The sequence below is a fragment of the Nocardioides salarius genome, assembly GCF_016907435.1.
Lineage (GTDB): Bacteria > Actinomycetota > Actinomycetes > Propionibacteriales > Nocardioidaceae > Nocardioides > Nocardioides salarius.
This window is the reverse complement of sequence record NZ_JAFBBZ010000001.1, coordinates 336,095-448,677: the sequence shown is the minus strand read 5'-3', so window position 1 is coordinate 448,677 and position 112,583 is coordinate 336,095. Positions and strand designations below refer to the sequence as shown.

The following is a 112,583-nucleotide window of genomic DNA, read 5'->3' as shown; positions in this document are numbered from 1 at the left end:
TCTCTCGGACCGGCCCGCCCACGTGGTCGCTCTGCACCACGATCGGGTTTCCGGGCTGGCGCGCACCGCGTCGTCCCTACCGATCGGGGAGCCGGGTGCCCGGGCCGGGCACGCGCTCCTGGCCTGCTCAGGCTCGTGGACCCGGGCACTCGTGGCAGCCTGAGCACGATGCGACCCGGCCCGGCGGTGAGGGAGAGGACGAGCGCCGATCATGACCGACCTCCTCGAGGAGCTGGCCAACCTGCCCACGCCGCTCGTCCTGCTCGTGGCCGGGGTCATGGCCTTCAGCGAGACCGGCATCGGCCTGGGCTTCTTCGTGCCGGGGGAGACCGGTGTCCTGGTCATGGCGACGACGGTGGATGGCCCCGGTTCCTTCGCGGCCATGGCCAGCGTCGTGTGGCTCTCGGCCGCGGCCGGCGACTCCTTCGGGTACCTGGTCGGACGTCGCTACGGCTCACGGGTGGCCGAGACGCGCCTGGGTCGGCGGCTGGGCGAGGAGAAGTGGGAGCGCAGCCAGGAGCTGCTGCGCCGCTACGGTGCCCGCTCCGTCGTCACGTCCCGGTTCCTGCCCGCGGTGCGAGTGCTGACGCCGGTCGCGGCCGGGGCCGCCCACCTGGGCTACCCGCGCTTCGTCGCGGCCTCCCTGACCGGGGCCCTGGCCTGGTCGCTGGCCCACGTCGCCATCGGTGCCACGGCAGGTGCCTCGCTCAAGGCGATCGACGAGGCGATCGGGATCGGGAGCTGGGTGCTGCTCGGGTTCGTCGTCCTGGTGGTGGCCGTGGTCGTCGTCGTACGCCGTCGGCGCAGGGGCTGAGGCGGTCGTCGAGGGGCGACGGTCACGCCGGGGACGGGCCGGCCCCGACCCACACAACGTCCCACTGCAGGGCACGCGTGGGTCTGGTCGCCCGGCAGGTGAGCCGGGCCTCGGCGCGCCGGCTGCTGTCGATCTCGACGCGCACGCGCGCGGGCAGGGGAGCGACACCAATGACGTCGATCGTCCACCGGCCGGCGTCGAAGCCGCCGGTCTGCTCGACCAGGCGCGGGGCGGCGGCGGTGACCGGCGCGGGGCCCCACCGCTCGAGCACGGCGCCGAGCGCGACCTGCTCTGCGGGGTGCAGCCCCGCGACGCCGCGCAGCCTGGCCGGGTCCACACGGCCGGCCAGGTGGGACTCGACGGTGCTCACGGCCTCGCTGGGCGACATGCCGGCGTAGCAGGTGAGGTCGGGCAGCAGCAGCAGGTTGGGCGCGAACCGGTCGCCGCCGACGTGGCTGCACTCGTACGTCGCCTCGGGCCACCGCTGCGCGAGGGCCCGGGCCACGGGGCGTCCCTTGACGGCGCAGCACAGGTCGTGGACGCCGTGGGCGCAGACGAGGAGCAGCGGGCCGGTGTGCTCCTCGCCGCTGTCGGGGACGAGGCTGGCCAGCAGCTCGTCGGGCCGCTGCCACAGGCCGGTGCGCAACCGGCCGTCGTGGCTGCGGTACCAGCGCCGCGGTCCGGTCAGCCGATCGGCCGCGCCGTCGCGGCCGTGGCGTCGGATGAACAGGGTCCGCAGCTCGGGGTGGCCGAGCTCGCGCAGCAGCGCGGTCGACAGGCCGGCGCCGAACGGTGCGGTCACCGGCCACGGCCCCGGGTGCTCGACCAGCAGCCAGTCGCGCTGCGGGGGAGCGGTGCCGATCAGCGGGTCGTCGCGCAGCTCGGCCTCGTCCGAGCACCGGAGGCTCATCCGGCGACGACCAGTCCCGCCTCGACCAGCTCGCGGGCGGGCTCGCGACCCAGGTCGGCGACCGTGACGGGGTGCCCCTCGAGCAGCCGGCGCAGCACGGGCGCGGGCACCTGGTCGACCGGCAGGCTGCCGGCGCGGGTGGTGAGCGTGGCGTCGGTGAGCGTGGCGTCGAGGTGCTCGCGCAGCCGCAGGGCGGTCGCGTCGGTCAGCGCGGCGGCCAGCGCGTGCTGGGCGAGCGGCCCCAGGGGCGCAGCGCGCTGCGAGCCGCGGCGCTTCGCGTGCAGGCGCTGCGCCACGTCGTCGGCGTCGATCGACCCCAGCGCCTCGCGCAGCCGCTTGCCGACCAGGTCGAGGTCGAGGTCGTCGGCCGCCAGGGAGGTGCCCAGCGGCAGCGAGCCGCGGGCCTCCTCGTCGTCGGCGAGCCGCTCGAGGGCCAGGGCGACCAGCTCCTCGGCGACGGCGTACCGGGTCCAGCTGTGCACGCCGAGCGTGAGGTGCACGGTGACCCCGCCCAGGGCGGTCGCGGAGTGTAGGTAGCCGCGGGGCAGGTAGAGCGCGTCGCCGGGCTCGAGCACGGTCTCGATCACCGGTTCCTGCTCGGCGGCGAGCCGGACCGCCTCGCGGCGGTCGGTCCACGGCTGGTCGCGCAGCGGTGCCTCGTGCACGGGCGCGTGGATCGACCACTTCTTGCGCCCGGCGACCTGCAGCACGAAGACGTCGTGCACGTCGTAGTGGTCGTCGAAGCCCTGGTTCTGCGGCGGGGTGACGTAGGCGTTGGCCTGCACCGGGTGGCCCAGGTCGGCGGCCAGCTGCTGGCAGAAGTCGAGGACGGGCGACCACACCCGGTGCAGCCCCTGCAGCACGATGGTGGAGCCGGCCGCGAAGAGCGCGCTGAGCTTGTCGTCGCTGACCTGGTCGGCGATGCCCGCACCGAGCCCGCCCGGCGCGGTGAAGGCGCTGTGGGGGAGCGTGGAGCCGGCCCTGGCCACCCGTACGAACGGCGTGCGGAGCCCCCGCTGGGCCACCAGCTCGTCGACCGCGGGCTCACTGAGCAGGTCGGCGAAGGCGCCCGCGTCGGCGCCCGGGCGCAGCAGCGGGGACCTGCCCCAGGAGGTCTGCGCGAAGTCGGTGACGTCCCCGACCAGCCGGGCCAGTGCGGGTCTGCTCGAGGCGGGTCGTCCTGGGGCGGGGCGGGTGGTGTCGGCGCGGACGGCAGGCCCGGAGTCCCCGGGCCTGCCGTCCTCTGGCTGGTGCGGCATCAGGCGGAGCTGTCTGCTCCACCGTCGGCGCCGCCGTCCTGCACGCCCGGGGTGCCCTCGGCACCGCCGTCAGCGGGACCCTCGGCCCCACCGTCGGCGCCGCCGTCCTGCACGCCCGGGGTGCCCTCGGCGCCGCCGTCTGCGGGGCCCTCGGTCTCGGACTGGCTCATGTCGTCTCCCTTGCACGTCGGGGCCCTCGGCCCGGTCGTACGGCGCCGGTCGACGCCGTGGCTACGTGTATAGCCAGTCCCGCGGTCACTGCCCACCCCCGGAAGGTGGGGAGGGCAGAGTGTGGAGCCCCGGACGGACGATGCTCGTACGGGGCTCCACACTCTGCCTGCCGGAAGCGAGACGACGCCGACCCCGCCCTCACGAGGAGGACGGGGCCGGTTCACCGATCGGCTGGTGCCGGTCAGATGTCGTAGTACAGCTCGAACTCGTGCGGGTGCGGGCGGGCCTGCACCGGCGCGATCTCGTTGGTGCGCTTGTAGTCGATCCAGGTCTCGATCAGGTCGGGCGTGAAGACGTTGCCGGCCGTCAGGAACTCGTGGTCCGCCTCGAGGGAGTCGAGGACGGCGTTGAGCGAGGTCGGGACCTGGTCGATGTCGGCCATCTCGTCCGGCGGGAGCTCGTAGATGTCCTTGTCGACCGGGGCGGGCGGCTCGATCTTGTTCTTGATGCCGTCGAGGCCGGCGAGCAGCAGCGCCGAGAAGGCGAGGTAGGGGTTCGCCGACGGGTCGGGGCAGCGGAACTCGACGCGCTTGGCCTTCGGGTTCGAGCCGGTGATCGGGATCCGCACGCAGGCCGACCGGTTGCGCTGGGAGTAGACCAGCGAGATCGGGGCCTCGAAGCCGGGCACCAGGCGGTGGTAGGAGTTCACCGTCGGGTTGGTGAAGGCCAGCAGCGACGGGGCGTGCTTGAGCATGCCGCCGATGTAGTAGCGCGCCATGTCGGACAGGCCGCCGTACCCGGTCTCGTCGTAGAACAGGGGCGCGCCCTCGCTCCAGATCGACTGGTGCACGTGCATGCCCGAGCCGTTGTCACCGAAGATCGGCTTGGGCATGAAGGTCGCGGTCTTGCCGTTGCGCCAGGCAGTGTTCTTGATGATGTACTTGAACTTCATCACGTCGTCGGCGGCCTTGAGCAGCTCGTCGAAGCGGTAGTTGATCTCCGCCTGGCCGGCGGTGCCGACCTCGTGGTGAGCGCGCTCGACCTGCAGGCCGGCCCGCTCGAGCTCGATGACCATCTCGTCGCGCAGCTCGCCGAAGTGGTCGGTGGGGGCGACGGGGAAGTAGCCACCCTTGTACTTGACCTTGTAGCCACGGTTGTCGTTCTCGAACGCGTCACCGGTGTTCCAGGCGCCCGCCGAGGAGTTGATCTCGTAGAACCCGGCGTTGGCCTTGGTCTCGAAGCGCACGTTGTCGAAGACGTAGAACTCCGCCTCGGGGGCGAAGAACGCCTGGTCACCGACACCGGTGGTGGCCAGGTAGGCCATCGCCTTGCGGGCGATGTTGCGCGGGTCGCGCGAGTAGGCCTCGCCCGAGATCGGGTCGTGGATGAAGAAGTTGACCACCAGGGTCTTCGCGGCCCGGAAGGGGTCGATGTAGGCCGTGGTCGGGTCCGGGAACAGCGACATGTCGGACTCGTGGATGGCCTGGAAGCCGCGGATGGACGAGCCGTCGAAGTTCAGGCCGTCGTCGAAGACCGACTGGTCGAACGAGGACACCGGGACCGTGAAGTGCTGCATGACACCGGGCAGGTCGCAGAAGCGCACGTCGACCATCTCGACGCCCTCGTCCTTGATGTACTTGAGCAGCTCCTCGCTGTTCTGGAACATTCGTCCTCCTTGGCCGTCCCCGTCGGACGACCGGCAGATCTGAGAGTGGACACCCGCGGCGACGATGCCTCGGACGATGCGCTCACCCTACGAGTGAGGCAGTTTCCAGACCGTATCGGACGTGTTTCCCCCATGTAACAGACGTCCAAGTCGGGCCCGGGCGGACCCGGCGGGCCCGGTCCCTAGGCTGTCGGGGTGAGCAACCCCAGCGCGACGAGCGTCGAGACCGCCTCCTGGACCCGCCGGATCCTCGCCCTGGTCGTCGACTGGGCCGCCTGCACCCTGGCGGTGAGCCTGTTCACCCCCGTGTACGGCGCCACCGCGGACCCCGCCTCGGGCTTCTACGTGCTGGGCCTCTTCGTGGTCGAGTCGGCGCTGTTCACCGCGCTGCTCGGCGGTTCCTTCGGCAAGGTCGTGACCCGCCTGCGCGTGGTGCGCGCGAACGGCGACCCGCGCCCGCCGGCCCTGCTGCCGGCCCTGGCCCGCCAGCTGCTGGTGGCCCTGGCCGTCCCCCCGCTGGTCTTCCGCCCCGACGGCCGGGGGCTGCACGACATCGCCGCCGGCACCTGCACCGTCACGGTCGAGACGTTTCGCCGGCTTGCCGGCAGGTGAAGACTGGGGGGACAGCTCCCCCATGAGAGGCCTCACCATGAAGCGCACCCCGACCTGGCGGCGTACGGCCGTCGCCGCCGTCCTGCCCCTCGCCCTGACCGGCCTGGCCGCCTGCGGGGGTGAGGAGAGCGCCGAGGACACCAGCAGCGCCTCCGCCCAGCTGGAGGAGCAGGGCGACGAGGACGGCGAGGAGGCCGGCGGCCTCGAGGCCGGCGACCCGGTCCCCGACGACGACTTCGTGGCCCTGATGGCTGCCTCGTTCGAGGACGCGACGACGGCCCGCACGACGATGACCTCCGAGACGGCGGGGACGACCATCAGCGCCGAGGGCGTCGTCGACTACACCGGGAAGACGCCCGCGATGCGGATGACGATGGAGTCCGCGGAGCTCGGTGACGAGCCGATCGAGATGATCCTGGTCGACAACGTGATGTACATGCAGGTGCCCGACCTGGGCGGCAAGTACCTGTCGATGGATCTCGACGAGCCGGGCAACCCGCTGGGCCCGATGATGACCGACTCGATGGACCCCTCGAAGCAGGCCGAGATGATGCGCGCCGGCCTCGAGAGCGTCACGTTCGTCGGCGAGGAGGACGTCGACGGCGAGTCGCTGGAGCACTACTCCGCCACGCTCGACCCGAGCGCCGCGCTCGAGGGGATGCAGGGCATGGAGGGCGTCCCGAAGTCGATGATGCCCGAGCAGATGCAGTCCGACACCTGGTTCGACGACGACGGCCGGGTGCGCCGCATGGTCATCGACATGGGCGAGCTCGGCTCGACCGAGATGAGCATGGACGACTGGGGTGCCGACGTCGACATCGAGGCACCGCCCGCCGGCCAGGTCACCACGATGGACGACATGATGGGCTCGATGAGCCAGATGAGCTGAGCCCCGGCGCGTCCGGCGGACCCAGGCGGTCCCGGACGGCCCGGGACGACGGGAGGGCGGCGAGGTCGATGACCTCGCCGCCCTTCGCTGCGTCGATGCCGCGGCGTACGCCGCTCAGCGCCCGCGCATGTTCTGGCGCATGCCCTTCATGCTGGTCGGCACCGGGCCCTTGGGCAGCGGCACCGCGGGGCGGCTGGCGTCGAGCGCCTTGAGCCGGTTGCGGATGTCGGTGATGTCGGCGGGGCGGACCTCGCGCTTCATCTTGCGCAGCTTCTTCATCAGCTGCGGGAGCGGCACCTGACCCTCCTCGCGGCCCACGACGATCTCGTGCACCGGCGTCTCGGAGACGACCCGCTCGTGCTTGCGGCGCTCACCGGCCATCAGCGCGCGCAGCCGCGAGCCGTTGCCCTCGCCGACCAGGATGATGCCCGGAGGGCCCACCACCCGGTGCACGACGTCCTGCTGGCGGTTGAAGGCGACGGCGTTCTCGGTGTGCCAGCCGCGCTTGAGCATGTTGAGCGAGGCGGCGGCGGCGCCGGGCTGGCCCTCCATCTGGCTGTAGGCCGAGGCCTGCGCGCGGCGGCTGAAGAGGATCAGCGCACCCAGGGTGCCGAACATGATGCCGCCGACGACCGAGAGCACCCACTCGATCGCGCCGCTGCCGGGCAGGATCTTGAAGATGAGGAAGCCCAGGACACCGGTGACGAGGAACGTCAGCAGGAGCCACAGCCCGATGCGCGGGTCGGTCCTCTTGGTGATCCGGTAGGTCTCGGCGAACTGCTGGCGGCGGTTCATCGACGACGCGTCGGTCTGCTTGGCCATGCGGAAGCGTGCCTCACTCGGGTCGGCCCGGGGTGCGACCCGCGGGCGGGGATCAGACGGCGGCGCCCTCTCGCGCCTCCATCGCCTGACGGTACAGCCGTCCGGCCCGGTACGACGAACGGACCAGCGGTCCGGACATCACCCCGGAGAACCCGATCTCGTCGGCCTCGTCCTTCAGCTCCACGAACTCCTCGGGCTTGACCCACCGCTCGACGGGGTGGTGGCGCGCGGAGGGGCGCAGGTACTGGGTGATCGTGATCAGCTCGCAGCCGGCCTCGTGCAGGTCGCGCAGGGCCTGGCTGACCTCCTCGCGGGTCTCGCCCATGCCCAGGATCAGGTTCGACTTGGTGACCAGGCCGAAGTCGCGGGCCTGGGTGATGACGTCGAGGGAGCGCTCGTAGCGGAACGCGGGACGGATCCGCTTGAAGATCCGCGGCACGGTCTCGACGTTGTGGGCCAGCACCTCGGGACGGCTCTCGAAGACCTCCTGCAGGAGGTCGGGCTTGCCGTTGAAGTCGGGGATCAGGTTCTCGACGCCGGTGTCGGGGTTGAGCTCGTGGATCACCTTGACGGTCTCGGCGTAGAGCCAGGCACCGCCGTCGGGCAGGTCGTCGCGGGCGACGCCGGTGATCGTGGCGTAGCGCAGCTGCATCTTCTGCACCGACTCGGCGACCCGGCGCGGCTCGTCGCGGTCGAGGGGCTGCGGCTTGCCGGTGTCGATCTGGCAGAAGTCGCAGCGCCGCGTGCACTGGTCGCCGCCGATGAGGAAGGTGGCCTCGCGGTCCTCCCAGCACTCGAAGATGTTGGGGCAGCCGGCCTCCTGGCACACGGTGTGCAGGCCCTCGCCCTTGACGAGACTCTGCAGCTCCTTGTAGGCCGGGCCCATCTTGGCGCGGGTCTTGATCCACTCCGGCTTGCGCTCGATGGGGGTCTCGGCGTTGCGGACCTCGAGTCGGAGGAGCTTGCGGCCTTCGGGTGCAGGTGCCTGTGTCACGCGCTCGACTGTACGCCGCGGGCCCAGCCGTGGCCGAGTCGGCCGGGTACCCGCCGGTACAGCGGCCCGACGGCCGGGTCAGGGCACGTCGCGGCGCCGGTAGGAGCCCAGGGAGATCGCGCCGGCGCCCAGCAGGAGCGCCCCGAGGTACAGCCCGCCGTCGGTCGCGGTGAGCACCCGCTCGCCGTTGCACTCCTCGCCCGAGCCGCCCCGGCGCGTGAAGCACTCCTCGGGCAGGTCGCTGTCGTCGTAGTAGCGCATGTCGTTGGTCACGAACGCCAGCACGTTGAGCTGCGGCTGCCAGCGCTCGGTGCTGCCGCCGGCACTGCCGAGCAGGCCGATCAGGGTGCCGCCCACGACCGAGACCGCGAAGAGCACGCCGATGGTGGCCACGGTGCTGCGGAAGAGCATGGTCAGCGCGTAGCCGCCCAGCGCGCCGGCGGCGGCCAGCAGCGCCCCGCGGGCGACGACCTCGAAGCCGTCGCCGACGACACCGCCGCCGGTGGCGAGGTCGCGCGAGGCGGCCAGCGCCCACAGCCCGGCCCAGTACGCCGCCAGCACCGCCCCGGCGACCAGGGCGCCGACGAGCGTGACGACGACCGCCTTGGCGGCCCAGACGCGGGCCCGTCGCGGCTCGAAGAGCAGCTGGTTGCTCATCGAACCCGAGCCCCAGTCGTGTCCGACGAAGGTGGTGCCCACCAGCAGCATCAGCAGGCCCACCACGGCCACGACGCCCAGCAGCGACCCCTCGCGGGTCTCGGCCTCGAGACGCAGGGTGGCACGGCCGCCGTACCACTCGAGGACCTGGGCGCGGCAGGCCTGCTCGAGCTGGACGGCGTCGCCGCTGCCCGGCTCGTAGCCGAGGTAGTTCTCGGGCTGCCGCTCGCAGCGGGGCACCTCCTTGGCGGCGTACCGCTCGGAGAGGATCTGGTCCTGCTCGGCCTCGGAGACCGGGCGGGTGCTCCACGCGACCGAGGCCAGGACCAAGGCGGGGACCGCGACCGCGGCCACCAGCAGCAGCACCACCGCTCGGCGCCAGCGCAGCCGGGTGGCCTCGACCCGCAGCAGCGCCCTCATGCCGCGCCGCCCGTCTGGCCCATCGACTGGCCCATCGTCTGGCCCAGGGTGTCGGCGGCGGTGAGCTCGAGGAAGTAGCTCTCGAGGTCCTGGCGCTGGGCGCTCAGCCCCTCGAGCCAGATGCCGGCCTCGCCGAGCAGCCGGGTCACCTCGGCCGGCTGCTCGGTCTCGACGAGGAACGAGCGTTCGTCGGGCCCGTGGGTGGTCGGGTGCCCGGCCGCCTCGAGCACTCGTCTGGCCTCGCCGGGCGCCGCCACCTCGACCCGGTACGCCGCACCCGCGGCCAGCAGGTCGGCCACGGTGCCGGAGGCCAGCAGCCGGCCGTTGCCGATGATCGTGGCCGAGGTGCAGACCTGCTGCACCTCGGCGAGGATGTGCGAGCTGAGCAGCACGGTCACGCCGCGCTCGCCCAGGTCGCGGATGGTGTCGCGGATCTCGCGGATGCCGGCCGGGTCGAGCCCGTTGGTCGGCTCGTCGAGGATCAGCAGCGCCGGGTCCTTGAGCAGCGTGGCGGCGATCGCGAGACGCTGCTTCATGCCCAGCGAGTACGAGCGGAACCGGTCGCCGTCGCGCCCGGTCAGCCCGACGGTCTCGACCGCCTCGTCGACCCGGGTGTCGGGCGCGCCGATCGAGCGCGAGAGCAGCAGCAGGTTCTGCCGACCGGTCAGGTTCGGGGAGAACTTGGGCGACTCCACGACCGCACCGACGCGACCGACCACAGCCGGCAGCTCGTCGGGCACCGGGCGCCCGAAGAGGCGCATCGTGCCGCTGGTGGCGCGGGCCAGGCCCAGGAGCATCCGGATGGTCGTGGTCTTGCCCGACCCGTTGGGGCCCAGGAAGCCGTGCACGCCGCCGGCGGGCACCGCGAGGTCGAGGCCCTGCACCGCCACCCGGGTCCGCCCCTTGCGGGTGCGGAACTCCTTGCGCAGCGCTGAGGTCTCGATGACCAGGTCGTGCCCGGGGCCGGCCGCGGGGCCGCTCGTCGTGCTCACGGCGCGAGCGTGGCAGAGCCGCGCCGCTCTACCTTCGCGACGCGCCGTCGGGGCGGGTCACCCGCCCGGCGTCACCAGCTCGATGCGCGGGGCGCGGCCCGGCTCGGGGCGCGGCTCGTAGTCAGGGGTCGGGCGGTAGTCGTCCCAGGCCAGCATCTCGGCGAGATGGGTGCGCAGCACCGGCAGCGCCTCCTCGACGCCGACGCGCCGCCCGGTCTCCAGGCTCAGGGTGGTCACCCCGGCGTCGGCGATGCCGCAGGGCACGAAGCGGTCGTACCAGCCGAGGTCGACGTCGCAGTTCAGCGCGATGCCGTGCATGGTCACCCCGCGGCTGACGCGGATGCCGATCGCGCCGATCTTGCGCTCGCCGGCCCGCTCGTCGGCGCGCAGCCAGGCACCGCTGCGCCCCGGCACCCGGGCGGTCTCGACCCCGAAGTGGGTGCAGGTGGCGATCATCGCCTCCTCCATGCGGCGCACGAAGTCGACGACCTTGACGTGGTCGGGCAGCGCCACGATCGGGTAGGCGACCAGCTGGCCGGGGCCGTGGAAGGTGATCTTGCCGCCGCGGTCGACGTCGATCACCGGCGCGCCACCGGCGTCGAGGGGGCGCTCGTGGGCCTCGGTGCGCTTGCCCGCAGTGTAGGTCGGGGGGTGCTCGAGCAGCAGCACGGAGCCGGGTCGCTCACCGGCCACCACCTGGGCGTGCACCTCGCGCTGCAGCTCCCAGGCGGACAGGTAGTCGACCGCGTCGGGCCCCAGGCCGGCCACCTCGAACTGCACGCTCTCCTGCTCGTACGCCGCCTCGCTCATGTCCGCGAGCCTACGCCTGTGGACAGCGTGGTGGGCGCTGGCCCGGTGGGGAAGGAGGAGGTCATGCGCTTCTCGTCCCGGCTCGTCCATGCCCTTGCTGCGGCCGCTCTGCTGGTGCTCCTGGCCGGTCCGGCCGCGGCCGGGCCACAGCCCGTGGCTCCGGCGGCAGCCGGCTCGGCGGAGGGGCCGGGGGAGCGGCGGGCCCGGGCGGTGCTGGCCGCGTGGGACGAGCGCCGCGCGGCGGTCTGGCGCCGCGGCGACCGCGACGGGCTCGCCGACCTCTACACCGCCGGCTCGCTGGCCGGGGCACGCGACCTGCGGATGCTCGACGCGTGGCTCGAGCGCGGTCTGCGGGTGCGGGGGATGGCGGTGGAGGTGCTGGCTCTCGAGGTGGTGCACGACGAGGGTCGCCGGCTGGTCCTGCGGGTCACCGACCGGTTGGTGGGCGCCGTCGCCGTCGGCAGCGGCGTACGACGGGTGCTGCCGCAGGACCGGCCCACCGCCCGGGCGCTGGTGCTGCGGCGCAGCGGCGACGGGTGGCAGATGGCGTCGGTGCGCCCGCTGGGCTGGTGAGGGATCAGTCGCGGGTGGCGAGGCCGGTCTCCACGACCGCGGCGACGTCGGGGTCGCGGAACGTGTAGCCGGCCGCCAGCAGCGCCTCGGGGCGCACGTTGAGCGAGCCGAGCAGCTCGGGCGCCATCTTGCCGGCGCCCACGCGCAGCAGCGGCGCGGGCACGGTCGCGAAGCTGGGCCGGTGCAGTGCCGAGGCCAGGGTCTCGGTGAACTCGGCGTTGGTCGGCGTCGTCTCGCAGCACATGTTGAAGGGCCCGGCGGCGCTGTCGTGCTCGGCCAGGTGCACCACGGCCCCGACCCAGTCGCGCAGCGAGATCATCGCCATGTGCTGGCGTCCGCTGCCCAGCCGGCCGCCGAGGCCGAGCTTGAAGAGCGGCACCAGCTGCTTCATCGGAGGGCTGCGGCGGTCCATCACCGGTGAGGTGCGCAGCACGCACACCCGCGAGCCGGCCGCCGCAGCCGGGGCGGCCGCGGCCTCCCACTCGCGGCTCACGTCGGTCAGCAGCGCGTCGCCGCGGCTCTCGGAGGTCTCGGTGAGCGGCTGGTCGCCGTGGTCGCCGTAGAAGGCGATGCCGTTGCCGGCCAGGTACGCCGGGGGGCGGGTCGACCCCGCGATCGTCTCGGCCAGCAGCCGGGTGGTGCGCACCCGGCTCTCGCGGACCTCACGGGCCCACTTGTCGGAGTGCACGTTGCCGATCAGCGGCGCCCCGGCCAGGTTGACCACCACGTCGGCGCCACCGACGAGGTCGCGGTCGACCACGCCGGCGTACGGGTCCCATGTCGAGGCGTCCTGCTCGCTGGTGGGGCTGCGCACCAGCCGGGTGACGCGGTGCCCGCGCTCGCGCAGCGCCTGGCGCAGGTGGGTGCCGAGGAAGCCGGACGACCCGGCGACGACCACGTGGAGGCTCATGGCCTCGAGACTGCCACGCACCCCGCCCCCGGACCTCACCTCCCCGCGCGACCCGGCCCAGATCTCCCCCCGACCCGGCCCAAACTTCCCCCCGACCCGGCCCGAACTTCCCCCCGACCCGGCCCGAACCTCCCGTGGGCAGGTTCGGGCCGACTCGACGCGACATTCAGGCCGGGTCAGCGCGAAGTTCGGGCCGGGTCGGCGAGGGGGTCAGCCGGCGAGGTGGCGCCAGCGGGGGGCCAGCTGCGACCACGGCCCGGTGGCGGCCACGGTGCCGTCGACCAGCACCACGACCCGGTCGGCGCGGGCCAGGGCGGCGGTCTTGGAGGTGGCGCCGATGACCGTCGTGCCGCGCTCGCGCAGCGACTCCCACAGCTCGATCTCGGTGGCGGCGTCGAGCGCCGAGGAGACGTCGTCGGCCAGCAGCACCTCCGCGTCGCAGGCCAGCGCGCGCGCCAGGGCCACCCGCTGCACCTGCCCACCCGACAGCCGTACGCCGCGGTGCCCGACCAGGGAGTCGGCGCCCCCGGCCTCGGCCACGTCGCGCTCCAGACGGGCGCCGGCGACCGCCGGCTCGACCTGCCGGTCGGGGTGGTCGAGGCGGATGTTGTCGCGGAAGGTGCCCGAGAGCACCCGCGGCCCCTGGGCCACGTGGGCGACCCGGCCGGGGCGCAGCTCGGTCTCGGGGTCGGCGAGCACCCGGTCGTTCCAGCGCACCTCGCCGCGCGTGGTCACCAGCCCGGCGAGCGCGGAGAGCAGGCTGGACTTGCCGGAGCCGACCTGGCCCAGCAGCAGCACCAGCTCGCCGCGCTCGACGCGCAGGTCGATGCCGTGGGCACCGACCGTGCCGTCGTCGTGCACCGCGCTGAGGCCACGCACCTCGAGGGTGCGCAGCGCCTCCCGGGCGGGCACGGCCGGCGCGGGGGAGTCCCCGGCGACCAGGTCGACGCCGGGCGGCTCGGCCATCAGGTCGCCACCGCCGGCCAGGCGGCTGGTCTCGTGCAGCCACGCCCGGGTGCCCGGGGCCTCGGTCACCACCGAGCCCGCGACCCGGCCGAACCAGTCGAAGCCGGCGACGGCGTTGCCGACCAGCAGTGCGGTGGCCAGCCCCCAGCCGCCGGCGACGTAGACCGCCCAGGCGGCCACGAAGCCCAGCTGGACCATCACGATCGGCACGCCGTCGAGCAGCGCCTGCACCCGGTGCTCCTTGACCGCCGCCTCGACGCGACCGTGGTCGACGTCGCGCAGGTGCTGGTGGACGTCGGGGGTCGCGGCGGCGAGCTTGACGGTGCGCACCGACTCCAGCGCCGAGACCAGCGAGCGGCCGAAGCGCGCGCGGGCCGCGGACGAGGCCGCGGCCGAGCGGCCGGCGACCCGGCGCCCGAGCGAGGAGGCCAGGGCCGAGGTGACCATCACCGCGAGCAGCACCGCGCCGGCGAGCAGGCTGCGGGCCAGCACCGAGGTCAGCGCCACGATGACCAGGCCGTTGACGAAGTCGACCCACCGGTCGGCGTACCGGGCGAGCCGGTCGGCGTCCATCGCCCGGGCCACCACCTCGCCCGGCGGGGTCCGGACGAGCCGCTGCTGCTCGGTCTGGCCCTGCAGCACCGTGGCGCGCACCCGCAGCATCACCGCGATCCACCAGCGCGGGTAGACCTTGAAGGCCCACGCCAGCAGCAGCGGCGCGACCATCAGCGAGACGACCAGCGCGCCGACGAGGCCCCACGGGCGCCCGCCCTGCTGCAGGTCCTCGACCAGCAGGCCCCAGATCCAGCCGGTGACCGCGCCGAAGGCGCCCGTGGTGGCCGAGAAGGTGAAGAGCAGCGCGCCCAGCAGGCCCCACCGGGGCTCGACCAGCAGCGCGTTCCACACGGTGCGGGTCAGGCTGGGCAGCGCGCGCAGGGTCGGCTGCGCCGGCGCCTCGCCCGTACGCCGCGTGCTGCCGAGGTCGGCGTCGCGCGCGGCCTGGTGTGCCGCGGCGTGGGTGTCGTCGTGGTCGTGCTCGTGCGACTGCTCGTGCGCGGAGGCCTCGAGCAGGTCGCGGAACGCCCCGCTCTCGCGGGCGAGCGCGGCGCGCGGCCCCTGCTGCACCACCCGGCCGGCCTCGAGCACGGCCACCTGCGCGGCCCGCTCGGTGGTGCCCAGGCGGTGGGCCACCAGCAGGCCGGTGCGGCCGGCGAGCAGCCGGTCGGCGGCGCGCACGACGCGGGCCTCGGTCACGGGGTCCATCCGGGCGGTGGCCTCGTCGAGCACCACCACGCGCACGTCGCGCACCAGCAGCCGGGCGAAGGCGACCAGCTGCTCCTCGCCGGACGACAGGGTCGTGCCGCCCGGCCCGAGCGGGGTGTCGAGGCCCCGGGGCAGGCCGGAGACCCAGCTGTCGAGACCGAGCTCGGCGACGGCGCCCTCGACGGCCGCGCGCGAGCCGCCGGCGAAGAGCGCGATGTTCTCGGCGAGGGTGCCGGCCAGGATCTCGGTGCGCTGGGTGACCACCCCGACCGCGCTGCGCAGCGCCTGCAGGTCGAGGTCGAGCACGTCGCGCCCGCCCAGCAGCACGCTGCCCGGCTCGGGGTCGACGGCGCGGGAGACCAGCGAGGCGAGCGTCGACTTGCCCGAGCCGGTGCGGCCCACGAGCGCGCAGGTGGTGCCCGCGGGCACCCTCAGCTCGACGCCCTGCAGCGCGAACGGCCCGGTGCCGTAGGAGAAGTGCAGGTCGCGCAGCTCGAGGTCGAGCGGTCCGGTGGGCAGCGGCTCGCCGCCGGTGGGCTCGGCCTCGGCGCCCATTAGCTGGCGCAGGCGCAGCACCGCGCCGAAGCCGGCCTGCAGGTCGGGCAGCTGGCGGGCCAGCTGGTCGACCTGGCCCACGAAGGTGGTGGTGACCAGGAACAGCGTGACCAGCGCGGCGGTGCCGAGCCGGTCGCCGAGCACCAGGGCGACCCCGACGACGGCGGTGCCGGCGAGCATGCCGTGCAGCAGCGTGCCGGTGCGCCGCCCGACCTGGCTCTCCAGCTGCAGGACCTCGGCGAAGCGCGCGTGCACCGTCGCGGCGAGCTCGGTGCAGCGGCGTACGAGGTGGGCCTGGCCCAGGGAGGTGCGCAGGTCGTCGCGGGCGGCGACGCCCTCCTCCATGGCGGCCGCGTGGTCGGTCCAGGCGATCTCCTCGACGACCTTGCGCTCGGAGATCTGCGGCAGCAGCGGGCGCACGACCGCGACCGCGGCGACCCCGGCCAGCGGGAACAGGATGAACGCCGGCCACCAGGTGAGCCCCGCGACCAGCCACAGCGGCCCGGAGGCCAGCAGCGTGCGGATGGCCATCCACACGCTCTGGCGCAGCAGCGAGCCGACCTCGTGGGTGTCGTCGTCGACCCGGTCGAGCACCTCGCCGACCGCCTGCTCGTCGAGCGCGGCCAGCGGCTGCAGCATCGCGGCGTCGAGGAGGTCGGCGCGCAGCTGGCCCTCGGCGCGGTCGGTGACGCCGGCCCAGACGGTGCGACCGAGCGAGTCGAGCACCGCGGCGCCGACCACGCACAGCGCCAGCAGCCAGACCAGGGCGACGCTGGCGTCCTCGGCCAGGCGGCCGGCGACGGCCGAGCCGGCCGCGGTGCCGATGGCGCCGAGCAGCGAGCCGAGCAGGGCGAGCACCGCCCACGGGCTGCGCATCCGGCGCCAGTCGACGGGTCGTCGCTGCGCCGGCGGGTCGGTGGGCGGAGGGGTCTGGAGCGGCGCGGGGTGGGCGCCGAGATCGGTCATCGTCACGGTGCCCCCGACGCTATGCCCTCGAGGCCCCCGGGCGCCTCTTCATTTCAGGGTGGCGGCGCCCTGCGACGAGCACTGCGACGAGCACCAGGTGCCGACCGAGCGCCGCACGCACCACGCCCCGCCCGGGAGGCCCGGGCGGGGCGTGGTGGTCGTGCGTGCGCGGCGCTGCCGCGAGCGGGGCTCAGACCTCGAACTGGCCGCTCTCGAGGCGCTGCTTGACCTCCTGCAGGAAGCGGCCCGCGTCGGCGCCGTCGACCAGGCGGTGGTCGTAGGTCAGCGCCAGGTAGACCATGTGGCGCACCGCGATGGTCTCGCCCAGGTTGGGGTCGTCGATGACGACCGGACGCTTGACCACGGCACCGGGGCCCAGGATCGCGACCTGCGGCTGGTTGATCACGGGGGTGTCGAAGAGCGCACCCACGCTGCCGAGGTTGGTGATCGTGAAGGTGCCGCCCGACAGCTCGTCGGGGCCGATCTTGTTGGTGCGGGTGCGCTCGGCCACGTCGGCGATCTTGCGGGCCAGGCCCGAGATCGACAGGTCGCCGGCGTCCTTGACCACCGGGGTGATCAGGCCCTTCTCGGTGTCCACCGCGAACGCGAGGTTCTCGCGGTCGTAGTAGGTCACCTCGCCGGCCTCGGTGTCGATCGTCGCGTTCAGCGAGGGGTGCTGCTTGAGCGCGTCGACCGCCGCCTTGGCGAAGAACGGCAGGTAGGAGAGCTTGACGCCCTCGCGGGCCTGGAAGTCGGCCTTGTTGGCCTCGCGCAGGCGGGCGATGTTGGTGACGTCGACCTCGACGACCTGGGTGAGCTGGGCCGAGACCTGCAGCGACTCGACCATCCGCGCGGCGATGATCTTGCGCAGCCGCGAGAGCTTCTCGGTCTTGCCGCGCAGCGGCGAGGGGCTGGTCGGCGCCGGGGCGCCGCCCGAGCTCGCCGCGGGGGCCGACGGCGACGGGGCCGAGGAGGCGGCCGGCGCGGCCGGCTCCTCCTTCGCCTTGGCGGCCTCGAGCACGTCCTGCTTGCGGATGCGCCCGCCGACACCGGTGCCGGTGACGGTGTTGAGGTCGACGCCGTGCTGGCCGGCGAGCTTGCGCACCAGCGGGGTCACGTAGCCGGGACCGTCGCCCTGGCCGCTCGAGGACTGACCACCCGACGAACCGCTCTCGCGGGCAGGCTGCTCGGGGGCCGGCTCGGAGGCGCGGGCAGCGGGCTTCTCCTGCTCCTTGGTCGGCTCGGGAGCCTTCTCCTGGGCGGGAGCGGCCTCCTGCTTCGGCTCCTCCTTGGCGGGCTCGGGCTCCGGCTCGGGCTCGGGCTCGGGCTCCGGCTCGGCGTCGCCGGCGGAGCCGTCGCCGATGACGGCCAGCTCGGCGCCGATCTCGACGGTCTCGTCCTCGGAGACCTTCACCTCGAGGAGGGTGCCGGCCACGGGGGAGGGGATCTCGGTGTCGACCTTGTCGGTCGAGATCTCCAGCAGCGGCTCGTCGACGGCGACCTCGTCGCCGACCTGCTTGAGCCAGCGGGTCACGGTGCCCTCGGTGACCGACTCGCCCAGCTCGGGCAGGGTCACGGTGGTGCCGCTGCCGCCGGACTTCTTGGTCGCGGCGGCCGGCTTCTCGGTCTCCTCGAGCGGCTTGTCGTCAGAGCCGGACTTGGCCGACTCGGGGGTCTCGTCGCCGGGGGGCAGGTCGCCGGTCTCCTCGGCGACCTCCTCCTCCTGCTCGGCCTTCTTCTCGGCCTCGTCCTCGTCGGCGGGCTGCGCCTCCGGGGTGGCGGTGTCGTCGGAGTCGCCGCTGGACTCGCCCTCGTCACCGATCACGGCCAGGAGCGCGCCCACCTCGACGGTGTCGTCCTCCTCGACCTTGACCTCGAGCAGCGTGCCGGCGACGGGGCTGGGGATCTCGGTGTCGACCTTGTCGGTGGAGATCTCCAGCAGCGGCTCGTCGACCGCGACGGTGTCGCCGACCTGCTTCAGCCAGCGTGTGACGGTGCCCTCGGTGACGGACTCACCCAGTTCCGGGAGGTTGACTTCGGTGGCCAATGCAGTTCCTTCGCTCGCGGTCTTCGATGGGGTGCTCGGTGGTGCGGGTGTGACGGATGTGGCGATGTGTGGGGGCTCCAGGTTAGGAGCCCGTCACGAGTGCGCGTGCAGCGCCTTGCCGGCCAGGGCGAGGTGGGCCTCGCCGAGAGCCTCGTTCTGGGTGGGGTGGGCGTGCACCAGCGGGGCGACGTCCTCGGCGTGCGCCTCCCACCCGTAGATCAGCTGGGCCTCGCCGATCAGCTCGCCGACCCGGTCGCCGACCATGTGGACGCCCACGACGGGGCCGTCGGTGCGGCGCACGAGCTTGACGAAGCCCTGGGTCCTGAGGATCTGGCTCTTGCCGTTGCCGCCGAGGTCGTAGGTCAGCGTCTCGACCTGGTCGTCGCCGTACGTCGCACGCGCGGTCGCCTCGTCGAGGCCGACCGAGGCGACCTCGGGGTGGGAGTAGGTGACGCGGGGGATGCCGGTCTCGTCGATCGGCGTCGGCTCGAGGCCGGCGATCTCCTCGGCCACGAAGATGCCCTGCTGGAAGCCGCGGTGGGCCAGCTGGAGGCCGGGCACGATGTCGCCGACGGCGTAGACGCCCTCGAGGTTGGTGCGGCAGCGCTCGTCGGTGCGCACGAAGCCGCGCTCCATCTCGACGCCCTGCTCGTCGTAGCCGAGGCCGTCGGTGACCGGGCCGCGCCCGACCGCGACCAGCAGCAGCTCGGCCTCGACCACGTCGCCGCCCTCGAGGGTGACCGCGACGCCGTCGTCGGTGGTCTCGACGCTCTGGAAGGGGGTGCCGGTGCGGGCCTTGATGCCACGCTTCTTGAAGGTGCGCTCGAGCACCTTCGAGCTGGCCTCGTCCTCGGCGGCCACCAGGCGGGGCAGCGCCTCGACGATGGTGACCTCGGCGCCGAAGGAGCGCCACACGCTCGCGAACTCGCAGCCGATGACGCCGCCGCCCAGCACCACGACCGACGACGGCACCCGCTCGAGGCGCAGCGCGTGCTCGGAGGTGATCACGCGCTCGCCGTCGACCTCGAGGCCGGGCAGCGAGCGGGCGTAGGAGCCGGTGGCGAGCACGACGTGGCGCCCGGTGTAGGCGGTGCCGTCGACGGTGACCTCGCGGGGCCCGGTCAGGCGGCCCTCGCCGGCGACGACGGTGACCCCGCGGCCCTTGACCAGCCCGGTCAGGCCCTTGAAGAGACGGGAGACGACGCCGTCCTTGTAGGAGTTCACGCCGGCCATGTCGATGCCCTCGAGGGTGGCGCGCACCCCGAACTGCTCCGAGTCGCGCGCCGAGTCGGCGATCTCCGCGGCGTGCAGCAGCGCCTTGGTGGGGATGCAGCCCACGTGCAGGCAGGTGCCGCCGAGGTCGCCCTTCTCCACCAGTGCGACCTTGAGCCCTAGCTGGGCGGCGCGCAACGCGCACGCATAACCCCCCGAGCCAGCGCCGAGGATGAGTACGTCGAAGTCGGTGTCGGCCACCGTCGTCCTTCCGTGGGTGATCACGATCTGCGGTTCATCCTTGCACTTCCGGCGAGCGTGTCCACACCGCCCTTCGGGTCATCGGCTCGGGTCTCTTGGCAGACTGGACCCCATGGGACTCATGGACCGCTTCCGCCGGGGCTCGAAGCCGCGCATGCGCAAGCCGGCGCGTGACGCCGCGCGCACCGGCTCGACGAGGGTGCGCGCCTCCGACGCCGTCGACCGCGAGCACCTCAGCTCCTGGGTCTCCGAGCGGCGCGGGGTCGAGGGTTTCGTCGAGCCCCGCACGGCGGTCAGCGACGTGACGCTGCTGCTGGTGGCCCACGACGGCGAGTGGACCCGGCGCCGGGTGCCGTCGATCGACTGGGCGCACGACTTCTGCAACCGCTTCCAGGTGCCGTCGTACGACGCCGGGCTGGTGGGCATCCCGCAGCGGATGCGCGACTACAACAGCCGGATGAAGAAGCAGGGCCGGCAGGACCCGTAGGTCCCGCCGGCCCCGGCCCCAGCAGGAGCGCTCAGGCCAGGCCGCGGGCCAGGTCGACGAGCGTCGCGACGGCGAAGCCGGTGCCGCCGTTGGTCAGGTGCCCGTCGGGGCCGCCGGCGTTGTACGACGGCCCCGCGATGTCGAGGTGCGCCCAGGGGCGCCCGTCGGTGAACTCGCGCAGGAACGCGCCGGCGAAGAGCCCGCCGCCCCAGCGCACCCAGTCGTGCTGGGCGAGGTCGGCGATCTTGCTGGAGGTGACGCGCTGCTTCATCTCCTCGGGGATCGGCATCGCCCAGATCGGCTCGCCGGCGCTGGCGCCCGCGTCGACGACCTTGGCCACGACGTCCTCGGAACCCATGACGCCGGCCATCTTGTTGCCGAGGGCGACGACCATGGCGCCGGTCAGGGTGGCGACGTCGACGATCAGGTCGGGGTCGGTCTCGGTGGCGCGCACCAGCGCGTCGCCGAGCACGAGGCGGCCCTCCGCGTCGGTGTTGAGAACCTCGACGGTCTTGCCGCCGTACATCGTGAGGATGTCGCCGGGCCGGGTGGCGTTGCCGGAGACCATGTTCTCGGCCATCGGCGCGAAGCAGGAGACCTTGACCGGCAGGCCGAGCTCGGCGATGGCGAAGGTGGCCTGGATGACCGCGGCGGCGCCGGCCATGTCGGACTTCATCTCGTGCATGCCCTGGGCGGGCTTGATGCTCAGCCCGCCGGAGTCGAAGGTGATGCCCTTGCCGACCAGTGCCAGGTGGGTCGTGGCGCCCTTGGGCGCGTAGGTGATCTCGACCAGCCGCGGCGGTGCGGAGGAGCCGGCGCCGACACCGAGGATGCCGCCGCAGCCGAGCTCGGCGAGCTCCGCCTCGTCGAGCACGCGCAGGGTGAGCCTGGGGGCGCCGCGGCCCTTGCCGAGCTCCTTGGCGCGGGCCTGGGCCGACTCGGCGAAGTGCGGCGGGCGCAGGTCGCCCGGGGGAGTGTTGACCCAGTCGCGGGTGGCCGCGACGGCGCGGGTGACGACCTGGGCCTCCTCGAGCGCGGTGACGACCTCCTTCTTGCGGGCGGCGCCGCTGAGCAGCACCACCTCGCCCGCGGTCGTGTCGTCGCGCGTGGTGTCCTGCTTGTACGTCGTGAACGTGTAGGCGCCCAGCGCCCAGCCCTCGGCCACCGCGCGCACCTGCTCGGGCGCCTCGGCCGGCAGCGCCACCGCGACGTGGGCGGCGTTGGTCACCGCGCGGGCCGCGGCGCCGGCGGCGCGGCGCAGGTCGGCGGGCTGGGGGTCGCTGCCGAGCCCGACGAGGACCAGCAGGGGGGCGCCGATGGCGCCCGAGGTGGGGATGCGGGTGACCTCGCCGACGGCGCCCTTGACGTCGAGGCTGGCCAGCAGCGGGCGCAGCTTGCGTCCGTAGGCCTTGGCGACGTCCTCCGCGCCGGGCGCGAGGTCGAGGCGGGGGCCGGTCTCCTTGGCCGAGCGGCGGCCCGTGGGGCTGCTCTGCACGACACCGACGACGACGGCGTCGGCCTTGGTCTTGGCGGGGCTGGCACTGCGCAAGGTAAACGAGGTCACCGCGCCACACTAACCATGGCGCGACCACCCCGTGACGCGACCCGCGTCACCCCCGCCCGCGCGGATGTCGCTGGGGTAGGTTCGCGCCATGGCCGACCTGCTGACCTCGCCGCTGCACGACCGCCACCGGGCGCTGGGGGCCAAGACGGCCCCGTTCGGCGGGTGGGAGATGCCGCTGGAGTACCCCACCGGCGTGGTGGCCGAGCACACCGCGGTCCGCGAGGGCGTGGGCGTCTTCGACGTCAGCCACCTCGGCAAGGCCGAGGTCACCGGGCCCGGGGCGGCGGCGTACGTCAACGCCTGCCTGACCAACGACCTCGACCGGATCGGCCCCGGGCAGGCGCAGTACACGCTGTGCTGCGACGACGAGACCGGCGGCGTGGTCGACGACCTGATCGTCTACCGCTACTCCGACGAGCGGGTGCTGCTGGTGCCCAACGCCGCCAACACCGCCGAGGTGGTGCGCCGCCTCGCCGGGTCGGCGCCCGACGGGGTCGAGGTCGTCGACCGGCACCGCGACCTGGCCGTGCTCGCCGTGCAGGGCCCGCGCAGCGACGAGGTGATGACCGCGCTGGGGCTGCCGGTCGACCACGACTACATGAGCTTCGTCGAGGCGACGTACGCCGGCGCGACGGTCGTGGTGTGCCGCACCGGCTACACCGGGGAGCGGGGCTACGAGCTGCTGGTGCCCAACGAGTCGGCGGGCGCGGTGTGGGACGCCCTGCTCGAGGCGGGCGCCGAGCACGGCATCCTGCCCTGCGGGCTGGGCGCCCGCGACACGCTGCGCACCGAGATGGGCTACCCGCTGCACGGCCAGGACATCTCGCTCGACGTGACTCCCGTGCAGGCCCGGATGGCCTGGGCGGTCGGCTGGGACAAGCCGGCCTTCTGGGGCCGCTCCGTGCTGGTGCGCGAGCGGGCCGAGAAGCCGGCGCGGGTGCTGCGCGGCATCGTCGCGACCGGGCGCGGCATCCCGCGCCCCGGCATGAGCGTCTCGCTCACCGCCGACGTGCTGGTCGGCGAGGTCACCTCGGGCACCTTCAGCCCCACCCTGCGCAAGGGCGCGGGCCTGGCGCTGGTGGCCGCCAGCGTGGCCCCCGACGCCGAGGTCGGCGTCGACATCCGCGGCCGTCGCGAGATCTTCCAGCTCACCAAGCCCCCGTTCGTCGACCCGTCGGTCAAGGAGTCCTGATGAACCTGCCCGAGCAGCCCCCGACCTTCCGTCCGCCCACGCCCGCCGAGCGCCCCTGGTGGTGGCGCCTCGAGGACGCCGAGGGCAACGAGGTCAGCGTCGAGGGCGAGCTGGCCGGCCAGCGCTTCTCCAGCCAGGCCGACGCGGAGTCGTGGGTGGGCGAGGCGTTCGCCGACCTGGCCGACGACGGCGTCGACGCCGTGGTCCTCTTCGAGCTCGAGCGGCGGGTCTACGGGCCCATGTCGCTGCATCCCTGACCCACCCCTCACCCCGTGCGTGCGGCCGACGAGCAGGACTTCGCGTCGTACGTCGCCGCGAGGCGCCCCGGGCTGGTGCAGGCGGTGGCGGTGCTGGGCAGCCCGCCGGGCCACGCCGCCACCCTGACCGACCGGGCGCTGGCGCGCGCCGGACGCGCGTGGGCCGAGGTGCGGCAGGGCTCCGGCCCCGACGCCGAGGTGTGGCGGCTGCTGCTCGAGGAGCGGGCGCGCGACCGCACGCGGTGGTGGCACGAGGAGCCCGCCACCGCGGCCCCGGGCCTCGACCGTCTCGAGCCCGGTCGTCGCGCCTGCCTCGTGCTCTCCGCGCTCGCCGGGCTGCCCGACCAGGACGTGGCGGCGCTGTCGGGCTGCTGGCCCAGCCCGGGCGACCCCGCGACGCCCGGGCTGGAGCAGCAGGCGCGCGAGCTGGCCGCGGACGTGCCCGTGGTGGGCCGCTCGGCCGCCGAGGTCGCGGCGCGGGCGCCCCGGCGGGCGCGTCGGGGGCCGCTCGTCCTGGCGCTGGTGCTGGCGCTGCTGGTGGGCCTGGCCACCTGGCGCGGCCTGCGGTCCGAGGAGCCGCCGGAGGCCGAGCAGGTCGAGGAGGTCGTCGGCCCGGCGCGGGTGCGCCAGCTCGAGCACTCGGTGCCGATCCCGTGGTACGCCGCCGGCGAGCTCGTGGTCGGCTTCAGCGCGCTCGGCGTGCCGGGTGTGCGCCGGCTGGTCGCGGTGCGCGAGGCGGCCGTCTACAGCGACGGCGAGGGCCGGGTGGTGCGCGCCGACGCGTCGGGTGCGCGGCTGCTGCTGGGGCGCTCCGCCCCCGGCGCCGCGCTCGTCGGCGAGCGGGAGCGGGGATGGGTGGCCTGGGTCGAGGCCGGCAGCGACGAGCTGGTGGTCGTCGACGCGAGCGACGGCACCGAGCTCGGCCGCCGCGTGCTGGTAGGGCTCGGGGCCGACGACGAGACGCCGCCGGCCGGGGTGGGGCCGGTGGCGCTGGAGGGCCCGACGCTGCACTACGTCGACGGAGCCGGCTCGCACGAGTGGCGTCCCGTCGACGACCCGGCGGGACGGGAGGACGTGTCACCGGGGCCGGCCACGCTGCTGGACGTCGACGGGTTGACCAGGGTGGTCCAGGGCACGCCGGGCTCGATCACCTTCGACGGGCCGTTCGGCCCGCCACGCACCCGGCGCGGCGTGGGAGCCCAGCTCTCGTTCGGGGGTGGCTACGTCCTGACCCGGGTCGGTGGCGGGCGCTACGCCCCGCTGCGGGTCCACGACACCGCCACCGGCCGCCGGCGAGCGGCCGGGGTGCGATCCGACGAGATCGCCCTCGACGCGGCGTTCAGCACGACCGGCGCGATCACCTACGTCATCGGCGACGGCTCCCAGGTGGCGGGCGCCGACGAGTTCCGTCGGCTCTCCGAGGCCCGCGGCTGGCTGCTGCGCACCTGCTTCGTCGGCTCGGGCTCGTGCACCGACCACCTGCGGGTCTCCAGCGCCGACGGTGAACCGCTGCTGGCCCGCTGAGCGACCCGTCCGCGCCGGCCTCGTGGCCGGGTACACCTAGAGTCGGCGCGTGCGGATGAGCCAGGTCGACGTGTTCAGCACCGAGCCGCTGCTCGGCAACCCGGTCGCGGTGGTCCACGACGCCGACGACCTCACCACCGAGCAGATGGCGGCGTTCGCGCGCTGGACCAACCTGTCGGAGACGACGTTCCTGCTGCGTCCCACCGACCCGGCGGCCGACTACCGGCTGCGGATCTTCACGCCGGGCGAGGAGCTGCCCTTCGCGGGCCACCCGACCCTCGGCTCGGCGCACGCCTGGCTCGAGGCCGGCGGCCTCGCTCAGGGCGAGACGGTGGTGCAGGAGTGCGGTGCCGGGCTGGTGCCGGTGCGCCGCGACGGGGAGCGGCTGGCCTTCGCCGCCCCGCCGCTGCTGCGCTCGGGCCCGGTCGAGGAGGCCGACCTGGCGCGGGTGCGCCGGGCGCTGGGCCTGGCGCCCGACGAGGTCCGCGCGGCGGCGTGGGTCGACAACGGGCCGGGCTGGGTGGCGGTGCTGCTGCGCGACGCCGACGCCGTGCTCGGCCTGCGGCCCGACTGGTCGGCCTTCGACGACCTGGAGATCGGGGTCGTCGGCGCCCACGCAACCGGCTCGGAGGCGGCGCTGGAGGTGCGGGCCTTCTGCCCCGGCATCGGGGTGCCCGAGGACCCGGTCACCGGCAGCCTCAACGCCGGCCTGGCCCAGTGGTTGCTGGGGGAGCGGGTGCTGGGCGAGGGGCTCGCGACGTCGTACGTCGCCGCTCAGGGCACCGCCATCGGTCGTCGCGGACGCGTGCACGTCGACCTGGAGGGCCAGGGGTCCGACGCGCAGGTCTGGGTCGGCGGGGCCACGCGCACCACCATCGCGGGCGAGCTGCACCTGTGACCGGGCCGCGGCGCTAGGGTCGGGGCGTGCAGGCCTACCTCCACCTCCTCCAGCGGATCCTCGACGAGGGCGTCGAGAAGTCCGACCGCACCGGCACCGGCACGCTCAGCGTCTTCGGCCACCAGATGCGCTTCGACCTGCGCCAGGGCTTCCCCCTGGTGACCACCAAGAAGGTGCACACCCGCTCGGTCTTCGGCGAGCTGCTGTGGTTCCTGCGCGGTGACACCAACGTCGCGTGGCTGCAGGAGCGCGGCATCAGCATCTGGGACGAGTGGGCCGACGAGGCCGGCGACCTCGGCCCGGTCTACGGCCACCAGTGGCGCTCGTGGCCCACACCCGACGGTGGTCACGTCGACCAGCTCGCCAAGGTCGTCGAGCAGATCCGCACCAACCCCGACTCGCGGCGCCACATCGTCTCGGCCTGGAACGTCGCCGACGTCGACGACATGGCGCTGCCGCCCTGCCACACGCTCTTCCAGTTCTACGTCGCGCCCTCGCCCGACGGCGGCCCGGGCCGGCTGTCGTGCCAGCTCTACCAGCGCTCGGCCGACACCTTCCTCGGCGTGCCGTTCAACATCGCCTCCTACGCGCTGCTGACCCACATGGTCGCCCAGGTCACCGGGCTCGAGGTCGGCGACTTCGTGCACACCCTGGGCGACGCGCACCTCTACACCAACCACCTCGACCAGGCCCGCCTGCAGCTGACCCGCGAGCCCCGGCCGCTGCCGACGCTGCGCCTGGACCCCGCGGTCACCGAGATCGACGCCTTCGAGCTCGAGCACGTCACGCTCGAGGGCTACGACCCGCACCCGGTGATCAAGGCCCCGATCGCCGTATGACGCCCGCTCCCCGCACCGACCAGCGCGTCGTGCTGGTCGCGGCGTACGCCCGCAACCGCGTGATCGGTGCCGACGGCGACATCCCGTGGCGCATCTCCGAGGACTTCGCCCACTTCAAGCGCGAGACGCTCGGCCACGTCCTGGTGATGGGCCGGCGCACCTGGGACTCGATCGGGCGCCCGCTGCCGGGCCGCACCACGGTCGTGCTGACCCGCGACCCGTCGTTCGACCCCGGGTTCGACGACGTGCGCGTGGTGCGCAGCCTCGACGAGGCGCTCGGGGTCGCCGCCGACCTGCCGGGCGACGTGGTCGTCGCCGGGGGAGGGGAGGTCTACCGCCTGGCGCTCCCGCTCGCGACCCACCAGGTGCTGACCGAGGTCGACCTCGAGCCCGCCGGCGACGCGACCTACCCGGTGTTCTCCCTCGACGAGTGGACCGAGACCCGCCGCGAGCACCGGCCCGACCTGGGCCTCGACTGGGTCTGGTGGGAGCGCCGGTGACCGCCCGGTACCGCCCGGTGATCACCCGATGATCGTCGTCGCGGCGGTCGCCTTCGTGCGCGACGAGCAGGTGCTCACCGTGCGCAAGCGCGGCACCGCGCGCTTCATGCTCGTCGGCGGCAAGCCCGAGCCCGGCGAGTCGGCGTACGACGCCGCGGTGCGCGAGACCCGCGAGGAGGTCGGCCTCGACGTGGGCGGGCCCGGCGCGCTCGTGCCGCTGGGCGTCTACCTGGCGCCGGCCGCCAACGAGCCGGGACGCCAGCTGCACTCCACCGTCTTCACCGCCGCGCTGCCGGGGGAGCCGCGTGCGGCCGCCGAGATCGCGGAGCTGCGGTGGATGTCGCTCGACGGCGACGGCCACGCCGACCTGGCGCCGATGCTCGAGCACCACGTGCTGCCCGCCCTGCGCGCCCTCGGCTCGTCGGCGGCACCCCGCCCGCACTGACCCCCTCCTGGGTTCGTCGACCGGTTGATCAACGGCCGGGTCCGTTGATCAACCGGTCGACGAACTCGCGGGGAGAGGTCGTGGGGCGGCAGCGGGGCGCCGGCGGCGGGCGGGTGGCAGGCTGGCCCCATGGAGCTGCGCATCTTCACCGAGCCCCAGCAGGGCGCCACCTACGACGACCTGCTGAGGGTGGCCCAGGAGGCCGAACGACTGGGGTTCGGGGCGTTCTTCCGCTCCGACCACTACCTGGGCATGGGCACCGAGGGGTTGCCGGGGCCGAGCGACGCCTGGATCACGCTGGCCGGGCTCGCTCGCGAGACCAGCACCATCCGGCTCGGCACCATGATGACCAGCGCCACCTTCCGTCACCCGGGTCCGCTCGCGATCTCGGTGGCCAACGTCGACCAGATGAGCGGCGGGCGGGTCGAGCTCGGTCTCGGTGCCGGCTGGTTCGAGGCCGAGCACCAGAAGTACGCCATCCCGTTCCCGGCGGTGGGCGAGCGGTTCGACCGCTTCGAGGAGCAGCTGGCGGTCGTGACCGGCCTGTGGTCCACCGAGGGCGGCTTCACCTACGAGGGCCGGCACCACACGGTGCTCGACTCCCCGGGCCTGCCCAAGCCGGTGCAGCGCAACGGCCACCGGGGCGGGCCGCCGGTGCTCATCGGCGGGCGCGGCAAGAAGCGCACACCGGCGCTCGCGGCGGCGTACGCCGACGAGTTCAACCTGCCGTTCGTGCCCTTCGAGGAGGGCCTCGAGCAGCACGACAGGGTGCGGGCCGCCTGCGAGGCCGTCGACCGCGACCCGGCCTCGCTGGTCTACTCCAGCGCGCTCGTGCTGTGCGTGGGCGAGACCGAGGCCGACGTGGCCCGCCGCGCGGCGGCCATCGGCCGCGACCCCGACGAGCTGCGCGAGAACGGCCTGGCGGGCACCGTCGAGGAGGTCGTCGACACGATCGGGCGCTACGACGGCTCCGGCCAGACCCGCCTCTACCTGCAGACCCTCGACCTGGGCGACCTCGACCACCTGCGGCTCGTGGCCGAGCAGGTCGTGCCGCAGGTCGGTTGAGCAGGGCGCCCCGCACCTCGGTTGAGGAGGTCGCGCAGCGACCGTCTCGAAACCAGCGATAACCTGCTCCCATGACCTCGACCCCCGCGCCGAACCCCGCGCCGTTCGGCCGAGTCCTGACCGCGATGGCCACCGCGTTCCACGCGGACGGGTCGGTCGACCTCGACGCCACCGCGCGCATCGCCACGCACCTGGTCGAGCACGGCAACGACGGCGTCGTGGTTTCGGGCACGACCGGTGAGTCGCCGACCACGACGGTGGCCGAGGACGGCAGGATCCTCGCCGCCGTCAAGGACGCCGTGGGCGAGCGCGCGGTCGTGGTCGCCGGCGTCGGCACCAACGCCACCGCGCACTCGGTCGAGCTGGCCCAGCAGGCCGAGAAGATCGGCGTCGACGGCATCCTGCTGGTCACCCCGTACTACAACAAGCCCGGCCAGGCCGGCGTGCTGCACCACTTCCGCACCGTCGTGGAGTCGGCCGACCTGCCCGTGATGCTCTACGACGTGCCCGGCCGCACCGGCACCACGATCGCCATGGAGACCTACGAGCAGGCCATCGCCTGGGACCGGGTCGTCGCGGTCAAGGACGCCGTCGGCGACCTCGTGCGCGCGGTCCGGCTGGGCCAGATGGGCTACGCCGTCTACTCCGGCGACGACGAGGCGAACCTCGGCTACCTGGCGCACGGCGCCGTCGGCGTCGTCAGCGTCGTGGGCCACGTCGCCGGCCGCGAGCTGCGGGCGATGGCCGACGCGCACGCGCGCGGCGACAACGCCGCCGCCCTCGAGATCTTCACGCGGATGCTCCCCGCGATCGACGCCGTCATGGGCGTCGCCAACTACGGAGCCACCACCGCCAAGGCCGCGCTGCAGCTGCTGGGCGTGCTCGAGAACCGCCACGTCCGCGCGCCCCTGGTCGCGCTCGACGACACCGAGGTCGAGGCGCTGCGCGTCGGCCTCGCGGCGGCCGGGCTCCTGCCGGCCAGCGCGACCGAGGCCTGACCACCAGACAGGACCTGCATGTCCCACCCCCACCCCGAGCTGTCCGCGCCACCGGCCCTGCCCGACCACGGGCTGCGCGTGATCCCCTTCGGCGGGCTCGGCGAGGTCGGTCGCAACATGACCGCCTTCGAGCACCAGGGCCGCCTGCTCATCGTCGACTGCGGGGTGCTCTTCCCCGAGGACCACCAGCCCGGCGTCGACCTGATCCTGCCCGACTGGTCCTCGATCAGGGACCGCCTCGACACCGTCGAGGCCCTGGTGCTCACCCACGGGCACGAGGACCACATCGGGGCCACGCCCTACCTGCTGCGCGAGCGCGAGGACATCCCGCTCGTCGGCTCCGAGCTGACCCTGGCGCTGCTGGGCTCCAAGCTGCGCGAGCACCGGCTGCGCGAGTCCGTGCACCACGTGGTCAGGGAGGGCGACCGGATCAGCTTCGGGCCCTTCGACCTCGAGTTCGTCGCGGTCAACCACTCCATCCCCGACGCGCTGGCCGTGGCGATCCGCACCAGCGCCGGCACCGTGCTGCACACCGGCGACTTCAAGATGGACCAGCTGCCCCTCGACGGGCGGATCACCGACCTGCGGGCCTTTGCCAGGCTGGGGGAGGAGGGGGTCGACCTCTTCCTCACCGACTCCACCAACGCCGAGACGCCGGGGTTCACCCCGACCGAGAAGGCGATCACCCCCGTGATCGACCAGGTGTTCCGCGACTCCGAGCAGCGCATCATCGTCGCCTGCTTCGCCTCCCACATCCACCGGGTCCAGCAGGTCCTCGACGCGGCGTACGCCCACGAGCGCCAGGTGGCGTGGGTGGGGCGCTCGATGGTGCGCAACATGGGCATCGCCCGCGACCTGGGCTACCTCAAGGTGCCGCCCAACACGGTGGTGGAGGCCAAGCAGCTCGCGCAGCTGCCGGCCGAGCACCAGGTGCTCATCTCGACCGGCTCGCAGGGCGAGCCGATGAGCGCGCTGGCGCGGATCGCGCAGCGCAACCACAACATCGTGCACATCGAGGAGGGCGACACCGTCCTGCTCGCCTCGAGCCTGATCCCCGGCAACGAGAACGCCGTCTACCGGGTCATCAACGGGCTGGCCCGCTGGGGCGCCAACGTCGTGCACAAGGGCAACGCGATGGTGCACGTCAGCGGGCACGCCAGCGCCGGCGAGCTGCTCTACTGCTACAACATCGTGCAGCCGCGCAACGTGCTGCCGGTGCACGGCGAGATCCGGCACATGCAGGCCAACGCCGCGCTGGCCCGGATGACGGGCGCGCCCAACGTCGTGGTCGCCGAGGACGGCGTGGTCGTCGACCTGGTCGACGGGGTGGCCCAGGTGGTCGGCAAGGTCGACTGCGGCTACGTCTACGTCGACGGCTCCTCGGTCGGCGACGTCACCGAGTCGGACCTGAAGGACCGGCGGATCCTCGGAGAGGAGGGGTTCATCTCCGTGATCGTGGTGATGGACTCGGTCACCGGCAAGGTCGCCAGCGGTCCCGAGATCCACGCCCGCGGCAACGCCATCGACGCTGCCAGCCTCGAGGAGGTCAAGCCGGCCATCATCGAGGCGCTCGACCTCGCCGTCGCCGAGGGCAGCACCGACACCTACCAGCTGCAGCAGACCGTGCGCCGCGTCATCGGCCGCTGGGTCTCCAGCACCCACCGGCGCCGCCCGATGATCATCCCGGTGGTCATCGAGTCCTGATCGCCCCTGGGGCTCGTGCCTCGTCGGTGGGTCGGGTGGTCTCGACCCGCCCGTCGCGGCCTCGTTCCTCGGCCGCGGGGCTTGCTCGACCTGCCCGAGCCCACGCGGATCGTGCCTCGTCGGTGGGTCGGGTGGTCTCGACCCGCCCGTCGCGGCCTCGTTCCTCGGCCGCGGGGCTTGCTCGACCTGCCCGAGCCCACGCTCGGGGCTCGTGCCTCGCCCCGAGCTGCTCGTGCAAAACCCTCAAGCGACACGTGAGGGTGGGGCGAGTGTTAATCCCTGGGACTGGTGAGGCGTTCCCCTAGGGTGGCCAGCATGGCGACCCGTACGTCTTCCCCGCCGGGGTCGCGGAGCACGAGCACGTCCACGAACGGGTCCTCGACCCGGTCCGGCAGCTCAAGCACCCGACCTCGGAGTACCTCCACCACCAGCGCTGCGCGCGCGAGCTCGACCGGCAAGCGCCCGTCGAGCTCCAAGCGCACCCCGACGACCAAGAAGAAGAGCACGGCCAAGCGGCCGGCCCCTCGCGCGGTGCGCAGCGGGCCCAGCCCGGTGCTGCTCACGCTGGGCGCGGTGGCGCGCGGGATCGGGGCGGTGTGGCTGGCCGTGGCCCACGGCGTCGGCGCGCTGGCCCGGGGGATCGGGCGCAGCGCCCGCGACCTCGACCCCGAGCACCGTCGTGACGGCGCCGGCCTGCTGCTGCTGGCGCTGGCGGTCGTGACCGCGGGTGCGGTGTGGTTCCAGATCCAGAGCCCGGTCACCGACCCGGTGCGCACCGCCGTCGCCGGCTCCGTCGGCAAGCTCGGCTGGTTCGTGCCGATGGCCCTGGTCTGGGTCGGCTGGCGCACCATGCGCGATCCGGTCAGCAACGGCCCCGCGGGCCGTCAGGTCATCGGGTGGACCGCGCTGGCCTTCGGCCTGCTCGGGATCGTGCACATCGCCAACGGCAGCCCGCAGCCGGTCGCCGGCGACGCGACCCCGCTGCAGGCCGGCGGGGGAGCGGTGGGCTACGTCGTCTCCTCGCTGCTGCTCGACCTGCTGCGCTCGACGTACGTCGTGGTGCCGCTGCTGCTGATGCTCGTGGCGTTCGGCGTGCTGGTCGTCACCGCCACCCCCGTCTACCAGGTGCCCGACAAGCTCGCGGCCCTGCGCGACCAGGCCCTGGGCCGCCACCTCGACGACGACGAGCGCGCCCCGCGCGGTCGCTCGCGCCGCGAGGACGACGAGATCGACCCCGACATGGGCGACCCGGCGTACGACACCCCGGTGCTCAGCGACCGCGAGATCGACAAGCGCAAGCGCAAGCGGGAGCGCGACGCCCTCGACGTGGCGATGGACGAGGACCTCACCGTCGAGCAGCAGGCCGCGCGCGGCGAGCGCGAGGACAGCAGCGTCGGCGTGGACATCTTCGCCCCCGCCCCGGTCGTGCCCGAGCCCGAGGCCGCCAAGGAGGAGCTCGAGCCGCCGCCGCACTCGCCGCTGCCCCCGCGCGTCGAGCAGCTCTCGCTCTCGGGCGACATCACCTACTCGCTGCCGGCCAACGAGGTGCTCAAGCCCGGCTCGGTGCACAAGGCCCGCTCGAAGGCCAGCGACGACGTCGTCGCCCGCCTGACCAACGTGCTCGACGAGTTCGGCATCGACGCCCAGGTCACCGGCTACACCCGGGGACCCACGGTCACCCGCTACGAGGTGGAGCTCGGCGCCGGCATTAAGGTCGAGAAGGTCACCGCGCTCAGCAAGAACATCGCGTACGCCGTCGCCTCGGCCGACGTGCGGATCCTCAGCCCGATCCCGGGCAAGTCCGCGATCGGCATCGAGATCCCCAACATCGACAAGGAGATCGTCAGCCTCGGCGACGTGCTGCGCTCGGGCACGGCCCGCAGCGACCACCACCCGATGGTCTGCGGCCTGGGCAAGGACGTGGAGGGCGGCTTCGTCGTCGCCAACCTGGCGAAGATGCCGCACCTGCTGGTGGCCGGTGCCACCGGCTCGGGCAAGTCGTCGTTCATCAACTCGATGATCACCTCGATCCTGATGCGCTCCACGCCCGACGAGGTCCGGATGATCATGGTCGACCCCAAGCGGGTCGAGCTCAACGCCTACGAGGGCGTGCCGCACCTGATCACCCCGATCATCACCAACCCCAAGAAGGCCGCCGAGGCGCTGGCCTGGGTCGTGCGCGAGATGGACATGCGCTACGACGACCTGGCCAACTTCGGCTTCCGCCACATCGACGACTTCAACAAGGCGGTGCGGGCCGGGAAGGTGGAGGTGCCCCCGGGCAGCGAGCGCGAGCTCTCGCCCTACCCCTACCTGCTGGTGATCGTCGACGAGCTCGCCGACCTGATGATGGTCGCCCCCCGCGACGTCGAGGACGCGGTCGTGCGGATCACCCAGCTGGCCCGAGCGGCCGGCATCCACCTGGTGCTGGCCACCCAGCGCCCCAGCGTCGACGTCGTCACCGGCCTGATCAAGGCCAACGTGCCGAGCAGGCTGGCCTTCGCCACCTCGAGCCTCTCCGACAGCCGGGTCATCCTCGACCAGCCGGGTGCGGAGAAGCTGGTCGGCCAGGGTGACGGGCTGTTCCTGCCCATGGGGGCCTCCAAGGCCGTGCGTGTGCAGGGCTCCTGGGTCACCGAGGCCGAGATCGCGCAGGTCGTGCAGCACTGCAAGACCCAGCTGGAGCCGACCTACCGCGAGGACGTGACCGCCCCGGCGGCCGCCAAGCGCGACCTCGACGACGACATCGGCGACGACATGGACCTGGTCATCCAGGCGATCGAGCTGGTCGTCTCGACCCAGTTCGGCTCCACCTCGATGCTGCAGCGCAAGCTCCGCGTGGGCTTCGCCAAGGCCGGCCGCCTCATGGACATCCTGGAGTCCCGTGGCGTGGTCGGTCCCTCCGAGGGCTCCAAGGCCCGTGACGTGCTGATCAAGCCCGACGAGGTCGACGGCCTGGTCGCGACCCTGCAGGGGGAGATGTGAGCGAGGACCAGATGGACCCGACCATGACCGAGACCCAGACCGAGATCCAGGCCGAGGCCGAGCACCGCACCGTCGAGGTGCGCCGTGACGTGCGTGTCGCGGCCGGGCTCGGCGTCGTGGCCACCCTGGTGGCGGCGGCGTACGTCGTGCGCGTCGCCGGGGGCGGCAGCGCCCTCGACTGGGCGCTGCTCACCCTGGTGGGCGCGATCGCCGCGGTGCACCTCGCGACGCTGGCCGACAGCCGGGCGCCGCTCTTCGTCGCCGACGAGCACGGGGTGCGGCTGCGGCGCGGCCGCAGCTGGCACGGCCTGCCCTGGAGCGACATCGACGCGGTCGAGGTGCTCGCGCGCCGGCGCTTCTGGCGCGACGGCTCGCTCGACGTGCTGGCGGGCGAGGACGAGCCGCGCAGCGTGCCGCTGGCCCTGGCCACCACCGTGACCGGGGTGCCCGAGGGCTCCGACCTGGTCGCGGCGCTCGACGAGCTGGCCGACGGCGCCACCGAGGTCGTCCACATCGAGGGCTACGAGTACGTCGACGAGGAGGAGTGGGCGGCGGCCCGGGGCGACCTGGAGGCTGAGGCGCCGCTCGCCGACCAGCCCGAGATCCAGCCCGAGGTCCAGCCGGACCCGGTGCTCCACACCGGTGCCGACACCGTCACCGACACCGGCACCGGCACCGACGAGACCACCGAGCCCGCCGCGCACCGCCTGCCCGACCCGCGCCCGCTGCTGGCCCAGGCGATCGGCCGTGTCGCCTCCGGGCTGCCCGACCGGTTCCGCCCCGGCGGCGCGTCGGCGGGGGAGGCCCGGCCGGTGCTGGAGCCGGCGGCGTCGTACGCCAGCGCCACCCCGGCGGCGCTGCGCGACCCGGTCACGGCCGTGCGCGCCGAGATCCGCAGCGACGTGAGCCTGGCGCGCCCCGACCAGGACCAGACCCAGGTCTTCGGCGCCAACGCGCTGCGCCTCGACACCCACGACTCGGAGGGCTCCGACACCGCCGTGCGGCTGCCCGAGGCCCGCGAGCTGCGCCGCCCCGGCAGCGTGTCGCTGGTCGAGGACACCGTGCAGTGGAGCCAGCGCGACGAGCGGGTCCGCCCGATCGCCACCGAGGGTTCGCCGGTCGAGCCGATCGTGCTCGACGACCTCGGTGAGCCCGCCGCCGATCCGGTCATCGGCCCCGAGCTGGCCGCTGCCCGCACCCGGCTGGGGCTCAGCGTCGACCAGCTGGCCGACCGCACCCGCATCCGCCCGCACGTCATCGAGTCGATCGAGGTCGACGACTTCGCGCCCTGCGGTGGCGACTTCTACGCCCGCGGCCACCTGCGCACCCTCGCGCGGGTGCTGGGCACCGACGTGACGCCCCTGCTGGCCCACTACGACGAGCGGTACGCCGACGCCCCGATCAACCCGCGTCGCGTCTTCGAGGCCGAGCTCGGCTCGGGCGGCGCCATCCGCGCCACCCGCGGCGGGCCGAACTGGTCGGTGCTGATCGCCGCGGTGATGGCGCTGGTGCTGGCCTGGTCGGTCGCGCGGCTGATCACCGACAGCCCCGTCGAGCTGCGCGACCCCGTCCCGCAGCTCTCGACGGCCGGGTCCACCACCGCCGGTGAGCCGGTGCCGGTGGTGCTGACGGCTGCCGGCGGCGGTGCCGAGGTCGTGGTCCGCGACGGTGCCAACGACCTGGTCTACAAGGGCTCGCTGGCCTTCGGCGAGACCAAGGTGCTGACCAAGGTCTCCCAGCCGGTGCGCGTGCAGTCCAGCGACGGCTCGCTCGAGGTCAGCGTCGACGGCGTCGAGCAGGGCGCGCTGGGCAGCACCGGCCAGGAGGCGCAGAACACCTTCGTCGCCGACCGGTGAGCGCTGGTTCGCGCGGCCGGGTGCCGGGCGGCCATACTCGACGACAGCCATGAGCACCCAGACACCCGCCGCCCCTGACCAGACCACCGCCCCCGACCTGCTGTCGGTGGCGATGGTGACCCTCGGCTGCGCGCGCAACGAGGTCGACTCCGAGGAGCTCGCCGGCCGCCTCGAGGCCGGCGGGTTCCGGCTCGTCGACGACGCCTCCGAGGCCGACACGGTCGTGGTCAACACCTGCGGCTTCGTCGAGGCCGCCAAGAAGGACTCCGTCGACACCCTGCTCCAGGCCGCCGACCTCAAGACCGAGCACGGCGGCAAGGCGCAGGCGGTCGTGGCCGTCGGCTGCCTGGCCGAGCGCTACGGCAAGGACCTGGCCGAGTCGCTGCCCGAGGCCGACGCCGTGCTGGGCTTCGACGACTACCCCGAGATCGCGGCGCGGCTGCGCTCGATCGTGGCGGGGGAGACCCACGAGACGCACACGCCCCAGGACCGGCGCCGGCTGCTGCCGATCAGCCCGGTCGAGCGGGCCGCGACCGAGCTGGCCGTGCCCGGCCACGGCGACGTCACCACGGTCGGCCAGGGCGGGCCCGCGACCGGCCCGCGCGCCGTACGCCGACGCCTCGACTCGGGGCCGATGGCGCCGCTCAAGCTGGCCTCGGGCTGCGACCGCCGCTGCTCGTTCTGCGCGATCCCCGCCTTCCGGGGCTCCTTCGTCTCGCGCCGGCCGGCCGACGTGCTGACCGAGGGGCGGTGGCTGGCCACCCAGGGGGTGCGCGAGCTGTTCCTGGTCTCGGAGAACTCCACGTCCTACGGCAAGGACCTCGGCGACCTGCGCCTGCTCGAGACGATGCTGCCCGAGCTGGCCGCCATCGAGGGTGTGGAGCGGGTGCGGGTCTCCTACCTGCAGCCCGCCGAGACCCGACCGGGGCTGATCGAGGCGATCGCCACGACGCCCGGCGTGGTGCCCTACTTCGACCTCTCCTTCCAGCACGCCAGCAACGCCGTGCTGCGCCGGATGCGCCGCTTCGGCGACCCGGAGAGCTTCCTGGGCCTGCTCGAGCAGGTCCGCTCGTTCGCGCCGCTGGCCGGGGTGCGCTCCAACGTCATCGTCGGCTTCCCCGGCGAGAGCGAGGACGACCTCGAGACGCTGTGCGACTTCCTGGTCGCCGCGCGGATGGACGTCACCGGGGTCTTCGGCTACTCCGACGAGGACGGCACCGAGGCGGCCCGCCTCGACGGCAAGCTCGACGAGGACGAGGTGCGCGCGCGCACCGAGCACGTCACCGCCCTGGTCGAGCAGCTCAACTCCGAGCGCGCCGAGGAGCGCGTCGGCGAGCGCGTCGAGGTGCTCGTCGAGGCCCTGCTCGACGAGGACGGCGACCCGCTGGCCTCCGGCCGTGCGGCCCACCAGGGCCCCGAGGTCGACGGCACCACCTACCTGCCCGAGTCCGCTGGGCTGCGCATCGGCGACTTGGTGCCGGCCATGGTGACCGGCACCGACGGCGTCGACCTGATCGCCGAGGAGATCCGATGACCGAGCCCACCAGCGAGCGGTCGGGCGCCGCGCAGTCGACGCGCCCGAGCAACTGGAACCTGCCCAACGCGCTGACGACGCTGCGCATCGTGATGGTGCCGTTCTTCGGCGCCGCGCTGCTGGTCGACGGCGGCGACTCCGCGACCTGGCGCACCGTGGCCTACGTGATCTTCGCGCTCGCCATGATCACCGACAAGATCGACGGCGACATCGCGCGGGCCCGCAACCTGGTCACCGACTTCGGCAAGATCGCCGACCCCATCGCCGACAAGGCGATCACCGGCATGGCCCTGATCGCCCTGGCCATCGTGGGCGACGTCTGGTGGTGGGTCACGATCGTGGTGCTGCTGCGCGAGTGGAGCGTCACCCTGATGCGCCTCTCGGTCGCCAAGCGGGTGGTGATCGCCGCCAAGGACCTGGGCAAGTGGAAGACCACGGCGCAGGCGCTGGCGCTGGGCGGGCTGACCCTGCCGCTGCGCGACCCCGACCTGCCCGACGTGCTCGAGGTGCCCGGCGAGGTGCTCTTCTACCTCGCCCAGGTGCTGCTGGCGGCGGCTGTCGCGCTGACCCTGTGGTCGGGCTGGGAGTTCTTCCGCGACCTGTGGAGGCAGCGCCACACGCTGCGCGGCCCCCGGGGCTGAGAGCCCTCTTTCACGAACGGCCACGACCCGACAACGGGAGATCTTGCCGAGTCGTGGCCGCCCGCGGTGGCAGTGGTTGACCGGATTGTGCTTTCGGGATGTCTGGACATCCAAGGTTCACGTGCCGGAAGCATTTGAGGCCCTCACGACGGATACGTTGCGCTCGCCGTATCCGGATAACCGTAAGGACCCACACACGTGTCATCTCGCACCCTGGCGGGACGGGCCACCCGTCCCCTCGCCGTCGGGCTGGGGCTGGGCCTCGCCGCCAGCGCCCTGACCCTCACCACCACCACCGCGGCGTACGCCGCGGACCCGGTGTCGATCACCCTGCTGAACATCAACGACTTCCACGGTCGCATCGATGCCAACACCACCAGGTTCGCCACGACCATCGAGCAGATCCGTGCCGACAAGGGCGAGGCCAACACCTTGTTCCTCTCGGCCGGTGACAACATCGGTGCGTCGGTCTTCGCCTCCAACGTGCAGGACGACGAGCCGACCATCGAGGTGCTCAACGCCCTCGAGCTCGCCTCCTCCGCCGTCGGCAACCACGAGTTCGACAAGGGCTTCGCCGACCTGACCGGTCGCGTGGCGGGCCTGGCCGACTGGAGCTACCTGGGCGCCAACGTCTATGCCGAGGGCACCCAGGAACCCGCCCTGCGCGAGTACGACACCTTCGAGGTCAACGGAGTGACGGTGGGCGTGATCGGCGCCGTCACCCAGGAGACCCCCACCCTGGTCAGCTCGAGCGGCGTCGCCGGCCTCGACTTCGGTGACCCGGTCGAGGCCGTCAACCGTGTCGCTGCCCAGCTGTCCGACGGCGACGACGCCAACGGCGAGGCTGACGTGATCGTGGCTGAGTACCACGAGGGTGCCGGCGCTGGTGTCCCGGACGGCTCCACGCTGGAGGAGGAGGTCGCGAACGGCGGAGCCTTCGCTGAGATCGTCAACAGCACCGACGCCGAGGTCGACGCCATCTTCACCGGCCACACCCACAAGCAGTACGCCTGGGACGCTCCCGTCCCTGGGGAGACGGGCACGACGCGCCCGATCGTGCAGACCGGTTCGTACGGCGAGAACATCGGCCAGATCGACCTCAGCGTCGACCCGGAGAGCGGTGACGTCACGGCTTCGGCCGGCCAGAACGTCGCCCGCGCCGCCGAGGAGGACCTGTCCTACCCCCGGGTCGCCGAGGTCAAGACGATCACGGACGCGGCCATCGAGTTCTCCCAGGAGATCGGCAACCAGCCGGTCGGCGAGATCACCGACGACATCACCACCGCCTTCGGCGGCGGCTCGTACGTCGACGGGGAGTGGACCGGCGGCGGGCGCGACAACCGCGCCGAGGAGTCGGCCATGTCGCACCTGGTTGCCCAGGCGCTTCTCGACGGTTTGCCCTTCGGCGAGCCCGACATCGGCCTGACCAACCCCGGCGGGCTGCGTGCGGACTTCCTGTACGCCGGCAACACCGCGGAGAACCCGCAGAACACCGACGGTGTCGTCACCTTCGCCGAGGCGAACTCGGTGCTGCCCTTCGGCAACACCATCGTCACCGCCGAGCTCAGCGGCGCCGACCTGATCACCATCTTCGACCAGCAGTGGCAGACCGCCGAGTCGCCGGAGGACCCGACGCCCAGCCGTCCCTACCTGGCGCTGGGTGCCTCGGAGAACGTCGACGTCGTGGCCGACCCGACTGCCCCGACCGGCGAGCACATCCTGTCTCTCAAGATCGACGGTGAGGAGGTCGACCCGCAGGCGACGTACTCGGTCGCGACCTTCAACTTCCTGGCCGAGGGCAACGACAACTTCCGCGCCTTCCGCAACGCCGAGGTCACCGACTCGGGGATCAGCGACGCCGAGCTCTTCCGTGACTACATCGCCGAGAGCTCGCCGATCAGCCCCGACCACGACCAGCGCCAGATGCTCGTCGACACCGACGACAGCGGCGTCAACGGCGGGGCCAGCGAGACGATCGAGGTGACCAAGCTCGGGCTCACCTCCCTCGGGTCGCCCGAGGACTCCTCGGTGACCGTCACTGGTGGCGGCGAGGAGCTCGGTACGTTCCCGGTCGTCGACCGGGCCGCCAGCATCGTGGTCGACGTGCCGGTCGAGCTGATCGGTGACTCGATCACCCTCACCAGCGAGCAGGGCGTCACCGCGACCCTGCCGGTGCTCAAGGCCGAGCCGGCCATGACGCTGAAGCGCAAGCCGGGCAAGGTTGTTGCTCGCCAGACGAAGATCAAGGTCATCACCCGCGTCCGCGTCGGTGAGGAAGCAGCCGAGGGCCGGGTTCGTGTCCGTGTCCCGGGCGGCCAGACCTTCGCCGGTCGTCTCAACGACAACGGGCGCGTCGTCATCAAGGTCACCAAGACCTTCGGCCGCCCCGGCGGCAAGAAGGTCGTCGTGACCTACCTGGGTGACGACACCACCGACCAGGCCTCGAAGACGCTGCGCTTCAAGGTCCGCTGATCCACCCGTCAGGCCCGCCGACCCCACGTCGGCGGGCCTGACGACCTCTCGGTTGTTCTCCTCCCTCCTCGGAAGGCTTCTCCATGCCCATCTCCACCCGGGCCAGCCGTCGGCTGGCCCCCCTCCTCGCCGGGTCGCTGGGCCTCGCGGCCCTGGCGACCGGCGTGACGCTGGCACCGGCCCACGCCGCCAGCACCGGTCTCGTGATCAGCGAGGTCTACGGCGGCGGCGGCAACTCCGGCGCCACCTACACCCACGACTTCATCGAGCTGCACAACCCCACCGACGCCGCGATCAGCGTCGACGGCATGTCGGTGCAGTACCGCTCGTCCACCGGGACGACGGCGCAGGTCACCGAGCTGAGCGGGTCGGTGCCCGCGGACGGCCACTACCTCGTGCAGCAGGCGCAGGGCTCGGGCGGCACGACCGCGCTCCCCACGCCGGACGCCGCCGGCACCATCGCCATGTCGGGCTCGAACGGCCAGGTCTACCTGGTGAACGGCACGCAGGCGCTGACCACCGCCGAGGTCCCGGGCTCCGGCGACGTCGCCGGCAGCACCGCCTTCGTCGACATGGTCGGCTTCGGCAGCGCCGCGGTCTACGAGACCGCGGCCACTCCGAGCCTCAGCAACACCACCTCGGCCGCTCGCACCTCGCCCGACGCCGACGACAACGCCGCCGAGTTCACCACCGGCGCGCCCGCCCCGCAGAACAGCGGCGGCCAGGAGCCCGAGCCGGAGCCGGAGCCCACCGAGGTCTCGGTCCCCGAGATCCAGGGTGACGGCGCGACCTCGCCGCTCGACGGTGACCCGGTCATCACCACCGGTGTCGTCACCGCCGCGCCGCAGTACCTCTACGGCTTCTATCTGCAGGACCCGCAGGGCGACGACGACCCGGCCACCTCCGACGCGGTGTTCGTCTACTACCCGCAGGGCTCCGGCAGCGTCACCGTCGAGCCCGGTGACCACGTCGAGGTCACCGGCGAGGTCGACGAGTACGCCGGCCAGACCCAGGTCGTCTCCTCCGAGACCGGCACCGTCGAGCTCACCGAGCCCGCCGGAGACGTGACGGCGTACGCCGGCGAGTGGCCGGCCACCGACGCGGCCAAGGAGTCGCTCGAGGGCATGCTCTTCAGCCCCGAGGGCGACTTCACCGTCACCAACACCTACTCGACCAACCAGTACGGCGAGGTCGGCCTGGCGGTGGGCGACAAGCCGCTGATCCAGCCCACCGAGGTCGTCGACGCCCAGGACGAGGCGGCCGTCGAGGCCGTCGAGGCCGACAACGACGCGCGCGCCATCACCCTGGACGACGGGTCGAGCACCGACTACACCCGCAACGGCTCGCTCACCCCGGCCTACGTCTCCAACGAGCACCCGGTGCGCGTGGGGGCGGCGGTCGAGTTCACCGAGGACGTCATCCTGACCCAGGGCGGCTCGCCGAGCGCGCCGACGTACCGCTTCCAGCCGTTGGAGTCCGTGGACGGCGAGGACTTCCCGGCGACCTCGCCGGCGACCTTCGAGAACACCCGCACCGACGCCCCGGACGCCGCCCAGGTCGCGGCCGACGGCACCCCGGACGTCACGGTGGCCTCGTTCAACGTGCTGAACTACTTCACCACGCTGGGCGACGCCGACGACGACAACGTCGGTGACGGCGGCTGCACGTCGTACAACGACCGTGACGGCGACGGCAACAACGTGCGCGGCGGTTGCGACCAGCGCGGCGCCTGGGACCCCGAGGACCTCGAGCGCCAGCAGGAGAAGATCGTCGCGGCGATCAACGCCCTCGACGCCGACGTCGTTGGCCTGATGGAGATCGAGAACTCGGCGGCTCTCGGAGAGGCCGTCGACGAGGCGACCGAGTCGCTGGTGGCGGCGCTGAACGCCGACGCCGGTGCCGGCACGTGGGCGGCCAACCCGTCCTCGAGCGAGCTGCCCGCCGCGAGCGAGCAGGACGTGATCACCAACGCGATCATCTACAAGCCGGCCGTCGTCGAGCGTGTCGGCGAGGCTCGGGCCCTGGGTGACCAGAGCGCCGGCGGCCAGGCCTTCGGCAACGCCCGCGAGCCGATCGGCCAGGTCTTCGCCCCCGTGGAGGGCGGCGAGGAGTTCCTCTTCGTGGTCAACCACTTCAAGTCCAAGGGCTCCGGCACCGACGACGGCACCGGCCAGGGCAACGCCAACCCCGACCGCGTCGCCCAGGCGACCGCGCTCGAGGCCTGGGTGCCGACTGTCCAGGACGAGACCGGCACCGAGGCCGTGCTGCTCGTGGGTGACTTCAACTCCTACTCGATGGAGGACCCCCTGCAGGTCCTCTACGAGGGTGGCTACACCAACGTTCAGGAGATCTCCCCGGTCGAGGAGTGGTCCTACTCCTTCAGCGGTCTCTCCGGCTCGCTGGACCACGTGCTGGCCAACGACGCGGCCCTCGAGCTGGCCACCGGCACCGACATCTGGAACATCAACTCGGGTGAGTCGGTGGCCATGGAGTACAGCCGCTTCAACTACCACGGCACCGACTTCCACGAGGCGGGCCCGTTCCGCTCCAGCGACCACGACCCGGTCGTGCTGGGCCTCGACCTGGTCGCCGACGAGCCCGAGCTGCTCGAGGCCGACATCGCCGTGAAGGTCGCCCCCAAGCGCCCGCGCGCCGACCGGCACCGCGCCACCTTCAAGATCGAGGTGAGCGCCGACGGCGCCACGCCGACCGGTGAGGTCGTCGTCGACCTGCCCGGCAAGCGGGACCTCGTCGGCGAGCTCAACGCCGCCGGCAAGGTCGTGCTGAAGATGACCGAGCCGTTCGGCAGCGCGGGGGAGAAGACCGTGGTCGTCCGCTACGCCGGTGACGAGCTCGTGGCCGCCTCCGAGGAGACCACCACCCTCGTCGTCCGCAAGGCGAAGAAGGTCAAGAAGAACAAGTAGTACGCACGATCGGCACCCACGACCCGCCCGGGCCTCCCGGGCGGGTCGTGGTGCGTCCGGAGCACGCACGAGCAGTCAGTTTCGCACCACCGACCGGTCGCTTTTGCACCATCGACCGGTCGGTTTCGCACCGTGTAGACCGTCTCGAAAAAGTTTTCGATGTGCCTGTGGAAAACTGCTTCTGACCTGGTAGTTTGTCGGTGGGTCCTGAGATACTTCATTCATGGCCACCACCGCGGCGCACCCCATCGGCGGTGCTGTCGCGCGGGTGCACGCCACCCTTGACGAGGTGGCTGGTACGCCGGTGTGGTCGATGAGCCAGGAGGCCACCGCGCAGACGTTGGTCGAGGTCTCCCGGGCCGAGGCCCGGTTGGTGGAGGTGCGCTCGCAGCTGTTGTCGCACGCCGAGACGGTGGCGGTGGCGGAGACGAATGCGTCGCCGTCGGTGGCGGTGTGGCACTCCAACGCGACCCGGTCGACGAAGCGGGAGTCGTTCCGCCAGGTGCGTCTCGCTGAGGGTCTCGACCGGTACGACCTGGTGCGGGAGGCACTGGGTCGTGGCGAGGTGGTGGCGGAGCAGGCGTCGGTGATCTGCACGGCGCTCGATGAGCTGCCTGACGACCTCGACGCCGGCGTGTTGGAGCAGGCGGCGAAGGCGCTGGTGGCGTTCGCGGAGGTCCACGACGCGAAGGCGCTCCGTGTCCTGGGGCGACGGATCCTGGAGGTGGTGGCACCGGAGGTGGCCGAGGCGTGGGAGGCCGAACAGCTGGACCGTGAGGAGCGGGAGGCGGAGAAGTCGGCGGTGTTCCGGATGCGTGAGGACGGCCACGGTCGGATCAAGGGATCGTTCACGGTGCCGCTGCTGGTGGGTCAGATGCTGGAGCGGGCGCTGCTGGCGTTCGCCGCACCGAAGCACCAGATCGCCACCCGCGAGGCTCAAGAGGAGCAGAGCGAGGCGCCGGTGCCGGTACGCCGCCCCACCGCGCAGCGGCTCGGTGCCGCGTTCGTGGAGCTCGTCGAACGCCTCGACCCCCACGACCTGCCCAAGGCGGGTGGGGTGAACGCCACGGTGGTGGTGACGATGAGCCTCGACTCACTCAAGGACGGCCTGGTGGCCGCCACCCTCGACACCGGGGACCGGATCAGTGCCGCCACTGCACGCCGGCTGGCCTGTGAGGCCGGTGTTGTCCCGGTCGTGTTGGGCGGCAAGAGCCAGCCTCTGGATGTGGGGCGTGCGAAGCGGTACTTCACCCCGGCCCAGCGGATCGCGATGGGCATCCGTGACGGTGGCTGCACCGCACGGGGCTGTGACGCCCCGCCAGCGATGTGCCACGCCCACCACGACGACCCCTGGTCCTGCCACGGCCACACCGACCTCGCCCGAGGACGGCTGTTGTGTCCCTTCCACCACCGCCGCATCCATGACCCGGAATACGAGAGCGATGTCGGTGGCGACAACCAGGTCACCTTCCACCGACGGACGTAGGAGAGGTCTGCTCGGTTCTCACCGGGTCTCGGCGACGCTCGTCGCTGGCGCTCCTCCCTGCTCGACCAACGGTGCTGCCGTGCGTCCGTTGGTTGAGGAGGTTGCGCAGCAACCATCTCGAAACCCGGTGAGCCCACGGCGTACGGCGGGTGGTCGCGGTGGGCGGTCACCTCACGGGGTCTCGGCGTCGCTCGTCGCTGGCGCTCCTCCCTGCTCGACCAACGGCGCCGTTGGTTGAGGAGGTTGCGCAGCAACCATCTCGAAACCCGGTGAGTCCATGGCGTACGGCGAGCGGGCACCTCACGGGGTCTCGGCGTCGCTCGTCGCTGGCGCTCCTCGCTGCTCGACCAACGGCGGTGGTCGCCGTCGTCGCTGGCGCTCCTCCCTGCTCGACCAACGGCGGAGGAGCTGGTGCCGGCTCGGCGGGAAGTGCTGCCGGGTCGGCTCAGGTGTCGGCGGCGTGGCGGGCGAGGGCGAAGGCCGCCTGGGTGAGGGTCAGGTGGCTGAAGGCCTGGGGGAAGTTGCCGACCATCCGGCCGGTGCCCGGGTCGTACTCCTCGGCGTAGAGCCCGACGTCGTTGGCGAGCCCGACCAGCCGGTCGTAGAGGGCGGTGGCGTCCTCGACCCGGCCGGCCTCGGCGTAGGCCTCGACCAACCAGAACGAGCAGGCCAGGAACGGGTGCTCGTCGCCCTCGAGGCCGTCGACACCCGAGCCGGTGCGGTAGCGCAGCACCAGCCCGTCACGCAGCAGGTCCTCCTCGACGGCGCGGATCGTGCCCAGCATGCGGGGGTCGTCGCCCGCGACGAGGCCGAACGAGGCCAGCGTGAGCAGCGAGGCGTCGACCTCCAAGGTGTCGTAGTGCTGGGTGAAGGTGCCCCGCTCCTCGTCGTAGCCCCGGGTCAGCACCTGCTCGCGGACCTCGTCGCGCAGGCGGCGCCACTCGTCGACGGGGCCGTCGAGCCCGTGCTTCTCCACCGCTCGCACGGCCCGGTCGAACGCGACCCACACCAGGGCCTTTGAGTGGGTGAAGTGCTGCAGGTCGCCGCGCATCTCCCAGATGCCGCAGTCGGGCTCCTCCCAGTTCTCCGCCAGGCTCGACAGCAGCGCCTTCTGCAGCTCCCAGGCGTTCCCGTCGGGTTCGTCCATCACCTCGCGCACCTTCTCGAGGGCGTCCATCACCTCACCGATGACGTCGTGCTGGAGCTGGTCGACCGCGCCGTTGCCGACCCGGACCGGTCGCGAGTCCTCGTAGCCGGGCAGGTGCTCGAGCTCGCGCTCGTCGAGGCGACGCGAGCCGTCGACGGCGTACATCACCTGCAGGTCGTGCGGGTCGCCCGCGACCGCGCGCAGCAGCCAGTCGCGCCACAGCATGGCCTCGTCGGTGTAGCCGGCCTCGAGCAGCGAGCCCAGCGTGAGCGCGGCGTCGCGCAGCCAGCAGTAGCGGTAGTCCCAGTTGCGGGAGCCGCCGAAGGTCTCCGGCAGCGAGGACGTGGGCGCCGCGACGATGCCGCCGGTCGCCTCGTGCGTCATCAGCCGCAGCGTCAGCAGCGAGCGCTTGACCGTCTCGGGGTGGCGCAGGTCGGTGCGGCACAGCTGTGCCCAGTCCTCGTCCTTCTCGATCGTCTCGCGGATCCGGTCCTCGAGGTCGCCCAGCTCGTCGAGCCGCTGGTGCGAGGGCACCCAGACCATCGAGTACGTCAGCTCCTGGCCGGCCTCGACGTCGAACTCGTCGTTGTGCGTGTGGTCGCGCGCCTCGGGCAGTCGTGGCCCGCGCAGGACCAGCCGGTCGGGTCCTGCCACCGCGGTGATGACCTGCTCGCCGCCGATCTCCTCGCGTCGCACCCAGGGCGTCACCTCGCCGTACTCCATCCGCACCCGCCACTGCAGGCACAGGCGCACCGTCCCCGCGACGCCGCGGATGCGGCGCACCAGGTCGGCGCGTCCGTCGCCGGTGGGCATCAGGTCGGTGAGGGTCACCGTGCCGGTCGGGGTGCGGAAGGTCGTCTCGAGCACCGACGAGGAGGACAGGTAGCGCCGGCTGGACTCGTAGTCGCCCTCGGGCTCGATCTGCCAGTGCCCGTGCTCCTCGGTGCCGAGCAGGGCCGCCATGCAGGCGGGGGAGTCGAAGCGCGGCAGGCACAGCCAGTCGACCGAGCCGTTGCGACCGACCAGGGCGGCGGTGCGCCGGTCGCCGATGAGGGCGTAGTCCTCGATGCGCAGAGCCATGGCCCCGACCCTACGTGTGCGACGCTCACCTCCATGGCCCACGAGACGGACCCCGCGGCCGCGCTGCACGCGCGGCTGCAGGCACGCGGCGAGACCCTGGCGACCGCGGAGTCGCTGACCGGGGGGCTGCTGGCGGGGCTGCTCACCGACGTGCCCGGCGCCTCCGTGTCGTACGTCGGCGGGGTGGTCGCCTACGCCACCGAGCTCAAGCAGGCGCTGCTGGGCGTGCCCGCCGAGCTGGTCGCCGAGCACGGCGTGGTCTCGGCGCCGTGCGCCGAGGCGATGGCCGCGGGCGCGCTCACGGCCACGGGCGCGACCTGGGCGCTGAGCACCACCGGTGTCGCCGGGCCCACGCGCCAGGACGGGCACCCGCCCGGCACCGTCTTCGTCGGCGTCGCCGGCCCGGGCCTGCTGACGTCGTCGCGGCTCGCGCTGGTCGGCGAGCGCGAGCAGGTGCGTCGCGACACGTGCGCCCGGGCGGTGTCGGTGCTCGTCGACATCCTGGAAGGGTGTGCCCGGGAAGAAGGGGACCTCCGCTAGTGTTGGCCCCCACGAAGGCCGGACCTCCACGGTCGGGCTCGCGCAGTCAGGAGATCCGCATGGTGCTGTTTCGTCGGTTGCTCGGCGACGTGCTCCGCGCGCAGCGCGTCGAGCGCGGGATGACCCTGCGCGAGGTCTCCGCCCAGGCCCGCGTCAGCCTCGGCTACATCTCCGAGATCGAGCGCGGCCAGAAGGAGGCGTCCTCCGAGCTGCTGGCCTCGCTGTGCGGCGCCCTGGACGTGCCGCTCTCCTCGGTGCTGCGCTCGGTCTCCGACGCGGTGGCCCTCGAGGAGGCGCTGAGCGCCGCCACCCCGATCGTCCCGCGCCCCGCGGCCACCGGTCGCAGCCGCGACGACGTCGTCGCCTCCGCCGCCTGAGCCCGTCGGCTCTGCCGGACTGGACCACCGCCGGGTAAAAGTTCGTCGTACGGCCCGCCGAACAGGCGATTTCGCCGTGCGCGACCCCGTGACCGGGTGGACTGTCCCTCGTTGTCGCACCGGTGGCCTCGGGCCGCCACGAGCGGACGCGCACCCGGGCGCGCCGCCGACGAGAGGACCCCATGCGTCGTCGGTTCCCGACCCTGTCCCACCTGGTGACCGCGGGAGCGCTGGCCCTCGGGCTGGTCGCCGCCCTGCCACCCGCCTCCGCAGCACCCGCCGCTCCCGCAGGCACGGCCTCCGCCGCCCCGGCCAGGAGCGTGCTCGACGGCGTCTTCGACGCCCTGCCCGGCTTCGAGCTGCCCCAGGACGCCGCCGAGCGGGTGCGGGTGCGGCCCGACGAGTTCACGGCGTTCGACGTCGACGTCAGCGCGCTGGCCGGCCGGCTCGACCGGGCTCCCTCGACCGGTGCCGCCCGCCGCGGCGCCGAGCCCCTGACCGTGCGCCTGCCCGACCCCGACGGCACCCTGCAGGCCTTCGAGGTCGTCGAGGACCCCGTCATGCAGGCCGGTCTCCAGGCCGCCCACCCCGACATCCGCACCTTCGCGGGCCGCCAGGCCGACGACCCGGCGCGCACCGTGCGCCTCGACGTCACGCCGATGGGCGTGCACGCCTCGGTGCGCGGCCTGTCGGGTCGCGACACCTGGTACCTCGACCCGGTCGTGACCGCTCCCGGCACCACCGAGCACGTCAGCTACCACCGCTCCGCGCTCCCCGAGGGCCCGCACCTCGAGGAGTCCGGGCTGGTCACCTCGCTGCTCGACCAGGCCGGCGCCAGGGCCACCCGGTCGGCCCCGCCAGCACGAGCGGCCCAGGTGGCCCAGGCGCGCACCGAGCCCGGCGCCGCGGTGACCCGCCGCACCTACGCCCTGGCCCTGGTCACCGATCCGGCGTACGCCGCCTACTTCGGCACCGGCGGCCAGCCCGCCGACCCGGCGGTGGTGCTGGCCGAGAAGGTGACGCTGATGAACCGCGTCAACCAGGTCTACAACGACGACATGGCCATCCACCTGCAGATGGTCGACGGCAGCGAGGCGCTGAACCTCGACACCGCCGCCAGGGCCACCGAGCCCGGCGGCCCCTGCGGCGAGAGCCCCTGCTTCGAGGCCGCCGACCTCGAGACCGGTGGCTGCACCGGTGGCCTGCTCGACCGCAACGTCTTCGTCGCCGGCCAGCTGATCGGCGCCGACCGGTTCGACGTCGGCCACATCATGCTCGGCACCAACGGCGGCGGCGTGGCCTACCTCGGCGTCGTGGGCGAGGGCCTCAAGGCCGGCGGCTGCACCGGGCTGCCGTTCCCCGAGGGCGACTTCATGGCCGTCGACTACGTGGCGCACGAGCTGGGCCACCAGTTCGCCGGCAACCACACCTTCGACGGCGACCAGGGCGCCTGCTCGGGCCTGAACCGCAACCAGGGCACCTCCGTCGAGCCGGGCTCGGGCTCCTCGGTGATGGCCTACGCCGGCATCTGCGGCACCGACGACCTGCAGCCGCACACCGACCCCTACTTCTCGCAGCGCACCATCGACGAGTTCACCGCCCACGTCACCAAGGCGCCGACGAGCTACGGCGAGGAGCAGACGCTCACCTTCGGCGGCTTCGACACGCCCGGCGACACGGTCAACCTGCGCTACGAGGACCGCGTGACCTCGATCGTGCGCGGCACCACGACCTACAACGTCCTCAACGTGACCCAGCAGATGCGCGCCCTCACCGGCGCCGCCGTGACCCTCGAGGGGTACGACGGCTCGGTGCTCAGCCTCAACGACGGCGGCTTCACCGTGCGCTGGCCCGACACCGACGACCACCCGCGCATCACCGTCACCGACACCACCGACGCCGGGGGCGACCCGCTCACGGCCTACGTCGGCGTGCCGGTCGAGGGCGGCCCGGCCACCAACCAGGGCTCGACCACGACCGTCACCGACAACCACGCCCCGACGGTGACCGCCCCGGCCGACAGGACCATCCCGGTGCGCACCCCGTTCACGCTCACCGGCTCGGGCGGCGACGTCGACGGCGACCCGCTGCTCTACCTGTGGGAGCAGAACGACACCGGCGGCACCACCGGTCGGTCCCTGACCAGCAGCCGGACCTCCGGCCCGCTGTTCCGGGTCTTCGGCACCAGCGCCGACGTCTCGCTCGAGGACTCGCTGCTCTACGACTCGCCGGGCCAGAACGAGGCGAGCGGCGACCCGTCTCGCACCTTCCCCGACCTGGCCCAGGTGCTCGCCGGCACCACCAACGCCGCCACCGGCGCCTGCCCGGCCGTGAGCGGCGAGGAGGTCCCGCCCGCCGCGCTGGACTGCTTCTCCGAGCTGCTGCCGACGGCCGCGCGCACCCTGCGCTTCCGGCTCACCGCCCGCGACCAGTTCCCCACCGGCGGCGGCACCCAGCACGACGACGTCGCCCTGACCGTGGGCTCGGCCGGGCCGTTCCGGGTCACCTCCCAGCCCGCCCCGGGCCAGGGCCTGCCGCAGGCCACGGTGATCGGCGGCAGCGCGGGCACCATCACCTGGGACGTCGCCGGCACCGCCGCGGCGGCGTACGCCCCGCAGGTGCGCATCACGTTGTCGACCGACGGCGGCGCGACCTTCCCGGTCGAGCTGGCCGCGAGCACGGCCAACGACGGCAGCCACGACGTCACCTGGCCGCAGGAGCGCACCAGCCGCGCGCGGGTGCGGGTCGAGGCGGTCGACAACTACTTCTTCGACGTCAACCGGGCCGACTTCGCCATCGAGCCCTCGCTCTCGGTCAGCGCCGGCTCCGAGGCCGAGCAGGTCCAGCACAGCGACTCCTTCGACGAGCCGGTGGTGGTGACGCTCAGCGCCGCCCAGGTCGACGGCGACGAGCTGGCGCTCGAGGTCAGCGGCCTGGCCGGGCTCGGCGTGACCCGGGTCTCGGCGACCTCCGACGGGGTCCGCCCCGGCGTGGCCCGCTTCGAGGTCGACGGGCCGGTCACCGCCGACGTCGGCGACGCGGTCGTCACCCTGGCCGGCTCCGCGCCCGGCGGGCTGCTGGCCACCGACCGCCTCGACGTCACGGTGCTGGCCGAGGACGGCACGGTCGACTACACCGGCCCGACCACGGTGCGGGCCACCCAGGACCCGCAGCCGGTGGTGCTGAGCGCGAGCGTCGCCCAGGCCGACGACGGCGAGCCCGGCGACCTGACCACGGCGACGGTCGCCTTCGTCGACCGCGACGGCGGCGAGGTGCTGTGCTCCGACGCCCCCGACGCCCAGGGCCACGCGGAGTGCGCGGCGCTGATCGACGTCGACGGCGCGAGCACGACCTACACCGTGGGCACCACGCTGGCCGGCCGCTTCGCCCGCGACGACCGGGCCGACGACACCGTCGTCACGGTGCTCTCGGGCAGCGCGGCGGCGCCGAGCACCATCATCAGGTCGGGCCCGGGCGAGGACTCCTTCCCGCGCAGCGGCACCGTGGTCTTCGAGCTGGCCTCCGACGACAGCGGGGCGAGCTACGACTGCACCCTCGACGGGGCAGAGGTCGACTGCGCCGACGGCGAGGCCAGGCTGGGCGGCCTGACCCAGGGCACGCACCGCTTCAGCGCCACGGCCCGCTCCGCGGGCGGGGCCACCGACCCCACCCCCGCGACGCGGACCTTCGGAACGCCCTTCTCGGCTGATCGGATCACCCAGGAGAGCGACGGCTGGAAGCTGCGCCGGGGCGGGCGCTACTACGCCGATCGGTTCCTGCGTACCGGCAGTCGGGGCGAGGTGCTCGGCCTCGACGTGACCCGGGCGACGAAGATCGTGCTCGTCGCCACCAAGGCGCGCCGCCACGGCCGGGTCAGGGTGCTGCTCGACGGCAAGGTGCTCAAGAAGGCCGACCTGTCTCGCTCGCGCACCAAGAACGGTGCGGTCGTCACGGTCGCCCGATCCTCCAGCCCGCTGACCGGCCGGCTGCAGATCAGGACCCTGCGCAACAGGACCGTCAAGATCGAGGGGGTCGGCGTGATCAGCGCGCCCCCGGCGCGTCGGGCGCGGGACGCGGGGGTGTGAGGGGCTCCGGCTGGCAGCGCGGGCACCAGTAGATCGCCCGTTCGCGTCCGGGTGGGCCCTGCCGGTCCACCCGGACAGCCGTCGCGCACCGCCGGCAGGGCGAGCGCTCGCGGCGGTAGACCCACGTGCGCTGGCGCTCGCGCAGGTCGCCGGTGGTCGACTGCACGGCCCGCTCCTTGTTGAGCTGCAGCATCTGGCGCCCGCGGCGCACCGCCCGCGCGAGGTCGGGCACCTCACCGACCGGCAGCCTCGGGTGCAGGCCGGAGACGAAGCAGAGCTCGGCGACGTACATGTTGCCGAGCCCGGCGAGGCGGGTCTGGTCGCGCAGCGCGTCGCCCACCTCGCGGTCGGGCTCCTCGCGCAGCCGGCGCAGCGCCTCGTCCTCGTCCCAGTCGGGGCCGAGCAGGTCGGGGCCGAGGTGGCCGACGACCTGGTCCTCGTCGGCGGTGGGCAGCAGCTCGACGACACCGAGGGAGAAGCCGACCGCCGTGACCGTGCCGTCCCCGAGGACCACGCGGGCCTGGTAGGCCGGTCGCGACCAGCGGCGCCCCGGCGCCAGCACCCGCCACGCACCCTCCATCTTGAGGTGGGTGTGCAGGGTCAGCGGCGGGCCGTCGGGCGGGTGCAGCCGGGTGAGCAGGTGCTTGCCGCGCGAGACGGTGCCCTCGACCCGCGAGCCCACGAGGTCGGCCGTCGCGTGCTGCGGCACCCGCAGGTCGGCGACGGTGAGCACGTGGTCGGCCAGCGCCCGGTCGAGCAGCCGGGCGGCGCGGTAGACGGTGTCGCCCTCAGGCACGGCCGGTCCTCAGCCGCAGGCCCCGCGGGGTGGAGACGAAGCCGGCCGCGGTCAGCGCCTCGCGCAGCGGGGTGTCGCCCCGGCCCAGCAGCTGCTCGCCGTCGGCCTTCTCGACCGTGAGCCGCCCCAGCGCCCCGCGCCCGACGGCCTCGGCCAGGGCGGCCGCCGCGGGGTGCAGCAGGTCGGGCTCGTCGCTCCAGGTCAGCAGGGTGCGGCCGCCACGCTCGACGTAGAGCACCAGCCGCCCGTCGACGAGCACGACCATCGCCCCCGCCTTGCGGCCGGGCCGGTGCCCGCTCTCGGCGTCGTCGCGCGCCGGCCAGGCGAGCGCGGCGCCGTAGGGGTTGGCCGGGTCGGTGGCGGCCAGCGCGATGGCCAGCGGCTCGCGCTCGCTCGGGTCGCCGGGTCCGGGCTCGCCGCCGACGGCCCCGTCGGCGAAGGTGCGCAACCGGTCGACCGCGCCGGCGGTGCCGAACTGGGCGGCGCCCAGCCCGTCGACGAAGTACCCCCGACGGCAGCGACCGGTGTCCTCGAAGGCCGAGAGCACCTTGTAGACGGCCGCGAAGCCGCCCGGCACCCGCTCGCTGACCACCGCGCCGCGGGTCACCACTCCGTGCCGGTCGAGCAGCCGCTCGGCCACGGCCTTGGCGCGCCGGGTCGGGTCGGGGTCGGTGCCCGGCAGCACCGCCCAGCGTCCCGCCGTCTCCGGGGGGCCGCCCCGCGCCGGGGTCAGCCGGGCGCCGGCGCCGGTGGTCGAGCCCATCCGCGGCGAGCCCATCCGGGTCCGCGGCGGTGGGCGCCGCGTGCGGTGGCTGGCGGTGCCGGTGCGGGTCAGCGCACGCAGCGGGGTCAGCGTGTCGTTGCTGACCCGCCCGGCCCACACCAGCTCCCACAGCGCCGTCGAGAGGGCCTGGTCGGTGGCCTCGACCCCGGCGGCGCGCACGGCGTCGGCGAGCTGGCGGAAGAAGTAGGCACCGCCGCCGGCGAGGGCGTCGAGGACCGCCTGCCCGGCCTCGGAGTGCTCGGGCACCTGCGGCTCGGGCAGGGTCAGCTCGGCGGAGTCGGCCAGGTGCAGCGAGACCCAGCCGTCGGAGCCCGGCAGGGTGCCGTGCCCGGACCACACCACCTCGCCCGAGGCCGTCAGCTCGTCGAGGTACGACGTCTCGTAGTCGCGCACGCGCGCGGCCAGCACCAGCGGCTCGAGCGCCGAGGCCGGCACCGGGCAGCCGGCCAGCTGGTCGACCGCGGACAGCACGCCGTCGACGCCGCGCAGGCCGCCGCGACCGCCGGCCCGACCACCGGGCCGACCACCGGGCCGACCACCGGGGGAGGGCGCCGCCGCCCACACGTGCTGCCAGGCGCCCAGGAAGCGGCCCAGGGCGTCGGGCTCGACCGGCTCGACCTCCTTGCGCAGGCGGGCCAGCGAGCGGCGGCGCAGCTTGCGCAGCACCTCGGCGTCGCACCACTCGGTGCCCGAGCCCGACGGGCGGAACTCGCCGTCGAGCACCCGGCCCTGGGAGGCCAGGCGCTGCAGGGTCTGGCGGACCACCGCCGTGCCCAGCCCCAGGCGGGTGGCCACGTCGTCGACCGTGAACGGCCCGTGGGTGCGGGCGTGGCGCGAGACCAGGTCGCCGATCGGATCGTCGACGGGGTCGGTGAAGGCGTCGGGGGTGCCCGGCGGCACCGGCACGCCCAGGCCGTCGCGCAGGCGGCCGACGTCCTCGATGGCGCACCAGCGCTCGGTGCCGCCCATCCGCACCTCGACGACGCGGCGGGCGGCCACCAGCTCGGCGGCCCAGGCGTCGACCTCGGCGTCGGGCACCGAGCGGGCCACGACCTCCTCGCGCGAGAGCGGCCCGAGCAGCCGCAGCAGGTCGGCCAGGCCCTCGGAGCCGCGAGCCCGGCGGTCCTCGGCGAGGCGCTGGAGCTCGGCCTCGACCTCCTCGAGCACCGCGGGGTCGAGCAGCTCGCGCAGCTCGGCGCGCCCCAGCAGCTCGGCCAGCAGGCCCTGGTCGAGGGAGAGCGCGGCGGCGCGGCGCTCGGCGATGGGGGAGTCGCCCTCGTAGACGAACTGGGCGACGTAGCCGAACAGCAGGCTGCGCGCGAAGGGCGAGGGCGCGTGGGTGGTGACGTCGGCGACCTGCACCTCGCGCCGGTCGACGCGGCGCATCAGCCCGATCAGGCTGGGCAGGTCGTAGACGTCCTGCAGGACCTCGCGCACCGCCTCGAGCACGATCGGGAAGGAGGGGTAGCGCGAGGCGACCTCGAGCAGCGCGGCCGAGCGCTGCCGCTGCTGCCACAGCGGGGAGCGGCGCCCCGGGTCGCGGCGCGGCAGCAGCAGCGCGCGGGCCGCGCACTCGCGGAAGCGGGAGGCGAACAGCGCGGACCCACCGACCTCCTGGGTGACCAGGTCGTCGATCTCGTCGGGCTCGAAGACCACGACCTCGGCCCCGGGCGGCTCGGCGTCGGTGTCGGGGATCCGGATCACGATGCCGTCGTCGGAGGCGACCGCCTGGCCGTCGACGCCGTAGCGCTCGCGCAGGCGCGCGTTGATCGCCAGCGCCCACGGAGCGTGCACGGGCGTGCCGTAGGGGGAGTGCAGCACCAGGCGCCAGTCGCCGAGCTCGTCGCGGAAGCGCTCGACGAGCAGGGTGGTGTCGGTGGGCAGCAGGTTGGTGGCCTCGAGCTGCTCGTGGAAGTAGGTGACCAGGTTGCCCGCGGCGTACTCGTCGAGCCCGTTCTCCCGCGCCCGGGCCTCGGCCTTGGCGCGCGGCATCGACCCCAGCTCGCGGGTGAAGGCGCCGACCGCCGCGCCGAGCTCGGCCGGGCGGCCCAGGCTGTCGCCCTTCCAGAACGGCAGCCGCCCGGGGACGCCGGGGGCGGGAGTCACCAGCACCCGGTCGTGGGTGATGTCCTCGATGCGCCAGCTGGTGGCGCCCAGCGCGAAGACGTCGCCGACGCGGGACTCGTAGACCATCTCCTCGTCGAGCTCGCCGACCCGTCGGCCCGGCCCTTCGCCCCCGACGAGGAAGACGCCGAAGAGGCCGCGGTCGGGGATGGTGCCGCCGCTGGTGACGGCCAGCCGCTGCGCGCCGGGGCGCCCGGTCAGCTCGCCGGTGACGCGGTCCCACACGATGCGCGGGCGCAGCTCGGCGAACTCGTCGCTGGGGTAGCGCCCGGCGAGCAGGTCGAGCACGCCGTCGTACGCCGATCGCGGCAGCCCGGCGAAGGACGCCGAGCGCTTGAACAGCTCGAAGAGCTCGTCGACGCCCCACGGCTCGAGCGCGGTGGCGGCGACGACCTGCTGGGCGAGCACGTCGAGCGGGTTGGTGGGCACCCGCAGCGACTCGATCGCCCCCGACCGCATCCGCTCGACCGCCACCGCTGTCTGGGCCAGGTCGCCGCGGTGCTTGGGGAACAGCACGCCGCGCGAGACCTCGCCGACCTGGTGGCCGGCGCGCCCCACGCGCTGCAGGGCGCTGGCGACGCTGGGCGGCGACTCGATCTGCACGACGAGGTCGACCGCGCCCATGTCGATGCCGAGCTCGAGGCTGCTGGTGGCGACCACGGCCGGCAGCCGGCCGCGCTTGAGGTCGTCCTCGATGAGGGCGCGCTGCTCCTTGGAGACCGAGCCGTGGTGGGACTTGGCGATCACCGGTGCGCTGCCCTCGGTGGCGCCCGACTGGCCCATCGCCTGGGCCGGGACCTTGTCGCCCGGCGCGGGCTCGACCCCGGCACGCTCGGCGGCGATCTCGTTGAGCCGGGCGGTCAGCCGCTCGGAGAGCCGGCGGGAGTTGGCGAAGACGATGGTCGAGCTGTGCTGCTCGATCAGGTCGACCACGCGCTCCTCGACGTGCGGCCAGATGCTCGAGACCCGCTCGGCGCCGCCGCCCGGGTCGTCGTCGTCGCCGGGAGCGTCGTCGAAGGCCCCGCCGGGGCTGGTCATGTCCTCGACCGGCACCACCACCGACAGGTCCCACTGCTTCTCGCTGGGCGGGGAGACGACCTCGACCGGGGCGGTGCCGCCGAGGTAGCGGGCGACCTCCTCCACCGGGCGCACCGTGGCGGACAGGCCGATGCGCTGCGCGGGCCGGTCGAGCAGCGCGTCGAGCCGCTCGAGCGAGACCCCCAGGTGGGCCCCGCGCTTGGTGCCGGCGACCGCGTGCACCTCGTCGACGATCACCGTCTGCACCCCGCGCAGCGCCTCGCGGGCCTGCGAGGTGAGCATCAGGAACAGCGACTCGGGCGTGGTGATCATGACGTCGGGGGGCGCGGTGACCATCTTGCGCCGGTCGGCGGCGCTGGTGTCGCCCGAGCGGACCCCCACCCGCACCTCGGGCAGCTCGGTGCCCAGGCGCGCGGCGGTGTGGCGGATGCCGGTCAGCGGGGCGCGCAGGTTGCGCTCGACGTCGACGGCCAGCGCCTTGAGCGGCGAGACGTAGAGGACGCGGCAGCGCTGCTGCTTGTCGCTGGGCGGGGGGTCGGTGAGCAGCCGGTCGATCGACCAGAGGAAGGCGCTCAGCGTCTTGCCCGAGCCCGTCGGGGCGACGACCAGCGCGTGCCGCCCGGCGCCGATGGCCTCCCACGCACCTGCCTGGGCGGGCGTGGGCACCGCGAACGCGGCCGCGAACCAGGTGCGGGTGGGCTCGCTGAAGCGCTCCAGGGCGGCGTGGGGGGCGACGACGTCGGGCACCGGGCAAGTCTGGCCCACGGCACCGACAACGGGTCCCACCCGTCAGGTCAGGTGCAGCTTCATGCCGTCGTGGCTGGCCACGTAGCCGAGCCGCTCGTAGAGGCGCCGGGCGCCGGGGCGGGACCGGTCGGTGCTCAGCTGCACCAGCCCGGCACCGTGGCTGCGGGCGTAGCCGGTGATCCACTCCAGCAGCTCGGTGCCCAGCCCGAGGTGGCGCACCGAGGAGGCCACCCGCACCGCCTCGACCTGCAGCCGCAGCGTCGCTCGTCGCGACAGGCCGGGCAGCATCGTCAGGTGCGCGGTGGCCACCACCTCGCCCTGCGGCGAGCGCACCGCGAGCAGCAGGTTGTCGGGCGAGCGGTCGATGCGGGCGAAGGCCCGCAGGTAGGGCTGCAGGTCGCCGCCCTCGCGCCCGCGGCCCAGCTCGTCGTCGGCCAGCAGCGTCACGAGCGCCGGCACGTCGCCGCGGCGCGCGCGGGTGACGGCGTACGCCGTGCCGTCGACCTGGAGCACGCCCAGGCGCGAGGCGTCGTCGGTGATGCCCATCAGGAGGTCTCCTCACGTGTGCGGACCACCCGCGCGAACCTAGTCGCTGGTCGCCGTGGTGTCTGCCGGGCGCCCCGAAGAGGAGTCCCTAGAGTGTCCGCGTGCCCGACCACAGCGACCACAGCGCCCCCGGGCACCCGATGATCGAGGCCCGTGGGCTGCGCAAGAGCTTCGGCGCCTTCGAGGCGGTGCGCGGCATCGACGTCGAGGTGCAGCGGGGGGAGGCCTTCGGCTTCCTGGGCCCCAACGGGGCCGGCAAGTCCTCGACGATGCGCATGGTCGCGGCCGTCTCGCCGGTCACCGACGGGCGGCTGCGCATCCTGGGGCTCGACCCCGCCGTCGACGGACCCGCCATCCGGGCCCGGATCGGGGTCTGCCCGCAGGAGGACACCCTCGACACCGAGCTGTCGGTGCGCGACAACCTCTACGTCTACGGCCGCTACTTCGGGATGGGTCGCCGCGAGGTGCGCGAGCGGGTCGGCGAGCTGCTGGACTTCGTGCAGCTCACCGACAAGGCCGACGCCCGCGTCGACGACCTCTCCGGCGGCATGAAGCGGCGCCTGACGATCGCCCGGTCGCTGGTGAACTCGCCCGAGCTGCTGCTCCTCGACGAGCCCACCACCGGGCTGGACCCGCAGGCGCGCCACGTGGTGTGGGAGCGCCTCTTCCGGCTCAAGCAGCAGGGCGTGACCCTGGTGCTGACCACGCACTACATGGACGAGGCGGAGCAGCTGACCGACCGGCTCGTGGTGATGGACAAGGGCCTCGTGGTCGCCGAGGGCTCGCCGCTGCAGCTGATCCGCGAGCACTCGACGCGCGAGGTCGCCGAGCTCCGGTTCGGCGTCGCCGAGCCGGGCGCGGGCCACGACCGGCACGTCGAACGGGTCGCCGACCTCGCCGAGCGCGTGGAGGTGCTGCCCGACCGGCTGCTGCTCTACACCGCCGACGGCGAGGAGACGCTGGCCAAGGTGCACGAGCGCGGTCTCGAGCCGGTGGCCACCCTGGTGCGCCGCGCCACCCTCGAGGACGTCTTCCTGCGCCTGACCGGACGGACCCTGGTCGACTGATGAGCAACCCCGCACCCAGCAACCCGTCCGCGAGCAACCCGTCCGCGGGCAGCGCCCCGACCAGCACGCTGCGCGGCGCGCTGCGCCTGGTCGACTACTGGGCCACCGTCTACCGCCGCACCTGGCGCGGCAGCATCGTCTCCTCGTTCATCACCCCGCTGCTCTACGTGCTGGCGATGGGGGTGCTGCTGGGCGGCTTCGTCGAGGCCGACCCCGCCACGCTCGAGGGGGCGACGTCGTACCTCGCCTTCGTGGTGCCGGGCCTGGTCGCGGCGACCTCGATGACCACCGTCGTCGGCGAGGTCACCTACCCGGTGATGGCGATGGTGAAGTGGAACAAGACCTACTTCTCGATGACCGCCACCCCGCTCGGGGTGCGCGAGATCGCACTGGCCCACCTGGGCTTCGTGGCCTTCCGGGTCGCGGTGACCGCGGCGGTCTTCCTGGCCGTGACGGCGCCCTTCGGCGTCTACGAGTCGGCTCCCGGGGTGCTGGGCGCCTTCGTCGTGCAGGTCCTGCTCGGCATGGCCTTCGCGGTGCCGCTCTACGCCTTCGCGGCCGGGCTGCGCGACGAGACGGCCTTCTCGCTGGTCTTCCGGCTCGGGATGATCCCGATGTTCCTCTTCTCCGGTGCCTTCTTCCCGGTCGCCAACCTCGACGCGCCGCTCGAGGCCCTGGCGCGCGCGACGCCGCTGTGGCACGGCGTCGACCTGACGCGGATGCTCGTGCTGGGCGTGCCCGACTGGTCGATGGTGGCCGTGCACGTGGCCTACCTGCTCGCCCTGGTCGTGGTCGGCTGGTGGTGGGCCGTGCGCCGCCTGGCCCGACGGATGCAGCAGTGAGCGGCCCAGTGGGGGAGGCGGCGACATGGTGGTGACCGCGAGCACCGGGCTGATCCTGCAGCGCAACTTCCTGGCCTACCGCCGGGTCTGGTGGATCTTCGCCACCGGCTTCCTCGAGCCCGTCTTCTACCTCTTCTCGATCGGCGTCGGCGTCGGCGCGCTGATCAGCGGCTTCGAGGTCGGCGGCCGCGAGATCCCGTACGCCGAGTTCGTCGCGCCCGGGATGCTCGCGGCGTCGGCGATGAACGGCGCCGTGCTCGACTCGACCTTCAACTTCTTCTTCAAGCTCAAGTACTCCAAGCTCTTCGACCAGATGCTGGCCACGCCGCTGACCACCACCGACATCGCCCGCGGCGAGCTGGCCTGGTCGCTGCTGCGCGGAGGTGTCTACTCGCTCGGCTTCCTGCTGGTGATGCTGGCGATGGGGCTGGTCTCGTCGTGGTGGGCGGTGCTGGTGCTGCCGGCCACGCTGCTCATCGGGCTGGCCTTCGGCGCGGTGGCGATGGCGCTGACGACGTACATGCGCTCCTGGCAGGACTTCGAGCTGGTCACCCTCTCGACGCTGCCGATGTTCCTGTTCTCCGCGACCTTCTTCCCGGTCACCACCTACCCCGGGGTGCTGCGCTGGGTCGTGGAGGCCACGCCGCTCTACCGGGGCGTGGTGCTGTGCCGCGAGCTGACCACGGGCGTGGTCACGTGGGACTCCGCGGTCTCGGTGGTCTACCTGGTGGCGATGGGGCTGGCCGGGCTCCTGGTCGCCCGGCGACGCCTCGACTCGCTGCTGCTCACCTAGCCCCCGCACAATGGGCACGTGAGGCACACGGAGTTCTGGGCACGGCTCGACGAGGCGCTGGGCAGGGAGTCGTCGGGCTCCTGGGCCGAGCTGTTCGTGATCAACGAGCTCGGCGGCCGGACCACCCGCCAGGCCATCGACGACGGCATCGAGCCCAAGCGGGTCTGGGCCGCGGTCTGGCGCGTGCTCGAGCTGCCCGAGCGCTACCGGTGACCACGCCCGGCGTGCGGCAGGCGGCCCTCCAGCGACGCACCGTGGCCACGCTGGTGGTGACCCAGGCCGTCGGCGCGGTCGGCATCACCATCGGCATCGCGACCGCGTCGCTGCTGGCCCGCGACATCTCCGGCAGCGAGGGCCAGGCGGGGCTGGCGCAGACCTTCCAGGTGCTCGGCGCCGCCCTGGCCTCCTACGTGCTGGCCCGGGTGATGGCGCTGCACGGGCGCCGGCCCGGCCTGACCACCGGCTACCTGCTCGGCGCGAGCGGGGCCGTGCTCGCCGTGGTCGCCGGCAGCATCGGCTCGATGGCGCTGCTCCTGCTCGGCGCGGTGCTGCTGGGCTCGACCACCGCCGCCAACAACGCCGCCAGGTACGCCGCCACCGACCTGGCCGAGCCCGCCCAGCGGGGCCGGGCGCTGGCCGTCGTGGTGTGGGCGACCACCATCGGCGCCGTGGCCGGGCCCAACCTGACCGGCCCCGCCGCGGCGCTCGCCCGGCTGCTGGGCCTGCCCGAGCTGACCGGTCCCTTCGCCCTGGGCAGCATCGGGATGCTGCTGGCCGCCGCGGTGGTCAGCACCTTCCTGCGACCCGACCCGCTGCTGGTGGCCCGCGAGGTCGCCGGCACCGCCGGGCTGGTCCCCTCGGGCACCTCGTGGGGACGGGTCCGCCGGTCGGTGCGCGAGCGCCCGGTGCTGCTCGCCGCGGTCGTCGCGCTCGCGGGCGCGCACGCGGCCATGGTCGCGGTGATGGTGATGACGCCGCTGCACATGGAGCACGGCGGCGCCGAGCTGCGGGTCATCGGCGTGGTGATCAGCGTGCACGTGCTGGGCATGTTCGCCTTCGCCCCGCTCGTGGGCTGGCTGGCCGACACGGCCGGTCGCCCGCTCACCCTGGGCGTCGGCGGCGGCGTCCTCGTCGTCGCGCTGGGGCTCTCGGCGGCCGCGCCCGAGGGCTCCTCGTGGCAGATCTTCGGCGGGCTCTTCCTGCTGGGGCTGGGCTGGTCCTTCGCCACGGTGGCCGCCTCGACGCTGATCGCCGACCACGCGCCGCTCGACGCCCGCGCCGACGTGCAGGGCTCGGCCGACCTGGTGATGAACCTGGTCGCCGCGGCGGGCGGCGGGCTGGCCGGCGTCGTCGTCGCGCTCGCCGGCTACCCGGCCCTCTCACTGACCGCCGTCGGGCTCGCGCTGGTGGTGCTCGGCGCCGGCGTGGCCGCACACCGCCTCACCCCCGTGGCGGCCCCGGGGGCCCCGGCCGACCTGGCACAGTGACGCCCATGAGCCAGACGCGTGCTGACGTCGCCGTGATCGGCGGCACCGGTTTCTACTCCTTCCTCGAGGACCCCGAGACGGTCCGCGTCGAGACGCCGTACGGCGTTCCCTCGGCGCCGGTCTCGATCGGCACGGTCGCCGGGCGGCGGGTGGCGTTCCTGCCGCGCCACGGCACCTCCCACGAGTACGCGCCGCACACCATCCCCTACCGCGCCAACCAGTGGGCGCTGCGCTCCCTGGGCGTGCGCCAGGTGCTGGCGCCCTGCGCCGTGGGCGGGCTGCGCGCCGACGTGGCGCCCGGTGACGTGGTGGTGCCCGACCAGATGGTCGACCGCACCTACCGCCGGGTGCCGTCGTACGTCGAGGGCGGCGCGGTGCACCTGCCCTTCGGCGACCCCTACTGCGGCCGGCTCGCCGGGGCGGTGACCGGGGCGGCCGACGACGTGCGCCACGGCGGCACGATGGTCATCGTCGAGGGCCCCCGCTTCTCCACGCGCGCCGAGTCGCGCCACTACGCCGAGCAGGGCTGGTCGCTGATCAACATGACCGGGCACCCCGAGGCCGCGCTGGCCCGCGAGATGCTGCAGTGCTACACCCCGATCGCGCTGGTCACCGACATGGACGCCGGTGCCGAGAGCGGCGAGGGGGTCGGCCAGGCCGAGGTCTTCGCCCGCTTCAAGGCCAACCTCGAGCGGCTCACCGGGCTGCTCGCCGCCGCCATCGAGGCGTTGCCCGACCCCGACGGCTGCTCCTGCTCGACCTGGGCCGACGACCTCGAGCTCACCTACCAGGTGCCCGCCCGGTGAAGGTCCTGCTGACCGGCTCGGCCGGGTTCATCGGCGGCGCGATCGCCGACCGGCTCGAGGCCGCCGGCGACGAGGTGGTGCGCGTCGACCTGATGCTCGAGAAGGCGCACGGCGCCACCAGCGCGCCCGCCGGCACCCACCAGCTCGACGTGCGCGACGCCGACGCCTGGCCCGACCTGCTGCGCGGGGTCGACGTGGTGTGCCACCAGGCCGCGATGGTCGGCGCCGGCGTCACCGTCGCCGACCTGCCGCTCTACGCCGGCCACAACGACCTCGGCACCGCGGTGCTGCTCGCCGCGATGCACGAGGCGGGCGTGCACCGGCTGGTGCAGGCCTCGAGCATGGTCGTCTACGGCGAGGGCCGCTACACCTGCGCCGAGCACGGCGAGCAGGTGCCGGCCACCCGTCCCCGCGAGGCGCTGGAGGCCGGCCGCTTCGAGAACCCCTGCCCCGTCTGCGGCGAGCCGCTGGCCTGGGCGCTGGTCGACGAGGACGCGCGCCTCGAGCCGCGCTCGAGCTACGCGGCCAGCAAGGTCGCCCAGGAGCACTACGCCATCGCCTGGGTGCGCCAGGCCGGCGCCGCAGCCCTGTCGCTGCGCTACCACAACGTCTACGGCCCCCGGATGCCGCGCGACACGCCCTACTCGGGCGTGGCGGCGATGTTCCGCTCCTCCCTCGAGCGCGGCGAGGCGCCCCAGGTCTTCGAGGACGGCCGGCAGGTGCGCGACTTCGTGCACGTCGACGACGTCGCGCGCGCCAACGTGGCCGCGCTGCGTGCGGTGCTCGGGGAGCCCGAGGGCCACCACCGCGCCTACAACGTGGCCTCGGGGCACCCGATCGGCATCCGCGACGTCGCGTCGCTGGTCGCCCGCGGCACCGGCAGCGACATCGCGCCCGAGGTCACCGGGGGCTACCGCCTCGGCGACGTGCGCCACGTCGTCGCCTCGCCCCAGCGGGCCGCCGACGAGCTGGGCTTCACCGCGGAGATCCACCCCGACCAGGGGCTGCCCGCCTTCGCCACCGCCCCGCTGCGCGACTGACCCGGCCCTGACTTCGCGCCGACCCGGCCCAGATCTCACGCCGACCCGGCCCGAACTTCCCGTCGGGCCGGGTCACCACGACGTGTAGAGCAGGTGCTGGACCACCAGCGCCCACGCGACCTGCAGCGCCAGGCCCCAGCGCCGCCAGGCGTCGGGCAGCAGCGCCACGGCGATCGTCAGCCACGGCATGAACGGCAGCCAGATCCGCTCGACCTCCGACTTGCTCATCCGCGACACGTCGGCCACCACGATGGCCAGCACCGCGCCCAGCACCAGCACGGCCACCGCCCGCGCGCCCACGCCGAGGGCGTCGCCGCGCAGCAGCCGGGCACGGGCGCCCGCGTGCGCCAGCCCCGCGCCCACCAGCGGGCCGGCGCTGACGGCCAGGGCGGCCAGGTTGCCCCACATCCAGTACCAGGCGGGCCGGTCGGCGGCGATGCCGTCCCAGTAGCGCTCGGTCAGCACCGGGTAGGCCTCCCACCACGCGAAGCCGGCCGCGGCCATGGCCAGCACGGGCACCAGCGCCGCGACCACCGCCACCGGCAGCGGGCGCCACGACCGGGCCGCCACCAGCACCGCGAGCGAGACCAGCCCCATCAGCGCCATCCCGTAGGAGAGCAGCACGCTGCAGCCGAGCACGAGCCCCGCGCCCACCGCCCAGCCGATCCACCGGCGCTCGCGCTCCACCGCGGCCCGCGCCAGCAGCGCCAGCCCGGCGGCGGTCACGGCGGTGAAGATCGCGTCGGCCGAGACGGCCATGAACACCGCGGCGGGGGAGAGCACCAGGAAGGGCGCGGCGCGCCGGGCGAGCACCTCGGCGTCGAGGGTGCGCAGCAGCGCGAGCACCGAGACGACCGTCGTGGCCCCGACGGCGGTGACCACCAGCCCGGCCGCGAAGGAGCCCCCGAGGCCGACCCGCACCAGACCGACGAAGAACAGCAGCGCGAGCGGAGGGTGCCCCGCCGCCTGGGTGGGCCAGTTGTCGGGGTGGCTGTAGGGGATGCGGTCGGCGTAGGTGCGCAGCATCTGCGGCACGTCGTCGACCTCGCGGGCGCTGGGCAGGTACTCGCTGGAGTGGTCGAGCACCCGCGAGATCCCCTCGCTGCCGTCGACGAACGCGAGCGCGAGCATCCACGCCAGCGCCACGGCGTACGACGTCAGCAGCAGGCGCCCCCACGAGGCGACGGCGGCGTGGCGGGGCAGCCAGGTCAGGCCCAGGAGCCCCACGAGCAGCGCGGGCGCGGTGCCCGGCCCCACGAGCTTGGGATCCCAGAAGCCGTGCAGCGGCGGCGAGGCCCACGGGTGCGCGGACCGGCTGGCCCGGCTCCAGGTCTGCCAGTCGAGCAGGGCCGGGAGGGCGAAGGCGAGCACCACCAGCAGCAGCGTCAGCACCAGGCCGGTGCGGGCGGCGCGGGCGGGGGGCGAGCCGGCGGCGCGGGCGGGGGACGCGTCGGTCGCGCCGGGGGAGGCCATGGCACGACCCTAGAGGCGCGGTCCCACCGTCATCCCCACCGTCCGGGTGGGACGGGCCGGTCTAGTCTGCTCGCCATGCCCGTCGCCGACCTCGTCCTGCCCTGCCGCGACGAGGGCCCGGCCCTCGAGGCCCTGCTGCCGAGGATCCCCTCCGAGTTCGCCGTCATCGTCGTCGACAACGGCTCGCGCGACGCGACCGCCGAGATCGCCGCCCGGCTGGGTGCCACCGTCGTGCACGAGAGCGTGCCCGGCTACGGCGCGGCGGTGCACGCCGGCCTGCTGGCCGCCACCCACGACTACGTCGCGTTCATGGACGGCGACGGCAGCTTCGACCCCGACGAGCTGCTGGTGCTGCTCGACGACGTCACCTCGGGGCGCGCCGACGTCGCCGTCGGGCGCCGGCGACCGGTCACCCGAGGGGTGTGGCCGTGGCACGCCCGGCTGGGCAACGCTCTGATCGTCGCCTGGTTGAGACGGAGGATCGCGATGGCCGCGCACGACATCGCCCCCATGCGGGTGGCCCGCCGCCAGGCGCTGCTCGACCTCGGCGTCGAGGACCGGCGCTTCGGCTACCCCGTCGAGCTGCTGCAGAAGCTCACCATCGCCGGCTGGCGGGTCAGCGAGCGCGACGTCGCCTACCACCCGCGCGCCGAGGGCACCCGGTCGAAGGTGTCCGGCTCGGTCAAGGGCACCCTGCGCACCGCACGCGACTTCTGGAAGGTGCTCTCGTGACGGCCGAGCACGACCCGGCCGTGCCGCCCCGGGTGCTGGTCGTGGCCAAGGCCCCCGTCGCCGGTCGCGTCAAGACCCGACTGGGCGCCGACATCGGCGACGACGCGGCCGCCGAGGTCGCCGCCGCCTGCCTGCTCGACACGATCGAGGCCGCCACCGCGGCCGTGGGTGCCGAGCGCTGCCACCTCAGCCTGGCCGGCGACCTCGCCGGGGCCGTGCGCGGTGACGAGATCCTGGCCGCGACCGCGGGCTGGCGCACCACGCCCCAGGTCGGCGACGGCTTCGACGAGCGGCTGGCCCACGCCCACGCCGCCGTGGCCGCCAGCGGTCCGGGAGCGGTGGTGCAGGTCGGCATGGACACCCCGCAGGTCAGCCCCGCGCACCTCCTCGAGGCGGCCGCGCCGCTGGCCACCCACGACGCGGTGCTCGGCCCTGCCGACGACGGCGGCTGGTGGGTGCTGGCCCTGCGCGACCCGGCCGACGCCGCCGTGCTCGCCGGCGTCGCGATGTCCACCCCGACGACGTACGACGACACGAGGGCGGCGCTGCTGGGCGCCGGGCTGTCGGTGGCCGGCACCGCCACGCTCAACGACGTCGACACCGTCGCCGACGCCGAGGCGGTGCTGGCCGCCGTCGCGCCCGGCAGCCGGTTCGGCGATGCCTGGCGCGGGCGGGTGCCCTCGTGAGCACGCGCGACGAGCCCTTCACCAGCGTCTTCTCCCGGGCCCTGCGCGGTGACGCCTGCCGGGTCGTGGGACTCGACGGCGGCCCCTCCGACCTGCCGATGGGGGAGTGGACCCGCGAGGCCGACCCCGACGACCTGCTGCTGCTGGGCCACTGCGAGGGACCCACGCTCGACATCGGGTGCGGGCCCGGCCGGATGGCCGCGGCGCTGGCCCGCCTGGGCCACGCGGTGCTGGGCATCGACGTGGTGCCCGAGGCCGTCGAGCAGACCCGCCGTCGCGGCGCGAGCGCGCTGCAGCGCGACCTCTTCGACACCCTGCCCGGGGAGGGGCGCTGGGAGACGGCGCTGCTGGCCGACGGGAACGTCGGCATCGGCGGCGACCCGGCCACCCTGCTGGCCCGCACCCGCGACCTGGTGCTCGGCCACGGCCGCGTCGTCGTCGAGCTCGCCGCGCCCGGGGTGGCGATGAGCACCCGGTGGGTCAGCCTCGAGACCGGCGAGGTGCGCAGCCGCCCGTTCCTGTGGTCGGTGGTGGGGGTCGACGACATCCACGACGTGGCCCGCGAGGCCGGTCTCGTCGTGCGCTCCTGCGGCGTCCTGGGTGCCAGCGCCCGGTGGGTCGCTGTGCTGGTCGCCACGCGATGAGGACAGCGTCGTAGGGTCGGGGTCGTGAAGGCACCCCCGAGCCTGCCCGACCAGCACTCCTTCTCGTCGCGGCTGCGCAGCGCAGCGGTCTCGGCCCGGGTCGGCACCGCGCTCGCGGTCTGCTTCGGGCTGGCCTTCCTGACCGGCCTGGTCAGCCACTACGCGCAGAACCCCTCCCAGCCGGTCCCGTTCCCGACCAGCCCGGCGTGGGGCTACCGGTTCACGCAGGGCCTGCACGTCATCAGCGGCACCGCCGCGGTGCCGCTGCTGCTGGTCAAGCTCTGGACCGTCTACCCGCTGCTGCTGGCCCGGCCCTCGCTGCGGCTGCGGCGCCTGGTCGTCGAGCTGGCCGAGAAGCTCTCGATCCTGCTGCTGGTGGGGGCCGCGCTGTTCCTGCTGGTCACCGGGCTGCAGAACATCAGCCACTGGTACCCCTGGGCCTTCTCCTTCCGCTCCACGCACTACGCCATGGCGTGGATCGCCATCGGGGCGCTGGTGCTGCACGTCGCGGTCAAGCTGCCGCTGGTGCGCCACGCGCTGACCCACGACGTCGACGACACCGAGCTCGACCGGCCGGGCGCGACCCGGCCGGGCCCGCTGAGCCGCCGCGGCCTCCTGCGCGCGACCTGGCTGGCCACCGGAGCGGTGGTGCTGGCCACGGCCGGCTCCACGGTGCCCCTCCTGCGCCGGGTCTCGGTGCTGGCGGTGCGCTCGGGCGAGGGTCCGCAGGGGGTGCCGATCAACAAGACCGCCGAGGACGCCGGGGTCACCGACGCCGCGCGTGACCCGGGGTGGCGTCTCGAGGTCGTCAACGACACTCGCAGCGTGTCCCTGACCCGCGACGACCTGCTCGCGCTGCCGCAGCGCACCGAGGAGCTGCCGATCGCCTGCGTCGAGGGCTGGAGCGCCTCGGGCACGTGGTCGGGGGTGCGGCTGCGCGACCTCCTCGACCTGGTCGAGGCGCCGCGCGACGCCGAGGTGGTCCTCACCTCGCTGCAGGAGTCGGGCCCGTTCCGGGTGACGCTGCTGCAGTCCGGCTTCGTCGACGACGACCGCACCCTGGTCGCCCTGGGGCTCTCGGGCGAGGAGCTCGACCTCGACCACGGCTACCCGGCGCGGCTCATCGCGCCCAACCGCCCGGGCGTGCTGCAGACCAAGTGGCTGGCGCGGGTCGAGGTGCGCACGTGAGCCCCGGGCGGCTCGTTTTGGGCGGCGTCGGCGCGCTCGTCACGGCGTACGGCGCCTGGCTGCTGTGGTCGCGCCGGGAGCCGGCCGACGTGCTCGACGCCGCGGTGTGGGCCGGCGGGGCGGTGCTGGTGCACGACGTGGTGCTCTCGGTCGCGCTGCTGCTGCTCGGGCTGGTGGTGTCGCGGGTGGTCCCGCCGCTCGCGCGCGGACCGGTCGTCGCCGGGGCGGTGGTCCTGGGGGCGCTGACCCTGGTCGCGGTGCCGGTGCTGGGCGGCTTCGGCCGCACCACCGACCCCACCAACCAGACGCTGCTGGACCGCGACTACACGCTGGGGTGGCTGGGACTCGTGGGGCTGGTGGTGGTCGTGGTGCTGGTGTCGTCGGTGCTGCGGGCCCGCCGGGCCCGACGCACTGCCGACACGCCGGCCTGACCTCCCACCTCGAACAGGTGTTCGGCATAAGGTGGGTGCACAGGTGACGCGCAGGACGCCGTCCTCCACAGGCCCGGGGCTCCGGGTCGGACTTGTCGGCGGTCCCCTCTAGCGTCGGCCACGACGACAGACAACAGGGACGACCGCGGTGCCGCAGGCGCCGCCCACGGACGGAGACATCATGGCTGGTGCAGACCGCGACAAGGCGCTCGACGCCGCGCTGCTCAACATCGAGAAGCAGTTCGGCAAGGGCTCGGTGATGCGCCTCGGTGACGAGACGCGCGCCCCCCTCGAGGTGATCCCCACGGGCTCGATCGCCCTCGACGTGGCGCTGGGCCTGGGTGGCCTGCCCCGCGGGCGGGTGGTGGAGATCTACGGCCCGGAGTCCTCGGGCAAGACGACGGTCGCCCTGCACGCGGTGGCCAACGCCCAGCGTGCCGGCGGCATCGTCGCCTTCATCGACGCCGAGCACGCCCTGGACCCCGAGTACGCCAAGAACCTGGGCGTCGACACCGACGCGCTGCTGGTCTCCCAGCCCGACTCCGGTGAGCAGGCGCTCGAGATCGCCGACATGCTGATCCGCTCGGGTGCCCTCGACCTGATCGTCATCGACTCGGTCGCGGCCCTGGTGCCCCGGGCCGAGATCGAGGGCGAGATGGGCGACAGCCACGTCGGCCTGCAGGCCCGCCTGATGAGCCAGGCGCTGCGCAAGATGACCGGTGCGCTGAACAACTCCGGCACCACCGCGATCTTCATCAACCAGCTGCGCGAGAAGATCGGCGTGATGTTCGGCTCGCCCGAGACCACCACCGGTGGCCGGGCGCTGAAGTTCTACTCCTCGGTGCGCCTCGACGTGCGACGCATCGAGACGCTCAAGGACGGCCAGGACATGGTCGGCAACCGGACCCGCTGCAAGGTCGTGAAGAACAAGGTCGCGCCGCCGTTCAAGCAGGCCGAGTTCGACATCATGTACGGCAAGGGCATCAGCCGCGAGGGCGGCCTGATCGACGTCGGCGTCGAGGCGGGCCTCGTGCGCAAGGCCGGTGCCTGGTACACCTACGACGGCGACCAGCTGGGCCAGGGCAAGGAGAACGCGCGGACCTTCCTGCGCGACAACCCCGACCTGGCCAACGAGCTGGAGAAGAAGATCCTCGAGAAGCTCGGCGTCGGCCCGCAGGTCGATGCCGAGGCACCCGCCGAGGCCGACCCGGTGGGCGTCGACGACTTCTGAGCCGGAGGCACGACGTGGGTGAGCTGCACGAGGACCGTCCGCCGCCCGACTGGGCGGGGGACGTGTCCCTCGGCGTGGACGCCTGGACCCAGCGCGAGGAGCCGGCGAGCCCACCACCGGCCGTGCCGGCCGACCCGGTCGCCGACGGCCCGGAGGCCGACCCCGAGTCGGTGGCGCGCACGATCCTGCTCGACCAGCTGACCGGGCGCGCGCGCAGCCGCAAGGAGCTGGCCGACAAGCTGGCCGCCAAGCTGGTCCCCGACGAGATCGCCACCCGGCTGCTCGACCGCTTCGAGGAGGTCGGCCTGGTCGACGACGAGGCCTTCGCCCGGGCCTGGGTCGCGGCCCGCGGGCCGGGGGAGCACGCCACCGGTCGACGCCTGGCCCCTCGCGCGCTGGCCCAGGAGCTGCGCCGCAAGGGCGTCGACGACGCCCTGGTCAAGGAGGTGCTCGAGGACGTCGACCCCGACGACGAGGAGCAGTCCGCGCGGGTGCTGGTGCGCAAGAAGCTGCGCTCGGTGGCCCGGGTCGACGACACGACCGCGACCCGGCGGCTGGTGGGGATGCTGGCGCGCAAGGGCTACGGCTCCTCGCTGGCCTTCTCGGTGGTGCGCGAGGAGCTCGCCGCCTCCGACCGCGGCGACGACGACTGAGGCCGCCTCGGCGAGGTGGCAGGATGCCCGGGTGATCGCCGAGCACCTGCGCCTGCCACCGGGCCCCGTCGACCTGTCCGCACTGCCCACCGACGCCACGCCCGGCTTCGACGGCGGCAAGTCCGAGGGCCAGGAGGCGCTCGAGACGTTGGGCGAGGAGCTCAGCGACCTGCAGGAGCGTCTCTACGCCGAGGGCCGCAGCGGCGGCGCGCGCAGCGTGCTGCTGGTGCTGCAGGGCATGGACACCTCGGGCAAGGGCGGCGTGGTGCGGCACACGGTCTCCCTGGTCGACCCCCAGGGCGTGCAGGTCACCGCCTTCGCCAGCCCCACCGAGGAGGAGCTGGCCCACGACTTCCTGTGGCGGGTGCGCCGCGCGCTGCCGACCCCGGGTCGCATCGGCGTCTTCGACCGCTCCCACTACGAGGACGTGCTGGTGGCCAAGGTGCGCGCCCTGGCCGAGCCCGAGGAGGTCGAGCGACGCTACGAGGCCATCAACGAGCTCGAGGCCGAGCTGCTGGCCGCCGGCACGCCGGTGCTCAAGTGCTTCCTGCACATCTCGCCCGACGAGCAGCGCGAGCGCCTGCTCAAGCGCCTCGACCGGCCCGACAAGCACTGGAAGTTCGACCCGGTCGACATCGACGACCGCCAGCGCTGGCCCGAGTACCGCGCCGCCTACGAGACCGCGCTCGAGCGCACCAACACCGAGGTCGCGCCCTGGTACGTCGTGCCGGCCGACAAGAAGTGGTACCGCAACCTGGCCGTCGGGCTGCTGCTGCGCGACACGCTGGTGCACCTGGCCCCGACCTGGCCCACCACCGACGTCGACGTCGAGGCCCAGCGCCGGCGGCTGCTCGACGAGGAGCCGGTGCGGTGAGCGCGCCGACCACGTCGGGGCCGCAGACCGCCCCGCTGGCGCGGGTGGCGGTGTCCCGCTACGTCACCCCGCTGCGCGAGGGCGGCAGCCTCCCGGGCATCGTCGAGGCCGACGACCTCGGCACCTACGTCTGCAAGTTCCGCGGGGCCGGCCAGGGCCTGCGGGTGCTGGTCGCCGAGGTCCTGGTGGCCGAGATCGCGCGTCGGATCGGTCTGCGGACCCCGCGCCTGGTGGTGCTCGACCTCGACGACGAGCTGGCCCGCTACGAGGCCGACGAGGAGGTCCAGGACCTGCTGCGCTCGAGCGTGGGCACCAACCTCGGCGTCGACTTCCTGCCCGGCTCCTTCGGCTTCGACGGCACGCTGCCCTCGGGCTCGGGCCCCGACGAGGCCGCCCGGGTGCTGTGGCTCGACGCCTTCACCGCCAACGTCGACCGGTCGTGGCGCAACCCCAACCTGCTGGTCTGGCACGACGACCTGTGGGTCATCGACCACGGTGCGTCGCTGTACTTCCACCACGGGTGGCCCGGCGGCAGCCTGGAGCGTCCCGGCGCCGGCGAGCGGTTCGCCCAGCAGCCGTGGAGCGTCGACGACCACGCGCTCGTCGACCACCTCGACCGGCTCCCGGCCGCGGACGAGGAGATCAGCGCCCTGCTGGGTGTCGACGACCTGGCCGCGGTGCTGGCCACGGTGCCCGACGAGTGGCTCGAGCCGGTGCCCGGCGCCGAGACGCCCGGCGAGGTGCGCGCGGCGTACGTCGACCTGCTCGCAGCCCGCCTGGCCACCCGCGCCTGGATCCCGGCGACGGACTCCGCGCGATGAGCCCCAACGCCCCGGTGGCCTACCAGTACGTCACGCTGCGCTGCGTGCCGCGCGTGGACCGCGAGGAGTTCCTCAACGTCGGCGTGGTCGTCTACGCCCAGGCCCACGACTACCTCGACGCCGCCTGGCACGTCGACCGCGACCGGCTGAGCGCGCTCGACCCCGCCCTCGACCTCGACCGGGTGTGCGAGGCGCTCGAGGTGGTGCGTGCGGTGTGCGCCGGCGACGCCGCCACCAGCGCCGCGGCGGGCCACCCGCTGAGCCAGCGCTTCGGCTTCCTCAAGGCACCGCGCAGCACCGTGCTGCAGCCCGGACCGGTGCACGGCGGCCTGACCCGCGACCCGGCGCGCCAGCTCGAGCACCTGCTGGAGCGCCTGGTCCTCTGGCCGGGGTCAGCCCGGTTCGGTCGGGGTCAGACCGGGACGAGCTCGACCGCGCCGACCGCGTAGCGCGCCAGCACGGCGCGGGCGATCTCGGGGTGCGCCCCCAGCGGCTCGGAGACCGCGATCGCGCCGGCCTCGAGGGAGAGCTCGGCGGCCCGGTCGGGCAGGAAGCCGGGGGCCAGGAAGAGCGAGGCGACCGCGATGTGGCGCCGGCCCTCGGCACGGAAGGCGCGCACCGCCTCGCCGGCGGCAGGCGGGGCCGCGGAGGCGAAGGCGGCGGTGACCGGCAGCTTGTGGTGGGCGCCCCACAGGCGGGCCATCCGGGCCACGCTCTGGTTGGCCAGCGCGTCGCTCGAGCCGGCGGCGACCAGCACCAGCGCGTCGAGCTCGCGCACCCGCGAGCGCTGCAGCGCCTCGCGCATCCGCACGTCGAGCACCTCGAGGAACGAGGTCTCCAGGCCCAGCACCTTGGTGGCGCGGATCTTCAGGTCGGGGTGCCGCTCGGTGGCGGCGGCGATGACCGCCGGCACGTCGACCTTGGCGTGGTAGGCCTCGGTGAGCAGCAGCGGCACGACGACGATCTCGTCGTGCCCGGCGCGCACGAGCCGGTCGACGACCGTCTGGAAGGACGGCTTGGCCAGCTCGAGGAAGGCCTTCTCGATGCGCAGGTCGGGGCGGGTGGCGCGGACCTCGTCGACGAGGGCGCCGATGGTCTCGGCGGAGCGCGGGTCGCGGCTGCCGTGGGCCAGGGCCACCAGGGCGGGAGCGGTCATGAGAGGGACCTCCTCGGGTCGTGCCGGGCGTTGGGGTACGTGGGGCGGGTGCTGCTCATGCGTGGATCCCGCACTCGGTCTTGCTGGTGCCGGCCCACCGGCCGCTGCGGGCGTCGTCGCCGGGGGCGACGCGCCGGGTGCAGGGCCAGCAGCCGATGGAGGGGTAGCCGTCGTGGACCAACGGGTTCACCAGCACCCCGTTCTCGGCGATGTAGGTCTCGACCTGCTCGTCGGACCAGCGGGCGATGGGGGAGACCTTGACCTTCTGCTTGCGCGCGTCCCAGCCGATGACGGGTGCGATCACCCGGTCGTGGGTCTCGGCGCGCCGCAGCCCCGTCGCCCACGCGTCGTACGACGCGAGCGTGCGGCGCAGCGGCTCGACCTTGCGCATCGCGCAGCAGCGGTCGGGGTCGGTGCGGTAGAGGTCGGGGCCGTGCTGGGCGTCCTGCTCGGCGACGCTGAGCTCGGGCCGCACGGTGCGCAGGGTGACGTCGAGGGTCGCCTCGACGGCGTCGCGGGTGCCGATGGTCTCGACGAAGTGGTAGCCGGTGTCGAGGAAGACCACGTCGATGCCGGGCACCACCTTCGAGGCCAGGTGGGCCAGCACCGCGTCGCCCATCGAGGAGGTGATGGCGAAGCGGTCGCCGAAGGTGGCCGCGGCCCACTCGATGATGGTCTCGGCCGGCGCGAGCTCGAGCTCGGCGCCCCAGTGCGACACGATCTCGCGCAGCTCCTCGGGGCTGCGCCCCTCGGTGCTGGTGGCCCGGTTGGCCCGCGCGGCGCGCGTGGTCGCGGTGCTCACGCCGGGCCGCCGTCGGCCGTCGGGCCGGGGCGCAGCTGGCCCAGCATCTTGAGCGAGAAGGCACGCAGGCACGAGCGGCAGGCCCACTGGCCGTGCGGCGAGCTGACCTCGCCGTCGGCGTCGACCACCTCGTGCGGGCGCAGGTCGTCGTCGCCGCAGTAGGGGCACTGGTAGGGCACCGCGCGCTCGCTCATGCGGGCACCTCCGCCTCGCCGCGCAGCAGGGCCTCGTCGGCGCGGGCCACCCAGTCGGCGAAGGGCTCCTCGGGCCCGGTGCGGTCGGCCAGGTAGTGCGAGACGACTGCGACGACGTAGTCGCCCAGGCCGGCGCTGGTGACCTTGTGGGCGCGCAGCTTGCGCCCGAAGTTGGCCCCCAGACCGGTGGCGCCGCCCAGGTGCACCTGGAAGCCCTCGACCTGGCTGCCCTCGTGGGTGACCAGCTGGCCCTTGAGGCCGATGTCGGCGACCTGGGTGCGGGCGCAGGCGTTGGGGCAGCCGTTGACGTTGACGCTGATCGGAACGTCGAGGTCGGGCAGGCGCTGCTCGAGCTCGGCGACCAGGGCGCGGGCGCGGTCCTTGGTGTCGACGATGGCCAGCTTGCAGAACTCGATGCCGGTGCAGGCCATCGTGTTCTGCCGCCACCCCGAGGGCCGGGCGGAGAGGCCGATGGAGTCGAGGCGGGCGACCAGGTCCTCGATGCGCGCGGGGTCGGCGCCCAGCAGCACGATCTTCTGGTACGCCGTCAGCCGGGCGCCGGCGAGGCCGAACTCCTCGATCACGTCGGCCAGGCCGAGCAGCGTGGTGCCCGAGATCCGCCCGACCACGGGGGCCACGCCGACGTACTTGAGCCCGTCGACCTGGTCGTGCACGCCGATGTGGTCGCGGTGGGCGCGCGGGGAGACCGGGGACTCGCAGTCGACGAGGCGGCGCTGGAGGTACTCGGTCTCGAGCACCTCGCGGAACTTCTCGACGCCCCAGTCGGAGACCAGGAACTTCAGCCGCGCCCGCGAGCGCAGCCGGCGGTAGCCGTAGTCGCGGAACACCGCGGCGACCCCGGCCCAGGCGTCGGCGACCTCATCGAGCGGGATCCACACGCCCAGCTTCTGGGCGAGCATCGGGTTGGTGGAGAGCCCGCCGCCGACCCACAGGTCGAAGCCGGGGCCGTGCTCGGGGTGCACCGTGCCGACGAAGGCGATGTCGTTGGTCTCGGGGGAGACGTCGTGGGAGGGGTGGCCGGTGAGCGCGGTCTTGAACTTGCGCGGCAGGTTGGCGTACTCGGGGTCGCCGATGTAGCGGCGGTTGATCTCCTCCAGCGCCGCGGTGCCGTCGATGATCTCGTCGGCGGCCACGCCGGCCAGCGGCGAGCCGAGGAAGGGCCGGGGCGAGTCGCCGCAGGCCTCGAGGGTGCTCAGACCTGCTGCCTCGAGGCGCTCCCAGACCTGCGGGACGTCCTCGATGCGGATCCAGTGGTACTGGATGTTCTGGCGGTCCGTGACGTCGGCGGTGTCGCGGGCGAAGTCGACACCGACGCTGCCCAGGGCGCGCACGGCCGCGGCGTCGAGGAGGGTGCCGTCGGTGCGCACCCGCATCATGAAGAAGCGGTCGTCGAGCTCCTCCTCGGCCAGCATGGCGGTCTTGCCGCCGTCGAAGCCGGGGGCCCGCTGGGTGTAGAGACCCATCCAGCGGAAGCGGCCGCGCAGGTCGGCCGGGTCGATCGAGTCGAAGCCCCGGCGGGAGTAGGTGTGCAGGATGCGTGCCCGCACGTTGAGCGGGTTGTCGTCCTTCTTGGCCTGCTCGTTCTTGTTGAGCGGCTCGCGGTAGCCCAGTGCCCACTGGCCCTCGCCCCGCTTGGCGCGGGGGCGGGCAGGGGCGGGAGCGGGGGTGAGGAGCTCGGTCATCGGTTGTCCTTCGAGAGCGGGTGCGCGGCGACGCGCGGGAAAGGGCGGCTCAGGAGGGTCGACACATCGAGCTGCGGGTGCGCCCGAGGTCCACGTGGCGGCGGACCACCAGGTGGACGTGGGTCGCGGCGAGGCTCATGGCAAGGAGTCTCAACTTCTGGACGGCCCGGCCACAACCCGACATCTCATGCAGTGAGACGTCGATCTCGACATCTGGACCGACGGTGCCGTGCGCACGCTCAACCGCGCCGCGAGTGCGGCACACGTCACACCCGGCGGGCCGGCGTACGCCGCTGCCACGGGCCCGGCCGGGGCGGCGCGCTGCGTAGGCTGGCCCCATGACCGACGACCTGTCCCGCCTGTCCAGCAGCGCCTACTCCCAGGCACTCGAGGTCATCGCCTCGGTGGAGCCGCGGATCGCCGAGGCGACCCGCGCCGAGCTCGCCGACCAGCGCGCCTCGCTCAAGCTCATCGCCAGCGAGAACTACGCCTCGCCGGCCGTGCTGATGACCATGGGCACCTGGTTCAGCGACAAGTACGCCGAGGGCACGGTCGGTCACCGCTTCTACGCCGGCTGCCAGAACGTCGACACCGTCGAGTCGATCGCCGCCGAGCACGCCCGCGAGCTGTTCGGCGCCGAGTACGCCTACGTGCAGCCGCACTCGGGCATCGACGCCAACCTGGTGGCGTTCTGGTCGATCCTGGCGCACCGCGTCGAGGGCCCCTGGCTGGAGAAGGCGCAGGCCAAGAACGTCAACGAGCTCACCGACGCCGACTGGGAGGAGCTGCGCCGCGAGCTGGGCAACCAGCGCCTGCTCGGCATGAGCCTCGACGCCGGCGGCCACCTGACCCACGGCTTCCGGCCCAACATCAGCGGCAAGATGTTCCACCAGCAGCAGTACGGCACCGACCCCGAGACCGGGCTGCTCGACTACGACAAGGTCGCCGCCAAGGCCCGCGAGTTCAAGCCGCTGGTGCTGGTGGCGGGCTACTCCGCCTACCCCCGCCGGGTCGACTTCGCCAAGATGCGCGAGATCGCCGACGAGGTCGGCGCGACCCTGATGGTCGACATGGCCCACTTCGCGGGTCTGGTCGCCGGCAAGGTCTTCACCGGCGACGAGGACCCGGTCCCGCACGCCCACATCGTCACCTCGACCACGCACAAGTCGCTGCGCGGGCCGCGCGGCGGGATCGTGCTGGCCACCGAGGAGTACGCCCCCAGCGTCGACCGGGGCTGCCCGATGGTGCTCGGCGGCCCGCTCTCGCACGTGATGGCCGCCAAGGCCGTCGCCTTCGCCGAGGCCCGCCAGGACTCTTTCCGCGGTTACGCCCAGCAGGTCGCCGACAACGCCAAGTCGCTGGCCGAGGGCTTCCTGACCCGCGGCACCGACCTGGTCACCGGCGGCACCGACAACCACCTGGTGCTGGTCGACGTCAGCAAGTACGGCCTGACCGGTCGCCAGGCCGAGTCGGCGCTGCTCGAGGCTGGCGTGGTCACCAACCGCAACTCGGTGCCCGCCGACCCCAACGGCGCCTGGTACACCTCCGGCATCCGCCTGGGCACCCCGGCGCTGACCACCCGCGGGTTCGGCCACGACGAGTTCGACACCGTCGCAGACCTCATCGTCGACGTGCTCTCCAACACCCAGCCCGGCACGACCAAGGCCGGCGGCCAGTCCAAGGCGTCGTTCGTGCTGGCCGACGGCGTCGCCGACCGGGTCAGGGCGCGCTCCGCCGAGATGCTCGACAAGCACCCGCTCTACCCCGGGCTCGAGCTGAGCTGAGGCCCGTGCGGGGCGCCCCGGCCGGGGCGCCCCGCACGGGCGCCCCGCCTAGACGGTCGGGGTGGTCCGCTCCACGACCGCACGCAGGTCGCCGCCCTCGAGTGCACCCAGCACGCCGTCGTACGACGGGCTCAGCCGCGAGGCGCAGAAGAGGTCGGCCACCTCGGGCGGGGCGAAGCGCACCAGCAGCGAGCCCTGCAGCACCGCCGCCATCCGCGAGGCCAGCCGGCGCGCGCTGCGCTCCATCGCCTCGGGCTCGCCCATCAGCGAGCCGATCAGGGCCAGGGTGTCCTCGACGGCCCGGTCGAGGCGCGCGTCGCCGCCGCGAGCCAGGCCGACCTCGGTGATCCAGGCGTCGAGCACCTCGGGCTCGCGGCCCAGGGCGCGCAGCACGTCGAGGGCGTTGACGTTGCCCGAGCCCTCCCACACCGAGTTGAGCGGGGCCTCGCGGTAGAGCAGCGGCAGCACCGACTCCTCGACGTAGCCGTTGCCGCCCAGGCACTCCAGCGCCTCGGCGACCATCATCGGGGTGCGCTTGCAGACCCAGAACTTCGCCAGCGGCAGCGCGATGCGCCGCAGCGCCGCCTCGTGCGGGTCGGCCAGCCCGTCGACGGCCGAGGCCAGGCGCAGCGCCAGCGCGGTGGCGGCCTCGGACTCCACGGCCAGGTCGGCCACGACGTTCTGCATCAGCGGCTTGTCGACCAGGCGCGAGCCGAAGGCCGAGCGGTGCGTGACGTGCCAGGAGGCCTCCGAGACCGCGCGGCGCATCAGGGAGGCCGAGCCCAGCACGCAGTCGAGCCGGGTGGCGGCGACCATCTCGATGATGGTGCGCACGCCCCGGCCCTCGTCGCCCAGGCGCAGCCCGACGGTGCCGTCCATCTCGAGCTCGGAGGAGGCGTTGGAGCGGTTGCCGAGCTTGTCCTTGAGCCGCACGACGTCGAGCTGGTTGCGGGTGCCGTCGGGCAGCACCCGCGGCACCACGAAGCAGGTGACCCCGCCGTCGGTCTGGGCCAGCACCAGGAAGACGTCGTTCATCGGCGCCGAGGTGAACCACTTGTGCCCGTGCAGCGTGTAGGTGCCGTCGAGGCCGCCCGAGGGCTGCGCCCGCGTCACGTTGGCGCGCACGTCGGAGCCGCCCTGCTTCTCGGTCATCCCCATGCCCGCGAGCGCCCCGAGCTTCTCGCTCGGGTTGCGCACCCCGGGGTCGTAGCGGCGCGAGGCCAGCAGCGGGGTCCACTCCTTGGCGATGGCCTCGTCGGCCCGCAGCGCCGGCACGGCGGCGTACGTCATCGAGATCGGGCAGCCGTGACCAGGCTCGGTGTGCGACCAGGCCATGAAGCCGGCGGCGCGGCGCAGGTGGGCGTGGCGCTCGCCCTCGGCCTGCTCCTCCCACGGGGTCGCGGCCAGGCCGTGCCCGACGGCGCGCTCCATCAACCAGTGCCACGAGGGGTGGAAGGCCACCTCGTCGATGCGGTGGCCGTAGCGGTCGTAGGGCACCAGCTCGGGGTGGTGCTCGTTGGCGAGCTGGCCGTGCTCGCGGGCCTCGGCCGAGCCGGCCTCGGTGCCGAGGGCCACCAGGCTGTCGAGCGTGTCCTGGGTGCCGTGGCGCAGCACGCCCTCGGTGAGGGCGGCGTCGGCGGTGACCACGTTGTGGCCGGTGAGCGGGGGAGCCTGGTTGGTCACGACGCGCAGGTCGGCGCGAGCGCTGCTGGAGGTCTGCATGCGGATACCGTAGGCGCATGGCCTCGGGCACCGGAGGGACCTCCCAGCTGCGCGAGGCGGTGGAGCAGCTGCGCGAGACGCTCGAGGCGCGAGCGCGGCGGGCGGGGCACCTGCTGTGGCGCCTGGTGGTCACCACGGCGGGCTCGTGCCTGCGCTACCGGGTGACCGGACTGGCCGCCGAGGCGGCGTTCTTCGCGGTGCTCTCGGTGCCGCCGCTGATCTTCGCGCTGGCCGGCGGCGTCGGCTACGTCTCCGACCAGTTCACCCCCGCCCAGGTCGAGGACGTGCGCGCGGCCATCCTCGAGGTCTCCTCGCGCCTGCTCACCGAGCGAGCCGTCGACGACGTCATCGCCAAGACCATCGACGACGTCCTGGAGGGCGGTCGCTTCGACGTCATCTCCCTGGGCTTCGTGCTCGCCCTGTGGTCGGGCTCGCGCGCGCTCAACGTCTTCGTCGACACCATCACCGTGATGCACGGTCTCGGCGGGCACCGGGGGATCGTCAAGACCCGGGCGCTGTCGTTCCTGCTCTACGTGCTGGCCATGGTCACCGGCGTGGTCTCGCTCCCGCTGGTCGTGGCCGGGCCCACGATGGTGCGCCAGGTGCTGCCCAACCGGGTCGACATGCTGATGGCCTTCTACTGGCCGGTCGTGGTGGCGGTGTGCATCTGCTTCCTGGCCACGCTCTACCACCTGTCGGTGCCGGTGCGCACCAACTGGAGCTTCAACCTGCCCGGGGCCACCTTCTCGCTGCTGGCCTGGATCGGCGGCTCCTACCTGCTGCGCTGGGTGCTGACCGTGACCGCCGCCGAGTCGCGCTCGATCTACGGCCCGCTGGCGGCGCCCATCGCGGTACTGCTCTGGCTCTACCTGCTCGCCCTGGCCGTGCTCATCGGGGCGGCGGTCAACGCCGCGTTCGACACGGTCTTCCCGCAGTCGGCCACCACGCGGGCGCGCCTCGAGCTGGTGCAGCGCTTCCGGGCCCGCATGTCGCGGGACCGCCTCGCACCGCTCGAGGAGCCGGTCGAGTAGGTTCGCCCGTGTGACCGAGCAGCCCCGTGACCTCACCGAGGGCCGCGAGCGGGGGACCATCTCCCTGCCCGAGCCGGTCCGGTCGCCCTGGTTCGAGCTGTCCCGGCGGCTGCTGGCCGCCCTGGCCATCCTCGTCGGCACCGTGCTGCTGGTCTACCTCGACCGCGGCGGCTACCGCGACGGCACCGGACCCGACCCGGGCATCAGCCTGATCGACGCGATCTACTACACGACCGTCACGCTCAGCACGACCGGGTACGGCGACATCTCCCCGGTCACCGACTCCGCCCGCCTGATCAACGCCTTCGTCATCACCCCCGCCCGCATCGCGTTCCTGGTCCTGCTCATCGGCACGACCATCGAGGTGCTGGCATCACAGGGTCGCGAGATGTTCCGCGTGGCCCGTTGGAGGAAGCACATGGACCACCACGTCGTCGTCATCGGCTACGGCACCAAGGGCCGCAGCGCGGTGCAGACCCTGCTCAACAACGGTCTCGAGCGGGAGGCGATCGTGGTGGTCGACCCCAGCGAGGTCGCCATGCAGGACGCGCACGCCGACGGCCTGGCGGTCGTCTCGGGCGACGCGACCCGCCGCGGCGTGCTGCGCCGCGCCGGTGTCGCCGACGCCGAGCAGGTCATCATCACCACCGACCGCGACGACTCCAACGTGCTGGCCACCCTGACGGTGCGCCAGCTCAACCCCGACGCCTACATCGTCACCGCGGTGCGCGAGCACGAGAACTCGCCGCTGATGCGGCAGTCCGGCGCCGACTCCGTCATCACCTCCTCCGACGCGGTCGGCCGGCTGCTGGGCCTGTCCAGCGTCTCCCCGACGCTGGGCACCGTGATGGAGGACCTGCTCAGCTACGGCGACGGGCTCGAGGTGGCCGAGCGCGAGCTGCTGGTCACCGAGGTGGGCCGCCAGCCCCAGTCGCTGCCCGACCAGGTGATCTCGGTGGTGCGCGACGAGAAGGTCTACCGCTACTTCGACCCGGTGGTCAGCCAGCTCGCCCGCGGTGACCGGCTGATCGTCGTACGCCCGGCGAAGGAGCTGCCCTGGGCCCCGCGCCCCGGCACCCACAACGAGGACGCCGCGACCGACGACGACTGAGCCGTCGCAGGCCGGTCAGCAGACGGGCACGCGTGACCAGTTGAAGTAGGTGAACTTCTTCGCGCCGTTGTGGGTGCGCATCTTGACGCGCACCTTCTGCTTGGCCAGGTCGCCGGTGCCGCTGAAGCGGGCGAAGACCTTCCGCCTGCCCGCGCGCGTCCAGCCGCTGTGCGCCGACGAGGTCCACATCGGGCCGGCGGCGGCGTCCTTGACCCACACCTCGGCGCGGCGCTCGGAGGTGTTGTGCTTGTTCTTCATCCGCACCAGCAGGTGGGCGTAGCCGTTGCTCGAGGGCGGGCGGCAGGCCTGCAGCTTCGCGCGCTTGTAGGTCTTCATCGTGTCCCAGCTCTTCGAGCCGGCCGCCGAGCGGTCGAGGTCGCGGGTGCGGTCCTCGGTGGCGTCGCCGGGGGAGACCAGGCCCGGCACGACCAGCACGGCGGCGACCATGAGGGACACGGCCACCGGCACCAGCACCGAGCCCAGGACGGGGCGGCGGGTGGTCGCGCGGGACGGATGGGGGGTGCTCGGCACGGTGGTCCTCCGCTGATCGGCTCGGTCGGCTCGGTCGGCTCGGGTGCGGGTCCCCACGACCGTATCCGACGCCGCGGGGCGCGCACGGATCGACACGTGGGTCGAACGTGCGTTCGATCCTGTGGGAGGATCGGCGGGTGGCCGGCGGGATGAACAAGCGGGGGAGCGGGGTGCCGCTCGGCGAGCGCCGGCGCAGCGACCGGCCGGCCCCGCCCGCCGCGCCCGCGCGTCGTACGCCGACCTCGGCGTGCCCCGCGCGGCACTGCTGGGTGGGCGACCCGCTCGACGAGGAGGGCGAGAAGCGCCCCGGCCTGCTGCTGGAGTGGCGGCAGGGTCCCGAGGGCTGGCAGGGCCTGGTCGTGTACGCCGCGCGCGTGCGGCCCGGCTCGTGGGGCCTGGTGCAGGAGTGGTTGCCGAGCGCGAGCCTCACGCCGCTGTGAGGCTCAGCGGCGCCCGCGTCGGCAGGTCGGCACCTCGCTCCACCGCAGCGAGCGCACCGGGCTCGCGTCGTGGCGGGTGCGCAGCCGCACCCGCAGCCGCTGGGTGACCAGGCGGCCCGTGGTGGAGACCCGCGCGAGCGGCGCGGCGCGGCCGGGCCGCACCCACGGCGTGCGGCTGCTGCCGCTCCACGGCTGGGAGTAGGCGCGGTCCTTGAAGCTGATCTCGGCTCGGCGCAGCCGCTTCTCGTGGACGTTGTGCAGGCGCAGCACGATGCGGCGGAAGCCGTCCTTGCGCGGTGGGCGACAGCCCTCGAGCGCCGCCCGCCGGTAGGTGGTCAGGCGCGCCCAGCCCCGGTCGCGGTCGTCCGCCGCGCGGCGGTCCGCGGTTCCGGCGGCGGCGCTGACCTGGACCGTGGCCACGGGCGCGGTGGCCGAGGCGGTGGGTGTCGGCGACAGGGGCAGCGAGAGGGCGGCCGTGGCGAGCGCGGTGGCGACGACGGCGGACAGGCGGGAAGGTCGGTGCACCCGAGGAATGTAGGCCCAGCTGTGGCCTGTGTGACGGATGTGACTGATGAGGTCATCCGTGTCGAAGGACGGGGCTGACCCGTCTCCGGCGGGGACACGCCGGAGACGGCCGGGTTGCGCCTCGGACCGCGACCACCAGGGGGGACTGAGGTGGCGGCGTCCCTCCGAACTCTGTCGCGGCCGCGACGGCCGCGCAGGCTGTTGGCGAACCTCGGCCGTGAATCCGGCAGGTGTCCAGACGACCCGACTGGACGTCCCCGGACGCCTCGTCGGTCGAGCAGTGACGGGCGCCAGCCAGGAACGACGCCGAGACCCCGTACGTCAGAACCCGGCTCCGGCACGGTCCTGACGACCCTCACGCGACACGCCGACGGCGGCGTACGGGTCGTCAGGACGGTGCGCCTCGGGGAGTGGTCGGACCGGGCGGGCCGAGGAGCCCTGCGCATCCTCCGTTGGTCGAGCAGTGACGAGCGCCAGCGAGGAACGTCGCCGAGACCCCGCAAACAAACGGGCGTCCGTACGCCGGAGACCCCGGTGGTCGATCAGCGGTCCAGCCCTGCCACCCGGGTCGCCCAGCAGGCCCCGACAGCGCCCTGGAGCGACGAACCAGGTGTGCACAACCCCTTGTCGTCGAACATCTGTTCGAGTAAAATCGGGTCATGATCGAGACCGACAGCCACGGGCAGCCTCTCGAGGTCGACGACCTCGACGCTGACTGGTTGCTCGACTTCGCCCACGAGGCCGAGGCGGAGGTCCGCAGGGCCGAGCGGCGCCGGTTGCGGGTGGTGCTGCGCTGGTGCGACCTGAACCCCGCAGCAGACGATGAGAGCCGGCTCTCGTGGGGTGAGCAGGAGCGGGTCTGGGACTGCGACGCCTGGATCGGCGGGGAAGGGGTGCCTGCGGTCGCGGAGTTCTCGGCCGAGAAGCTCGCTGCGGTGATGCGGATGTCGCCGGCGGCGACGACCAGCCTGATGGCCGAGGCGCTCGAGCTGCGGCACCGGTTGCCGAAGATCTACGCCCGGGTGGAGTCCCTCGACGTTGCGCTGTGGCGCGCACGTCGGGTCGCGAAAGCCACCCAAGGGCTCTCCCCGGAGGCTGCCGCGCACGTCGACGCCGTGCTGGCGCCGGTCGTGGACTCGGTGGGGCCGACGCGGATCGACCGGGCGGTCGCCGAGGCGATCGCGCTGCACGACCCCGCGTCGTTGGAGGTCGCGGAGGTGAAGGTCGCCACCAACGAGTGGGGCCTCACTCTGCGCCACCGCCGCCCCGGTGAGGGCGGGCAGTGGGCTGGCACCTCGTGGCTCGGCATCACCGGAGACACCCCCACCCTGCAGCGCCTGCACGACCTGATCATCGACACCACCGCCCCGCCCGCCGACCCCACCGACCCCGCCGATACGGACAGTGAGCGCGACCTGGGTGTGCGGCAGATCGAGGCGCTCGGCGTGGTCCTCGACGGGCTCGGTGCACCGCGACCGCGGGTGCGGCTCAACATCGACATCACCAGCGAGGACCTGGTGGCCGACACGACGCAGGTCGGTCAGGTGCTCGGGCTCGGTCCCGCAACGGTGGCGAAGATCCGCGACTGGCTGAGTGGCGCATCGGTGACGGTGCTGCCGGTCCTCGACATGGCACGGGTCGACGCGATCGACGACCACGACCCGACCCGGTGGATGCGCGACCTGGTCACCCGCCGCGACACCCACTGCGTCTTCCCGTTCTGCGACACCGGCTCCCCGCGCTGCGACCTCGACCACATCACCCCCTACATCCCGCTCCACCTCGGCGGCCCACCCGGCCAGACCCACCCACAGAACTTGGCGCCGCTGTGTCGACACCACCACCGGGCCAAGACCGACGACCACTGGACCTACCAGCGCACCGACCACGGCGACTACCTCTGGCGCGACCACCACGGGCACAGCTACGCCGTCACCCGGTGGGGCACCCTCGAGCTCGACGGGCGCTGACTCTGCGTCGAACCTGGCGTGGGAGGAGGGTCCGGACCTGGAACGAGGCCGGCGGGGGCTTCGACTTCACCCGGCCCGAGCGGTCCATCTCAGTCAGAGGCGGGCGCGAAGGGTCGCCATGCGCCCCTGGCGGCTGCCCGCCCGGGCGTACTCATGTGCGCGTCCGCGGCTGCGGGAGAACGCACTCAGCCGTCTGAGGTTCAGCCCGTGGTGCGAGTAGAAGTCCAGGCGAGCGCCGAGTGAGGGCGGGCGCACGACCTTCATCATCGAGAAGGCCTTGCCGTACTGCATCACCAGCGCAGCGATGTAGATGGCTGGGAGCAGTGCGACGGGCAGCCAGAATGCCAGCGCAAACGACTTCCCGACCGTCTCCCACTCGGCCGAGCCCAGTGAGGTTCCGACTTTGTAGACGGACCAGACGAGAACGCTCCAACCGAGCAAGATGATCGCGCCGTTGATGACAGGTCGCGCAGCCCGGTGCTCGTCGCTGTGATTCGCCACTGCCTGCATCCCGCCGAGGAGCACGGCCACCGGCACGAGGATCAACTCCACGAGGTAAGGGAAGGTCTGCAGGTTGGCTACGAACTGAAGAACCACGACGAAGGTGACGACCGAGCGCACCTCGCCGCGCATGGTCTCCGTACCGTTCATAACGGCCAGCGCCTTGAATCCCGCCATGAGCGCGCCGATCGCGATGATCACGATCGTGTCCTTCATCAGCGAGAAGTCCCAAAGGCCGATGGGCTCCGCGATGTACACAACCAGGACAAGCCACGCGGCAACGAGCGCCACCATGCCGACGATGCGCGGTGCGAAGAAGGCACGGATCACCGAGACGACGCTTTGACCGATGTCCCCTCGGCGGACCATCGACCATGCGACCAAGAGCAACCCCGCAGCGGTCCATGTGAGCAGGGCGGCATCTCGCGAGGTCAACTGCTCCAAAATGCTGTCCACGGTGCGTGACGATAGCTGCAAGCACCGACAGTGCGGCGTCAGACGAAGGCTCGCGGATCCATCGTTTTGTCGGGGCGGTGACTGAAAGACTGCGGCGCATGGACATCGCCACTGTCTCGGTCGTTGCCTCGGCGCTGGTTGCCCTCGGGACCCTCGCTGCGAACTTCATCGGCGGTGAGCGCCAGCGAAGCCACGAGGCCGATCTTGACTTCGAGGAGCGCGTTTGGGAGGAGAAGTCCCGGGCCCTGTTCGCGGTGATCAAGGAGTGCCGAGTGATGATCGACTCTGACGACTCGCTGACCGACGACACGCGGCAGTCGTGGGCCTTGTACCTCTCGCGCAGGCTCGACACCCTCACCGATGCCCAGGCGACCGTTGAGGCGTTTGCGTCGACGCGTTGCCGAACCGAGTTGACCGGTTTGGTTGAGGCGATGCGCTCGTCGGGTGTGAAGGACTACTTGGGCAATCGCGTGGATCGATTCGAGAAGGAGTGGTTCGACGTTCTGAAGTACGACCCCAACACGATGCCGACGTCAGACCTCCTCGACGACATCAAGAGGCGGAGGCGTTTCCAGGAGTGGGCCGACGACGCTAAGAAGGAAGCCGTAGCAGACTTTGATCCGGACCTGCCCGATCTGCAGGGGCGAGCACAACGCCTGCTCGACGCTGCCCGCGAGAGCGTTCGCCGTCCGAAGGACTGACGGGACCATGCCTGGAATGTCGCACCTAGCGGCGCAAAGAAAACCCGCAGGTCGAGGAACTAGCCTCTGACCTGCGGGTTGGTGGTGGGCGATACTGGGTTTGAACCAGTTTCCAACTCTGAATGCGTCACTAGGTCTGACCAGCAAGTTCACCGTTCTGACCTGCGAACACGCTAAACAGTAGCGCGGCATCTGCCGGAACGCAACGGAAGCGAGTGATAGTCTGTTCTGGCACGTACATGGCACGCAGGGCCTACAGACAGGCGACAGATGGCGAACACCAAGGGGCGCCGCACGGCGTTCGGGAGCACCCGAAAGCTTCCCTCAGGCCGCTGGCAGGCGCGTTACACCGGGCCGGACGGACTCACTCACAAGGCGCACACGACCTTCGACACCAAGGGCGACGCGGAGACCTGGCTGTCGACCGTTCGCGCCGACATTGTGCGAGAGACCTGGCGACCAGGTGGGGGACCGGGCAAGGTCCGCGCGCTTACGTTCGGGGAGTACGCCGAGGCCTGGCTGACCGGCCGCACAGTCAAGGGTCGCCAGCTCGCCGACCGCACTCGCGAGCACTACCGCAAGCTCCTTGACACCTACCTGCTGCCGACCTTCGGCGACACCCCGCTCAAGTTCATTACCCCCGAGCAAGTCGACCACTGGTACGCCGTCACCGCCGTGGGGAAGCCGACCACCCAGGCGCACGCCTACAGCCTGCTGCGGACCATCCTGGGGACTGCCGTGGACCGGAACCTCATCACCACCGCCAACCCCGCCAAGGTCCGCGGTGGGGGCTCCACGACGCGCGTCAAGAAGGTGAAACCGGCCAGCCTCGCTGAACTTGAGACCATCGCGCGTGCCATGCCGGAGCGCTACCGCGTCATGGTCCTGCTCGCTTCGTGGTGCGCCCTGAGATTCGGCGAGCTGGCCGAGCTGCGCCGGGGCGACGTGAATACCAAGACCGGGGTCCTGCACATCCGCCGAGGTGTCGTCCGCGCCGGGGGAGAGGTCATCGTCAAGACGCCCAAGTCGGATGCCGGCGCGCGCGACGTGGCGATCCCGCCCCACCTGTTGCCGCTCGTGCGAGAACACCTGCTCAAGCACGCTGAGCCTGGCAAGGATGGCTTGCTATTTCCAGCACGGGGCGGCGGCCACCTCGCGCCCTCGAGCCTCTACCGCGTCTTCTACCGAGCGCGCGAGGCCGCCGGGCGGCCGGACCTTCGCTGGCACGATCTGAGGCACACCGGGGCTGTCCTCGCCGCGCAGACCGGCGCCACCCTGGCCGAGCTCATGGGCCGGCTCGGGCACTCGACTCCCGCCGCTGCGCTGCGTTACCAGCACGCCGCCGCTGAGCGCGACGTCGAGATCGCGCGGCGTCTGTCCGCAATGGTGGAGGTGGGCGAATGAAGGGAGGGAAGTTGCGGTGCGGGAAGTGCGAGCGAGTGCTACTCAATCCCCGCAATCGGATGCAGCCACACGAGCGCAAACTCGACCGAATAGTGAATGAGCGCGACCGTTCTCGCCCCTGGAGTCACGACGAGATTGAGGCTGTGCTGACCCTCGCGAATCGTCCGGTTCGGGAAAGCAAGGTTCCCAACCGCATCATCAAGTACGACGGTCACGACCACCTCTTGGTCGTGTGCCCTAACTGCCACGTGCACTACGCCGCCGCCGACTTCCTGGAGCGTTTGCAGGCTGCGCGAGAGCGAGGCGAAGACCTGGTGCTCACCGATGCCGACGTCAATCGCGACGGCATCGGAGCCACTCGACCGGAATCGAGCGGCGACTAACTGCTACACTGGTACGAGAGTCACGAATATCCCGGACCACCGTTTGGTTTCTTGAGCGGTCCCGGCAGCACCGGACGGCATCTGCTGCGTGAGACGTCCCGCTCGCCCCTCGGGGGCAACGGGAGTTCCGCATGTCCGTCTCGTCCCCTGAGCAGACCCGTTGGCTGTCTCAGATTGAAGCTGCCGAGTATCTCGGCGTCACCGACCGCACCGTCCGCAACTACATCTCGCGAGGAGACCTCCCCGGTCACCGGGTGAAGGGCTCGAGGCTGGTGCGCATTCGTCGCGCCGACCTGGACGCACTCTTGCGACCGATCCCCACCGCGGGTGGTGGTGGCCGTGTCTGAGAATCGAAACGGCCGCCCCACCTCGCCCAAGGTGGAAACGGCCAATGTCTCGGATGGCGACCTCAACGAAACCGATTCTACCCGCTGCCGGGTGTGCCAGCACCCACTGAGCGCGACTCTCTCCGTTTCGCTGGGCATCGGTCCTGAGTGCCGTCGTGCTGCCGGCCGCGAGGTGGTCGCATGAGTCGGCCACGCTTCGAAGTCATCTTCGTAAAGCGTTCGTGCGCCTACGTCCGTGGGCACGGAAGCCGCGAGGCGCTGGTCGACCTCAAGGGTCGCGCCCCGTGCTGGTCGGCGCTCGGTCGCGGATGGGTCACGACCCCGCGCACCGCGTCCGACCTGATCGCCCGGTGGGAGTCTCGCGGCTACGTCGTCGACGTGACCGAGGACGACCCGTTGCCCGCACTGAGGGGGCAGCTGTGGTGAGCCGCCGCGAGTGGGCTCGCAAGCTGATGCACCGCGCGCCGGACAGTCCGCGATACGGCACCCCGGAGTGGGAGGCCCTGCCGGACGGTCCCGAGAAGGTTGCCGCCGTCGTGCGCGCGGCTGAGTGCTGGTTCCTCGACGGCGAGCAGGCACCCGTGCGGCTGCACCGTGAGATCAACGATCTTCGAGCCGCCTACCTCGCGGGGGAGAGCGATGGGTTCCATGCCCGACGCGAAGCCTGGCGCAACGGTTGGAGTCGCCCCGAGCTCCTAGCGGCCGAGATTGAGGCCGAGTGGCGCGAGTGGGTCGGGGGTGTCGCATGAGCAGGAGCGACCGCCGCCCGGTGATCTTCCGCAACGCACTGGCGAACCCCGATCTCGGCAACGTTGAGCGCCTGTTTCTCATCACGCTGGTGCACCTGCCGACCGAGTACGTCGACGGTGTGCGCCGCTCTGGCAGTAGGGGCATGGATGCGGGCGGGAAGTTCTCTCTGCACTACGACTACATCGCCTGTGCCATGCACACCTCGCCGGAGAACGTGAAGAAGCTGGCCCAGCGGCTCGAGGCCAAGGGGTACCTAAGCAAGCGGTGGCGAGGCACCTACGGACGCCCAGCAGGCTTCGAGGCTCTCGACGTAAGGGGGGACATGACGTACCCGATTACGTTCCGGCCGTTTGTCCCCCCTTACGAGGTGCAGGCACCCCCCACAAGGAGGGACACCACGTCCCCCCTTCCCTGTAGTAGACCCACCCACCCCGACCACGCGCCCACCTCTCGGGCCGTCAGGCCCGCTGGCACTGAGGTCGAAAAGCGCAGCAACGGGGAGCAGGTGCCGGGTGAGGCCCTGCCCGAGCCTCCGGCATGGATGGACGACTACCCGCTCGAGGAGCCCTACACCGACACCGAGCAGAGGGAAAGCGCATGACCGCGACCGTCATCGACCTAACCAGCCGTCTGCGCGAGCAGGCACCCACCTGTCAGTGCCGCGAGGGCTTCACCTGCTATCCGCATCGCGTTGCGGACCTGGCCGAGCACCTGCGCGAGCGAGACACCCACCTCGACGAGGAGCTGCTCATCTCCACCAGCGCCGTTCGCCGGCTGCTGGCTGAGGCAGTTGAGGTGCTCGACGGCATCACCACCGATTGCCACATCAAGGACTACCGGAGGGCCGCCCAGTGACGACTACCGACCCCGAGCGCGTCGCCTGGCTGGCGCTCAGTCACGCGCTCGGCGTACTGGCCGATGCCGGGCGACCCACCCCCTGCCAGGTCGACCCCGACCCGTTCACCAGCGACGAGCGCGCAGAGCGTCAGGAAGCCGCCCTCGCGTGCCAGCCCTGCCCCGCACGGGCTCTGTGCCTCGACTACGCCGAGGCCAGCGCCGAGCCGTTCCACGTCTGGGGCGGCATCGACCGTGCGCCCCGCTCACACACCCGAAAGGCGAGCCAGTGATCGACCTGCCCAACCTCCAGACCATCCCGCGCTCGACGCGCACCTGCCCCGACTGCGAGGCCACCCCGGCCGGCTGTCGCGGGGTGCGTGCGCTGCGAGGCACCTACTGCTGCGCCCGCTGCGACCACCGCGGCGGCAACCACGACCACGAGGAGACCCGATGACGACCATCACCACCGACGACGAGCGTCGGGCCATGCGCCTGGTGCTCGGCATGGTCACTTCCGATGACACCGCATGCCGTGTCGTCCTAGGTGAGGCGATCGACGTCGAGCGGCACACTCACCTGCTAATTGCGACCGCTCGATACGCCGCCACTCTCACCGCGCAAGCGGTGCCCAATGCCCAGGACCAACTTCGCGGCGCGTTGCTCTCGCTAGCGGCCGAGAATGGGTCTACGGGCTGATAGAATCAGGGCATCCGATCACCGGACGAGCGCAGCTAGCGACAAGGGACGAGGAGCCTTCGGGCCAAGTTCCGAGGATCAAAGGTTGTGAAGTTCGGCAGCGTGAGGCCAGCGGTAACCACTCCGCCCGTCGATCCGGTCAGATGCCCGCAGAACGCACGTCGCAGGCCAGCGGTATCTACACCGCCCGTCTCCGTGCAGCGGTCACTCACTCACTGCTACGCCGAACGCATGCTGCGTTCGGCGAGATACCGGAGCACCATCATGAATCTCAAGGAAAAGCGCGCCGCACTGCTCTCGCAGGCCCGCGGCATCGTTGACGAGGCCAAGGCGGATTCCCGCGACCTCACCCCCTCTCAGACCGCCGAGGTCGAGGGACTGTTCAAGCAGATCGAAGACACTGACGCCCAGATCGCAAAGGCGGAGAAGTCCGCCGAGCTGGTCGCCCAGCTCACCGCCAGCGGGGTCGTGGACCCCACCCAGGGCATCCCGCCCGAGCCTTCGTTCGACCCGCCCGCTAAGGGCACCGTCCCGGCACGATCCGGCGGCAGCACCTGGGCCAAGAGCGTCACCGTGGGTCTGGCCAAGAGCGCCCACGGCATGGGCGTTAAGGCACTGCTGACCGGGGAGATCACCACCCCGCCGGCCGTCACTGTCTCGCCGCTGCCCGCGGTGCCGACGCGGCTGCTCGACCTCGTGCCCCGCGAAGGACTCGACCAGCACACCTTCGAGTACCTGCGCCAGGTTGTGGCGACCAACAACGCCGACGTCGTGGCCGACAACGCCACCAAGCCGACATCGGTCTACACCTTCGAGTCGGTGGAGGACCGGGCGCGAGTCATCGCCCACCTGTCCGAGCCCTTCCCGATCCGCTACGCCTCCGACCACGCCAGCGTCTTGCAGGTGCTCGAGTCGCAGATGGAGACGGGGATCTTCGAGGTCATCGAGCGACTCATCGTGTCCGGCACCGGGTTGGGCGAGGAGTGGACCGGCATCCTCAACACCAGCGGTGTCGAGCAGGTCGCGTTCAACACCGACCCCCTGGTCACCCTCCGCAAGGCCCGCACCGTGCAGGAGCTCAAGGGGGAGGCCATCACCGGGGTGGCCATGCACCCCTCCGACATCGAGGCCCTGGACCTCATGCGCGAGGACGGGGCTACTGGTGGCTTCCTGTTCACCGATGCTGTCGGCGAGCGCATCTTCGGGCCTGGCGTGCGAGGCGTGCCCTCGGTCGCCGTGCCGGTCGGAACCGCCATCGTCGGCAACTGGTCGCAGACCCGACTGCGCATCCGCGAGGCTGCGCACACGCTGGCCGCCACTCAGGCTGGCGACCTGTTCGACAAGAACCAGATGAAGCTGCGCTCTGAGGGTCGCTTCGGGTTCCAGTTCTTCCGTCCTGCGTCGATGGCTGTCGTGGATCTCACGGCAGCCTGAGCGATCCTCGGTGTCAACGTCACCATGCTCGGCGCAATGTCCTGACGAGCATGGATCGATGGCCAGGGAGTGGCCCTCAGATGGCCGCTGAGACCTGACCAGCGCCGAGTCGGTCGGAACGGGGAAGGGGCGTCCGCATCGCTGCGGGCGCTCCTTCCTGGACCGCTCCGCCGGTAGCGGTTCATCTCCCCCCGGCCCCCGACCAGGGGGTCGCGCGCGTGCGCACGATGGGGTGGGGGTCCTAGGGAGAGAGCGGACGCTACCGGCGAAGTGTCCGTCGGGGTCGCCTGCCTTCGTGATCCGAACCCCCTTCACCGCAAGGAGCACACCGCCATGCCACTGCCCACCACCACCTGCCCGTCCTGTATCCCCGTAGACGCCACTGAGAGCACCGCTGACCCCCGATGGTCCGTCACCAGCTCGACAGGCTGGATCGACCCCGCTCGCCCCCTGCGTGGCTGGCGCATCTCGCAGGTCTCCTATGACCCGAAGATCGGCCTGGCGATCAACGACGTCGACCTCACGCCCGACTCTGCGACGTTCGGCTACTTCAACACGCCCACCTGCCGACCCCGGACGTCGACGGGCCTGGTCCCGTACTTCCCCTCCGTGCGTCCGCTGTCGGGACTGCACGCTGCGGTCCCCGACCCCGCCTGCACCTGCGGCTACAACGTCGTGCCCGACCTGGGGGACCTGCTGGGCCTGCGACTGCTGAGCATCCCCGGGGATAATCCCAGCTTCTGGGCGATCCTGCGGGTTGATGTCGTGGGCCGCATCGCTCGAGGCGCCCACCGCGCCGATCCCCCCGGCACCATCCGCTGCCACGACATGGCCCTGACTGGGACCGTCGTCGTGGAGGATTCCGTGCCTTTCGGCGCCATCGAGCTGATGGCCCGTCACGGCATGTACCCCGTGACCGTGGCGAGCCTCGGCGGGAGCCACACGGCTCATGTGTGCCCTGTCTCGGTGGGCTGACGTGCTGCCGCCGACCCAGGCGTTCCGCGCCGTTTGGCCGAAACTGGTGAGGCAGGCCGTCCAGAGGTGTGGACTGTGACGCGCCCGCTCAGGCAAAACCCTTCCCTGCCCGCTACCAACTGTTTACAGTTGACAACCAGACCCCGCCAGCTCCGCCCCTTGGGCTACATCACAGCCCTGGCTCGCAGGGTCCCTGTCGGAGGAATCGCGATGAGCACACTGATCAACCATGGCACCGACCATCGGGTCGTTCGCTCAGTGACGCGCATAGTCGGCAGCGTTGGGGTTACCCTGCCCGCCTCGCCAAAGGTCCGCGCGAGCGTCGTGGATGACTACAAGCGTGCGATGGGCCTCGATCTGTCAGACGACGACCGAGCCGCGAAGGTGCGCCGCCGCCGCCGTTGACCATCCTGGCGTGGCGCGACGCGAACTACCGCGACCAGAAGTCGATCCAGCGTTTCCGTTGCACGGACGAGGATCTCCGCATGGAGCTCACCGCCGTGGGGCTGAGCCCTGTCCATTCAGCCATGCACGAGTATGCGGTGCAGGAAATCATCCAGGAGGAGCGAATCCCCAAGGGCAAAACTTGGATGGTTCGCGTGGGCCTGGACGCTGATGGTTTGGGTGCGATCCTCTTCACCCAGGAGGTTGCTCGAGGTTCGGAGTACGACCTCGCACACGGAGCGGTCGCGTCAAGGCTTCGGGGTCGGTTCGCCGGCCAGATCGGGCGCGAGATGCTCCAGGACACCTTCGACCGCGTCGTGACGCGCTGCGTGGAACTTGGAGCATCAGGCGATGTTCGCGTTACCGGACTGATTCATCGCGACAACCGGCACAGCAAGCGCATGTGTGGGGCGGCTGGTCTGACATGCGATGGAGTGAACGAGGAAGACGCGCGGTTCGAGGACTGGTCCAGGCAGCTGCCCATCCCAGACCCGAGACTCTTTGACGAGCACGGCGACGGATGATCTGCACAGTCTCGGCGTCCCAACCAGTCCAGGTGCGCGTGCGCGGGCCACGCGAGACAGCGCCCACGCGGCCGATTGTTGAGCAGGCTGGCGCCGGGCGCCCGTTCGGGCCCGCCTGCCTCAGCGACAGTCCACCTTGCGGGATACCGACAGGATCGCCGCCTAGCCTGAAAACGCACCACGCCCCCGGCCGTCTCTCTCGGTCGGGGGCGGTGGTGTCTGTACGTCAGATGGAGATGTTCATCGCGGTGAGGATCAAGGCTTCCGCCGAAAGATGTAGTCCATGATCGACTGCGCCATCCGCGCACGGGCGACAAGGTGATGTTCCGGCAGGAACATCAAGGTCCCCACGCGACCTTGATCCACACCGCGGTGGACATCAAAATGCGTGCGCCTACTTCTCGATGTCGGGGTGGTCGACGTCGAGGGGCGCCGAGAAAGTGGTCGTGCCTGTCGACAAGTACGCCCTCGACGCAGTTACCTCCACCGGCAGACCTAGGTCGCGCGCCATCTTTTCGAGTGTCGCAGCCGACACCACCACGAAGCCGCGCTCGACCTCCGCGCCCCGTGCCTCCTTAACCGCGGCGAGCAGGGCGCGGGCGAACGCCTCCGTGTCGTCCAGGCTGACCCCTTCGTCGGGCGGGCCTTCCATGTAGAACACCCCGACGTTGCCGCTGATCGTGCCGGACGACAGGTAGAACGAATGGCCGGCCACCGAGTGCTCGGCCCCCTGGTGCCAGTCGTCGCCGCTGTCGGGGAAGCCGGTGTGCTCGGTGCACCACGCCGGGCAGGTGGTGGTCGTCATGGTGCTCACAGGGCACGCTCCCGACGGATGCGCTCAGCCGCGCGGACCAGGGCCAGGCCCAGCTCGTGCGCGTCGGCCTCGCTCAGCTCGTGGTCCGGGGCGTTGTCGTCGGCGTCGACCATGACGGTCGGGGCGTCCATCCCGGTGTCCTCGTGCTCGACCTGCGCGACGACCACGGCGATGCCGCCGATGACGGGGTACTCGGCGGGGGAGTGCTGACGGATCTTGCGGCCCGTCGCGGTCAGGGTCTCCCAAGCCTGGTAGATCTCGGTGTGGCCGGCGCACCAGCTCGGGCAGATCGCCTCGGTGTGGCGGGTGGTGATGGCAGTGGTGGTCATGGTGAGACTCCTCTAGCAAGAGGCGTCGTGCCATCCGCGTGCCAACTGAACTGGCACAGGAATGGCACGAGGCCGGTTCCTGTAGAAGGAAACCGGCCTCTGACCTGCGTAAACGCTGGTGGGCGATACTGGGTTTGAACCAGTGACCTCTTCCGTGTCAAGGAAGCGCGCTACCGCTGCGCCAATCGCCCGAGGTGGAGACGGGATTTGAACCCGTGTAGACGGATTTGCAGTCCGTTGCCTCGCCTCTCGGCCACTCCACCACGGAGGTCTAACCAAGAGAGAGACCTCTCCGAGCGGACGACGAGGCTCGAACTCGCGACCTCAACCTTGGCAAGGTTGCGCTCTACCAACTGAGCTACGTCCGCTTGCCGCCTGGGGTTTCCCCCGGGCTGCGACAGGAACATTAGCCCAACCCCCAGGTCGCGCCAAATCCGGGTGTCGTCGGCGTGGCGAGGCGGCAAACCGGGGGTGCAGAGAGCGGCTGGGGTGGCGGCGGGGCGCCTAGAGTGAGTGCCGTGCACGCCTGGGTGAACGGACATCTGCTCGCTGATCCCCGCCAGCCGGTGATCGAGGTCAGCGACCACGGACTCACCGTCGGCGACGGGGTCTTCGAGGCCATCAAGGTCGTCGACGCTCTGCCCTTCGCCCTCGACCTCCACCTGGCGCGGCTGCGCACCAGCGCGCTCGGCCTGGGGCTGCCGGCTCCCGACGACGACGCCGTGCGCCGCGGCGTCGCGTCCGTCCTGGATGCCGACCCGCTCCCGCTCGGGCGCCTGCGCATCACCGTCACCGGTGGCCCGGGCCCCCTCGGGTCGGGCCGGGGCGACGCCGAGGCGACGATCGTCGTGGTCGCCGTGCCCCTGCAGCCCGCGGCCCCGGCGGCGCGGGTGGCGACCGTGCCGTGGCCACGCAACGAGCGGGGCGCGCTGGCCGGGCTCAAGACCACGTCGTACGCCGAGAACGTGGTCGCGCTCGCCGAGGCGCGTCGCCGTGGGGCCGACGAGGCGGTCTTCGCCAACCTCGCCGGACACCTCTGCGAGGGCACCGGCTCCAACGTCTTCTACGTCGTCGACGGTGAGCTGCGCACGCCCACGCTGGCCAGCGGCTGCCTGGCCGGGGTGACCCGGCGGCTGCTCGTCGAGTGGGTGGGCGCCCGCGAGGTCGACGAGCCGATCGAGGTCGTCGCGCAGGCCGACGAGGTCTTCCTGGCCTCCACCACCCGCGACGTGCAGCCGGTCTCGCACTGGGACGAGCGCGACCTGGGCGAGCCGGGCCCGCTCACCCGCGCCGCGGCGCAGACCTGGCGCCGGCGCGAGCCCGAGCTGCTCGGTCGGTAGCCCCTCGACGGGGGCCGGATGTGAACGCTCCGCGCGCCATGCGCTAAAGTCTGCGACCGCACCCCCGGGTGCATCCGGCGGAGGAATCCGGCGGGCAGGAGGGCGATTGGCGCAGTGGTAGCGCGCTTCGTTCACACCGAAGAGGTCACTGGTTCGAACCCAGTATCGCCCACCTCGAGAGACCGCGGCTCGGAGATCCTCCGGCCGCGGTCTCTGTCATTTCCACCCCGGAGGTGCCGCGTGGCCCTGCACATGGAGGAGCTCGGCTGGGAGGACACCCCGATCGGGGTGATCAGCCTGCGCCGCCGCCTCGAGCCCGCGGTGGGCCACGACGTCTACGAGGTGAAGATCGACGACGAGTTCCTGATGTCGAGCCTCTTCACCGTCGTCGAGACCGAGCTCGCGCACCTGGGTCTGGCCGCGGCCGGGGGAGAGGTCCTGCAGGTGCTCGTCGGGGGCCTCGGGCTCGGCTACACGCTGCGTGCCGCGCTCGAGGACGAGCGGGTCGCCCAGGTGCAGGTCGTCGAGGCGGTGTCGGCGGTCATCGACTGGCACCGTCGGGACCTGCTGCCCGACACGGCCGGCCTCGCCGCCGACCCGCGCTGCGACCTCCAGCACGGCGACTTCTTCGCGCAGGTGGCCGAGGGCGCCACGCCGCGAGCGGCGTACGACGTCGTGCTGCTCGACATCGACCACTCCCCGCAGCACGTGCTGCACCCCTCGCACGCGGCGTTCTACGAGCCCGCAGGGCTGCGGCGGATGGCCGGGCTCATCGCTCCCGGCGGCATCTTCGCGCTGTGGTCCGACGACCCGCCGGACCCGGTCTTCGAGGGCGCCCTGCGCGAGGTCTACGTCGACGTCGCGACCCACGTGGTGACCTTCGCCAACCCGGTCGCGGGTGGGGAGTCGGCCAGCACCGTCTACGTCGCCCGCCGGCCTGCCGGTCCTGCGGAAGCGGTCCGCACGCACTGATCCGCACGGGCCCACGAGGTTCGCGCAGCATCACCAAGAGTGGTGATGATCCCCGCTCAGCGGCGCTGGTAGGCAGGAGTCGTGTACCCCTTCGGAGCCGCGTGATGGCGACCTACGAGTACCGCTGCGAGGTCGACGGTGCCGTCGACGTACGCCTTCCGATGGGCAGCGCCCCGGCCGTGCTGCCCTGCCCGACCTGTGCCCGCGACGCGAGCCGCCGGTTCAGCGCCCCACGCCTGTCCCGGGCGTCCTCGCCCTACGCGCGAGCCATCGAGCGGACCGAGCGCAGCAGCGCCGAGCCGGAGGTCGTCACCTCCGTGCCGTCGCCCGGCCGTCGACGGCCGGGCACGCGCGTGGCGACGAACCCCGCGCTGCAACGGCTGCCCCGGCCCTGAGCCCGCAGCCGCACCCGAGAACCGCTGACCGAGAAGGAGGTGGCGACCATGGCGATGGTCGGACTGCTCTACGTGGGTGCCGTGCTCTTCCTCAACGGGCTGATGCTCCTCGGCTACGTCGAGGCGAGGTCCGCGGGCCCGCTCAACATCTTCGTCGGGCTGCTGCAGGTGGTCACGCCGTCGTACCTGATCTTCACCGCGGGCGGTGACGCCGACGTCATCCTCAGCGCGTCCGGGCTCTACCTCTTCGGCTTCACCTACCTCTACGTGGCCTTCAACGTGCTCGGCGGATTCGACGGCACCGGCCTGGGCTACTTCTCGCTCTTCGTGGCCATCTGTGCGCTGGTCTACGCCGGGCTGAACTTCGGCCGCCTCGACGACAGCGCCTTCGGCGTCATCTGGCTCTGCTGGGCGTTCCTGTGGCTGCTGTTCTTCCTGGTCCTCGGTCTCGGGCGCGAGGAGCTGACCAGGTACACGGGAGCAGTGGCGGCGATCCAGGGCTGGCTGACCGGCGTCATCCCCGCCTTCCTGCTGATGACCGGCAAGTGGGCCGACAACGTCGGCCTCGCCACGGTCGTGCTGGCCGTCGCCGCCGTCGTCCTCTTCGGCGGGCTCTACCCGCGCCTGCGCGAGCACGAGACCCCAGCCGCCGAGACCGCGGGATCGACCCGCTGAGCCCGTCCACCCCACATCGAGAGAGGTCCCGACATGCCGCAGACAGTTTTCCCGCTCGACTCCACCAAGCGCTTCACCGACCAGCAGCTGCTGGGCCACAACCGCTGGCACCCCGACATCCCCGCCGCCGTGCACGTCAAGCCGGGCGACTCCTTCCGCGTCGACTGCCGCGAGTGGTTCGACGGCGCCATCCACAACGACGACTCCGCCGACGACATCCGTGACGCCCCGCTCTCGACCGTGCACGTGCTCAGCGGCCCGTTCGCGGTCGAGGGCGCCAAGCCGGGCGACCTGCTCGTGGTCGACATCCTCGACGTGGGGCCGATCCCGCAGGAGGACTCCGGCCCGCTCGCCGGGCAGGGCTGGGGCTACACCGGCATCTTCGCCCAGCAGAACGGCGGCGGCTTCCTGACCGAGCAGTTCCCCGACGCCTACAAGGTGATCTGGGACTTCACCGGCGGCACCGCGACCTCGCGGCACGTGCCCCACGTGGCCTTCACCGGCATCGTGCACCCCGGCCTGATGGGCACCGCACCCTCGGCCGAGCTGCTCTCGCGGTGGAACAGCCGCGAGGGCGCGCTGATCGCCCAGGACCCCGATCGCGTGCCGCCGCTGGCGCTTCCGCCGCTGCCGGAGGACGCCATCCTCGGCGGCCTCGAGGGCGAGGCCTTCGACCGGGCCGCGGCCGAGGCCGCGCGCACGGCGCCGCCGCGGGAGAACGGTGGCAACCAGGACATCAAGAACTTCACCAAGGGGACCCGCGTCTTCTACCCCGTGTACGTCGACGGGGCCAACCTGTCGATGGGCGACCTGCACTTCAGCCAGGGCGACGGCGAGATCACCTTCTGCGGTGCCATCGAGATGGGCGGTTTCATCGACCTGCGCGTCGATCTCATCAAGAACGGCATGGAGACCTACGGGGTGGGGGAGAACGCCATCTTCATGCCCGGCAACGTGGACCCGCAGTACAGCCAGTGGCTGGCCTTCTCGGGCACGTCGGTCACCCTCGACGGCACCCAGCGCTACCTCGACTCGCACCTGTCCTACCAGCGGGCCTGCCTGCACGCCATCGACTACCTGACGAGCTTCGGGTACTCACCGGAGCAGGCCTACATGATCCTCGGCGCCGCACCGATCGAGGGTCGGCTCTCGGGTGTCGTCGACATCCCGAACTCCTGCTCGACGGTCTACCTGCCCACCGCGATCTTCGACTTCGACGTGGCTCCCGGCCCCGGCGGACCCACGAGGATCGACCCCGGCATGGGTGTCCCGAGGTCCTCCTTCTGACCCCGGCACCCCGGCACCCCGGCTCCCCGGCAGGAGGCGGGCGGCGGCGTTGACGGGCCGGGAGCCCCGGTCGACGATGGAGAGATGACCGACGACTGGCAGCTCCCCACCGTCCCCGCCGCCGACGCCTCCCTGCCGGGCTCCCTCGAGCTGGGCGCCTTCTCGGTCTCCCTGGCGGTGGCAGACCTCGACGCCTCGCGCGCCTTCTACGAGGGGCTCGGCTTCGAGGTGACCGGGGGAGACCCGGCGCACGACTACCTGATCCTGAAGAACGGCGAGACGACGATCGGGCCGTTCCACGGCATGTTCGAGCGCAACATCCTCACCTTCAACCCGGGGCTGACGAACCGGATGGAGCGCCTGGAGTCCTTCACCGACGTACGCCGCGTCCAGCAGCACGCCGACGAGACCGGCCTGGCCGTGGCCGACCGCGCCGACGCCGGCACCACCGGGCCGGCCTCGATCATGCTCACCGACCCCGACGGCAACCCGGTGCTGGTCGACCAGTTCTTCTGATCGGCTCACGGAGGTCGCCGAGAGGTCATCACCCGTTGTCTACGGTGAGACGATGACGTTGCACCACGTACGGCGCGGCACGGGCGCGCCGCTGCTCCTCGTCCACGGTCTCGGTGCGGGCTGGCGCTCGTGGGCGCCGATCATCGACGGGTTGGCTGCCGAGCGCGAGGTGGTCGCGGTCGACCTGCCCGGCTTCGGGCAGAGCGCACCCCTCGCCGAGCTGTCCATCGCCTCGCTCGCCGACGCCGTCGCCGACTTCATCGAGGAGCAGGGTCTCGGCGGGGTCGCCACGGCCGGCCAGTCGATGGGGGCGCGGATCGTCCTCGAGCTGGCCCGGCGCGGCGTCGGGGGCGACACGGTGGCCCTCGACCCGGGCGGTTTCTGGACCGACCACGAGCTGGCGCTCTTCGGTGCCACGCTGCGGCCCTCCATCGCCCTGGTCCGCCTCCTGCGCGGGGCGCTGCCGTCCCTGCTCGCCACCCGGGCCGGCCGGACCGCCCTCCTGGCGCAGCTCTCGGCCTGCCCCTGGGCGCTGGACGCCGACACGGTGCTGCCCGACGTCCTGGGGCTGGCCGACGCCCCGGCGACCGACGCGGCCATGGACGCCCTCACCAAGGGACCCAAGCAGAAGGGCGCGCCTGCGGGGACCGTGCCGGGCCGGGTCACGATCGGCTGGGGACGGCGCGACCGGGTCACCCTGCCCCGCCAGGCCGAGCGTGCCGCTCGCGCCTACCCCGACGCCGAGCTGCACTGGTTCGAGAAGTGCGGGCACTTCCCTCAGTGGGACGCCCCCGACGAGGCGGTCCGGCTGATCCTCGACCGCACCTCCTGAGGGTCCCGGCTCAGCGCGCCCGCGCCCTCGCGCTGGGAACGGTCGCAGAAACCGATGCGTCGATCGCCTCCCGCGCTGGATACGATCGCGGCGTCAGCCCCCTCCGGGCCCCACCACGAACGGAGCACCCTGTGTCCGACCTCAAGATCACCCTCGTCCACGCCGGTGAGCGTGAGGTGCGGGAGGTCACGACGGGCACCAAGGCTTGGGAGCTCTTCGCCGACGACCCGGCCGTGGTCGTGGCCCGCGTGGGCGGCGAGCTCAAGGACCTGGCCCACGAGCTGTCCGACGGCGACGAGGTCGAGGGCGTGCTCATCGACAGCCCCGACGGTCGCGACGTGCTGCGCCACTCCACCGCGCACGTGCTGGCCCAGGCCGTCCAGGACCTCTTCCCCCAGGCCCGGCTGGGCATCGGCCCGCCGGTCGTCGACGGGTTCTACTACGACTTCGACGTCGAGACCCCCTTCGTGCCCGAGGACCTGGCCAAGATCGAGACGCGGATGCGCAAGATCATCAAGGAGGGCCAGAAGTTCTCCCGCCGCGTCACCACCGACGCCGACGCCCTCGCCGAGCTGGCCGAGGAGCCCTACAAGGTCGAGCTCATCGGGCTCAAGGGCTCGGGCAACGCCGAGGACGCCGCCGAGGGCGCCTCCGCGGAGGTCGGCGCCGGCGAGCTGACGATCTACGACAACCTCGACCGCAAGGGCGAGACCGCCTGGTCCGACCTGTGCCGCGGCCCGCACCTGCCCACCACCAAGCGGATCCCGGCGTTCAAGCTGATGCGCTCGGCGGCGGCGTACTGGCGCGGCGACGAGAAGAACAAGCAGCTGCAGCGCATCTACGGCACCGCCTGGGAGTCCAAGGAGGCGCTCGAGGAGCACCTGCACCGCATCGAGGAGGCCGAGCGCCGCGACCACCGCAAGCTCGGGCGCGACCTCGACCTGTTCAGCTTCCCTGACGAGATCGGCTCCGGCCTGCCCGTCTTCCACCCCAAGGGCGGGGTGATCAAGCGGGAGATGGAGGACTACGTCCGCCGTCGCCACATCGAGGAGGGCTTCGAGTACGTCGGCACCCCGCACATCGCCAAGGAGGGGCTCTTCCACACCTCCGGGCACCTGCCCTACTACGGCGAGGGCATGTTCCCCGCGCTCGACGTCGACGGCATGGACTACCGCCTCAAGGCGATGAACTGCCCGATGCACAACCTGATCTACCGCTCGCGGCAGCGCTCCTACCGCGAGCTGCCGCTGCGCCTCTTCGAGTTCGGCAGCGTCTACCGCCACGAGAAGTCCGGCGTCGTGCACGGCCTGACCCGGGTGCGCGGCTTCGCCCAGGACGACTCGCACTCCTACGTCACCGCCGAGCAGGCGCCCGACGAGATCCGCCACCTGCTCGACTTCGTGCTCGGGCTGCTGCGCGACTTCGGCCTCGACGACTTCTACCTCGAGCTGTCGACCCGCGACGCCTCCAAGGACAAGTTCATCGGCTCCGACGAGGACTGGGAGGTCGCGACCAAGGTGCTCGAGGACGTCTGCGTCGGCACCGGCCTCGAGCTGGTGCCCGACCCGGGCGGCGCGGCCTACTACGGCCCCAAGGTCTCCGTGCAGGCCCGCGACGCCATCGGCCGCACCTGGCAGATGTCGACGATCCAGTACGACTTCAACCAGCCCTCGCCCGAGCGTTTCGCCCTCGAGTACGTCGCCCCCGACGGCAGCCGCCAGCAGCCGGTGATGATCCACTCGGCCAAGTTCGGCTCCATCGAGCGGTTCATGGGCGTGCTGGTCGAGCACTACGCCGGCGCCTTTCCCCCGTGGCTGGCCCCGGTGCAGGTGCAGGCGATCCCGATCGCCGAGCGGCACGCCGACTACCTGTACGACGTGGCGCGGCAGATGAAGCCGCTGGGCCTGCGCGTCGAGGTCGACGACTCCGACGACCGGATGCAGAAGAAGATCCGCAACGCCCAGCTGCAGAAGGTGCCGTTCATGATGATCGCCGGCGACGACGACATCGCCGCCGGCGCCGTCTCGTTCCGCTACCGCGACGGGCGCCAGGACAACGGGGTGCCGCTCGCGGAGGCCGTCGAGCGGGTGCGCGCCGCGGTGGAGTCGCGCGAGCAGGTCTGAGCCGGTGAGGCGCGCGCCCCGCACGGCGGCGGGTCTGGTCCCGGGCTCGGTCCTGGTGCTGGTCCTGGCCGGCTGCGGGGGCGGCGCCGAGCCGCCGGCCGGCCCCGCGTCGCAGGAGCGGTCGCCGGGGACCGGGCGCACCGAGGCGCTGACCGTGCCGCAGGTGCCCGACGACCTGGAGGAGCGGGCCGAGCGCGCCGCCATGTCCGACCTGGCCGCGCTCGCCGAGCAGAAGGCCGCCGAGCTGCCCCAGGGCCTGCGCGCCCCCGTCGAGGGCGGCGACGTCAGCTGGCCGCAGTGCCCGCGCGGGCAGGGCATCCCCGAGCGCCGCACCCTGGGGCTGCCGATGCCCCTCGACTCGGCGCGGTTCGTGGTGATGGGGCTGACCAACGGCCCGGCCTTCTTCCCCAACCCGTGCCTGGCCGAGCAGGTCACCTGGGTGCGGGAGCGCGGTCTGCTGGCCGGCGCCTACGCCGTGGCCAGCTACCCCGACCCCGCGACGCTCGCCGAGCTGGGGGAGCGGGGCCCCTACGACACCGACGACCCGGGTGACCCGTACGCCGCGCAGCGCAACGTCGGCTACCAGCAGGCGCTCTTCGACATCACCGTGATGCGCGACGCCGGCCTGCCCGCACCGCTCATCTGGATCGACGTCGAGCCGGTGCGCGACTGGGAGTGGTCGGGGGACCTCGAGGCCAACGCCGCCGTCGTAGAGGGGCTGCGCGACGGGCTCGTCGACAAGGGCTACCGGGTCGGCATCTACTCCACGGCCTACCTGTGGAGCCAGGCGGTCGGTGACCTGAGCCTGGGCGACGTGCCCGAGTGGCGTGCCGCCGGGCCGACCTCGCGCGCCGAGGCGCTGCGCCGCTGCGGGGCGTCGTACGTCGTGCAGGGCGGCAGCGCCGCGATGGGCCAGTGGGTCCAGGACGACCGCGACCTCAACGTGACCTGCCCCGGCACCGACGCCGAGGCACCGGGGTGGTTCCACCGGTTCTGAGCCTCGACACCGATGGTGCGACACGATGTCGCGCTAACTATTTACACCGACACGGTGTCTCACTAACCTCGGAGCATGACCGTTCTTCGAAGCGACGCCGCACCCACCTACGAGCAGCGGCTGCACACCCTCTCCGAGGCCTCGGTGCACCAGCACTTCGACGCCTTCCTCGACATCGACTGGGACGCCCCCGAGAACGCCGTCGACCCCAACGACCCGCGCTGGGTGCTGCCCACCCACGACGTCATGGGACGCACCGAGTGGTACCGCTCGCTGCCCCTGGACCACCAGGTCCGGATCGGGCTCTACCACCAGGCCCGGATCACCAAGGTCGGCCTGCAGTTCGAGCAGATCCTGATCAGCGGCCTGATGAACTACGCCTTCAGCCGCCCCAACGGCTCCGCCGAGTTCCGCTACGCCACCCACGAGGCGACCGAGGAGTGCCACCACACGCAGATGTTCCAGGAGTTCGTGAACCGCACCGGCGTCGACGCCCGCGGCGGCTCCTGGTTCTTCCGGGGCATGGCTCCCTTCCTCCCGCTCGCCGCCCGCTGGGTGCCCTTCGGGTTCTTCTTCGGCGTCCTCGCCGGCGAGGAGCCGATCGACCACGTGCAGAAGTCGGTGCTGCGCGCCGGGGACGACATGCACCCGCTGCTGCGCCGGATCATGCAGATCCACGTGGCCGAGGAGGCCCGCCACATCGGCTTCGCCCACCAGTACCTCCAGCACAACGCCGAGCGTCTCTCCCGCGTGGAGCGCGGCGTCATCTCGGTGGCGGTGCCGCTGCTGATGAAGTGGCTGTGCAACGAGATCCTGGTGCCGAGCCGGCGCGTGCGGCGCGAGCTCGCGATCCCCGAGGCCGTGGCGGCAGAGGTCTACTGGGACTCCCCGGAGTCGCAGAAGTTCCTGCGCGACCTCTTCGGCGACGTGCGGATGCTGGCCGACGAGACCGGCATGCGCCGCAACCGCGTGGCCCGCTGGCTGTGGCGCCGCACGGGCATCGACGGCCGCCCCTCCCGCTTCCGCGGCGAGCCCGCCTCCGCCGCGGCCTGAGTCGAGCGTCGCGTGCCCTACGTCGTCACCCGGTCCTGCTGCGCCGACGCCTCGTGCGTGGTGGCCTGCCCGGTCAACTGCATCCACCCCGCGCCCGGGGACCCCGGGTTCGCCACCGCCGAGATGCTCTACGTCGACCCCGACGGCTGCGTCGACTGCGGCGCCTGCGCCACGGCCTGCCCCGTCGACGCGATCAAGCCGCACACCGCGCTGGCCGAGGACGAGCTGGCCTACCTCGACATCAACGCCGGGTACTACGACGTCTTCCCGCACCGGGACCGCACCCCCGTCGCGGTCGTGCCGCCGCAGCGCCGGCTGCGCGACCCGCGCCCGGTGCGGGTCGCGGTGGTCGGCGCCGGCCCCGCCGGCCTGTACGCCGCCGACGAGCTGCTCAAGCACCCCGAGGTCACCGTCGACGTCCTCGACCGGCTGCCCACCCCCCACGGCCTCGTGCGCGCGGGCGTGGCCCCCGACCACCAGGACACCAAGCGCGCCCAGGAGCTCTTCGCGCGCATCGAGGCCGAGCGCGGCTTCGGCTACCTGCTGGGGGTCGAGGTCGGTCGCGACGTCACCGCCGCCGAGCTGCAGGAGCGCTACGACGCGGTGGTGTGGAGCACCGGCGCGGCCAGCGACCGCGAGCTGGGCCTGCCCGGCGAGCAGCTCGCCGGCTCGCTGTCGGCCACGGCGCTGGTCGGCTGGTACAACGCCCACCCCGACCACCGGGACCTGCCGGTGGACCTCTCCGAGGCGGCCACCCGCGGACGCGCCGTGGTCGTCGGCACCGGCAACGTCGCCCTCGACGTGGCCCGGGTGCTCACCGCCGACCCCGACGAGCTGCGGCCCACCGACATCGCCGCGCCGGCCTGGGTCGAGCTGGCCGGCAGCGGGGTGCGCGAGGTCGTGGTGCTGGGGCGCCGCGGCGCCGCCCACGCGGCGTACACGCTGCCCGAGCTGCTGGGCCTGGCCGCGCTCGCCGAGGGCGGGCGGCTCAACGTGGTCGTCGACGACGGTGGCGCCGGGCTGGGCGACGACCGGCGCGCCGAGGTGCTGGCGCGGCTGGCCGCCCGACCGGTCGACCCCGCGCTGCGCACCGTGGTGCTGCGCTTCTGCGCGGCCCCGCTGCGGCTGCTGGGCCAGGGCAGGGTCAGCGGGCTCGAGGTGCGGCGCACCGACGCCGAGGGCCGTCCCGCCGGCGGCACCGAGGTGGTCGAGACGGGGCTGGTGCTGCGCTCGATCGGCTACCGCTCGCTGCCCGTGCCCGGGCTGCCCTTCGACACCGCCAGTGCCACGGTGCCCCACGACCGCGGCCGGGTGGAGCCGGGCACCTACGTCGCCGGCTGGCTCAAGCGCGGCCCCACGGGCTTCATCGGCACCAACAAGACCTGCGCCGCCGAGACCGTCGAGTCGCTGCTCGACGACCTCGACGCCGGGCTGGTCGCCCCGCCCGTCCGGGCGGCCGGGGGCCCCGACGACCTGCGCGCGCTGCTCGCGCGACGTGGTGTGAGCGTCCTCGACCGCGACGACTGGCGTGCCATCGACGCCGAGGAGCGCCGGCGCGGCCAGGTCGCGGGCAGCGTGCGCGCCAAGATCGCCGACCCCGACGAGATGGTGCGCGTCGCCCGGCTCGCCCGTGTGGGCGGCGGGTACGATCCGGCCCGGGAGATGCTGGACGGCGAAGGGGGAGCACGGTGGCGGGCGACCCGACGCCGCGCCCGGACGGCCGCCAGGCCCGCTGGGACCGGCACAACCAGGAGCGTCGCCAGCGCATCCTCGACGCAGCGCTGAGCGTCGTCGAGGAGGGCGAGCCCGGTGCCGAGGTGCACGTCCAGCAGATCGCCGACCGCGCCGGCCTGAGCCGCACCGTCGTCTACCGGCACTTCGCCGACCGCGCCGACCTCGACCGGGCCGTGCAGGCCGAGATCGTCGACGCCCTCTACGCCGAGCTGCTGCCCGAGGTCACCCTCGAGGGCACGATCCCGCAGATCGTCGAGCGGATCGTGGCCACCTACGTCGGCTGGGCGGTCGCCCACCCGGCCCTGCACCGCCTCGCCGAGCAGGACTCCTCCACCAGCGGTCCCGGGCCGCTGCAGCACGGCATCGAGCGGATCGCGCTGGCGGTGGCCGAGCTGATCACCACCGCGTTCGACCTGCTCGAGGTCGAGCTCGGCGAGGACGAGCGGGCCTCGGTCGACCCGCTGGTCTTCGGGCTCGTCGGCGCCGTGTTCAGCGCCGTACGCCGCTGGACGTCGCGGCCCGACCGGGTGCCCCCGGCGCCCGTGATCGTCTCCCTGGTCACCGACTCGGTGTGGTACCTGCTGCAGGGCCACGCCCGCACCCTCGGGGTGCCGCTCGAGCGCGACGAGCCGGTCGAGGTGCTGCTCGCGCGCTCCCGCTCGACCGCCGGCTGAGCGGCCCGGATCCCCACAACGGGGCATCCCCTCGGTCTTGCCGAGGGCCGGGGCGGCGAGGAGAGTCGAGAGGTGGCGTGCCACCCGGGTGCGCCCGTGGACGACAAGGAGCTCGTCATGCACGCACGTTCCACCACCATCACCGGAGACCCCGGCGCGGTCGACGCGGCGGTCGCGTTCGTCCGCGACGAGGTGATGCCCTCGCTGACCGCGATGGACGGCTGCCTGGGCCTGTCTCTCGTGGCCGACCGGGAGCTGGGCCGGATCATCGCCACCAGCTCGTGGCGCGACGAGGAGGCGATGCACGCCGCCGACCAGCACCTCGGGCCGATGCGCGCCGAGGGCGGCAAGATCCTCGGCGGCAGCCCGCAGGTCGAGGAGTGGGAGGTGGCGGTGATGCACCGCGACCACGCCACCCACGAGGGCAGCTGCTGCCGGATCACCTGGGCCCGCACCGACGACGTCGAGCAGATGGCCAGGACCTGGCGCGAGCGGATCCTCCCGGGCGTGGAGCAGTTCCAGGGCTTCTGCAGCGCCAGCCTGCTCGTCGACCGCTCCACCGGCCGCGGCTGCGCGACGGTGGTCTTCGACGACCACCGCGCCCTGGAGGCCACCCGCGACCAGGCGGCGGCGATGCGGCGGCGCGCCACCGACGAGATGGGGCTCGAGATCCTGGCCGTCGGCGAGCTCGACCTCGAGATCGCCCACCTGAGGCTGCCCGAGCTGGTCTGAGCGGGCGCTCCTAGGATCGGTGGGGTGAGTGACGAGACGCTGCACCAGGACGGCATCGGCCATCCCGACGACCTCGACCGGCTGTGGACGCCACACCGGATGGCCTACATCCGCGGTGAGAACAAGCCGGCCGACGGCTCGTCGGGGGAGTGCCCCTTCTGCCGGGTGCCACGCCTCGACGACGCCGAGGGGCTGGTGGTGCACCGCGGCGAGCTGGCCTTCGTGCTGCTCAACCTCTACCCCTACGCGCCCGGGCACCTGATGGTCTGCCCCTACCGCCACGTCGCCGACTACACCGAGACCACCGACGAGGAGGCCGCCGAGATCGCCGACCTGACCCGGGCCGCGATGCGCACCGTGCGCGCCACCTCGGGCGCAGGCGGCTTCAACATCGGGATGAACCAGGGCCACATCGCCGGCGCCGGCATCGCCGCCCACCTGCACCAGCACGTCGTACCGCGCTGGCCGGGCGACCAGAACTTCATGCCCATCATCGGGCGCACCAAGACGTTGCCCGAGCTGCTCGACCAGACCCGTGACCTGCTGGCGCAGGCCTGGGCCTGAGAACTCCTCAGGCTCCCGTCGAGGTGCCCACCAGGTGCGGGTGTTCGCTCGTCCGGCCCTGGAAGGCCAGGATCGCCGGGTTCACCACGCGCCCCTCGCGCACCTCGATGGCGCGGGAGATCGTCTCGTCGGCGTCCCAGCCACCCGGCCCGGAGAGCACCGTGCGCAGGAACGGTGACAGCGCCTGGCTGTTCTCCCACGTCGCCGACTCCCACAGGTAGGAGGGACTGTGGTCGACCGCGTAGTAGGTGACGTGGTCGCCCACCTCGAACGCCGGGGCGTCGAAGCCCGTCGGGCGAGCCCAGTCGAAGCCCATCGCCTCGTCGCAGGAGACGTCGACGATGACGCTGCCCCGGCGGAACGCACCCAGGTCGCTCTCCCTCAGGTACATCCAGGGCGCCGTGGGGTCCTGCAGGGTGCAGTTGACGATGATGTCGCGCTCGGCGAGGTAGGCCGGAAGGGGCTCGCGCCCCTTCTCGGTGATCACGCTCAGGTGCGGCTCCTGCTCGTCGGGATCGAGGTGGCGGATCAGCACGGAGTGGATGGGGGAGCCGACCGCCGCGACGTCACGACTGGTCAGCACCGTCACGTCGTGCACGCCGAGCGCGTTGAGGGCGGTGACCGCGCCTCGCGCGGTGGCCCCGAACCCGATCACGGTCGCGGTGAGCCGGCGGCCGTAGTCACCCGTCCTGCCCGCCAGCTGCAGCGCATGCATGACCGAGCTGTAGCCCGCGAGCTCGTTGTTCTTGTGGAAGACGTGCAGCCCGACGCCACCTGCGCGCGTCCAGTGGTTCATCGCCTCGAAGGCGATCAGCGTGAGCCCACCGTCGATGGCGGCCTGGGTCAGCGCCGTGTCCTGCACGCAGTGCGGCCAGCCCCACAGCACGCCCCCTGGCCGCAGGGCACGCACGTCGGCGAGCTGGGGCTTGGGCAGCAGCACCACGTCGGAGAGCGCCAGCAGGTCGGCCCGCGGGGCCAGCGCGCCGACGAGTCCGGCGAGCTCGCCGTCGAGGTAGCCGAACCGCTCGCCGTAGCCGGTCTCCAGGGTGATCTGGGCGCGCAGGTCGGCGTCGAGCTGGCCGATCAGGGCGGGATGGAGGGGGAGCCGGTGCTCGTTCTCCTTGGCCGAGGTGGCCACGACCCCCAACGTCAGGAGGGGTGTGGGCCCCGTCATCGTCGCTTGTCGGACGGCTTCACGATCGGGTCGGCGATGGTCGAGGAGGTCTTGTCCCGCTTCTCCGCCCGCTTCTCCTTGATGGACTTGCTGGACTTGGGGGACTTGCCGTGCCGCGGCGACTTGTCGCTCATGCGCGACCTCTCTGATGGCTGGCCTGGATGGCCGGGTCTGTCGACTGTACGCCTGTTCCCCGCACCCGACGCCGCGCCGGGCCGGCGTACCGATAGCCTGCGCCCACCATGTTGGACAGGTTCAAAGGCTTCTGGCAGGGCGTCGTGCTCGCCCCCTTCGTCACGCTCTTCATCAGGTTGGGCATCAGCCCCGACGCGGTGACCCTCGTCGGCACGATCGGCGTCGCCGCGGGAGCGCTGGTCTTCTTCCCCCAGGGCGAGCTGCTGATCGGTGTCCTGTTCATCACCGCCTTCGTCTTCAGCGACCTGGTCGACGGCCAGATGGCCCGCCGACTGGGGCGCTCCTCGAAGTTCGGCGCGTTCTGGGACTCCACCCTCGACCGCATCGGCGACGGCGCCGTCTTCGGCGGCCTGGTGCTCTACTTCGCCGGCCCCGGCGACTCGATGCTCTACCTGTCGCTGTCGCTGTACTGCGTGGTGATGGGCTCGGTGACCTCCTACGCCCGCGCCCGCGCCGAGTCCCTGGGCATGGACGCCAAGGGTGGTCTGGCCGAGCGTGCCGACCGGCTGGTGCTGATCCTGGTGGCCACCGGCCTGGGCGCGATCTTCGGCGTCCCGGTGCTGATGCACGCCGCCTTGTGGATC

Annotated in this window: 110 protein-coding genes and 4 tRNA genes (1 of these 114 cut by a window edge); 79 read left to right on the top strand and 35 right to left on the bottom strand. The window is 72.7% G+C overall.

The features are described 5' to 3' along the window. Positions 1-211 precede the first annotated feature (211 nt). On the top strand, positions 212-814 hold the full coding sequence (locus tag JOE61_RS02230) for a DedA family protein (RefSeq protein ID WP_193669252.1): 603 nt from the start codon (positions 212-214) through the stop codon (positions 812-814). A gap of 22 nt (positions 815-836) precedes the next feature. Here JOE61_RS02230 and JOE61_RS02225 read toward each other — a convergent pair whose 3' ends face one another. The 4 genes from JOE61_RS02225 to glnA form a co-directional block, all read right to left on the bottom strand. Continuing rightward, the gene (locus JOE61_RS02225; RefSeq protein ID WP_193669253.1) at positions 837-1,724 is read right to left on the bottom strand and encodes a ferredoxin family protein; all 888 of its coding nucleotides are present in this window, start codon (positions 1,722-1,724) and stop codon (positions 837-839) included. Continuing rightward, positions 1,721-2,983: a cupin domain-containing protein gene (locus tag JOE61_RS02220; RefSeq protein WP_193669254.1), complete on the bottom strand. Its 1,263-nt coding sequence runs from the start codon at positions 2,981-2,983 to the stop codon at positions 1,721-1,723. Before JOE61_RS02220 ends, JOE61_RS02225 begins: the two co-directional genes overlap by 4 nt. Next, positions 2,983-3,153: a hypothetical protein gene (locus JOE61_RS02215; RefSeq protein ID WP_193669255.1), complete on the bottom strand. Its 171-nt coding sequence runs from the start codon at positions 3,151-3,153 to the stop codon at positions 2,983-2,985. Before JOE61_RS02215 ends, JOE61_RS02220 begins: the two co-directional genes overlap by 1 nt. Positions 3,154-3,395: 242 nt before the next feature. Then, complete coding sequence (gene glnA / locus JOE61_RS02210) at positions 3,396-4,820, bottom strand: type I glutamate--ammonia ligase (RefSeq protein WP_193669256.1); 1,425 nt, start codon at positions 4,818-4,820, stop codon at positions 3,396-3,398. A 195-nt stretch (positions 4,821-5,015) separates the two neighbouring features. Between glnA and JOE61_RS02205 the strand changes: the two genes are divergently transcribed. Further along, on the top strand, positions 5,016-5,432 hold the full coding sequence (locus JOE61_RS02205; RefSeq protein ID WP_193669257.1) for an RDD family protein: 417 nt from the start codon (positions 5,016-5,018) through the stop codon (positions 5,430-5,432). Between the two features lie 37 nt (positions 5,433-5,469). After that, on the top strand, positions 5,470-6,321 hold the full coding sequence (locus tag JOE61_RS02200; protein WP_193669258.1) for an SCO4651 family lipoprotein: 852 nt from the start codon (positions 5,470-5,472) through the stop codon (positions 6,319-6,321). A gap of 114 nt (positions 6,322-6,435) precedes the next feature. Here the strand turns inward: JOE61_RS02200 and JOE61_RS02195 are convergent, their stop codons facing one another. The 5 genes from JOE61_RS02195 to lipB form a co-directional block, all read right to left on the bottom strand. After that, positions 6,436-7,143 carry a DUF4191 domain-containing protein gene (locus tag JOE61_RS02195; protein ID WP_193669259.1) on the bottom strand — a complete coding sequence of 236 codons (708 nt, stop codon included), beginning with the start codon at positions 7,141-7,143 and terminating at the stop codon, positions 6,436-6,438. Between the two features lie 52 nt (positions 7,144-7,195). Beyond that, positions 7,196-8,137 (bottom strand): lipoyl synthase, encoded by a 942-nt coding sequence (gene lipA / locus JOE61_RS02190; RefSeq protein ID WP_193669260.1) that lies wholly within the window; start codon positions 8,135-8,137, stop codon positions 7,196-7,198. 78 nt (positions 8,138-8,215) lie between these two features. Further along, complete coding sequence (locus JOE61_RS02185) at positions 8,216-9,214, bottom strand: hypothetical protein (protein WP_193669261.1); 999 nt, start codon at positions 9,212-9,214, stop codon at positions 8,216-8,218. Further along, complete coding sequence (locus JOE61_RS02180) at positions 9,211-10,206, bottom strand: ABC transporter ATP-binding protein (protein WP_193669262.1); 996 nt, start codon at positions 10,204-10,206, stop codon at positions 9,211-9,213. The genes JOE61_RS02185 and JOE61_RS02180 overlap by 4 nt, the downstream gene beginning before the upstream one ends. Before the next feature lie 57 nt (positions 10,207-10,263). Beyond that, positions 10,264-11,016, bottom strand: coding sequence for a lipoyl(octanoyl) transferase LipB (gene lipB / locus JOE61_RS02175; protein ID WP_193669263.1), 753 nt, complete (start codon positions 11,014-11,016; stop codon positions 10,264-10,266). 63 nt (positions 11,017-11,079) lie between these two features. Between lipB and JOE61_RS02170 the strand changes: the two genes are divergently transcribed. Continuing rightward, entirely contained in the window at positions 11,080-11,589 is a 510-nt protein-coding gene (locus JOE61_RS02170) for a hypothetical protein (protein WP_193669264.1), read from the top strand. Between the two features lie 4 nt (positions 11,590-11,593). Here JOE61_RS02170 and JOE61_RS02165 read toward each other — a convergent pair whose 3' ends face one another. The 4 genes from JOE61_RS02165 to lpdA all read right to left on the bottom strand — a co-directional run bounded on the left by JOE61_RS02165 (position 11,594) and on the right by lpdA (position 19,793). Continuing rightward, a complete protein-coding gene (locus JOE61_RS02165; protein WP_193669265.1) occupies positions 11,594-12,499 on the bottom strand; it encodes a TIGR01777 family oxidoreductase in 906 nt (301 codons plus the stop codon). A gap of 210 nt (positions 12,500-12,709) precedes the next feature. Next, positions 12,710-16,249 (bottom strand): ATP-binding cassette domain-containing protein, encoded by a 3,540-nt coding sequence (locus JOE61_RS02160; RefSeq protein WP_193669394.1) that lies wholly within the window; start codon positions 16,247-16,249, stop codon positions 12,710-12,712. Between the two features lie 190 nt (positions 16,250-16,439). Next, the gene (sucB, locus tag JOE61_RS02155) at positions 16,440-18,296 is read right to left on the bottom strand and encodes a 2-oxoglutarate dehydrogenase, E2 component, dihydrolipoamide succinyltransferase (RefSeq protein WP_193669266.1); all 1,857 of its coding nucleotides are present in this window, start codon (positions 18,294-18,296) and stop codon (positions 16,440-16,442) included. 93 nt (positions 18,297-18,389) lie between these two features. Further along, the gene (gene lpdA, locus JOE61_RS02150; RefSeq protein WP_443678567.1) at positions 18,390-19,793 is read right to left on the bottom strand and encodes a dihydrolipoyl dehydrogenase; all 1,404 of its coding nucleotides are present in this window, start codon (positions 19,791-19,793) and stop codon (positions 18,390-18,392) included. A gap of 88 nt (positions 19,794-19,881) precedes the next feature. On the opposite strand from lpdA, the gene JOE61_RS02145 reads away from it, so the two are divergent. Next, positions 19,882-20,256 (top strand): hypothetical protein, encoded by a 375-nt coding sequence (locus JOE61_RS02145; protein ID WP_227491812.1) that lies wholly within the window; start codon positions 19,882-19,884, stop codon positions 20,254-20,256. A gap of 31 nt (positions 20,257-20,287) precedes the next feature. On the opposite strand, the gene JOE61_RS02140 is transcribed toward JOE61_RS02145, so the two are convergent. After that, on the bottom strand, positions 20,288-21,820 hold the full coding sequence (locus tag JOE61_RS02140) for a leucyl aminopeptidase (protein ID WP_193669267.1): 1,533 nt from the start codon (positions 21,818-21,820) through the stop codon (positions 20,288-20,290). Between the two features lie 88 nt (positions 21,821-21,908). Here JOE61_RS02140 and gcvT point away from each other — a divergent pair, with 88 nt between their 5' ends. The 10 genes from gcvT to JOE61_RS02090 all read left to right on the top strand — a co-directional run bounded on the left by gcvT (position 21,909) and on the right by JOE61_RS02090 (position 31,242). Continuing rightward, positions 21,909-23,012, top strand: coding sequence for a glycine cleavage system aminomethyltransferase GcvT (gene gcvT, locus JOE61_RS02135; protein WP_193669268.1), 1,104 nt, complete (start codon positions 21,909-21,911; stop codon positions 23,010-23,012). Next, on the top strand, positions 23,012-23,269 hold the full coding sequence (locus JOE61_RS02130) for a hypothetical protein (RefSeq protein ID WP_193669269.1): 258 nt from the start codon (positions 23,012-23,014) through the stop codon (positions 23,267-23,269). Before gcvT ends, JOE61_RS02130 begins: the two co-directional genes overlap by 1 nt. A 15-nt stretch (positions 23,270-23,284) precedes the next feature. Further along, a complete protein-coding gene (locus tag JOE61_RS02125) occupies positions 23,285-24,793 on the top strand; it encodes a hypothetical protein (RefSeq protein WP_193669270.1) in 1,509 nt (502 codons plus the stop codon). Positions 24,794-24,848: 55 nt separating this feature from the next. Further along, on the top strand, positions 24,849-25,691 hold the full coding sequence (locus JOE61_RS02120; protein WP_193669397.1) for a PhzF family phenazine biosynthesis protein: 843 nt from the start codon (positions 24,849-24,851) through the stop codon (positions 25,689-25,691). Between the two features lie 26 nt (positions 25,692-25,717). Next, a complete protein-coding gene (locus tag JOE61_RS02115) occupies positions 25,718-26,530 on the top strand; it encodes a thymidylate synthase (protein WP_193669271.1) in 813 nt (270 codons plus the stop codon). After that, the gene (locus tag JOE61_RS02110; protein WP_193669272.1) at positions 26,527-27,030 is read left to right on the top strand and encodes a dihydrofolate reductase; all 504 of its coding nucleotides are present in this window, start codon (positions 26,527-26,529) and stop codon (positions 27,028-27,030) included. Before JOE61_RS02115 ends, JOE61_RS02110 begins: the two co-directional genes overlap by 4 nt. 28 nt (positions 27,031-27,058) lie before the next feature. Next, positions 27,059-27,475 carry an NUDIX hydrolase gene (locus JOE61_RS02105; protein ID WP_193669273.1) on the top strand — a complete coding sequence of 139 codons (417 nt, stop codon included), beginning with the start codon at positions 27,059-27,061 and terminating at the stop codon, positions 27,473-27,475. 129 nt (positions 27,476-27,604) lie between these two features. Beyond that, positions 27,605-28,540: an LLM class F420-dependent oxidoreductase gene (locus tag JOE61_RS02100; RefSeq protein WP_193669274.1), complete on the top strand. Its 936-nt coding sequence runs from the start codon at positions 27,605-27,607 to the stop codon at positions 28,538-28,540. A gap of 71 nt (positions 28,541-28,611) precedes the next feature. Further along, positions 28,612-29,538: a 4-hydroxy-tetrahydrodipicolinate synthase gene (gene dapA / locus JOE61_RS02095; protein WP_193669275.1), complete on the top strand. Its 927-nt coding sequence runs from the start codon at positions 28,612-28,614 to the stop codon at positions 29,536-29,538. A gap of 18 nt (positions 29,539-29,556) precedes the next feature. Beyond that, positions 29,557-31,242, top strand: a complete 1,686-nt coding sequence (locus JOE61_RS02090; protein ID WP_193669276.1) for a ribonuclease J — start codon at positions 29,557-29,559, stop codon at positions 31,240-31,242. A 272-nt stretch (positions 31,243-31,514) separates the two neighbouring features. Here JOE61_RS02090 and JOE61_RS21440 read toward each other — a convergent pair whose 3' ends face one another. After that, the gene (locus JOE61_RS21440; protein WP_227491813.1) at positions 31,515-31,754 is read right to left on the bottom strand and encodes a hypothetical protein; all 240 of its coding nucleotides are present in this window, start codon (positions 31,752-31,754) and stop codon (positions 31,515-31,517) included. A gap of 52 nt (positions 31,755-31,806) precedes the next feature. Between JOE61_RS21440 and JOE61_RS02085 the strand changes: the two genes are divergently transcribed. The 7 genes from JOE61_RS02085 to JOE61_RS02055 all read left to right on the top strand — a co-directional run bounded on the left by JOE61_RS02085 (position 31,807) and on the right by JOE61_RS02055 (position 45,140). After that, on the top strand, positions 31,807-34,227 hold the full coding sequence (locus tag JOE61_RS02085; protein WP_227491836.1) for a DNA translocase FtsK: 2,421 nt from the start codon (positions 31,807-31,809) through the stop codon (positions 34,225-34,227). Beyond that, positions 34,224-36,083, top strand: a complete 1,860-nt coding sequence (locus JOE61_RS02080) for a helix-turn-helix domain-containing protein (RefSeq protein ID WP_193669278.1) — start codon at positions 34,224-34,226, stop codon at positions 36,081-36,083. Before JOE61_RS02085 ends, JOE61_RS02080 begins: the two co-directional genes overlap by 4 nt. A 100-nt stretch (positions 36,084-36,183) precedes the next feature. Next, complete coding sequence (gene rimO, locus JOE61_RS02075; RefSeq protein ID WP_227491838.1) at positions 36,184-37,617, top strand: 30S ribosomal protein S12 methylthiotransferase RimO; 1,434 nt, start codon at positions 36,184-36,186, stop codon at positions 37,615-37,617. Then, entirely contained in the window at positions 37,614-38,258 is a 645-nt protein-coding gene (gene pgsA / locus JOE61_RS02070; protein WP_193669280.1) for a CDP-diacylglycerol--glycerol-3-phosphate 3-phosphatidyltransferase, read from the top strand. Before rimO ends, pgsA (JOE61_RS02070) begins: the two co-directional genes overlap by 4 nt. Positions 38,259-38,456: 198 nt before the next feature. Next, the gene (locus tag JOE61_RS02065; protein WP_193669281.1) at positions 38,457-40,730 is read left to right on the top strand and encodes a bifunctional metallophosphatase/5'-nucleotidase; all 2,274 of its coding nucleotides are present in this window, start codon (positions 38,457-38,459) and stop codon (positions 40,728-40,730) included. Positions 40,731-40,813: 83 nt separating this feature from the next. After that, complete coding sequence (locus JOE61_RS02060; RefSeq protein WP_193669282.1) at positions 40,814-43,654, top strand: ExeM/NucH family extracellular endonuclease; 2,841 nt, start codon at positions 40,814-40,816, stop codon at positions 43,652-43,654. A gap of 223 nt (positions 43,655-43,877) precedes the next feature. Beyond that, positions 43,878-45,140 carry an HNH endonuclease signature motif containing protein gene (locus JOE61_RS02055; RefSeq protein WP_193669283.1) on the top strand — a complete coding sequence of 421 codons (1,263 nt, stop codon included), beginning with the start codon at positions 43,878-43,880 and terminating at the stop codon, positions 45,138-45,140. A gap of 445 nt (positions 45,141-45,585) precedes the next feature. Here JOE61_RS02055 and JOE61_RS02050 read toward each other — a convergent pair whose 3' ends face one another. Beyond that, complete coding sequence (locus JOE61_RS02050; protein ID WP_193669284.1) at positions 45,586-47,367, bottom strand: glycoside hydrolase family 15 protein; 1,782 nt, start codon at positions 47,365-47,367, stop codon at positions 45,586-45,588. Between the two features lie 33 nt (positions 47,368-47,400). On the opposite strand from JOE61_RS02050, the gene JOE61_RS02045 reads away from it, so the two are divergent. The 3 genes from JOE61_RS02045 (at position 47,401) to JOE61_RS02035 (ending at position 52,369) form a co-directional block, all read left to right on the top strand. Beyond that, positions 47,401-47,907, top strand: coding sequence for a CinA family protein (locus JOE61_RS02045; RefSeq protein ID WP_193669285.1), 507 nt, complete (start codon positions 47,401-47,403; stop codon positions 47,905-47,907). A gap of 53 nt (positions 47,908-47,960) precedes the next feature. Next, the gene (locus JOE61_RS02040; protein ID WP_443678580.1) at positions 47,961-48,284 is read left to right on the top strand and encodes a helix-turn-helix domain-containing protein; all 324 of its coding nucleotides are present in this window, start codon (positions 47,961-47,963) and stop codon (positions 48,282-48,284) included. A 182-nt stretch (positions 48,285-48,466) separates the two neighbouring features. Next, on the top strand, positions 48,467-52,369 hold the full coding sequence (locus JOE61_RS02035) for a reprolysin-like metallopeptidase (RefSeq protein WP_193669287.1): 3,903 nt from the start codon (positions 48,467-48,469) through the stop codon (positions 52,367-52,369). On the opposite strand, the gene JOE61_RS02030 is transcribed toward JOE61_RS02035, so the two are convergent. From JOE61_RS02030 to JOE61_RS02020, 3 genes are read right to left on the bottom strand one after another with little or no spacing between them, the layout of a single operon-like run. Further along, positions 52,326-53,165: a DNA-formamidopyrimidine glycosylase family protein gene (locus tag JOE61_RS02030; RefSeq protein ID WP_193669288.1), complete on the bottom strand. Its 840-nt coding sequence runs from the start codon at positions 53,163-53,165 to the stop codon at positions 52,326-52,328. The two genes, JOE61_RS02035 and JOE61_RS02030, sit on opposite strands and share 44 nt — an antisense overlap. Then, positions 53,158-57,858, bottom strand: a complete 4,701-nt coding sequence (locus JOE61_RS02025; RefSeq protein ID WP_193669289.1) for an ATP-dependent helicase — start codon at positions 57,856-57,858, stop codon at positions 53,158-53,160. The genes JOE61_RS02030 and JOE61_RS02025 overlap by 8 nt, the downstream gene beginning before the upstream one ends. A 42-nt stretch (positions 57,859-57,900) precedes the next feature. Further along, positions 57,901-58,404, bottom strand: a complete 504-nt coding sequence (locus tag JOE61_RS02020) for a GNAT family N-acetyltransferase (RefSeq protein ID WP_193669290.1) — start codon at positions 58,402-58,404, stop codon at positions 57,901-57,903. Between the two features lie 101 nt (positions 58,405-58,505). On the opposite strand from JOE61_RS02020, the gene JOE61_RS02015 reads away from it, so the two are divergent. Genes JOE61_RS02015 through JOE61_RS01985 form a run of 7 tightly spaced genes read left to right on the top strand, consistent with a single transcriptional unit; the run spans position 58,506 to position 64,439 of the window. After that, entirely contained in the window at positions 58,506-59,471 is a 966-nt protein-coding gene (locus JOE61_RS02015) for an ABC transporter ATP-binding protein (RefSeq protein ID WP_443678566.1), read from the top strand. After that, a complete protein-coding gene (locus JOE61_RS02010) occupies positions 59,471-60,313 on the top strand; it encodes an ABC transporter permease (protein ID WP_193669291.1) in 843 nt (280 codons plus the stop codon). Before JOE61_RS02015 ends, JOE61_RS02010 begins: the two co-directional genes overlap by 1 nt. A gap of 25 nt (positions 60,314-60,338) precedes the next feature. Further along, the gene (locus JOE61_RS02005) at positions 60,339-61,106 is read left to right on the top strand and encodes an ABC transporter permease (protein ID WP_193669292.1); all 768 of its coding nucleotides are present in this window, start codon (positions 60,339-60,341) and stop codon (positions 61,104-61,106) included. An 18-nt stretch (positions 61,107-61,124) separates the two neighbouring features. Then, the gene (locus tag JOE61_RS02000; RefSeq protein ID WP_193669293.1) at positions 61,125-61,319 is read left to right on the top strand and encodes a DUF3046 domain-containing protein; all 195 of its coding nucleotides are present in this window, start codon (positions 61,125-61,127) and stop codon (positions 61,317-61,319) included. After that, on the top strand, positions 61,316-62,593 hold the full coding sequence (locus JOE61_RS01995; RefSeq protein WP_204797124.1) for an MFS transporter: 1,278 nt from the start codon (positions 61,316-61,318) through the stop codon (positions 62,591-62,593). The genes JOE61_RS02000 and JOE61_RS01995 overlap by 4 nt, the downstream gene beginning before the upstream one ends. A 5-nt stretch (positions 62,594-62,598) precedes the next feature. Next, a complete protein-coding gene (locus JOE61_RS01990; protein ID WP_193669294.1) occupies positions 62,599-63,399 on the top strand; it encodes an S-methyl-5'-thioadenosine phosphorylase in 801 nt (266 codons plus the stop codon). Next, positions 63,396-64,439, top strand: a complete 1,044-nt coding sequence (locus tag JOE61_RS01985; protein ID WP_193669295.1) for an NAD-dependent epimerase/dehydratase family protein — start codon at positions 63,396-63,398, stop codon at positions 64,437-64,439. The genes JOE61_RS01990 and JOE61_RS01985 overlap by 4 nt, the downstream gene beginning before the upstream one ends. Before the next feature lie 72 nt (positions 64,440-64,511). On the opposite strand, the gene JOE61_RS01980 is transcribed toward JOE61_RS01985, so the two are convergent. Then, positions 64,512-65,912 carry a hypothetical protein gene (locus JOE61_RS01980; RefSeq protein WP_193669296.1) on the bottom strand — a complete coding sequence of 467 codons (1,401 nt, stop codon included), beginning with the start codon at positions 65,910-65,912 and terminating at the stop codon, positions 64,512-64,514. A 75-nt stretch (positions 65,913-65,987) separates the two neighbouring features. On the opposite strand from JOE61_RS01980, the gene JOE61_RS01975 reads away from it, so the two are divergent. From JOE61_RS01975 to JOE61_RS01930, 10 genes are all read left to right on the top strand, one after another. Then, positions 65,988-66,644, top strand: a complete 657-nt coding sequence (locus JOE61_RS01975) for a glycosyltransferase family 2 protein (protein ID WP_193669297.1) — start codon at positions 65,988-65,990, stop codon at positions 66,642-66,644. Further along, positions 66,641-67,330 carry a TIGR04282 family arsenosugar biosynthesis glycosyltransferase gene (locus JOE61_RS01970; protein WP_307822760.1) on the top strand — a complete coding sequence of 230 codons (690 nt, stop codon included), beginning with the start codon at positions 66,641-66,643 and terminating at the stop codon, positions 67,328-67,330. The genes JOE61_RS01975 and JOE61_RS01970 overlap by 4 nt, the downstream gene beginning before the upstream one ends. Then, entirely contained in the window at positions 67,327-67,974 is a 648-nt protein-coding gene (locus JOE61_RS01965; RefSeq protein ID WP_193669298.1) for a methyltransferase domain-containing protein, read from the top strand. Before JOE61_RS01970 ends, JOE61_RS01965 begins: the two co-directional genes overlap by 4 nt. Positions 67,975-67,998: 24 nt before the next feature. After that, positions 67,999-69,162, top strand: coding sequence for a molybdopterin-dependent oxidoreductase (locus JOE61_RS21990; protein ID WP_204797123.1), 1,164 nt, complete (start codon positions 67,999-68,001; stop codon positions 69,160-69,162). Further along, entirely contained in the window at positions 69,159-69,593 is a 435-nt protein-coding gene (locus JOE61_RS01955; RefSeq protein WP_193669299.1) for a hypothetical protein, read from the top strand. The genes JOE61_RS21990 and JOE61_RS01955 overlap by 4 nt, the downstream gene beginning before the upstream one ends. 181 nt (positions 69,594-69,774) lie before the next feature. After that, positions 69,775-70,824, top strand: coding sequence for a recombinase RecA (recA, locus tag JOE61_RS01950; protein WP_179616315.1), 1,050 nt, complete (start codon positions 69,775-69,777; stop codon positions 70,822-70,824). Positions 70,825-70,838: 14 nt separating this feature from the next. Further along, entirely contained in the window at positions 70,839-71,477 is a 639-nt protein-coding gene (locus tag JOE61_RS01945; protein WP_193669300.1) for a regulatory protein RecX, read from the top strand. A 34-nt stretch (positions 71,478-71,511) separates the two neighbouring features. Continuing rightward, on the top strand, positions 71,512-72,351 hold the full coding sequence (locus tag JOE61_RS01940) for a PPK2 family polyphosphate kinase (RefSeq protein ID WP_204797346.1): 840 nt from the start codon (positions 71,512-71,514) through the stop codon (positions 72,349-72,351). Continuing rightward, on the top strand, positions 72,348-73,172 hold the full coding sequence (locus tag JOE61_RS01935; RefSeq protein WP_307822759.1) for a HipA family kinase: 825 nt from the start codon (positions 72,348-72,350) through the stop codon (positions 73,170-73,172). Before JOE61_RS01940 ends, JOE61_RS01935 begins: the two co-directional genes overlap by 4 nt. Then, complete coding sequence (locus tag JOE61_RS01930; RefSeq protein ID WP_193669302.1) at positions 73,169-73,621, top strand: DUF3037 domain-containing protein; 453 nt, start codon at positions 73,169-73,171, stop codon at positions 73,619-73,621. Before JOE61_RS01935 ends, JOE61_RS01930 begins: the two co-directional genes overlap by 4 nt. On the opposite strand, the gene JOE61_RS01925 is transcribed toward JOE61_RS01930, so the two are convergent. From JOE61_RS01925 to JOE61_RS01910, 4 genes are read right to left on the bottom strand one after another with little or no spacing between them, the layout of a single operon-like run. Then, entirely contained in the window at positions 73,585-74,328 is a 744-nt protein-coding gene (locus JOE61_RS01925; RefSeq protein ID WP_193669303.1) for a sirohydrochlorin chelatase, read from the bottom strand. The genes JOE61_RS01930 and JOE61_RS01925 overlap by 37 nt on opposite strands. Positions 74,329-74,383: 55 nt before the next feature. Continuing rightward, positions 74,384-75,130 (bottom strand): phosphoadenylyl-sulfate reductase, encoded by a 747-nt coding sequence (locus JOE61_RS01920; RefSeq protein ID WP_193669304.1) that lies wholly within the window; start codon positions 75,128-75,130, stop codon positions 74,384-74,386. Beyond that, positions 75,127-75,324: a hypothetical protein gene (locus JOE61_RS01915; RefSeq protein ID WP_193669305.1), complete on the bottom strand. Its 198-nt coding sequence runs from the start codon at positions 75,322-75,324 to the stop codon at positions 75,127-75,129. Before JOE61_RS01915 ends, JOE61_RS01920 begins: the two co-directional genes overlap by 4 nt. After that, entirely contained in the window at positions 75,321-77,027 is a 1,707-nt protein-coding gene (locus JOE61_RS01910; protein WP_193669306.1) for a nitrite/sulfite reductase, read from the bottom strand. Before JOE61_RS01910 ends, JOE61_RS01915 begins: the two co-directional genes overlap by 4 nt. 338 nt (positions 77,028-77,365) lie before the next feature. Between JOE61_RS01910 and JOE61_RS01905 the strand changes: the two genes are divergently transcribed. Further along, positions 77,366-78,811 carry a glycine hydroxymethyltransferase gene (locus tag JOE61_RS01905; RefSeq protein WP_193669307.1) on the top strand — a complete coding sequence of 482 codons (1,446 nt, stop codon included), beginning with the start codon at positions 77,366-77,368 and terminating at the stop codon, positions 78,809-78,811. Positions 78,812-78,859: 48 nt separating this feature from the next. On the opposite strand, the gene JOE61_RS01900 is transcribed toward JOE61_RS01905, so the two are convergent. Further along, positions 78,860-80,533 carry an acyl-CoA dehydrogenase family protein gene (locus JOE61_RS01900; protein ID WP_193669308.1) on the bottom strand — a complete coding sequence of 558 codons (1,674 nt, stop codon included), beginning with the start codon at positions 80,531-80,533 and terminating at the stop codon, positions 78,860-78,862. 17 nt (positions 80,534-80,550) lie between these two features. On the opposite strand from JOE61_RS01900, the gene JOE61_RS01895 reads away from it, so the two are divergent. Beyond that, positions 80,551-81,564, top strand: coding sequence for a YihY/virulence factor BrkB family protein (locus tag JOE61_RS01895; RefSeq protein WP_193669309.1), 1,014 nt, complete (start codon positions 80,551-80,553; stop codon positions 81,562-81,564). Positions 81,565-81,574: 10 nt separating this feature from the next. After that, positions 81,575-82,675, top strand: a complete 1,101-nt coding sequence (locus JOE61_RS01890) for a potassium channel family protein (protein WP_307822757.1) — start codon at positions 81,575-81,577, stop codon at positions 82,673-82,675. 15 nt (positions 82,676-82,690) lie between these two features. Here JOE61_RS01890 and JOE61_RS01885 read toward each other — a convergent pair whose 3' ends face one another. Beyond that, a complete protein-coding gene (locus JOE61_RS01885; protein ID WP_193669310.1) occupies positions 82,691-83,206 on the bottom strand; it encodes a hypothetical protein in 516 nt (171 codons plus the stop codon). A gap of 107 nt (positions 83,207-83,313) precedes the next feature. Between JOE61_RS01885 and JOE61_RS01880 the strand changes: the two genes are divergently transcribed. Further along, positions 83,314-83,646 (top strand): hypothetical protein, encoded by a 333-nt coding sequence (locus JOE61_RS01880; RefSeq protein ID WP_193669311.1) that lies wholly within the window; start codon positions 83,314-83,316, stop codon positions 83,644-83,646. Between the two features lie 3 nt (positions 83,647-83,649). Here JOE61_RS01880 and JOE61_RS01875 read toward each other — a convergent pair whose 3' ends face one another. Beyond that, on the bottom strand, positions 83,650-84,171 hold the full coding sequence (locus JOE61_RS01875; RefSeq protein WP_193669312.1) for a hypothetical protein: 522 nt from the start codon (positions 84,169-84,171) through the stop codon (positions 83,650-83,652). Between the two features lie 659 nt (positions 84,172-84,830). On the opposite strand from JOE61_RS01875, the gene JOE61_RS01870 reads away from it, so the two are divergent. Continuing rightward, complete coding sequence (locus tag JOE61_RS01870; protein WP_193669313.1) at positions 84,831-86,141, top strand: HNH endonuclease signature motif containing protein; 1,311 nt, start codon at positions 84,831-84,833, stop codon at positions 86,139-86,141. A 93-nt stretch (positions 86,142-86,234) separates the two neighbouring features. Here JOE61_RS01870 and JOE61_RS01865 read toward each other — a convergent pair whose 3' ends face one another. Continuing rightward, positions 86,235-87,098: a hypothetical protein gene (locus tag JOE61_RS01865; RefSeq protein WP_193669314.1), complete on the bottom strand. Its 864-nt coding sequence runs from the start codon at positions 87,096-87,098 to the stop codon at positions 86,235-86,237. Between the two features lie 98 nt (positions 87,099-87,196). On the opposite strand from JOE61_RS01865, the gene JOE61_RS01860 reads away from it, so the two are divergent. The 16 genes from JOE61_RS01860 to JOE61_RS01790 all read left to right on the top strand — a co-directional run bounded on the left by JOE61_RS01860 (position 87,197) and on the right by JOE61_RS01790 (position 95,593). Beyond that, positions 87,197-87,799 (top strand): hypothetical protein, encoded by a 603-nt coding sequence (locus JOE61_RS01860; protein WP_193669315.1) that lies wholly within the window; start codon positions 87,197-87,199, stop codon positions 87,797-87,799. Between the two features lie 270 nt (positions 87,800-88,069). Next, entirely contained in the window at positions 88,070-89,203 is a 1,134-nt protein-coding gene (locus JOE61_RS01855; protein ID WP_193669316.1) for a tyrosine-type recombinase/integrase, read from the top strand. Between the two features lie 143 nt (positions 89,204-89,346). After that, a complete protein-coding gene (locus JOE61_RS01850; RefSeq protein WP_193669317.1) occupies positions 89,347-89,586 on the top strand; it encodes a hypothetical protein in 240 nt (79 codons plus the stop codon). A gap of 131 nt (positions 89,587-89,717) precedes the next feature. Next, entirely contained in the window at positions 89,718-89,933 is a 216-nt protein-coding gene (locus tag JOE61_RS22675) for a helix-turn-helix domain-containing protein (RefSeq protein ID WP_193669318.1), read from the top strand. Next, positions 89,914-90,117 (top strand): DUF6011 domain-containing protein, encoded by a 204-nt coding sequence (locus JOE61_RS22670; RefSeq protein WP_372440045.1) that lies wholly within the window; start codon positions 89,914-89,916, stop codon positions 90,115-90,117. Before JOE61_RS22675 ends, JOE61_RS22670 begins: the two co-directional genes overlap by 20 nt. Next, on the top strand, positions 90,114-90,359 hold the full coding sequence (locus JOE61_RS01840; protein WP_193669319.1) for a hypothetical protein: 246 nt from the start codon (positions 90,114-90,116) through the stop codon (positions 90,357-90,359). The genes JOE61_RS22670 and JOE61_RS01840 overlap by 4 nt, the downstream gene beginning before the upstream one ends. Then, positions 90,356-90,682, top strand: coding sequence for a DUF2742 domain-containing protein (locus tag JOE61_RS01835; RefSeq protein ID WP_193669320.1), 327 nt, complete (start codon positions 90,356-90,358; stop codon positions 90,680-90,682). The genes JOE61_RS01840 and JOE61_RS01835 overlap by 4 nt, the downstream gene beginning before the upstream one ends. Beyond that, a complete protein-coding gene (locus JOE61_RS01830; RefSeq protein ID WP_193669321.1) occupies positions 90,679-91,284 on the top strand; it encodes a hypothetical protein in 606 nt (201 codons plus the stop codon). Before JOE61_RS01835 ends, JOE61_RS01830 begins: the two co-directional genes overlap by 4 nt. Continuing rightward, positions 91,281-91,538: a hypothetical protein gene (locus JOE61_RS01825; RefSeq protein WP_193669322.1), complete on the top strand. Its 258-nt coding sequence runs from the start codon at positions 91,281-91,283 to the stop codon at positions 91,536-91,538. The genes JOE61_RS01830 and JOE61_RS01825 overlap by 4 nt, the downstream gene beginning before the upstream one ends. Further along, positions 91,535-91,810: a WhiB family transcriptional regulator gene (locus JOE61_RS01820; RefSeq protein WP_193669323.1), complete on the top strand. Its 276-nt coding sequence runs from the start codon at positions 91,535-91,537 to the stop codon at positions 91,808-91,810. The genes JOE61_RS01825 and JOE61_RS01820 overlap by 4 nt, the downstream gene beginning before the upstream one ends. Further along, the gene (locus JOE61_RS01815) at positions 91,807-91,974 is read left to right on the top strand and encodes a hypothetical protein (protein WP_193669324.1); all 168 of its coding nucleotides are present in this window, start codon (positions 91,807-91,809) and stop codon (positions 91,972-91,974) included. Before JOE61_RS01820 ends, JOE61_RS01815 begins: the two co-directional genes overlap by 4 nt. Continuing rightward, on the top strand, positions 91,971-92,216 hold the full coding sequence (locus JOE61_RS01810; protein WP_193669325.1) for a hypothetical protein: 246 nt from the start codon (positions 91,971-91,973) through the stop codon (positions 92,214-92,216). The genes JOE61_RS01815 and JOE61_RS01810 overlap by 4 nt, the downstream gene beginning before the upstream one ends. 195 nt (positions 92,217-92,411) lie before the next feature. Beyond that, positions 92,412-93,650 carry a phage major capsid protein gene (locus tag JOE61_RS01805; RefSeq protein WP_204797122.1) on the top strand — a complete coding sequence of 413 codons (1,239 nt, stop codon included), beginning with the start codon at positions 92,412-92,414 and terminating at the stop codon, positions 93,648-93,650. A 333-nt stretch (positions 93,651-93,983) separates the two neighbouring features. Beyond that, positions 93,984-94,625 (top strand): hypothetical protein, encoded by a 642-nt coding sequence (locus tag JOE61_RS01800; protein ID WP_193669327.1) that lies wholly within the window; start codon positions 93,984-93,986, stop codon positions 94,623-94,625. Positions 94,626-94,835: 210 nt separating this feature from the next. Continuing rightward, positions 94,836-95,030 carry a hypothetical protein gene (locus JOE61_RS01795; protein ID WP_193669328.1) on the top strand — a complete coding sequence of 65 codons (195 nt, stop codon included), beginning with the start codon at positions 94,836-94,838 and terminating at the stop codon, positions 95,028-95,030. 80 nt (positions 95,031-95,110) lie between these two features. Beyond that, positions 95,111-95,593, top strand: coding sequence for a hypothetical protein (locus JOE61_RS01790; RefSeq protein WP_193669329.1), 483 nt, complete (start codon positions 95,111-95,113; stop codon positions 95,591-95,593). A 394-nt stretch (positions 95,594-95,987) separates the two neighbouring features. On the opposite strand, the gene JOE61_RS01785 is transcribed toward JOE61_RS01790, so the two are convergent. From JOE61_RS01785 to JOE61_RS01765, 5 genes are all read right to left on the bottom strand, one after another. Then, positions 95,988-96,407, bottom strand: a complete 420-nt coding sequence (locus JOE61_RS01785; protein WP_193669330.1) for a polysaccharide deacetylase family protein — start codon at positions 96,405-96,407, stop codon at positions 95,988-95,990. Further along, positions 96,404-96,736: a DUF6907 domain-containing protein gene (locus tag JOE61_RS01780; protein WP_193669331.1), complete on the bottom strand. Its 333-nt coding sequence runs from the start codon at positions 96,734-96,736 to the stop codon at positions 96,404-96,406. Before JOE61_RS01780 ends, JOE61_RS01785 begins: the two co-directional genes overlap by 4 nt. A 116-nt stretch (positions 96,737-96,852) precedes the next feature. Beyond that, positions 96,853-96,927, bottom strand: a tRNA-Val gene (locus JOE61_RS01775). Between the two features lies 1 nt (position 96,928). Then, positions 96,929-96,999 (bottom strand) — tRNA-Cys (locus JOE61_RS01770). Between the two features lie 32 nt (positions 97,000-97,031). Continuing rightward, positions 97,032-97,104, bottom strand: a tRNA-Gly gene (locus JOE61_RS01765). Between the two features lie 150 nt (positions 97,105-97,254). Between JOE61_RS01765 and JOE61_RS01760 the strand changes: the two genes are divergently transcribed. From JOE61_RS01760 to JOE61_RS01690, 15 genes are all read left to right on the top strand, one after another. Then, a complete protein-coding gene (locus JOE61_RS01760) occupies positions 97,255-98,076 on the top strand; it encodes an aminotransferase class IV (protein ID WP_193669332.1) in 822 nt (273 codons plus the stop codon). A 100-nt stretch (positions 98,077-98,176) separates the two neighbouring features. Beyond that, a tRNA-Val gene (locus JOE61_RS01755) sits at positions 98,177-98,248 on the top strand. A 68-nt stretch (positions 98,249-98,316) separates the two neighbouring features. Next, positions 98,317-99,048, top strand: coding sequence for a spermine/spermidine synthase domain-containing protein (locus JOE61_RS01750; protein WP_204797121.1), 732 nt, complete (start codon positions 98,317-98,319; stop codon positions 99,046-99,048). A 104-nt stretch (positions 99,049-99,152) separates the two neighbouring features. After that, complete coding sequence (locus tag JOE61_RS01745; RefSeq protein ID WP_193669333.1) at positions 99,153-99,443, top strand: FmdB family zinc ribbon protein; 291 nt, start codon at positions 99,153-99,155, stop codon at positions 99,441-99,443. Between the two features lie 48 nt (positions 99,444-99,491). Continuing rightward, positions 99,492-100,118, top strand: a complete 627-nt coding sequence (locus JOE61_RS01740) for an AmiS/UreI family transporter (RefSeq protein ID WP_193669334.1) — start codon at positions 99,492-99,494, stop codon at positions 100,116-100,118. Positions 100,119-100,151: 33 nt separating this feature from the next. Then, on the top strand, positions 100,152-101,405 hold the full coding sequence (fmdA, locus tag JOE61_RS01735) for a formamidase (RefSeq protein ID WP_193669335.1): 1,254 nt from the start codon (positions 100,152-100,154) through the stop codon (positions 101,403-101,405). Positions 101,406-101,489: 84 nt separating this feature from the next. After that, positions 101,490-101,921: a VOC family protein gene (locus JOE61_RS01730; RefSeq protein ID WP_193669336.1), complete on the top strand. Its 432-nt coding sequence runs from the start codon at positions 101,490-101,492 to the stop codon at positions 101,919-101,921. A 52-nt stretch (positions 101,922-101,973) separates the two neighbouring features. Next, complete coding sequence (locus JOE61_RS01725) at positions 101,974-102,753, top strand: alpha/beta fold hydrolase (protein ID WP_193669337.1); 780 nt, start codon at positions 101,974-101,976, stop codon at positions 102,751-102,753. Positions 102,754-102,884: 131 nt separating this feature from the next. Next, entirely contained in the window at positions 102,885-104,876 is a 1,992-nt protein-coding gene (gene thrS / locus JOE61_RS01720) for a threonine--tRNA ligase (protein ID WP_193669338.1), read from the top strand. 4 nt (positions 104,877-104,880) lie between these two features. Further along, the gene (locus JOE61_RS01715; protein WP_307822756.1) at positions 104,881-105,873 is read left to right on the top strand and encodes a glycoside hydrolase family 25 domain-containing protein; all 993 of its coding nucleotides are present in this window, start codon (positions 104,881-104,883) and stop codon (positions 105,871-105,873) included. Between the two features lie 75 nt (positions 105,874-105,948). After that, positions 105,949-106,926, top strand: a complete 978-nt coding sequence (locus JOE61_RS01710) for an AurF N-oxygenase family protein (protein ID WP_193669339.1) — start codon at positions 105,949-105,951, stop codon at positions 106,924-106,926. Between the two features lie 12 nt (positions 106,927-106,938). Then, complete coding sequence (locus tag JOE61_RS01705) at positions 106,939-108,711, top strand: FAD-dependent oxidoreductase (RefSeq protein WP_193669340.1); 1,773 nt, start codon at positions 106,939-106,941, stop codon at positions 108,709-108,711. Next, positions 108,615-109,334, top strand: coding sequence for a TetR/AcrR family transcriptional regulator (locus JOE61_RS01700; RefSeq protein WP_193669341.1), 720 nt, complete (start codon positions 108,615-108,617; stop codon positions 109,332-109,334). Before JOE61_RS01705 ends, JOE61_RS01700 begins: the two co-directional genes overlap by 97 nt. A 117-nt stretch (positions 109,335-109,451) precedes the next feature. Next, the gene (locus JOE61_RS01695) at positions 109,452-110,066 is read left to right on the top strand and encodes a putative quinol monooxygenase (protein ID WP_193669342.1); all 615 of its coding nucleotides are present in this window, start codon (positions 109,452-109,454) and stop codon (positions 110,064-110,066) included. A 24-nt stretch (positions 110,067-110,090) separates the two neighbouring features. Then, on the top strand, positions 110,091-110,630 hold the full coding sequence (locus tag JOE61_RS01690) for an HIT family protein (protein WP_307822755.1): 540 nt from the start codon (positions 110,091-110,093) through the stop codon (positions 110,628-110,630). Between the two features lie 7 nt (positions 110,631-110,637). Here the strand turns inward: JOE61_RS01690 and JOE61_RS01685 are convergent, their stop codons facing one another. Beyond that, a complete protein-coding gene (locus JOE61_RS01685; RefSeq protein ID WP_307822754.1) occupies positions 110,638-111,768 on the bottom strand; it encodes a N(5)-(carboxyethyl)ornithine synthase in 1,131 nt (376 codons plus the stop codon). 32 nt (positions 111,769-111,800) lie between these two features. Then, positions 111,801-111,938: a hypothetical protein gene (locus tag JOE61_RS01680; RefSeq protein ID WP_193669344.1), complete on the bottom strand. Its 138-nt coding sequence runs from the start codon at positions 111,936-111,938 to the stop codon at positions 111,801-111,803. 108 nt (positions 111,939-112,046) lie between these two features. Between JOE61_RS01680 and pgsA (JOE61_RS01675) the strand changes: the two genes are divergently transcribed. Continuing rightward, positions 112,047-112,583, top strand: the 5' portion of a protein-coding gene (gene pgsA, locus JOE61_RS01675; RefSeq protein ID WP_193669345.1) for a phosphatidylinositol phosphate synthase. 120 nt of this gene lie beyond the right edge of the window; 537 of the gene's 657 nt are visible here — the first part of the coding sequence; it begins with the start codon at positions 112,047-112,049; the stop codon falls past the right edge of the window.

Bases quoted from the DNA above. Each gene is read 5' to 3' on its own strand.
- JOE61_RS02230 (WP_193669252.1), top strand. From the start codon at position 212: ATGACCGACCTCCTCGAGGAGCTGGCCAACCTGCCCACGCCGCTCGTC.
- JOE61_RS02225 (WP_193669253.1), bottom strand. From the start codon at position 1,724: ATGAGCCTCCGGTGCTCGGACGAGGCCGAGCTGCGCGACGACCCGCTG.
- JOE61_RS02220 (WP_193669254.1), bottom strand. From the start codon at position 2,983: ATGCCGCACCAGCCAGAGGACGGCAGGCCCGGGGACTCCGGGCCTGCC.
- JOE61_RS02215 (WP_193669255.1), bottom strand. From the start codon at position 3,153: ATGAGCCAGTCCGAGACCGAGGGCCCCGCAGACGGCGGCGCCGAGGGC.
- glnA (WP_193669256.1), bottom strand. From the start codon at position 4,820: ATGTTCCAGAACAGCGAGGAGCTGCTCAAGTACATCAAGGACGAGGGC.
- JOE61_RS02200 (WP_193669258.1), top strand. From the start codon at position 5,470: ATGAAGCGCACCCCGACCTGGCGGCGTACGGCCGTCGCCGCCGTCCTG.
- JOE61_RS02195 (WP_193669259.1), bottom strand. From the start codon at position 7,143: ATGGCCAAGCAGACCGACGCGTCGTCGATGAACCGCCGCCAGCAGTTC.
- JOE61_RS02185 (WP_193669261.1), bottom strand. From the start codon at position 9,214: ATGAGGGCGCTGCTGCGGGTCGAGGCCACCCGGCTGCGCTGGCGCCGA.
- lipB (WP_193669263.1), bottom strand. From the start codon at position 11,016: ATGAGCGAGGCGGCGTACGAGCAGGAGAGCGTGCAGTTCGAGGTGGCC.
- JOE61_RS02170 (WP_193669264.1), top strand. From the start codon at position 11,080: ATGCGCTTCTCGTCCCGGCTCGTCCATGCCCTTGCTGCGGCCGCTCTG.
- JOE61_RS02165 (WP_193669265.1), bottom strand. From the start codon at position 12,499: ATGAGCCTCCACGTGGTCGTCGCCGGGTCGTCCGGCTTCCTCGGCACC.
- JOE61_RS02160 (WP_193669394.1), bottom strand. From the start codon at position 16,249: ATGACCGATCTCGGCGCCCACCCCGCGCCGCTCCAGACCCCTCCGCCC.
- JOE61_RS02145 (WP_227491812.1), top strand. From the start codon at position 19,882: ATGGGACTCATGGACCGCTTCCGCCGGGGCTCGAAGCCGCGCATGCGC.
- gcvT (WP_193669268.1), top strand. From the start codon at position 21,909: ATGGCCGACCTGCTGACCTCGCCGCTGCACGACCGCCACCGGGCGCTG.
- JOE61_RS02130 (WP_193669269.1), top strand. From the start codon at position 23,012: ATGAACCTGCCCGAGCAGCCCCCGACCTTCCGTCCGCCCACGCCCGCC.
- JOE61_RS02120 (WP_193669397.1), top strand. From the start codon at position 24,849: ATGAGCCAGGTCGACGTGTTCAGCACCGAGCCGCTGCTCGGCAACCCG.
- JOE61_RS02110 (WP_193669272.1), top strand. From the start codon at position 26,527: ATGACGCCCGCTCCCCGCACCGACCAGCGCGTCGTGCTGGTCGCGGCG.
- JOE61_RS02105 (WP_193669273.1), top strand. From the start codon at position 27,059: ATGATCGTCGTCGCGGCGGTCGCCTTCGTGCGCGACGAGCAGGTGCTC.
- JOE61_RS02100 (WP_193669274.1), top strand. From the start codon at position 27,605: ATGGAGCTGCGCATCTTCACCGAGCCCCAGCAGGGCGCCACCTACGAC.
- dapA (WP_193669275.1), top strand. From the start codon at position 28,612: ATGACCTCGACCCCCGCGCCGAACCCCGCGCCGTTCGGCCGAGTCCTG.
- JOE61_RS02090 (WP_193669276.1), top strand. From the start codon at position 29,557: ATGTCCCACCCCCACCCCGAGCTGTCCGCGCCACCGGCCCTGCCCGAC.
- pgsA (WP_193669280.1), top strand. From the start codon at position 37,614: ATGACCGAGCCCACCAGCGAGCGGTCGGGCGCCGCGCAGTCGACGCGC.
- JOE61_RS02060 (WP_193669282.1), top strand. From the start codon at position 40,814: ATGCCCATCTCCACCCGGGCCAGCCGTCGGCTGGCCCCCCTCCTCGCC.
- JOE61_RS02055 (WP_193669283.1), top strand. From the start codon at position 43,878: ATGGCCACCACCGCGGCGCACCCCATCGGCGGTGCTGTCGCGCGGGTG.
- JOE61_RS02050 (WP_193669284.1), bottom strand. From the start codon at position 47,367: ATGGCTCTGCGCATCGAGGACTACGCCCTCATCGGCGACCGGCGCACC.
- JOE61_RS02045 (WP_193669285.1), top strand. From the start codon at position 47,401: ATGGCCCACGAGACGGACCCCGCGGCCGCGCTGCACGCGCGGCTGCAG.
- JOE61_RS02035 (WP_193669287.1), top strand. From the start codon at position 48,467: ATGCGTCGTCGGTTCCCGACCCTGTCCCACCTGGTGACCGCGGGAGCG.
- JOE61_RS02020 (WP_193669290.1), bottom strand. From the start codon at position 58,404: ATGGGCATCACCGACGACGCCTCGCGCCTGGGCGTGCTCCAGGTCGAC.
- JOE61_RS02010 (WP_193669291.1), top strand. From the start codon at position 59,471: ATGAGCAACCCCGCACCCAGCAACCCGTCCGCGAGCAACCCGTCCGCG.
- JOE61_RS02005 (WP_193669292.1), top strand. From the start codon at position 60,339: ATGGTGGTGACCGCGAGCACCGGGCTGATCCTGCAGCGCAACTTCCTG.
- JOE61_RS01990 (WP_193669294.1), top strand. From the start codon at position 62,599: ATGAGCCAGACGCGTGCTGACGTCGCCGTGATCGGCGGCACCGGTTTC.
- JOE61_RS01980 (WP_193669296.1), bottom strand. From the start codon at position 65,912: ATGGCCTCCCCCGGCGCGACCGACGCGTCCCCCGCCCGCGCCGCCGGC.
- JOE61_RS01975 (WP_193669297.1), top strand. From the start codon at position 65,988: ATGCCCGTCGCCGACCTCGTCCTGCCCTGCCGCGACGAGGGCCCGGCC.
- recA (WP_179616315.1), top strand. From the start codon at position 69,775: ATGGCTGGTGCAGACCGCGACAAGGCGCTCGACGCCGCGCTGCTCAAC.
- JOE61_RS01930 (WP_193669302.1), top strand. From the start codon at position 73,169: ATGAGCCCCAACGCCCCGGTGGCCTACCAGTACGTCACGCTGCGCTGC.
- JOE61_RS01925 (WP_193669303.1), bottom strand. From the start codon at position 74,328: ATGACCGCTCCCGCCCTGGTGGCCCTGGCCCACGGCAGCCGCGACCCG.
- JOE61_RS01915 (WP_193669305.1), bottom strand. From the start codon at position 75,324: ATGAGCGAGCGCGCGGTGCCCTACCAGTGCCCCTACTGCGGCGACGAC.
- JOE61_RS01910 (WP_193669306.1), bottom strand. From the start codon at position 77,027: ATGACCGAGCTCCTCACCCCCGCTCCCGCCCCTGCCCGCCCCCGCGCC.
- JOE61_RS01905 (WP_193669307.1), top strand. From the start codon at position 77,366: ATGACCGACGACCTGTCCCGCCTGTCCAGCAGCGCCTACTCCCAGGCA.
- JOE61_RS01900 (WP_193669308.1), bottom strand. From the start codon at position 80,533: ATGCAGACCTCCAGCAGCGCTCGCGCCGACCTGCGCGTCGTGACCAAC.
- JOE61_RS01895 (WP_193669309.1), top strand. From the start codon at position 80,551: ATGGCCTCGGGCACCGGAGGGACCTCCCAGCTGCGCGAGGCGGTGGAG.
- JOE61_RS01870 (WP_193669313.1), top strand. From the start codon at position 84,831: ATGATCGAGACCGACAGCCACGGGCAGCCTCTCGAGGTCGACGACCTC.
- JOE61_RS01860 (WP_193669315.1), top strand. From the start codon at position 87,197: ATGGACATCGCCACTGTCTCGGTCGTTGCCTCGGCGCTGGTTGCCCTC.
- JOE61_RS01855 (WP_193669316.1), top strand. From the start codon at position 88,070: ATGGCGAACACCAAGGGGCGCCGCACGGCGTTCGGGAGCACCCGAAAG.
- JOE61_RS22675 (WP_193669318.1), top strand. From the start codon at position 89,718: ATGTCCGTCTCGTCCCCTGAGCAGACCCGTTGGCTGTCTCAGATTGAA.
- JOE61_RS01840 (WP_193669319.1), top strand. From the start codon at position 90,114: ATGAGTCGGCCACGCTTCGAAGTCATCTTCGTAAAGCGTTCGTGCGCC.
- JOE61_RS01830 (WP_193669321.1), top strand. From the start codon at position 90,679: ATGAGCAGGAGCGACCGCCGCCCGGTGATCTTCCGCAACGCACTGGCG.
- JOE61_RS01825 (WP_193669322.1), top strand. From the start codon at position 91,281: ATGACCGCGACCGTCATCGACCTAACCAGCCGTCTGCGCGAGCAGGCA.
- JOE61_RS01810 (WP_193669325.1), top strand. From the start codon at position 91,971: ATGACGACCATCACCACCGACGACGAGCGTCGGGCCATGCGCCTGGTG.
- JOE61_RS01800 (WP_193669327.1), top strand. From the start codon at position 93,984: ATGCCACTGCCCACCACCACCTGCCCGTCCTGTATCCCCGTAGACGCC.
- JOE61_RS01795 (WP_193669328.1), top strand. From the start codon at position 94,836: ATGAGCACACTGATCAACCATGGCACCGACCATCGGGTCGTTCGCTCA.
- JOE61_RS01790 (WP_193669329.1), top strand. From the start codon at position 95,111: ATGGAGCTCACCGCCGTGGGGCTGAGCCCTGTCCATTCAGCCATGCAC.
- JOE61_RS01780 (WP_193669331.1), bottom strand. From the start codon at position 96,736: ATGACCACCACTGCCATCACCACCCGCCACACCGAGGCGATCTGCCCG.
- JOE61_RS01745 (WP_193669333.1), top strand. From the start codon at position 99,153: ATGGCGACCTACGAGTACCGCTGCGAGGTCGACGGTGCCGTCGACGTA.
- JOE61_RS01740 (WP_193669334.1), top strand. From the start codon at position 99,492: ATGGCGATGGTCGGACTGCTCTACGTGGGTGCCGTGCTCTTCCTCAAC.
- fmdA (WP_193669335.1), top strand. From the start codon at position 100,152: ATGCCGCAGACAGTTTTCCCGCTCGACTCCACCAAGCGCTTCACCGAC.
- JOE61_RS01730 (WP_193669336.1), top strand. From the start codon at position 101,490: ATGACCGACGACTGGCAGCTCCCCACCGTCCCCGCCGCCGACGCCTCC.
- JOE61_RS01725 (WP_193669337.1), top strand. From the start codon at position 101,974: ATGACGTTGCACCACGTACGGCGCGGCACGGGCGCGCCGCTGCTCCTC.
- JOE61_RS01710 (WP_193669339.1), top strand. From the start codon at position 105,949: ATGACCGTTCTTCGAAGCGACGCCGCACCCACCTACGAGCAGCGGCTG.
- JOE61_RS01695 (WP_193669342.1), top strand. From the start codon at position 109,452: ATGCACGCACGTTCCACCACCATCACCGGAGACCCCGGCGCGGTCGAC.
- JOE61_RS01680 (WP_193669344.1), bottom strand. From the start codon at position 111,938: ATGAGCGACAAGTCGCCGCGGCACGGCAAGTCCCCCAAGTCCAGCAAG.